Raw genomic sequence first — 113,280 nt, 5'->3', positions numbered from 1 at the left:
CCGGTGTTGAGGAAGTCCAGCTGCAGCCCGGCGAACGCGGCGTTCTGCACGGTGGCGTAGTGGCGGGCCAGGTCGGCCGGGACTCCGCGCACGCGGAACGACTCGGCGACGAACTCCACGCGGTCGGCCAGCAGCCGGGTCACCTGCCCGGCCAGCCGCCCGCCCGCCGCCAGGCCCTCGATCTCGTGCACCAGGCGGATGAACGGCAGGTTGTCCTCGCGCAGCTGCCAGCGCCAGGTGTCGCGCACGATGTCGCCCATGGACCGCTCGCCGTCCCAGCCGGGCAGCGCCCGCAGACGCTCGCGCTGCTGCTCGTCCAGCCGCGCCAGAACCTGCCCCAGAAGGTCCTGCTTGTCGGCGAAGTGGTGGGTGAGCACGCGGGTGCTGTGGCCCAGGTGCTGGGCCAGCGGCCGCATCGACAGCGTCGACAGGCCGTGGTCGGTCAGGTAGGCGACGACGGCGTCCAGCAGCTCGGCGCGGCGGCGCGGGTCACGGGGCCGGGCCATGGCGTGCTCCTCGGGCTCCTCGGGGGCTGACCGGGTGGCGTGGTCGACCCCCACCCTATTAAGGTAACAGTCGTTACGTTAATTCGGTGTCCCCACCAGGAGCCCACCCATGCCCACCACCCCCACCCCGGCCACCCCAGCACGCCCCCGCACCGGCCGCCCACCGGCCCGCCGCCTGCGGGCACGGCTGCCACCCGGCTGGCTGCTCGCCCTCACCCTGACCACCTTCGCCTTCTCCACCGACGACTACGTCATCGCCGGCGTCCTGCCCGCCATCGCCACCGACCTGCACGTCACCGAAGCCACCGCCGGACAGCTGGTCACCGCCTTCTCCCTCACCTTCGCCCTGGCCTCACCCCTCATGGCCGTCCTGGCCGCCACCTGGCCACGCCGCCGCCTGCTCACCGGCGCGCTGCTGCTGTTCACCGCCGCCAACCTGGCCGCCCCACTGGTCACCACCTACTGGCAGCTGACCGCCCTGCGCGTCGCCGCGGCCCTGGCCGCCGCCACCGTCGTCCCCGCCGCCCTGGCCATCGCCGCGCAACTGGCCCCCCAAGGCCGGCAAGGCCGCTACCTCGCCCTCGTCATGACCGGCCTGTCCGGCTCCTTCGTCCTCGGCGTCCCCCTGGGCACCTGGGCCGCCGCCGCCACCGGCTGGCAGGGCGCCTTCGTCCTCGGCGGCACCCTCGGGCTGGCCGCGCTCGCCGCGGTCCGCGCCACCCTCCCCGACCCGCCACCCGCACCCACCGTCACCCTCACCGAACGCCTGTCCCCCCTGACACGCCCCGCCGTGCTGACCGGACTGGCCGCCGCCACCGCCTCCGTCCTGGGCAACATGCTGTTCCTGACCTACCTGGCGCCGTTCCTCCGCGACATGTCCGGCACCGGCCCCACCACCCTCGGCTGGGTGTTCGCCGTCTGCGGACTGGCCGGCATCGCCGGAGGCCAACTCGGCGGACGCGCCACCGACCGCTGGGGCCCCTCCACCGCCCTGCTGCTCAGCGGCGCCCTGTTCATCACCACCATGGCCGTGCTGCTGCTGTGCTGGCACACCCGCCCCACCCACCTGGCCCTGGCCCTGCCCCCACTGCTGCTGTGGACACTGGCCGCCTGGGCGGTACCCCCACCCACCGCCGCCCGCCTGCTCACCCTCGCCGGACCCGCCGCCCCCCAAGCCCTCGCCCTCAACAGCAGCGCCGTCTACCTCGGCGTGTCCGGCGGCGGAGCACTCGGCGGCGCACTCCTGGCCACCCACGGCGGCGCCGCCCTGCCCATCGCCGCCGCCACCAGCATGCTCACCGCCCAAGCCCTGTTCGCCCTCGCCGGACGCCTCACCCGCTGACACCCTCCGCCCCAGCAACCCGGGGCACAGGTCAACGAGTCTCGGCGGCCAGGCGCACCCCCAACCCGATCAACACCACACCCGACACCTGCTCCAACCGCCGCCGCACCCCGGCACGCCCCAGCACCCGCCTGGCCGCCCCCACCAACCACAGCACCGCCCCGTACCAGACCACGTCGACCAACGCCCACACCACCGTCAAACCCACCAGCATCACCAGCACCGGCCACCCCGTCGGCACCGACACCGGAACGAACTGCGGCAAGAACGAAACCGCGAACACCCCCGCCTTCGGATTCGCCACATTGGTGATCAACCCCAGGCGGAAACACCGCCACAGCGAATCCCCGCCCCCAACCGCATCAGACGACACGGTCACGTCCGCACCCTCGCCCCGGCCCCCAGCCCCCTCATCACCCCGGCGACGACGCGCCTCCCACAACGCCCGCACACCGAACCACACCAACACCACCGCACCCACGATCCGCAATCCGTCATACACCAGCCGCGACGCCACCAGCAGCGCCGACAACCCCACGGCGGCCGCGACCCCCCACAACACCACCCCCGCCTCATTCCCCAACACCGCCGCCACCCCCGCACGACGCCCCGACCGCACCGCCACACGCATGATCACAATCGTGCTCGGCCCCGGCGCCATCGCGATCAACATCGCGGCACCCGTGAACGCCACCAACGTCTCCAGCATCCCGCCATGCTCACCACACCACCCCCACCCCGCAACAGCATTTCCCCCGGCCGCGGCCACACCCCCCAAAGACCAGGCGTCAGACAGACCCGTCAGACCGGGCCGCCGTCCTCCCCATCCCCACCATCCGTCGGCCCCGGCGACGGCGAAGACGGCGAAGGCGACGGAGACGTCGGACTCGGCGACGGACGCGGCGCCTGCGTCGGGGGAGGCACCACCGGAGGCGACACCGACGGCGACGGCGGATCCGGCGGAGGCACCGGCGGCTCACTCACCCTCGGCTGACACGCGAACAACACCAACATCAACAACCCCAACAACAGCAACACCGCCGCCAACATCACAATCGCCGCGACCAACGGCCGATCCGATCGCCCCGCCCCCGGCAACACCCCCACCGGCCCCCGCAACCGAGGCTCCCCCAACGCCGGCTCCCCCGCCCCCAACCAATACGGCTGAAACTGCGGACCCCGACGCCGCCCATTCCACCGCCCACCAAAAGAACCCCGCAACAACACCGAATCCAAAAACCGCTCCGCCCCCACACGATCAGGACGATCCGCGTCATACCGCGTCGCCACCCACGGCGCCGAACCATCCGGCTGCGCCGCCACCACCGGCGCCGCCTCCCCCTCACCAACCCCCACCCCAGACCCCTGCCACGCAGCCTCGATCGCCGCACGAAAACGATCCCGAGCCGCCGCATCCCCCGCGGCCCCACAATTCAACACCGCCACACTCGCCTGCCGCCCCTCGGCATCCACACCCAGATACACGATCCCCGCAGACGACTCCGCCAACCGCGCCGACAACCGATACGGCCCAAGCTGAACAGGATCCTCCGATGGCAGCGGCCTCGACATGGCCGCCAGACTAACAACCCCCACCCACCACCAGACCCCACCACACCCGCACGTCCCGCACACCCCCGCAAACGTGATCGCGTAGGGTCGAAAGGAGCGCCCGGCCGCTCCCCGCGGGACCACTCCGAGGACAGTGAGGACGCCCAATGACCATCGCCGCCCACGATGCCGACCAGGCCGCGACCCTCCTCCAGCAAACCGTGAGCGAGGTCAAAAAAGTCATCGTCGGCCAGGACCACATGGTCGAGCGCATGGTCGTCGCCCTCCTCGCCAAAGGCCACTGCCTCCTCGAAGGCGTCCCCGGCGTCGCCAAGACCCTCGCCGTCTCCACCCTCGCCCGCGTCGTCGGCGGCACCTTCGCCCGCCTCCAGTTCACCCCCGACCTCGTCCCCTCCGACATCGTCGGCACCCGCATCTACCACCCCTCCACCGAACAGTTCGACGTCGAACTCGGCCCCGTCTTCGTCAACTTCGTCCTCGCCGACGAAATCAACCGCGCCCCCGCCAAAGTCCAGTCCGCCCTCCTGGAAGTCATGGCCGAACGCCAGGTCTCCCTCGGCGGCAACACCTACCCCCTCCCCCAACCCTTCATCGTCCTGGCCACCCAGAACCCCATCGAATCCGAAGGCGTCTACCCCCTCCCCGAAGCCCAGCGCGACCGCTTCCTCATGAAGATCGACGTCCGCTACCCCGGCGCCCACGAAGAACTGCAGATCCTCCAACGCATGAGCGTCGACCCACCCGAGGCCACCCCCATCCTCGACCCCGACCAGCTCACCGCCCTCCAACGCGCCGCCGCCGAAGTCTCCGTCCACGAACTGGTCGCCGACTACATCGTCCGCCTCGTCATGGCCACCCGCGAACCCGACCAGTACCGCCTCCCCGACCTACGCCAGGTCATCGAAATCGGCGCCAGCCCCCGCGCCACCCTCGGCCTCGTCGCCGCCGCCCGCGCCCTCGCCCTCATCAACGGACGCGACTACGTCCTGCCCGACGACGTCCGCGCCGTCGCCCGCGACGTCATGGCCCACCGCATCGTCCTCACCTTCGACGCCCTCGCCGACGGCGTCGACACCAACGAAGTCGTCGCACAGATCCTCACCGCCGTCCCCCCACCCCGCGTCGTCTGGAACCACGGCGCCGCGGTGAGCGCATGACCACCCCCACACCCCGCCCCCACCAGGGCACCCCACCCCAGGCCGCCCCGGCACCCCAACCTGCCTTCCACCCACCCGCCGACACCCCCACCCGCCCACGCCGCACCGACAAACTCGCCGCCCTCGCCCCCGAACGCACCCTCCGCCGCCTCGAACTCGCCGTCACCCGACGCCTCGACGGCCTCCTGCACGGCGAACACATGGGCCTGCTCCCCGGCCCCGGCACCGAACTCGCCGAAGCCCGCCTCTACCAACCCGGCGAAGACGACGTCCGCCACATGGACTGGGCCGTCACCGCCCGCACCACCACACCCCACGTCCGCGACCTCATCGCCGACCACGAACTGCAGGTCTGGGCCCTCACCGACCTCAGCCCCAGCATGCAGTTCGGCACCACCACCCTCCTCAAACGCGACCTCGCCGTCGCCGCCCTCGCCGCCGTCGGCTTCCTCACCGTCCGCCTCGGCGACCGCGTCGGCGCCTACCTCCTCGGCCCCGGCGGCCTCCGCCGCTGGCCCGCCCGCACCGGCAAAGCCGCCATGTACACCCTCCTGCAAGCCGTCCTCGACACACCCACCCCCACCGCCGACACCCACCCCCACACCCCCACACCCGACCTCGCCCAAGCCATCACCGCCCTGCACCGCGGCCAGACCCGCCGCGGCCTACGCGTCGTCGTCTCCGACTTCCTCGACCCCACCGACCCCGCCCTCCACAACCCCCACCCCACCTGGGAACGCCCCCTCCGCCGCCTCGCCGCCCGCCACCAGGTCCTCGCCGTCGAGATCATCGACCCCCGCGAACTCGACCTCCCCGACGTCGGCCTGGTCGAAATGGCCGACCCCGAAACCGGAACCGTCCACGAGATCGTGCTCAACCGCCGCACCCGCCAACGCTACGCACAGGCCGCCGCCGCCCAACGCCAACGCACCCGCGACGTCCTGCGCCGCTGCGGCGCCCACCACCTCATCCTCCGCACCGACCGCGACTGGATCACCGACATCGCCCGCTTCGCGCTGCGCCAACGCCGCGCCGCCGGACGCGCCGTCGCCGCCCAGGGGGTGCGCCCATGACGTTCCTGTCACCCGAACGCCTCTGGCTGCTGGCCCTGGTCCCGCTGCTCGCCGCCGCCTACGTGCTCATGCAGCTGCGCCGCCGCCGCCACACCGTCCGCTTCACCAACCTCGCCCTGCTCAGCCAGGTCGCCCCCCGCCGCCCCGGCTGGCGCCGCCACGTCGCCGCCACCCTCTTCCTCAGCATGATCCTGCTGATGATGATCGGCTTCGCCCGCCCCGCCACCGGCGTCAAGGTCCCCCGCGACCGCGCCACCGTCATGGTCGCCGTCGACGTCTCCCTGTCGATGATGGCCCGCGACGTCACCCCCACCCGCTTCGAGGCCGCCAAGGCCGCCGCCAAGAAGTTCATCCGCGACCTGCCCGGCCGCTTCAACGTCGGCGTCGTCTCCTTCGCCGGCAACGCCAACCTCGTCGCCGCCCCCTCCACCGACCGCCAGGCCGCCATCGCCTCCATCGACCAGCTCGTCCTGGCCAAACGCACCGCCATCGGCGAAGCCGTCTTCACCTCCCTGCAGGCCGTCCGCTCCTTCGACGCCCAGGCCAGCCAGGGCGACCCCCCGCCCGCCCACATCGTGCTGCTGTCCGACGGCGACAACACCACCGGCCGCACCGTCCCCGAGGCCATCGACGCCTCCCGCGGCGCCCACGTCCCGGTGTCCACCATCGCCTTCGGCACCCCCTACGGCACCGTCGACATCGAAGGCGAGACCACCAGCGTCTCGGTCAACAAGGAGACCCTGCGCATGCTCGCCGAGAGCACCGAGGGCAAGGCCTACGAGGCCACCGACGCCGACCAGCTCTCCGAGGTCTACGCCAACATCGGCAGCTCGCTCGGCTGGAAGATCGAACACCGCGACGTCTCGGCCCGCTTCACCGGCATCGCCCTGCTGTTCGCCCTCGCGGCCGGCGGCACGTCCCTGGCCTGGTTCTCCCGCCTGCCCTGACCGCCACCCGGCCCGTTCGAGACCGCCCGACACGGCGGCTCCGGCGCCCCTGCGGACTCCGGCGGTGACGCCCGCCGCGCGCGGCAGGCCCGCGACGCTGGTACGGTCGGCCGACGTGGGGGAACACTACTTCGCCTCGCGGCCCGAGGCGGCCAGCCGCCGCCGCACCGTCGACCTCGTCCTGCCCGACCTGCACCTGCGGCTCGAAACCGACAGCGGCATGTTCTCACCCGACCGCGTCGACCCGGGCACGCGCATCCTGCTGGAGACCGTCCCCCCTCCCCCGACCACCGGCACCCACCTGGACCTGGGCTGCGGCTACGGCCCCATCGCCCTCACCCTGGCGACCCGTTCCCCCCAGGCGAATGTTTGGGGCGTGGATGTGAATCGCCGGGCCTTGGAACTGGCTGAGCAGAACGCCACAAGCGCGGGCCTTGACAATGTAAGGTTCTGCTTGGCGGACGAGATCGACCCCGGGCTCCGCTACGACGCGATCTGGTCCAACCCGCCGATCCGCATCGGCAAGAAGGCCCTGCACGACCTGCTGCTCACCTGGCTGCCCCGCCTCACCCCCGGCGGCCGCGCCCACCTGGTCGTCCAGAAGCACCTCGGCTCGGACTCCCTGCAGCGCTGGCTGAACGACCAGGGCTTCCCCACCGAGCGGATCGCCTCCCGCTCCGCCTACCGGGTCCTCGCCGTGTCCGCCCGAACGCAGGAAGGTCAAGCCCCATGAGCAAGCCGCAGACCGCCGCGCCCACCCGCCGGCAACTGCGCCCCACCGACGTCAAGCGCCTCAACCGCGACTGGCGCCGCCGCACCGACGCGCGCCTGGGGCTGCTGGTCGAGTCGGTCACCCAGCCGTTCAACCTCGGCTCCATCCTGCGCAGCGCCGCCGCCTTCGGCGTCGAGCACCTCTGGCTGGCCGGCAACGCCACCACACCCGACCACCGCGCCGTCGGCAAGACCGCCCTGGGCAGCGAACGGCTCGTCCCCTGGGAGCACGCGGGAACCGCCGCCCAGGCCGCCGACGCCGTGCGCGAGGCGGGCCTGCGCCTGGTCGCGATCGAACTCACCGGCGACGCCCAGCCCCTGCACGAGGCCCCGCTCGACGGCGACGTGTGCCTGGCCGTGGGCGGCGAGGACCACGGCTGCTCCCCCGCCCTGCTGGCCGCCGCCGACGCCGTCGCCTACATCCCCCAGATCGGCCGCGTCGGCTCCCTCAACGTCGCCGTCGCCACGGCCATCGCCCTCGCCGAGGCGCGTCGCCGGGAGTGGGCCCACGACCCTACGCCTTGACAAAGTAAGGTGACACCCTGGGTCGGGGAAGATCGCGTATGGCCGCGCCGGACGGCGATAATCGGGACGTGCGGCGCACCTACGCATTCCTCGACCACGACGGCCCCATCGCCTTCGCCCACCGCGGCGGGGCCGCCGGCCGTCCCGAGAACTCCATGGCCGCCTTCCAGCGCGCCGTCGACCTCGGCTACCGCTACCTGGAGACCGACGCGCACGCCACCGCCGACGGCGTCGTCGTCGCCTTCCACGACCGCACCCTCGACCGCGTCACCGACCGCCGCGGCACCATCGCCCGCCTCCCCTACGCCGAGGTCGCCAAGGCCCGCATCCACGGCACCGAGCCCATCCCCCGCCTGGACGACCTGCTCGGCTCCTTCCCCGAGGCCCGCTTCAACATCGACCTCAAGGACGCCCCCGTCATCGGCCCCCTCGCCCGCGCCCTGCACCGCACCAAGGCCTGGGACCGGATCTGCATCACCTCCTTCTCCACGCGCAGGCTGGCCCAGATGCGCGCCCGCCTGCCGCTGTTCACCGACAAGGACGTGTGCATGGCGCTCGGCCCCCGCGGCGTCATGGCGCTGCGCGCCAAGTCCTACGGCGGCCCCACCGCCAAGCTCGTCCGCCTGGCCGCCACCGGAATCGCCTGCGCCCAGGTCCCCCACGGGCTGGGGCCGGTCCCGTTCGTCACCGAGTCCTTCGTCGCCCAGGCCCACGATCTCGGCCTGCAGGTCCACGCCTGGACCGTCAACCACCCCGCCGAGATGGAACGCCTCCTCGACCTGGGCGTCGACGGCATCATGACCGACGACCTGCTCGCCCTGCGCGACATCATGACCGCCCGCGGCCTCTGGCGCCCCATCCCCGCCTCGCCCAACGGCCACTGAGGCCCGCCGGCCCCCGCTAACCGGTGACGGCCGCGTCCGCGCCCCAGCCGGCCAGCAGCCGCAGGCTCTCCGCCGCCGCGGACCCCGCGGGGGCGTGGTAGACGGTCACCACCTGCTCCTCGTCGTCGGGCAGCCGGAACGACTCGAACGACAAGGTGAGGTCGCCCACCAGCGGATGGCGCAGCCGCCGGACACCGTGGCTGTTCTCCTTGACGTCGTGCCCCGCCCACAGGCGGCGGAACTCCGCGCTGCGCACCGACAGATCACCCACCAGCGCCGCCAGTCCGGGATCGTCCGGTTGGCACCCCGCGTACAGGCGCAGGGCACCGACGACGTCTGCCGCCATCGCCTCCCAGTCCGCGAACAGGCGCCGCTGGTCGGGCCGCAGGAACACCAGCCGGGCCCAGTTGCACTCGTGGGGCGGCAGCCGGTCCCAGTCGCCGAACACGGCCCCCGCCATCGCGTTCCAGGCCAGGATGTCCGTGCGCCGGCCCGTCACGTACGCGGGCACCCCCTCCAGGGAGGTCAGCATGTCCCGCAGTGCGGGACGCACCCGGTCCCGTGGAGGCGGCACGTCCCTCCTCCGGCGCTGGCACTTCACCAGATGCGTCAGATGCGCGTGTTCGGCGTCCGTCAGCCGCAGGGCCCGCGCGATGGCGTCGAGCACCTCGGCGGACACGTTGTGCCCCCGGCCCTGCTCCAGACGCGTCAGATAGGCGACCGACACCCCGGCGAGCTGTGCCAGCTCCTCACGGCGCAGCCCCGGCACCCGCCGATACCGCCCGCTGGACGGAAGCCCGACGTCCCCCGGCCTCACCCGGGCCCGGCGGCTGCGCAGGAACTCACCGAGCTCGCCACGCGGATCGATCGGCGGCCCACCGGGCTCCACCGCGTCCTCCACCCCAGCCCGATCGTCCATAGCGCTCATTATCCCGGCCGCTCCCCCGTACCAGCGCCCACGAGCCTGACCCTGCCAGTAGTAGGACCGGCTCCGGCGAACGCGACGATGACTCGGGCCGCGGCCGCCTCGACCTCGGCCCCGGCTTCGGCTTCGGCCTCGCAGCCTGATCCCCGTCCTGTCCCTTCGGCCAGGCTGATGAGGGGACGGGACGCTCTGGTCAGGCCGCGCCGTCTGGGGTGGGCGGCAGGGGGTTTCGGGCCAGGACGAGTTTGGTGGTGCGGGCGGTGTAGGCGGCCGGGGCGTCGTCCCAGTCGGCGGTCAGGGTGGTGACATGTTCGGCGGGGAAGCCGGTGCGGTGGACGAAGTCCAGCAGGTCGGGCAGCAGGGCGCGGGCGTGGGAGACCCCCAGGCGCAAGGTGGCGTCGGTGGTGTACATGCGCATCAGGGGCAGGCGGGTCCCGGTCGCCAGGTAGTAGCCGACGGCGGTGCAGATCCCGCCGGGCGCCAGGGCGCGCAGGGCGGTGCGCAGCCCGGACGCGCGTGAGGTCGCCTCGACTGCGACGTCGTAGGCCCGTGCTGGGCGGGCGTGCCCGGAGCGGGGGGCGGGGGCGGCGCGGGCTCCGAGGGATTCGGCGATGGCGCGGCGTTCGGGGTCGTCGTCGAGGTAGTCGACGGTGGCGCCGTGGGCGGCGGCCAGGCCGGCGGCGTACAGGCCGATGCTCTTGGCGCCGCCGCCCAGGACGAGGACGGTGCCGCCGTCGCGTTCGGCGAGCGGCGGGATGACGGCGCGCCAGGCGTCGGCGAGGTTGTCGCCGGCCGCGGCGACGCGGGCGGCGGGCACGCCGGGCGGGACGGGCACGAGCATGTGGTCGGCGTACGGGACGCGGATCAGGTCGGCGGCCATGCCGCCCCACGGGCCGCTGGCCGGCCCGAACCCGTAGGCGGCCAGAACCCGTCCGTCCGCGGTGGTGGCGCATTTGGAGGTGAGGCCGCGGCGGCAGGGTGGGCAGGTGCCGCAGGAGACCGCCCACGGCACCACCACCGTCTGCCCGACCTTCACCGAGGTGACGTCCGCGCCGACGGCGACGACCTGGGCGACGCACTCGTGGCCGATCGCGAACGGCCCGCGGAACGGCACCGGCCCGCACACGCACGCCACCACCGGATCCACCACGCCCAGGGCGATGCCGGCCTGCAGGGCGCGGGAGACCGGCCGGTGGATCGGCAGGGTGTCGCCGTCGCACCGGCCGACCAGGAACGGCCGCACGAGCGCATCACCCGGACCGGCCAGAACGGGAGCGTCCCGTTCCCGCCAGGCGAGCTTGCCGCTGCGCAGGAACACCAGTTCTCTCATGCGCCGCCCCGCAGACTCGGGACCAGGGCGCGGGCCTGGACGCCGCGGCGGCCCTGTCCGGTCAACGCCCCGGCCGGGACGGTGAGCTGGATCTTCGGCACGAGCCCCTCCCTGGTTGGATCTTCACCACTGGTTATGACGAGCGTTATAACCAGAAGTGGAGGCTAGACTATAACGACCGTCATAACGAGAGGGAGGCAACGTGACCCGGCGCACAGGCGCGTCCCGGCAGAAGATCATCGCTGGGGCCGCCGACCTGATCCGGCGGCGCGGCCTGGCCGGCAGTACCGTCCGCGACCTGGCCGGGCACTCCGGCGCCCCGCTCGGGTCGACCTACCACTACTTCCCCCGCGGCAAGCAGCAGCTGGCCGCCGAAGCCGTCCGCTACGCCGGCGACCTCGTCGCCGGGATCCTCGAACAGGAGCTGAAGGCCGGACCGGCCGCCGGGCTGCGCGCCTTCCTGGCCCTGTGGCGCCAGACGGTGCTCGACAGCGACTTCCGCGCCGGCTGCCCCGTCCTGGCCGTCGCCGTGGAAGAACCCCCCGCCGACGCCGACCCGGAAGCCGCCCGGGCCGCCGCGGAAGTATTCGCCGCCTGGCAGCGCCTGCTCGCCGCGTCACTACGCGACCATGGCGCCGACCCCCACCAAGCCGACCAGATCGCCACCCTCGTCGTAGCCTCCGTCGAAGGCACCGTCGCGATCTGCCGCGCCCAACGCGACATCACCGCCCTCGACCACGTCGCCGCCCAGCTCGAACGGCTCGTCCACAGCGCCGTCGGCTGACGCCGCCACCGCGCAGCACTCCCGCTCACGTGCGTACATGAGCGTCGAGCGATCACGATCTCCGCAGCCGTGCTTTTCAGCCGTCGTCGGCCGGGCGGGGGGCTCAGCGGGTGAAGCCGGGGCGTTGGGGGCCGCCGGGAGGGCGGTACTGGGCAGCGATGCGCAGTGGGGCGTGGTGGGGTTGGGGCGCGGACTGCGGCTCCGGGCGCTCCTCCACGCCGGACAGGCCGGTCTGGATGAGGTGGAGGCGCCCCTCCCGCAGGCTCTCCAGCAGCTCGAGGTCCTCGGCCGACACCAGGGCAGCCATGACCTTTCCCCGCCGGGTGAGCGCGATGCGCTCCCCGGAGTAGGCGACCCGGTTCACCAGGTCGGCGAACTCCGCGCGTGCCTCCGTCACCGGCTTCTCCACATGTTCATCTTACGGCGAACTTCCCTGTCCTCTCCTGCGGCCCGAACGTAGGCTCGACTCCGAAATGTACAGTACGTACAGATGATCTTCGGGAGGATTCATGCACGGACGGCTCACGCAGGGCATCGGCGAGGCACGGTCCGGGCCGGCGACGTACGTGGGCAGGAGCCGCACGGCGGTGGACGTGCCGGGGCAGCTGGGTCAGGAGCAGCTGATGCAGAGGCTGCTCGACCAGCGGATCCTGTTCGTCGGGAAGGAGATCGACGACGACCTGGCCAACCGGGTCTGCGCCCAGCTGCTGCTGCTGGCGGCGCACGACCCGCACCGCGACATCACCGTCTACATCAACTCCCCCGGCGGCGCGGTGGACGCCGGGATGGCGATCTACGACATGATGCAGTTCGTGCCCAACGACGTGGCCACCGTCGCGCTGGGCATGGCGGCGTCCATGGGGCAGATGCTGCTGTGCGCGGGCGCCCCGGGCAAGCGGTACGCGCTGCGGCACGCGCGGGTGATGATGCACCAGCCGCACGGCGGGGTCGGCGGCACCGCGTCCGACATCAAGATCCAGGCCGAGCAGTTGCTGTACCTCAAGCGGAGCCTGGCCGAGCTGATCGCCCGGCACACCGGGCAGCCGCTGGAGCGCATCCAGGCCGACTCCGACCGGGACCGCTGGTTCACCGCCGAGCAGGCCCTGGAGTACGGGTTCATCGACCACGTCGTCGACAGCACCGACCGGGTGGGGGCGTGATGGAGCGCTTCCCGCGGGCCGAAGGCCGGTACGTGGTCCCCTCGTTCGTCGAGCGCACCACGTACGGCTACAAGGAGATGAGCCCGTACAACAAGCTGTTCGAGGACCGGATCGTGTTCCTGGGCACGCCGGTCGACGACACCGCCGCCAACGACGTCACCGCGCAGCTGCTGGCGCTGGAGGGCATGGACCCCGACCGCCCCATCAGCCTGTACATCAACTCGCCCGGCGGTTCCCTGACGGCGATGATGGCGGTGCTGGACACCATGCGCTACATCCGCCCGGAGGTGGAGACCACCTGCGTGGGGCAGGCGGCGTCGGCGGCGGCGGTGCTGCTGGCCGCCGGGACCCCGGGGCGGCGGGCGGCGCTGGTCAGCTCGCGGGTCCTGCTGCACCAGCCGGCGATCGAGGTGGCCCGGGGGCAGTCCACCGACCTGGAGATCCAGGCGCGGGAGATCAACCGGCTGTGGGAGCGGATGGTGGCGATCCTGGGCGAGGCCACCGGCCGGGACCCGGCGCGGGTGAGCGAGGACATCTCGCGGGAGCGGTACTTCACCGCCGCCGAGGCGCTGGAGTACGGGCTGGTCGATCATGTGCTGACCACGCGGGGCTAGCAGGGGTGCGGGGGCGCCCGCCGGGCCGAACGTTTCTGCCGGGCGGCCCGGCGGGCCGGAAAGAGCAGGGTTGGAACGGCTCCACGACGGGAATCTTGTGACGGTCAGCAGCGTTGGTCAGGACGAGACCGCAAGCCGTCTGGGAGGCACGTGACGATGGCCGAGCGCGCACTTCGCGGCACCCGACTCGGAGCGACGAGCTACGAGAACGATCGCAACACCGATCTGGCTCCCCGTCAGGAGGTGGACTACACCTGCTCCCGGGGGCATCGGTTCACCGTGACGCTCGCCGCCGAGGCCGAGGTGCCGATGACCTGGGAATGCCGCAACTGCGGCGTGACGGCGCTGCGGGTGGACGGTGAGGCGCCGCAGGCGAAGAAGGGCAAGCCGCCGCGCACCCACTGGGACATGTTGATGGAGCGCCGCACGGTGGAGGACCTGGAGGAGGTTCTGGCCGAGCGTCTGGCGATCCTGCGGGCGGGCCGCAGAAGGACCGCCTGACCCTCGCTCGGACGCGGTCCGTGCCGTCATCCCACCGACGGCACGGACCCGCTTCCGCACCCGTGCTTCCCGACCTGGTCTCGCTTCTGCCGTCGGCACGTCAGCTCTTGCCGCGAACGTTGATCTCGCCGTTCCCGCCGCCGCTGCCGCCGTCGTCCTTGACGACCTCCCCCTGGACCACCGTTCCCTGTGGCGCGCCGCCGGTGTCGCCGCGGCCGAACGGGTCGCGGGCGCCGAAGGGGCCGAACGCGTCGTCCATTCCCGGCGGGTAGACGGACCCGACGCCGGCGGCCCGTACGCGGCGGGCGATGCGGGCGGCGAGCAGCCGCCGCACCAGCGGCCGGGTGAACGGCAGGACGAACGCCAGGCCGAGCACGTCGGTGACGAACCCGGGGACGAGCAGCAGCATGCCGCCGAGCAGGACCAGCGCGGTGTCGGCGGGTTCGCGGTCCGGCGCGCGGCCGCGGCCGAGGGTCTCCTGCAGGTCCCGCCAGGCGCGCCGTCCCTCGCGGCGGACGATCCACCCGCCGAGCAGGCTGCCGGCCGCCAGCAGCGCGACCGCCCACCAGGGGCCGATCGCCTGCGCCACCTGGACGATCAGGTAGATCTCCAGGATCGGCATCAGCAGGAACGCCAGAACCAGTACGAGCGGCAGCATGGCTCCATCTTCACCTAGGCGGTCGGCCCTTCACCTGTGTCAACGCCAGGGCGGCGGCGAACGTTTCCACGCGGCGGCCGTTCCCGTCGGCGGCGCCCGGCGTCTCGAGGGCGGCCCGGCGCGCCGAGGCGGGCCGGACGCGGCCGTGGGGGCGGGGGCGCAGGTCAGCGGGGCGGGCGGAGCTTGCGCAGGCGCGCGTTGGTGCCCCACTGGGTGATCCGCCACATGGCCTCGACCATGATGTCGCGGTTCATCTTGCTGGCGCCGTGGGTGCGTTCGACGAAGGTGATGGGGACCTCCACGACCCGCAGGCCCTCGCGCAGCGCGCGCAGCGCCAGGTCGATCTGGAAGACATAGCCGCGGGAGTCGACGCCGTCCAGGCCGATCTTCTCCAGGGTGGCGGCGCGGAAGGCGCGGTAGCCGCCGGTGGAGTCGTGCAGCGGCACGCCGAGCATGAGGCGGGCGTAGGTGTTGGCGCCGCGGGAGAGCACCTCGCGGCGCAGCGGCCAGTTGCGGACCTGGCCGCCGGGCACCCAGCGGGCGCCGATCACCAGGTCGGCCTCGGTGAGGGCGCCGAGCAGCCGGGGCAGTTCCTCGGGCTGGTGGGAGCCGTCGGCGTCCATCTCGACCATGACGTCGTAGCCGTGGTCCAGGGCCCAGCGGAACCCGGCGATGTAGGCGGCGCCCAGGCCGTCCTTGGCGGTGCGGTGCAGCACCTTGATCTGGTCGTCGGCCTCGGCCATGGCGTCGGCGACCTTGCCGGTGCCGTCCGGGCTGTTGTCGTCGACCACCAGCACGTCCACCGACGGCACGGCCTCGCGCACCCGGCCGACCAGCCGCTCGATGTTGTCGCGCTCGTTGTAGGTGGGCACGATGACCAGCACCCGGCCGAGCTCGGCTGGGATCTCCATCGGCGTCAATTCCCCTCGTTCCCTCTGGCGGTTGACCTGGCGGCCGCCGCGACCGCCCCCACGGCCAGGAGCACCAGCGCCCATTCGGGTGCGGCGCCCAGTCGGTCGGCCGCCGTCCGCGACGTGCGCGCCGGCACGGCGGCGACATGCATGTCGGGGACGAACTCCCGCGACCGGTAGATCATCCGGCCGTCCGGGGCGACGACCGCGCTGATGCCGCTGGTCGCCGCAACCAAGATCGTACGGCCATGTTCGACCGCCCGCAGCCGGGACATCGCGATCTGCTGCGGGGGCAGGCTGGTGCGGCCGTAGGTGGCGTTGTTGGTCTGCACGACCAGCAGGGAGCCCGCGGACACGTCGCGGACCTCCTTGTCGTAGGCGACCTCGAAGCAGATGACGTCGCCGATCGTGGTCGGTCCGAGCCGCATCACGCCCGAGCGGGTGCCCTTGGCGAAGTCGCGGGGGATGCGTTCGAACCGGGTGATCAGCTTGGTGAGCAGGGACCGGAACGGCAGGTACTCGCCGAACGGGACGGGGTGCCGTTTGACGTAGTAGTCGCCGGGACCGGTGCGGGGGTCCCAGACGATGCCCCGGTTCTCGACCTTCTGCCCGTCGGGGGTGTCGACCAGGGCGCCGACGAGCACGGGCACGCCGACGTCCTTGACGGCGCCGTCGATGGCCGCGAAGGCGTCGGGTTCGGCGTAGGGGTCCAGGTCGCTGGCGTTCTCGGGCCACACCACCAGTTCGGGGCGGGGCAGTTGCCCGGAGCGGACACGGGCGGCCAGCTCGTGGGTGCGGCGCACATGGTTGTCCAGGACGGCCTTGCGCTGCCCCAGGTAGTCCAGGCCGAGCCGGGGGACGTTGCCCTGGATGACGGCGACGGTGACGGACTTGCCGTCCGTGGGCGTCGGGATGAGGAAGGCGCCGCCGACGACGGCGACCAGCGCGGCCAGGGCGACGCCGACGGGTCGTGCCGCGTCGCGGTGGAGGCGCAGGCCGCGGCGCGTCCTGGCGATCGCGACGACGGCGTAGGCGACCAGCGCGCCGGCCAGGGCGGTCAGGAAGGTCACCAGCGGCGCGCCGCCGATCGCCGCCCATGGCGTGAAGGCGGAGGCGGTCTGGCTGAACGCCAGCCGCGCCCAGGGGAAGCCGCCGAACGGGACGCGTCCGCGGGCCGCCTCCTGGGCCACCCACAGCGCGGCGGTCCAGACGGGCCAGCCGGGCAGGCGGGTGACCAGGGCGATGCCCGCGCCCATGGGCACCCAGTACAGCGCCTGGATCAGGCTGAGCAGGATCCACCCGTCCGGCCCGATCTTGATGATGCCCTCCAGCACCGGGACGAAGAACGCGACGCCGCCGACGAATCCCAGCCAGGCGCCGGTGCGGGCGGGCAGGCCGCGCAGCGCGAGGGTGAGCAGGGCGACGCCGACGGGCGCCAGCGGGGCCAGGTCGGCGGGCGGGAACGCCAGCCACAGGATCAGGCCGCCGGTCAGCGCCAGCAGGGTGCGGGGCCAGCCGGCCCGCCCGCCGCGGCGCAGCCGGTCCAGGCGTGCCGGGCGTGCGACGCCGGCCGCATCGGCCGTGCCGGCCGACGCCGGCCGTTCCGGGAGAGTCTCCTGCGCCACCGGCACGCTCCTCCGCTCATGCGTTCCCCTGGCCGGAACGGTACCGGGCCGCCGGAGCGGTGGCGACCGGGCACGATCCCCTTTATGCCGGAAACGCACCGACTGAGGGGTGCCACGGTGTTCCTCGGCCTGCCGGCGGGGTGCGAGGGAGCACGTGCGGGCGGGCGGGCGGAGGACGGTAGCGGGGCGGGAGCGGGACGGGGGGCAGAGGCGGGCACGGAGGAGGGCCCGTGACATCCCTCGGGCCGGAGTCGCCCCACAGGCGGTGAGAACGCAAGCTCCGTTTTCTAGTGGATGTCCGGGCCCTTCCCGGGTCCAAGCCCCCGACCGATCGGGCGGCCCCGCCGGGCGCGGCACCCGGGCAACGCACCTGGCTCGGGACGGAGGCGAGGAGCGATCGGTGTGCGATCCGCGCTCGTCCCCGTCGTGGCGCGGTGTCCGGTGGCGCCTTCGAGCGGCCGATCGGTGAGTCCCGTGCTGGACTGGTGCCAAACTACCGGCTTCGCGAGCTGTGTCAACCGCCGCATGCGCTGCGACGATTCCGTGTCATCCCTGCTCAGCGCCATGATCGCGAGTGCGGGGAGATCGCGCCGCCCGTCCGGTCCGTCGCCGGTGCCCGGTTTGGGACACCCCGCGCCGCGCCCCCGCGGTCACGCGCCGGCCGGGGGCACCACGACGGTGCCGGTCGCGGTGACCACCACGATCGGCTCCGCCAGCGCCTCGGCGGCCGAGGGGCCCTTGTCGGGACGGCCCCGGCACACCACGCGCGCCTCGAAGTCCAGGGTGCGGCTGCGGGTGCCGACACGGGTGACGGTGGCGGTGGCCTCCAGCACGTCACCGGCCCGCACGGGCGCGCGGAACTGGACGTCGGAGTAGGAGGCGAACAGGCCCTCGTCGCCGTCGGTGCGGATGCACACCTCGGTGGCCACGTCCCCGAACATCGCCAGCACGTACGCGCCGTCCACCAGGTCCCCGGCGTAGTGGGCGTGCCCGTAGGGGACGTAGCGGCGGTGGGTGACGGTGAGTCCTTGACGCGGATCGCTCACTGGGCGGCCTCCCGGGGCAGCAGGGCGTGGACGAGGTAGCTGGCGACCTCCGACGGGGTGGTGCCCTTGCCGAAGATGCGGTCCACCCCCAGCTCGTCGGCGGTGACGGTGTCGAAGCGGGGGCCGCCCACCACCAGCAGCGGACGGCCCATGCCCGCGGCCACGGCGGTGGGGTACTCGGCGTGGAACGCGGCGGCCATCTGCTTGGTGTTGTGCAGGTGCGCGTTGCGCTGGGTGACGACCTGGGACACCAGCACGGCGTCGGCGTCCTCGGCCTTGGCGCGGGCCACCAGTTCCTCCACGGTGACCTGGGCGCCCATGTTGACCACCTGGATCTCGCGGTAGTACTCCAGGCCCTTCTCCCCCGCGAAGCCCTTGACGTTGAGGATGGCGTCGATCCCGACGGTGTGGGCGTCGGTGCCGATGCACGCGCCCACCACCACCAGGCGGCGGCCCAGCGCCGACCGGATCGCCAGGTTGACCTCCTGGGCGCTCAGCAGCGGGTACTCGCGTTCGGGCGGGGCGGGGATGCCCGCGTAGTCGATGAGGTGGTTGACCCGTCCGTAGACGATGAAGAACGTGAAGTCGGGGCCCATCGGCTTGGCGTGCACCACGCTGGCCGGGTCCAGCCCCATCTTCCCGGCCAGTTGCAGCGCGGCGGCCTCGGCGCGCTTGCCCGCCGGCACGGGAAGGGTGAACGACAGCTGCACCATGCCGTCGCCGGTGGTGTCGCCGTAGGGGCGGATGACCTGCCGTGTGTCGGCTTCGGCGGGGGTGTGGGCGGTGGTGGAGCCGGGGGTCGTGGCCGTCATGCGGGCACCTCCTCCTGCGCGCGCGCCGCGGCGTGGGGGTCCTCGGTGTCGAGGATCTCGATGGCGGGGTTGAAGTAGCCGTCGGCACGTTCCACGACGCCGTCCAGGCCCTTGCCGCCGTCGGGGGGACGGCGGGTGACGCCGAACGTGCCGTCGGCGATGGCGTTGAGCAGCCCGTCGTCGGCAATGCGCGCCAGCAGGTCCACCGACTCGGCCAGCACGCGCCGCGCCCGCTGGACGATGAACCCGTCGGGGCGCGGGACGAAGTCCTCGGCCAGGTCGCCGCAGGCGTCGCGGACGTAGCGCACGTTCTCCAGCGCCAGGTCGCGGTCCGACAGCCAGGGGGTGTGGATGCCCTCGGTCATCATGCCGATGAGGATGATGGACTGGCCGGTCATCACCCCGGCCAGGTTGAAGAAGGCGTCCAGCAGGTATCCGGCGAAGATGTTGCCGGTCATGTGCTTGGTGGGCGGCATGTACTTCAGCGGCGCGGCGGGGAACAGCTCGCGCACCAGCTGGGCGTGCGCCAGCTCCAGGCGGAACGAGCCCGGCAGCGACGGGTCGATCTCGAAGGCGTGGCCGAGGCCGAGCTGGGCGTCGGTCAGGCCCGCTTCGTGCGCGAACCGCTCGTTGAGCAGCTGGCTGACGATCACCGTGTGCGCGGCGTCGACCGCGTCGGCGGTGGTGAGGTAGTTGTCCTCCCCGGTGTTGATCACGATGCCGGCGCGGGCGTGGATCTGCCGGGAGAACCGCTGGTCGATGAAGGTGCGGCGGGGGTTGATGTCGCGGAAGATGATGCCGTACATGCAGTCGTTGAGCATCATGTCCAGCCGTTCCAGCCCGGCCAGCGTCGCGATCTCCGGCATGCACAGGCCCGAGGCGTAGTTGGTCAGCCGCACGTACCGGCCCAGCTCGCGGGACACGTCGTCGAGCGCGGCCCGCATCAGCCGGAAGTTCTCCTGCGTGGCGTAGGTCCCGGCGTAGCCTTCGCGGGTGGCGCCCTCGGGGACGAAGTCCAGCAGCGACTGCCCGGTGGAGCGGATCACCGCGACCACGTCGGCGCCCTCCCGGGCGGCGGCCTGCGCCTGCGGGATGTCCTCGTGGATGTCGCCGGTGGCGACGATCAGGTAGATCCACGGGTGCGGCGGGTCGCCGACCTGGCCGAGCAGCCGGTCGCGTTCGGCGCGGCGGCGGTCGATGCGGTCGACGCCGCCGCGGGCGGCGGCGCGCGCCGCGGAACGCGCCGCCCGCTCCGCGTCCCCGGCGGGCAGGCGGAACCGGACCCGGCCGCGGGCGGCGGCCTGCGCCAGCTCGGTCAGGGACGGGTAGGGGCCGGTCAGCAGCGCGTCCCACACCGGCAGCGCGACGCCGTGCTCCAGGCCGACCTGGTCGCGCACGGCGTCGGCGAGGTGGTTGACCCAGGGGCGGCCGTCGGCGTCGGCGCCCGCCAGCCCGGCCAGGCGCAGCAGCGCCCGTTCCACCGACACCGTGGTATGGGTCCGGGCCATCTCGATGATCGGTTCGGCGGCGCGCGCGGCCAGCCGCCGGGCCGTGCGCACCGCCTCCGGATCGAGTTCCAGCTTGGGCTGCGGCGTCATTGCCGTCCTCCGATCCACCGACAATCATCCGTCTCAGCGGAATATCTACGGAAGATCCTCCGGCATGCAGCCCTGATTGCGCAAGAACCTCTCTAGCCGCCGCCGGTCACAGCGGCGGCCGCACACCGGTCAACGTCCCGTTCACAGGCCCGGTCACAGGCCCGGGATCTGGTGGTTGCGGAAAGCGTCGACGAAGAGCCGGTGGTCGTCGCGCACCACCGCCGCGTACTCCATCCCGAACTCGATCATCGCCTCCACGAACGCCGACTCGTCCGGGCCGATCACCTTGTCGATGGCCTCCTCCACCTGGAAGCCGACCAGCGTGTGGTCGGAGTCGGTGTCCGACACGCAGTGGATCTTGGCGGTGGCGCGGCCCAGGTCGTCCAGCAGCGGCAGCATCTCCTCCGGCTCGGTCAGCCCCGACCAGTCCAGGTCCTCCTCGTAGGGCGACAGCTCCTGCACCACGTAGCCCACGCCGTCGATCTGCGTGTACCCCAGCCACGGGTCGGTGTTGGCCTGCAGCGCCCGCCGCGACACCGCCGTGCGGTGGCCGTGGTGCCGGAAGTAGCCGCGGATGCGCTCGTCGTCCACCACCCGGCTGGGCGCGGCCACGTTGCCCTGCTTCATCGACAGGATGACGTCGTTCTCCAGCGCCTGGGTGTGCCCCTCCACCAGCACGTTGTAGGCCGACAGCCCGGCCGAGCCGATGCCGAAGCCCGACGCGCCCACGATGTCCTTGACCCGGTAGGTCAGGCTGCCGAACCGCTTGTCCTCGGGGATGGTGTGCAGGTACTCCTCGTAGGCCCGCTCGACCTTGGCACGTTCCCGCTCGTCCAGCCGCCGCACGCCCGGCCCGGCGCGGAAGCGCCGCTCGTGCCGCTCGACGACCGTCTTGTCCTCCAGCAGCCCGATGCGGGTCGACGACAGCGCCGAGACCAGCACCTGGCGGGCGTGCCCGTCGGTGTTGTCCAGGGTCAGCGCGAAGCCCTGGTCGTCGCCGTGCGCGGCGAAGGCGCGCACCTGGTCGACGTAGGCGCGCACGTACGTCTCGATCATCCGGCGGATGTCGGCGTCGGAGATCGCCTTGCCCCACGCCAGCAGCGCCACGCTGGCCACCAGCCGCTTGACGTCCCAGGTGAAGTGCCCGACGTAGGCCTCGTCGAAGTCGTTGACGTCGAAGACGAACACCCCGTCGTCGCTCATGTAGGTGCCGAAGTTCTGCGCGTGCAGGTCGCCCTGGATCCACACCCGGCTGGTGCGCTCGTCGGCCCACGGGTCGTCGTCGTGCACGATGTCGGCGTAGAACAGGCAGGCGCTGCCCCGGTAGAAGGCGAACGGGTCGGCGGCCATCTTCCGGAACCGGCGGCGGAAGTCGGCGGGACTGCGCTCCATCAGGTCCGCGAAGGCCTCGACCAGCACGTCGACGATCTGCCGCTGCCGCTCCTCGGGCGCCTTCTCCCGCAGGGACCGGGTGATGCTCGCCATCTGTGTTCTCTTCTCTGCTCGGGTGCCGGGGCGCGCTCCTGCCCCAAGGTCCGGGCGCCCCCCGCCGCTACCGGACGTACCCGAGTCATTGTGCCGAATCGCGCTCCGCCCGGGCGGTGAACAACGCGCGAACCCCGGGCACCGACCGCACCAGTTCCAGCGCCATCCGCGCGTGCCCCGGCACGTACCCGTTGCCGATCAGCATCGTGACGTCCGCGGCCAGCCCCTCGGCGCCCAGCGCCGCCGCCGGGAACGAGGTCGCCATCGAGAAGAACACCACCGTCCCGCCCGGCGCGGTGCCCAGGATCGCCCCGTGCTCGCAGCCGGGCACGTCCACGCACACCACCGTCACGTCGGCGGGCTCGCCGAGCGCCTCCGCCACCGCCACCGGGTCGCGCGCGTCCGCCACCACCACCGCGTCGGCCAGCCCGGAGCCCTCCAGCCGCCGCCGCTCGTCCGCGTCGGGCACCAGCCCGACCGTGCGCGCCGCCCCCGCCCGCCGCGCCGCCGCCAGCGACAGCGACCCGCTCTTGCCCGCCCCGCCCAGCACCGCCACCACCGGGGGCGCGCCCCTGCCGACGCGCTCGGCCACCACGCGATGGGTGAGGGCGGGCGCGCCGCACACGTCCATCACCGACAGCGCCAGCGGCATCGGCAGGTCGTCGGGCAGCACGGCGGCGATGGAACGGGCGAACAGGATGGCGTGCCCCTCGGCCGGCACCTGCTCGGACCGGCCGTCCCAGCGGGCCAGCCCGTCGGTGATCGCCAGCGGCGTGAGCGTCAGCGACACCAGCGTGGCGACGCGGTCCCCCGGCCGCAGGCCGAGCGGCGAGTCGGGACCGGCCTCGTCGACGACACCGACCAGCATGCCGCCCGAGCCGGTCACCGGGTTGTGCATCTTGCCGCGCTCCTCGACGATCTCCAGCACGGCCCGGCGCAGCGCCCCGGCGTCGTCCCCGTGCTCGGTGCGCAGCTGCCGGTAGGACGCGGCGTCCAGGTTCAGCCGCTCCACCCGCACCCGCACCTCGTCGGGCCGGATGCGCGGGTCGGTGTCCAGGCGGCGGGCGGCCTGCGGCAGCACGCCGCGCGGCTCCAGCACCCGGTGCAGGCCCACCGCGGTCCCGGCCGCGGTTCCGGCCGCCGTCCCCGACGGCGTCCCGGCCGTGCCCCCCGCGCCCGGAGCGGCGCCGGAGCTTTCGGTCTCGCTGCGAAGATCGGTCATCTCTGTCCCGCCTCGCCTTCCCTGTCCGAATGTGAGTCCGCAGATTATCCCGGGCAGCTCTGGTTTATCCGGAAGTCTTCCCGTAACGTCCGTCATATACAAGACTTTGTCCGCAGCCCGTCGCGAGAGGTCAACGATGACCACTGCCCTGCACCCCGAGCCGGACACCGCCCGCCACCCGGGCGGGCCCGCCGAACAGCCCTACGCCTACCGGCGCCGGCCCCTGGTCGAACCCGACTGGCGCCGCCTTCCGGGCTGGCGGGACGTCACCACCGCCGAATGGGAGTCGGCCCAGTGGCAGCGCGCGCACTGCGTCAAGAACATCCGGCAGCTGCGGCAGGTGATGGGCGACCTGCTCGACGAGTCCTTCTACGCCGACCTGCGACGCGACCAGGACGAACGCGCCACCATGTCCATGCTCGTCACGCCGCAGATGCTCAACACCATGGACACCGGCTCCACCGAGGCGTTCTACGCCGACCCGGTGCGCCGCTACATGATCCCCGTGTTCAGCGACCGCCGCACCGACTGGCCGTCCCACCCCCACGCCACCCGCGACTCCCTCCACGAGGCCGAGATGTGGGCCGTCGAGGGCCTCACCCACCGCTACCCCACCAAGGTCCTGGCCGAGCTGCTGCCCACCTGCCCGCAGTACTGCGGCCACTGCACCCGCATGGACCTGGTCGGCAACTCCACCCCGGCCGTCGACAAGCACCGCTTCACCGTCCGGCCGCCCGACCGGCACGGGGCCATGCTCGACTACCTGCGCCGCACCCCCGGCGTACGCGACGTCGTCGTCTCCGGCGGCGACGTGGCCAACCTCCCCTGGCCGCGCCTGGAGTCCTTCGTCGACGCCCTGCTGGACATCGACAACATCCGCGACATCCGCCTGGCCACCAAAGCGCTCATGGGCCTGCCCCAGCACTGGCTGCAGGACGACGTCCGCGCGGGCATGGAACGCCTCGCCGCCAAGGCGCACCGGCGCGGCGTGCAGATCGCCGTCCACACCCACGTCAACGCCGCCCAGTCCGTCACACCCCTGGTCGCCAGGGCGGCACGCGCCCTGCTCGACACCGGCATCCGCGACGTCCGCAACCAGGGCGTGCTGCTGCGCGGCGTCAACGACTCCCCCGCCGCCCTGCTCGACCTGTCGTTCGCCCTGCTCGACGAGGCCGGGATCATGCCCTACTACCTCTACATGTGCGACATGATCCCGTTCAGCGAGCACTGGCGGCTGGCGGTCTGGGAGGCCCAGCGACTGCAGCACGCCATCATGGGCTACCTGCCCGGCTTCGCCACCCCCCGCATCGTGTGCGACGTGCCGTACGTGGGCAAGCGCTGGGTGCACCAGCTCGCCGACTACGACCGCGAACGCGGCATCTCCTACTGGACCAAGAACTACCGCACCGGCCTGGAGGCCACCGACCCCGACGCCCTCACCCGCCGCTACGAGTACTACGACCCCATCCACACCCTGCCCGAGTCCGGACAGGACTGGTGGCGAAGCCACTGACCCGCCGGGGTCGGCACCCACCGAACGGCGCCGGCCGGCCCGGCCCGGCTACGCTTCGCTGAATGGGACCCGAGCTCACCGAACGCTTCCCCCTCGGCGCCGCTGCGACCGTCGCCGAACTGGAGGCCGACCCGCATCCCCTGCTGGCACGGCTGCGCGCGCACGAGCCGGTGTCCTGGCTGCCCGCCCTCGGCGGCTGGCTGGTCACCTCGCACCACCTGGCCGTCCGCGTCATGCGCGACGCCGCCACCTTCACCGTCGACGACCCGCGCTTCTCCACCGCGCGGGTCGTCGGGCCCAGCATGCTGTCACTGGACGGCGCCGCCCACACCCGCCACCGCGACCCGTTCGCCCGCCCGTTCCGGCCCGCGCGCACCCGCGCCCGCTTCACCGCGTTCGTCGAGGCCGAGACCGCCCGCCTGGTGGACGGGCTGGCTCCGGCGGGACGGGCCGAACTGCGCGGCGACCTGGCGGGCCCGCTCGCCGTCGCGGTCGTCGCCGAGGCGCTGGGCCTGGACGGCGTGGACGCGGCGACCGTCCGTTCCTGGTACGGCGCGTTCGTCGACGCCGTGTCGGCCATCACCGCCGGGCAGGAGCCGCCCGGCCGCGCCCGCGACGCCCACGACCGGCTCCGCGCCGCCGTGGAGGACGCGCTCGCCGCGAACGGCTCCCTGCTGGCCGAGGCGGCGCGGCACGAGGCGGGCCTGACCACCGCCGAGGTCGTCGCCAACGCGGCCGTGCTGATGTTCGGCGGCATCGACACCACCGAAGGCATGATCGTCAACGCCGTCCGGCACCTGCTCGGCGATCCCGGCGGGCTCGCCCTCGTACGCGACGACCCCGGACTGCTGGAGGCGGCGATCGAGGAGTCGCTGCGGCTGGAGCCCTCGGCGTCGGTCGTCGACCGCTACGCCACCCGTAACGTCCGCCTGGCCGGGGCCGACGTGCGTCAGGGCGACCTGGTCCGGGTGTCGATCGCGGGCGCCAACCGCGACCCGTCCGTGTTCACCGACCCCGACCGGTTCGACGTGCGGCGCGCCAACGTCTCCGACCACCTGGCGTTCGCGCACGGCCCGCACTTCTGCTTCGGCGCCACGCTCGCCCGCCTGGAGGCCCGCACGGCGCTCACCGCCCTGCTCGACCGCCTCCCCGGCCTGCGCTTCGACCCGGTCCGTCCCACGTCGCCGCGGGGTCTGGTGTTTCGCCGACCTTCGCACCTGCATGTCCTGTGGGACGCCTGAGCCGAGCGCCTTTACGTTGTAGATTTATAAGCCGCGGACCGGCGGTCGAACGAGTGCGCGGCGCGACGCCGGCATCGGACGGCGAAACCGGAGGCGGCACGGCGGCGTCGAAGAGAGGTCGTGCGGGATGTCCCGGGCGAAAGCATCACAATGCAAATGTGGGAGCATCTGCGCATGGTCGTGGAACGCCAGGTCGAGCTGGTCTTCGGGCGGGAGAGCCGGGAGGCCGAGACGCACACCAACCTGTCCGCCGTCCGCCAGGACGGCCGCTGCCTGTGGGTGGCCGGGGACGAGACCGCCACCGTCGAGCGGCTGACGGCGACGGTGTCCGGCGACGGGCGGGTGACCGGCTACGGCGACCAGCGCACCGTGCCCCTGGCCGACCTGGTCCCGCTGCCCGCCGGACGCGACGAGGAGGCCGACATCGAAGGCCTGGCCCGCGCCGGCGGATGGCTGTGGGCGATCGGCTCGCACAGCCTCAAGCGCAAGAAGATCAAGGACGGGCAGCCCGCCGCCAAGGCCCGCAGGCGGCTGGCCACCGTCGTCCGCGAGGACAACCGCTTCATCCTGGCCCGCATCCCCCTGGTCACCGGCGCCGACGGGCTGCCCGAGGTCGCCCGGCGCGACGGCGAGCGCACCGCCGCCGTCCTCGGCGGACACGGCGACTCCCTCACCGACCTGCTGGCCGGCGACCCGCACCTGGCGCCGTTCCTGCACCTTCCGGGCAAGGACAACGGCGTCGACATCGAGGGCGTCGCCGCCCACCGCGACCGCCTGTACGTGGGGCTGCGCGGCCCGGTGCTGCGCGGCTGGGCGGTGGTCGTCGAGATCCGTCCCGAGACACACCCCGACGACCCGCACCGGCTGCGTCCGCGCCCGATCGACGGCGACGAGCCGTACCGGACCCACTTCCTCGACCTGGACGGGCTCGGGGTGCGCGACATGTGCCCGCACGGCGACGACCTGCTCCTGCTCACCGGGCCGAGCATGGACCTGGACGGCCCGGTGCGCGTGGTGCGCTGGCCCGGCGCGGCCACGGCCGACTCCCCCGGCGTGGTCCCCGCGTCCGACCTGGAAATGCTGGGCGAACTGCCGTACGGGCAGGGCGACGACCACGCCGAGGGCATCGCCGTCCTGGACGATTCCGACGCGTCCACGCTGCGGCTGCTCGTCGTCTACGACAGCCCGTCGCCGGCGCGCCTGACCGAGCGCGGCGGCGTTCTGGCCGACGTGGTCGCCTTCAAGCACTGACCCCGTCGGCCTCCGGGAGAACCCGTATTCCGCGAGCCCCCTTAACCGGGCACGCGTCCCACCCTTATACGGCCCATCCGTCGGTGGAATCACTCATGCGCTGAGTCATGGAACTCCACCACCTCCAGAGAGTTACGGATGACCTGTCCAGAGGGTGGATCCATTGTCACCTTGGCGATGTGCGCTGTTACTTCGCGTAGCTGATTCCGGGCGTTGCGCGCTGCTAGTTTTTCAGCCGGCTGCCCAGCCGCCGTCCCTCATCCAGGCGGGCGGCCTCGCGGCGCTCACGACGGGCCGGCCGGTCTGACTTTCGACTGGAACCTGCTCCGCGGGGCGATCGACCGCGTCGGAGCCACCGACGCCCTTGATCACCACGCGATGATGTGGCCGCCGCAGGCCGTGCCGGATACCGAGCCCTCCCCCGGCATCCGGCACGGCCGCCCCGGCACGCGCCCCCGGCACGCGCCCCCGGGCCGGCCGGGGTTCGCCGCCGTGCCGCCCGGCAGGACGACGCCCTCCGCGCCCGTCGCCCCGTCGCCCCGTCGCCCGCCCGTCCGGGCGGCCGCGCATCGCCGGGCGGTGCCCGGACGCGGCGCGCCCCTCAGCCGCAACGGCCCCAGGAAGGGGCGAACCTGAGCCCCGGAGACGTCGTCCTACAGGCCAGGGAGGGGCGAAAGTGATCTTTCTTCCCTCGCTTGCGGGCTTTTCTGGACAGGCGACGACGGGATCTGGATACTCACAGCTATGGACGGTCAGCCCTCATATCCGGTGAGAGCGTCCGATATGGAGCGCGACCGGGTCCTGCGTGTGCTCAGCGATCGCGTGGCCGAGGGCCGGATGTCCCAGGAGACCTTCGAGCGCCGCGTCGACCAGGTGCTTCGGGCCCGCAGCCAGGCGGAACTGGCCGACATCGTGCACGATCTGCCCACCGGCAACCGGGTGGTGGACCGGCTGACCGGGCTGGTGTCCCATGTGTCGCAGGTGACCGCGCGGATCGAGGCGGCCTGGCGGACGCCCCGGCTGCCCCGGTTCGTCCTGCCGGGCAACGGGCTCACCCGCGTGCTCGTCGGCCGCGCCCCGGGATGCCAGTTCATCCTCACCGACCTGACCGTCTCCCGGTTCCACGCCGAGATCTACCGCGCCGACGACGGCTGGATGATCTCCGACCTGGGCTCGATGAACGGTACCCGGGTCAACGGCTGGCGGCTGACCGGCCCCGCGCGGCTGCGCCCCGGCGACGAGATCGGCTTCGGCAACGCCAGCTTCATCGTGACCGCCCCGTTCGGCTAGACGGGCGGCTGAAAGGCCGTCCTCGGCCGGGGGTCAGACCGTGCCGGCGCGGTAGACGACGAACGAGACGGCTATGTACTGCAGGATGTAGGCGGCCACGGTGAGGGCGTGGAAGACCTCGTGGAAGCCGAACCAGCGCGGGGAGGGGTCGGGGCGGCGCAGGCCGTAGACGAGGCCGCCGATGCTGTAGAGGACGCCGCCCAGGGCCACGAGTATCGCGACGGTGACGCCCGTGCCGTCCAGGAACTGCGGGACGAAGAAGGCCGCCACCCAGCCCAGGCCGATGTAGAGGGCGGTGTAGAGCCAGCGCGGAGCGCGGATCCACAGCACCCGGAACAGGACCCCGGCGGTGGCGCCCGCCCACACCACCGACAACACGATCGCCCGTACCGCGCCCTCCAGGATCAGGTAGGCGAACGGCGTGTAGGTGCCGGCGATGATGAGGTAGATGTTGGCGTGGTCGAAGCGGCGCAGCCAGTCGCCGACGCGCTCGGACCAGCGGCCGCGGTGGTACGCGGCGGACACCCCGAACAGCAGCGCCGAGGTCAGCGCGTAGACCGCCGCGCACAGCCGCGCGCCCAGGGTGGGGCCGAGCGCGACCAGCACCAGCCCCGCAACCAACGCCAGAGGGAACGTCCCCGCGTGCAGCCAGCCGCGCAGTTTCGGCTTGACCGCCTGCGCGAGGTCCGCCGCCGCCTGCCTCACCGCGCACCTCCCTTTTGCCGCTCCGGGGCTCAGCGTAGCCCGGTCCCGGGTCCCTTGATCGTAGGAATGCCATGGTGATTCCCGGCACGTTTTCACGGGATGGTTACGCGGTGCACAAAGCCGTGTGCCTTGACAAAGTAAGGTGCGGTCCGGGGCCCGATAGGGTCGCCTTGTCCGGGGCACGAGGGACGAGAAGCGAGCGGGAGGGAGCACACCGTGCGGATCGGGTTCGCGGTGCCGGTGTCGGGAGGATGGGCGACGCCGCACAACCAGGTAGAGGTCGCGCGACGGGCCGAGGAGCTCGGCTACCACTCGGTCTGGACGCTGCAGCGGCTGCTGAATCCGGCGGATGCCACCGACCTCACCTACCGCAACGTGCCCGACCCGCTGCTGACGCTGGCGTACCTGGCGGGACAGACCAGCCGCGTCCGCCTGGGCGTGGCCGTGGTCAACATGCCGTACTTCTCCCCCGCCCTGCTCGCCAAGCAGGCCGTCACGCTCGACCACCTGTCGGGCGGACGGCTCGACCTGGGGCTGGGCCTGGGGTGGATGCCCGAGGAGTTCGCCGCCGTGGGCGCGCCCATGGAACGGCGCGGGGCGCGCGCCGAGGAGTTCCTGGCCGCGCTGCGCACGCTGTGGGGCGACGAGGTCAGCCGGTTCGACGGCGAGTTCTACCGGTTCCCGCCCGTGCGGATGGAGCCCAAGCCGGTGCAGAGCCCCGAACCGCCGGTGCTGCTCGGCGGGACGTCCGAGCCCGCGCTGCGCCGCGCCGGACGGCTGGCCGCGGGGTGGGTCAGCTCCAGCCGCGCCGACCTGACCGCCATCGGGCGGTCCATCGCGGTCGTGCGCGAGGCCGCCGAGAAGGCCGGGCGTGATCCGGACGCGCTGCGCATGGTGTGCCGGGGCGCCGTCCGGCTGCGCGAGCCGGGCCTGCCGGACCGCCGTCCGCTGACCGGTTCGCCGGAGGAGGTCCGCGCCGACATCGCCGAGCTGGCCGCGCGGGGCGTCACCGAACTGTTCGTGGACCTGAACTTCGACCAGGCCCTGACCGGCCCGGACGCCGATCCGGCGCGGTCGATGTCCGTCGCCCGGGACGCGCTGGAGGCGTTCGCCCCCCGGGACTGAGCGCGCCCCCGCCCGGATCGGCCGGGCCGGGCGTGGACTGGGCGTGGACTGGGCGGCCGCCGGTCGTTTCCGGGGGGGGAACACCGGCGGCCGCGAAAGACGAGGGCCGGGTGCCGTCACAGCTGCGGACGGCGGCCCTCCCAGGGGGTGCTGAGGACGACCGTGGTGCGGGTGGCCACGTTGGCCGCGGCACGGATCTTCTGGAGCAGTTCCTCCAGCTCGTTCGGCGATCCGACGCGGACCTTGAGGATGTAGCTCTCGTCGCCCGCGACCGAGTGACACGCCTCGATGGCCGACAGGTGGGTCAGCCGTTCGGGCGCGTCGTCGGGTGCCGACGGGTCGATCGGTTTGATCGACACGAACGCGGTCATCGGCAGCCCGATCCGCTCGTGGTCGAGCACCGCGGTGAAGCCTTTGATCACACCGCGCTTCTGCAGCCGGCGCACCCGCTGGTGCACCGCCGACACCGACAGGCCGGTCTCCTTGGCCAGGTCGGTGAAGCTCATCCGGCCGTCGTCGGCCAGCAACCCCATGATCTGACGATCGATCTCCTCCACCCCGAAAATCTAGCGTGTCGGCGCGACACGCCGCAGAATCTCCGGCGAGCGGACCGCACCGGAATCGGCCCGGAACCCCTTGCGGCAGGGCGGTTCAGCGCCCCGTCGCGCGGGACGAGGCGGTCCGCGGGGAGCGGGGCGGGCCGCAGCTGCCCCGGATCACCAGTTCGGTCGGCAGCAGGACGGGGCCCGCCGCGCGCCGGGGACGGTCGCGCAGCAGCATCTCGCACGCGCGGTAGCCCATGTCGTAGGCCGGACGCGCCACCACGGTCAGCGGCGGATCGCACAGCTCCGCCCACGGCACGTCGTCCACCATCGCGATCGACACGTCGGCGGGGACGCGCAGGTCCAGCTCGCGGGCCACCAGCACCGCCGCCTCGCCGAGCAGGTGCCCGGCGGCCAGCACGGCGGTGACGTCGGTGCGCCGCTGCAGCAGCCCGGCCGCGGCGGCGTAGGCGGAGTCGCGGGCGGGCCGCGCGGACACGATCAGGCCCTCGTCGGGGGTGACGCCCAGCTCGGCCAGGGTGTCGCGGAACGCGCGCTCACGCACGCCGGCGGCGGCGCCGGGCGCGGCCGCGCCGAGGAAGGCGATGCGCCGGTGCCCGAGCCCCACCAGGTACTCCACCAGCGCCCGGACACCGGAACGGTCGTCGGCCAGGACGGCGGGGATCTCAGGCAGGCCGGGCAGCGCCCGGTCGGCGAACACCACGCGGGCGCCCGAGCGCACCGCGGCCCGCCAGCTCTCACCGGACCCGGACGCGGCGGGCAGGGCGATGACGCCGTCGAGCCGCTGCTCGACCAGCCGGTCGACGATCTCGGCCTCGCGGGCGGGGTCGCCGTGCGCGGCGTCCAGCACCAGGTGCTCGCCGAGGGAGCGGGCGCAGGCCAGCACGCCGTCGACCAGCCCGGCGCAGAACGGGTCGGTGACGTCGGGCACCACCAGCCCGATGCCGCCGCTGCGCCGCAGCCGCAGTCCGCGCCCGAGGGCGCTCGGCCGGTAGTCCAGCTCGCGGGCGGCGGCCAGCACCCGTTCGCGGGTGCGGTCGCTGACCGCCCCGGTGCCGGAGAACACCCGCGAGACGGTGGCGATGCCGACGCCGGCCGCGGCCGCCACGTCCTTGATGGTCGCTGATCCGCGCTCGGTGGTCACCGTCCGATTTTTCCACGACGGCCCTTGCCTTGGAAACGTTTCCATGAGTTTTAATCCTCCCCATAGAAATAAGCCCTTATCGGCAGCGTGGGCTGGAAACGTTTCCATCGGAGGGATGAGATGGCCAAGATCGTGCTGGAACGGGTCGACAAGGTGTACGCCGGCGGCGTCAAGGCCGTGGACGCGCTGAACCTGGAGATCCGCGACGGCGAGTTCATGGTGCTGGTCGGCCCGTCGGGCTGCGGCAAGTCCACCGCGCTGCGGATGATCGCCGGGCTGGAGGAGATCAGCGGCGGCAAGATCTCCATCGGCGACCAGGTGGTCAACGACCTGGCGCCCAAGGACCGCGACATCGCGATGGTGTTCCAGAACTACGCGCTGTACCCGCACATGACCGTCGCGCAGAACCTGGAGTTCGGCCTGAAGCTGCGCGGCGTGAGCAAGGAGGAGCGGCGGCAGAAGGTGCAGGAGGCCGCCAAGATGCTCGGCCTCGAGCAGTACCTGTCGCGCAAGCCCGCGGCGCTGTCCGGCGGTCAGCGGCAGCGCGTCGCGATGGGCCGCGCCATCGTCCGCGAGCCGCAGGCGTTCCTCATGGACGAGCCGCTGTCCAACCTGGACGCCAAGCTGCGCGTGTCGATGCGCGCGTCGCTGAGCCAGCTGCACGAGCGGCTCGGCGTCACCACCGTGTACGTCACCCACGACCAGATCGAGGCCATGACGCTCGGCGACCGGGTGTGCGTGCTGCGGGAGGGCAGGCTGCAGCAGGTCGACACGCCGCAGCGGCTGTTCGACAGCCCGGTCAACCTGTTCGTCGCCGGGTTCATCGGCTCGCCCGCCATGAACTTCGTGTCCGCCGAGCTGTCGCGCGGCGACGGCGGCGCGCAGGTGGCGTTCGCCGGGTACACCCTGCCGGTGCCCGACGAGGTGCTGACCGGCAAGCCCGGACTGGACGGCTACCTCGGCAAGAAGGTGATCCTGGGCGTCCGGCCGTCGGACTTCGAGGACGCCGCGCACGCCAAGCCCGACTGGGCGCCGCTCAGCGTGACCAGCACCGTCACCGAGGAGCTGGGCAGCGAGATCAACGTGATCTTCACGATCGACGCGCCGCCGGTGGAGCACAAGGACACCGCCGACCTGGCCGAGGACGCCGCCGAGGGCGACGGCGACGGCGCCATCCCGCTCACCGACAACAAGGCACTGTGGACCGCCCGCGTCAACGCCCGCTCGCACGTGCGCCCCGGCCAGGCGGTCGAGCTGGCCGTCGACACCCGCCGCCTGCACTTCTTCGACCCGGCCAGCGGCCTGGCGATCGGCCACCCGGACGCCTCCGGCGCGGCCGCCGACGACGTGCCGGCGGAGAAGTAGCTGCCCGCCTGAGCCGCGCCGGCGGCCCCGGCGCAGCTCACGGCAAGACTCACGGCAAGGCCCCCGGGACTCCGCGTCCCAGGGGCCTTCCCCCATGGTTCCCGGGGCGTCCCGGGCTTCGTCCACAGGTTTTCCACAGACTGTGGGTTGTGTGACTCTCCGTAATCGTCAGGCCGTCGGCCGGACGCCTGCCGGCCGTCTCCCGTTCATCCTCCCGGGCCCCTCACCGGACCCGTCCGGGCCGCGCGCGTCACTTGACCGAGCCCGCGAGGACGCCCTGCACGAAGTAGCGCTGGAAGGCGAAGAAGACGGCCAGCGGGATGATCAGCGACAGGAACGCGCCCGGCGCCAGGATGTCGATGTTGCCGGTGAACTGCCGCATCTGCGACTGCAGCCACTTGGTCATGGGCTGCGAGTCGGTGTCGGCGAACACCAGCGCGACCAGCAGGTCGTTCCACACCCACAGGAATTGGAAGATGCCCAGGGACGCGATGGCGGGGCCGCCCAGCGGGAACACCACCCGCCGGAAGATCGTCCACTCCGTCCCGCCGTCCATCCGCGCCGCCTCCAGCAGGTCGCGCGGGATCGCGGCGAAGAAGTTGCGCAGCAGGAAGATCGCGAACGGCAGGCCGAACGCCACGTGGAACAGCACCACGCCGGTGATCGAGCCGAACATGTGGAACCCGCCGAACTCGATCTTGCCGTACAACTTGGCCACCGGGATCAGCGCCACCTGGATCGGCACCACCAGCAACGCCACCACCAGCAGGAACAGCCAGTCGCGGCCGGGGAACTCCAGCCAGGCGAAGGCGTAGGCGGCCAGCGCCGCGATGACCACCACCAGCAGCGTGGCGGGCACCGTGATCAGCACCGTGTTCCAGAACGAGTCGACGAAGTCGGGCTTGTCGAGCAGCGCCGAGTACGACTCGACGGTCAGCTGGGACGGCTCGGTGAACACCTGCCACCAGCCGCCGGCGGTGTTGTCCTCGTTGGACCGCAGCGACGCCACCAGCAGCCCGAACGTCGGCACCAGCCAGAACAGCGCCACCACGGCCAGCACGGCCTGCACCGCTCCCCCGCCGACCCGGGACACCAGCCGGGACGCCACACTCCGGCGCGGCGCGCCCGCCGCGCCGCCTCCTCCGGCCGGGACGCCCGCCGCGCCGCCGGCGGTGACCGTGCCCGGCCCGGGCCGCTCCGCTGGGCTCGCCGTGCTCATCTGCGCTCCTGCCGTAGCCGCCGGATGTTGAACAGCATGGCGGGCATGACCAGCAGGAACAGCAGCACCGCGATGGCGCTGCCCGCCCCCTGGTCGTTGCCGCCGCCGAAGGACTCGGTCCACATCCGCAACGCCAGCACGCTGGCGTTGGGATCGCCGCCGCCGATGATGAAGACCAGGTCGAACACCTTCAGCACGTTGATCACCAGCGTGACCAGCACGACCACCAGCACGGGCGCCAGCAGCGGGATCGTCACGCGGCGGAACACCTGCCATTCGGTGGCGCCGTCCACCCGCGCCGCCTCCAGCGCGTCGCGCGGGATGGCGGCCAGCCCGGCGGCGATCAGCACCATCGCGAAGCCGGCCCACACCCACAGGTACGACCCGATGATCGCGGGTGTGATCAGCGTGCTGCCCAGCCACTCGGCGCCGCGGTAGGACGCGGTGAAGGTGTCCTTGGGCACCCGCACCGTGAACGTCCCGGACGGCAGGTCCTTGATCGTGAACGTGCCGTCGGCGCCGGTGGTGGCCTTGCCGACGACCTTGCCGTCCCGGACCGCCTCCACCGTGACGCCGGGCAGGCCGGACTCGCCGGAGTCGGGTGCGCCGGGCGTGCCGCCGCCTCCGCGGGTGAAGTCGAACCAGACCGTGCCGGTGAGCTCACCGGCACGGGCGGCGGGCGGGCGCGCGGCGGGCCGCACGTCCTTCGGCAGGTCCTCGGCCTTGACGCGCAGCAGCGGCACAAGCGCGCTCTGCCCGGCGGCGACCGGCTGCGCGCTCACCACGGCCCCGCCCTCGGCCCGCACGGGCGAGCCGTTCGTGGTGCGGGGCGCGGCGCCCGGATAGGTGACCTGGTCGCGGAAGGCGTCGTGCAGGGCGACCATCGCGGCGTTGGCCACGCCCTTGTCGGGGTCCTGCTCGTACACCAGCCGGAAGATCACGCCGGAGGCGAGGAACGAGATCGCCATCGGCATGAACACCACCATCTTGAACACGGTGGCCCAGCGGACCCGCTCGGTGAGCACGGCGAACAGCAGGCCGACGATCGTCACCAGCGTCGGCGCCACCACGACCCAGATCGCGGTGTTGCGGACGGCGACCAGGTTGTCGTGCCCCTGGAACACTCCGACGTAGTTGTCCAGCCCGGCGAAGTCGCCGGAGGCGTCGAAGAAGCTGCGCACGACCGAGTAGACGATCGGGTACACCACCAGGAAGCCGAGCAGCAGCAACGCCGGCAGCAGGAACACCAGCGCCAGCCAGGACGGCGGGGCGATGCCCTCGCCCCGCCCTCGGGGTTGCCTCATCGACGAACGTCCCAGCCCTCAGCCCTTGTACGCCTTGGCGGCCTCGGACTCCAGCCGTTCCTGGGTGCCCTTGACGTCGGACGGCTTCTGCACGAACGTGCGCAGCGCCTCCCACATGCCCTCGCCGGGGGTGGCGCCGAACGCGGCGGGCGTCAGGTCCGACAGGTCGTAGCGGGCGGCGTCCCCGGCCTGCTGCAGCTGCTGGATGAGCTGCTTGGCGACCGGGTCGGAGTAGGCGTCGGGCGCGACGTTCTTGTTCGGCGACAGGTAGCCGCCGAGCTTGGCCCAGGTGCGGCCGGAGTCGGGCGAGGCCAGGAACTTCATCAGCTCCATCGCGCCCTTGGAGTCCTTGAGCGCCACCGCGATGTCGCCGCCGAGCATGGCCGGGGCGGTGTCACCGGCCTTGGGGAAGGCGAACACCTTCGCGTCGGTGCCGACCTTGGACTTGGTGGTGGCGATGTTGGCCGCGGCGAAGTCGCCGCCGTAGACCATGGCGGCCTTCTCCTGGCCGAACACCTGGGTGACCGACTCGTCGAACTTGGTCTTGGTGGCCTGCGCGACGCCGCCGGAGATCAGATCGGGCTTGCCCCAGATCTCGGCGAGCGTCTGCAGGGCCTTGCCGACGGACGGATCGGTCCACTTGATCTTGTGCTCGGCCAGCTTGTCGTACATCTCCGGGCCGGCCTGCGACAGGTAGACGTTCTCGAACCAGTCGGTCAGCGTCCAGGAGTCCTGCGGACCGGCGGCCAGCGCCAGCGGGGTGGTGCCCGCGTCCTGCAGGGTGCCGGCGGCCTTCACCAGGTCGGCCCAGGTCGCCGGGGGCTGCACGCCCGCGTCGGAGAACACCTGCGGCCGGTACCACATGATCGACTTGTAGGCGGCCTTGACCAGCACGCCGTAGGTCTTGCCGTCGGCGGAGGCCAGGTTCTTCCAGTACGGGGAGAAGTTCTGGTCGACCTGCGCGACCGCGTCCTGCGTCAGCGGCTTGAGCGCGCCGTCGGCCGCGTACTGCTTGAGCAGGCCGGGCTGCGGCAGGATCGCCACGTCCGGCGGGTTCTTGGCCTGGATCCGCGGCCCGAGGTAGGCGTCGGTGTTCTCACCGGTGGAGGCGTAGGAGACCGTGGCGCCGGTCTGCTTCTCGAACGCCTTGAGCACCTCGCGGAAGTTCTTCTCCTCCTGCCCGGTCCACTTGGCCGCCACCTCGATCTTGACGCCCTTGAGCGCGCCGCCGCCGGCGGGGGTCTCCTCGCCGTCGCCGCCGTCGTCGCCGCCGCAGCCGGCGGCCGCGACCAGCAGCCCCGCCGCCAGGACGGCGCCCGTCACACGCCTGCTGACCCTCATCCCTGTCATCCCTCCTGGTCGCCGGACGCGGCCTGCGCACCCCACAGCGCCGCGCCGGTGTCGATGTCGAAGAAGTGCAGCCGCCCCGTGTCGACGTGGACGACCACGGGGTCGCCGACCTTGACACGGGTGCGGGGGCTGAACCGCGCCACGAGGTCGGTGCGCGGGGCCTCCAGGGCGCCCAGCACGTCGGTGCCCGCGTCGCGGGCCAGTTCCTTGGTGTCCTCGGTGACGACCTGCGCGGCCTCGACCGAGAAGTGCACCAGCACGTCCGAGCCCATCGCCTCCACCAGGTCGGCGGTGGAGCGCAGCGTGCCGCCGCCCCCTTCGCCGGCCCCGGATCCGGCCAGCTCGGCGTCCTCCATGTCCTCGGGACGGATCCCGACGACGACGTCGCGGCCGAGGTAGGAGCGCAGCGCGGGCCGCTCGTCCAGCACCCGCCCCGGCAGCGTCAGCGTCTGCCCGCCGACCTCCAGGCGCAGCTCGCCGTCGCCGCCCTTCCCGTCGCCCTCGAGCCTGGCCTGCAGCAGGTTCATGGCCGGGGAACCGATGAACCCGGCGACGAACAGGTTGGCGGGCCGGTCGTACAGCTCCTGCGGCGGCGCGACCTGCTGCAGCTCGCCCTTCTTCATGACCGCCACACGGTCGCCGAGCGTCATCGCCTCGGTCTGGTCGTGCGTGACGTAGATCGTGGTGACGCCGAGGTCGCGCTGGATGCGGGCGATCTCGGCGCGCATCTGGACGCGCAGCTTGGCGTCCAGGTTGGACAGCGGCTCGTCCATCAGGAACGCCTGCGGCTCGCGGACGATCGCGCGGCCCATCGCGACCCGCTGCCGCTGGCCGCCCGACAGGTTGCGGGGCTTGCGGTCCAGGTGGTCGGTGAGGCCGAGGATCCGCGCGGCGTGGTCGACCTTGTCGCGGATCTCCTGCTTGGGCAGCTTGCGCAGGGACAGCCCGAAGCCGATGTTGTCGCGCACCGACAGGTGCGGGTAGAGGGCGTAGCTCTGGAACACCATCGCCACGTCGCGGTCGCGGGCGGGGACCCGGTTGACGACGCGGTCGCCGATGACGACGCGTCCCTCGGAGATGTCCTCCAGCCCGGCCACCATGCGCAGCGCGGTGGTCTTGCCGCATCCCGACGGGCCGACCAGCACCAGGAACTCCCCGTCGGCGATGGAGAGGTTCAGATCTCGCACGGCGCGGGTGCCGTCGGGATAGACCTTGCCCACGCCTTCCAGGACGACCTCTGCCACGACGTCTCCTCTTCTACCGCCCCTTGGGCGGACGCCCCTCCCGCCGCCGGGGACCGGACCCGGCCGAGCACGCGTTCCGCCGGCGCGTCACCTGACGGTCACGCACCCGTAATCCCGGCGGAACGGTGCCCCAAGGTCGTACCGCCATCGGCACCACCCGGGCAACACGGAAAGCACGTCGTGACAAAGATCGTTATGCGGTCGAATTCAAATGTTGTCCGCCGTAACGCATCACACGGTGAGGTTCCAGGCGTTGGCCCTGACCGGCCACCGTTCGACCGCGCGACGGCCGGCCGGGGCGGCCGGACGGCCCCGTGGGACCGTCCGGCGGCGGGTCATGGATCGCCGAGCCGGCGGGCCGCCCGGTGCCCCCGGACGGCGCCGACGAGGGTGAGCAGGATCATCACGGCGACTCCGCCGAGCACGTAGAGGTCGGTGTGGGAATCGGCCAGCGGTGCCGCGACACCACCGCCGATCAGGACGACGATTCCCGCGCCCACCATCCAGGGGGCGGCGGCGCGATTGGCGGCCCGGAAGGCGCGATCGCTTTCCATGCTGGCCTTCGTGCGGACGCCGACGAATCCGTTGCGCGGCAGCCTTTCCAGCCAGCCCAGCACGCCCACGCACACGACCAGTGCGCCCACCAGCGCCGCCACCAGCCCCGACATCACCGAGTCGCTCATTCACCACTCCTTCGTTCCGACATGGCCGCGGCCGTCGGGACCGCGGCGACCGCCCACCGGGCTCGTTCGTCGCGGAGAAGCGGTGCTCCCCAGGTCGGCTGCGTCGCCGCGCGGCCGCGGCGACGCAGCCTATGCGGCTTCGCGGTGGCGCCCAACCTGGGTCGTGGTCGTCGGGCCGCAGGTTCGGGGCGTCCGGACGGCCGTCACGGCACGGCCGCAGGAAGTGGGAGGTGGGAGGGGCGTGGCCGCTACGGCTTGCGGCCGACGCCGCAGAAGTGGGCGAACTCGGGGGGCTCGCCCCAGGGGGTGGCCTCGGGCCGCCACCTGGAGCACGACACCACGCCGGGCTCCAGCAGCTCCACGTCCTCGAAGAACGTCCGCAGCTGCGCCGCCGAACGGGGCACCACCGGCGTGCCGCCGCTCTCGGTCACCCCGCGTGTGGCCTCGTGCATGGCCTCGCCGTCGACCTCGTCGGTGGTGTGCGAGATCGCCAGGTAGCTGCCCGAGGGCAGTGCCTCCACCAGGCGGTGCACGATGTCGCGCGCCTCGTCGTCGTCCACGATGTGGTTGAGGATGCCGAGCAGCAGCAGCGCGATGGGCTGGGAGAAGTCCAGCGTCCGGCCCGCGGTCTCCAGCAGGGCGGCGGTGTCGCGGATGTCGGCGTCGATGTAGTCGGTGACGCCCTCGGCGCTGATGTTGGTGAGCAGGGCGCGCGCGTGCACCAGCACCAGCGGGTCGTTGTCGACGTAGACCACGCGGGCGTCGGGCACCACGCGCTGCGCCACCTCGTGGGTGTTGTCGGCGGTCGGCAGGCCGGTGCCGATGTCGAGGAACTGGCGGATGCCCTCCCCTGCCGCGAACCGCACGAACCGGCCCAGGAACGCCCGGTCGTGCCGGGCGGAGGCGGCGATGTCGGGCAGCAACTGCTGCACCATGTCCCCGGCCTCCCGGTCGACCGGGTAGTTCTCCTTGCCGCCCAGCCAGTAGTCCCAGATGCGGGCCGAGTGCGGGACGCTGCTGTCGATCTTCGGCGGCGCGGACCCGGTGTCCGGGGCGCTGGGGATGTCCTCTGCCATGGCACGGCCTCCTGCCGGGATATCTACGGCAATCCTGACGAATACTGACGAACTCAGTGATCACAGACTAGGCCGTTGTCAGGGCATCGGCGAGGTGGGCGTACGTGGGGGCGAGCGCTCGCAGCGTCCCGGCCGCGGCCGCGTCGTCGCCGCTGACGAGCGGATACTGCAACGCGCCGACCAGGCGCGCCTGCCGCTCGGCGATCCGGGCGGCGGCGCCCCGTCCGATCCCGGCGAGCAGGACGGCGGCGTCGGCGAGCCTGCGCGCGCCCACGCGGACCGCGAAGTGCACCAGATGGTCGCGCTGCCAGGGCTCGAGCCGTCCGGTCTCCAGAAGCTCGGCCAGCCGTTCGGCGGCCGCCGCCGCTCCGCCCGGCGAACCGGCGTCGCGGGCGGCGAGCCAGCGCCGCGCCGCGTCCAGCGAGCGGCGCAGCGCCGTTTCCGTGTCGACGTGCGCCGTGCGGCGGAAATCGGTCCGCATGGTGAACGGCTCGCACGGATAATCGATGGAGTCGGCGCGCCAGGCGGCGAGGAAATCGTCGACGGGAATCGTCGCGTAGGGGTGGCCCTGCGGGTCGTGGAAAAGCACGGTCTCGTCGTCGGCGCCGATGACCACGACGAAATGGTCCGCGCCGATGGCGGTGCCCGATGCGGGTCGGTGCGACAGCAGCCCGAGTTCGACCGGCCCGGCCAGCAGGGGGCGGGCCGGGCCGGTGTCACGCAGCCGGTCGCGCGCTCGCGCGGCCGTTCCCGCGGTGCCGCGCTCGCAGGTCCAGCCGAGGAGCTCGACGGCCGCGTCCAGGCCGATGCCGGGGTTCCAGCCCGGCGGGTCGAAAAAAGGTGTGCGGCCGTCGGCCATTTGCATGCCGAACGGGGAGCCGGTCAGCATTTCTAGCACGGCCGGCTCGGGCGCCTCGGCGCCCAGCACCATCGCCAGGGAGTTGGCGTAACAGTACGGCCCGGATCCGATGTATCGCAGCGGCATGGAGGCGACCCTACAGAAATTCAGCGTACATTTTCACCTCGTGTTCCGCCGAATTCGTCCGCCCTCGGCCCGGCGTATTTTTCAGGCGCGGCGGCGGGCGGCCAGGACGGCGTCGTACACGGTGACGTCCCGCCCCTCGGAGTTCACGGCGGCGCGGGGGCGGGTCTCGGCGACCAGCACCTCCCACTCGCCGGGGTCCAGCGCGGACGCCGGTTCCGCCGCGTCGTACATCAGGTCCGGGAAGCCCATCGGGCGGACGCCGGTGCGCAGGTCGAGCGGGTGGTGTCCGACGATCAGCAGCGTGCCGCCGGGTGCGACGGCGGCCGCCAGCCGGGCGAACAGGTCCCGCCGCGTCGCGGGCGGCGCGTGGACGTACTGCGCCGACACCAGGTCGTAGGCGCGTTCGGCGGGCGTGTGTTCGCGCAGGTCGGCGTGCGTCCAGGCGATGCGGTCGGCGACGCCCGCCGCCTCGGCGTGGCCGGCGGCGCGGTCCAGCGCGGTGGCGGAGAAGTCGAGGGCCGTGACCTGCCAGCCACGCCCGGCGAGCCATACCGCGTCGGCGCCCTCGCCGCAGCCCGCGTCCAGCGCGCGGCCGGGGGTCAGCGCGGCGGCCTCGGCGACGAGCTGCGGGTTCGGCTGCCCGCTCCACAGCGCCGAGCTGTTCCGGTAGCGCTCGTCCCAGGCGTCCTCCGCCAGCACCGCGCGCACCCGCTCCCGGTAGGCGCCGACGGCGTCGCGGGTGTCCTCGGCGATCAGGTCGGCGTTGACGGCCGCCGCGGCGCCGGCCCCCTGCGCCGCGGAGATGATCACGTTGGCGGTCACGTCGGCCACGTTGCCCGCCACCCACACGCCGGGCACGGGCGTGGCCCCGGTCGCGTCGGCGGGAACCTGGGTGCCGATGACGTGGCCGTGCCGCTCGACCTCGGCCGGCTCGAGCCCGAGGGACTCCAGCACGCCCGCGCGGGCGGTGAAGCGGGGCGCGACGACGAGCGCGTCGAGCGGGACGACCTCCCCGGACTCCATCCGCACGCCGGTGAGCCTGTCGTCGTGGACCTCGAGCGCCGCGACGGGCCCGTCCACGACGAGGACGCCGCGCGCGGCGAGCCGTTCGGCGTCCTCGTCCCCCGGCGCGGGCGTGCGGTGCGACAGGAGCGTGACGTCGGTGCTCCACTGCCGCCACATGTTCGCCTGTTCCACTGCGGCCGGGCCGGTGGCCAGGACGCCGATCCGCCGGTCGCCGACCTCCCAGCCGTGGCAGTAGGGGCAGTGCAGCACGTCGCGGCCCCACCGTTCGGCCACCCCCGGCACGTCGGGCAGTTCGTCGACGAGCCCGGTGGTCACCAGCAGCCGCCGCGCCCGCACGCCCCGCCCGTCGTCCAGCGTCACCAGGAACCCGCCGTCGCGGCGCTCGGCGGACCGGACGCGGCCGGTCACGACCTCGGCGCCGTACCGGGCGATCTCCTCGCGTCCGCCCGCGCGCAGGTCGGCGGGCGAGATGCCTTCGCGGCCCAGGTAGCCGTGCATGTGGCCGGCGGGGGCGTTGCGCGGCTCTCCCGCGTCGACCACCAGCACCGAGCGTCGCGCCCGCGCCAGGACCAGCGCCCCGCTGAGCCCCGCGGCGCCACCGCCCACCACCAGGACGTCGTATGCCTCGTTCACCGTGTGCTTCCTTCCGGTCGTCCGATGCGCATACGGTGCGCCCCGCGCCGCCGATCCGACAAATGTCTTTGCCGAAACGGCAACGACCTCCCGGAAAATGGCGTGGCGTCCCGGTGGACGCGTCGCCTAGGTTGCGCTCATGGCCGACGACCGTGCGCAGGGCGCGCTCACCTGGCGCCGTCTCGCCGAGACCGACTTCCCGCTGCTGCGCCGGTGGCTGGAACGTCCGCACGTGGCCCGCTGGTGGAACCACGAGACGTCGCCGGAGGCCGTGCGGCGCGACTTCGGCCCGGCGGCCAGGGGCGAGGAGCCGTCCGAGGACGTGCTCGCCCTGCTCGACGGGCGGCCCTTCGGTCTGGTGCAGCGCTGCCGCCTGGCCGACTATCCCGACTACCTGGCGGACCTGGCCGCCATCGTGGACGTGCCGGACGGCGCCTTCAGCATCGACTACCTCATCGGAGAGCCGGGGCTGACCGGCCGGGGCCTGGGCACCCGGATGCTCACGGCGTTCGTCCGGCGGACCTGGGACGACCACCCCGACGCCACGTCGGTCGTCGTTCCCGTGGTGGCGGCCAACCGCGCGTCGTGGCGAGCGCTGGAGAAGGCCGGCCTGCACCGCGTCGGCGAAGGCGACCTGGAGCCCGACAACCCCGTCGACGACCCCGCCCACTACGTGTACCGGATCGACCGGCCTGCCCGAGGCGGGTGACCGGTCCGATAGCGTCTGGCGCCATGCGGCTTCACGTGGGATGCGCGATGTGGTCTCATGCGCCCTGGCAGGGACGCTTCCTGCCCCATCCGCTCCCCCCGACCGAGCGCCTGCGCGCGTACGCGAGCTGGTGCAACGCGGTCGAGGGCAACACGACGTTCTACGCGACGCCCTCCAGGAGCACGGTGGAGACGTGGGCGCGGCAGACCGACCCGGACTTCCGCTTCCTGGTCAAGCTGCCCAGGACCATCACGCACGAGCGCCGTCTCAGCGGCGGCGAGGACGAGCTGCGGGCCTTCCTGCACGCGATCGAACCGCTGGGTCCCCGGGCGCACGCGCTGTGGGTGCAGCTGCCGGGATCGTTCGGCCCCTCCGACCTCGGCGCGCTGGCGGGGTTCCTGCGCGGGCTGCCGCGCTCGTACGGGTGCGCCGTGGAGGTCCGGCACCGCGCGTTCTTCGAGGACGCGCGGTCCGAACGGCTGCTGGAGCGCGTGCTCGGCGGCGTCGGCGCCGAGTGGGTGCCGTTCGACACCACCGCGTTCTTCCAGACCCCGCCGATCAGCGACGCCGAACGGGACGCGTGGGTGAAGAAGCCGCGCCTGCCGTACCGGGCGCGCGCCCTCACCGGCCGTCCGGTCGTCCGGTACCTCGGCCGTGACGACACCGCCCGCACCGTCGAGGGCTGGCGGCGCTGGGTCGGGACGGTCGCCGGGTGGCTGCGCGAGGGGCGCTCGCCGACGGTGTTCGTCCACACCCCCGACAACGCCGCCGCCCTGGAGCTCGCGCGGCGTTTCCACGAGGAGGTCCGGGCCGTCGTGCCGGAGGTCGAACCGCTGCCCGAGCCCGTGCCCGCCGAGCCGCCGACGCTGTTCTGAGCGGTTGCGCGCCGGGCCGCCCGCCGCGCCGGACGTGAACGCGCCGCGCCGCCGGCCCCCGGCCCCGCCCGGATAGGGTGCGGGCCATGCGCGACGTCCCGCCCGAGCTGGCCGGCCATCCGGACAGGCTGCGCTGGAACGCCAAGTACGCGGGGGCCGCCGAGACGTTCCCCGTGCATCCGCTGGCCGAGCGCGCCCTGGCGATGCCGCCGCCGGACGGTCCGGTGCTCGACCTGGCCTGCGGCACGTCCGGCAACGCGCTGCTGGCGGCCGCGTCCGGGCGCGCGGTGACGGCGGTGGACGTGTCCGAGGTGGCGCTCGACCGGCTCGAACGCGAGGCGCGGCGGCGCGGCCTGCGCGATCTGGTCACCCTCGTCCAGGCCGACCTGGGGACGTGGCGGCCGCCGCCGGGGCGGTACGCGTTCGTGCTGTGCGCCGGGTTCTGGGACCGGGCGGTGTTCGGTCCCGCGGCGGCGGCCGTGGCGCCCGGCGGGCTGCTCGGCTGGGAGGCGTTCACGGCCGAGGCGCGGCGTGTGCGGTCCGGGCTGCCCGCCGAGTGGTGCCTGGCCCCCGGCGAGCCCGCCACGCTGCTGCCCGCCGATTTCACCGTTGTCGACCAGCAGGACGTGCCGGATCTGCGGCATGGGGCCAAGCGGCGGATGCTCGCGCGGCGCGGGGCCGGACCGCGCCTGTGATCCGTCACCGTCAGGGGGTTCACGGACGACCGGAGCCCGGTTTTCGGAGCCGCCGAGTCGCGCGGCGTCCCTGACAGATGATCAAGACGTGGTTAGGGTGCGGGGGTGCCGCCCCGGCCCGGTGCCGGGGCCGCGCACTCCCTTCCCCCATGCGTTCAGGAGAGGACGATGCAGTCTTCCGCAGTCGCCCCCCTTGTCATCGATCCCACCGGCAGCGACCTGCACGGCGAGTCCGCCCGTATCCGCGAGCGCGGGCCGGCGACGCGGGTCGAGCTTCCCGGCGGCGTCCAGGCGTGGGCGGTCAGCGACCCGGAGCTGATCCGGACGCTGTTCACCGACCCGCGCGTGTCCAAGGACCCGTACCAGCACTGGCCGACCTGGATCAACGGCGGCATCGGCCCGGACTGGCCGCTGTTCGCCTGGATGGCCGTGCGCAACATGCTCACCGCCTACGGCGACGACCACCGCCGGCTGCGCCGCCTGGTCTCCAGCGCGTTCACCGCGCGCCGCACCGCCGAGATGCGGCCCCGGATCGAGGCCATCGCCGCCGGGCTGCTCGACGAGCTGGACGCGACGGCGCCGGGCGACGTGGTCGACCTGCGCGAGGGCTACGCCTACCCGCTGCCGATCCAGGTGATCTGCGAGCTGTTCGGCATCGAGGACCGCGCCGCCCGCGAGGAGATGCGCCGCTGCACCGACTCGTTCTTCCACACCTCCGCCGGGCCGGAGGAGGTCACCCACGCCTTCACCCGGATGCAGGAGCTGCTGCGCGACCTGGTCGCCGCCAAGCGCGAGACGCCCGGCGACGACCTGTCCTCGGCCCTGATCGCCGCCCGCGACGAGGACTCGCGGCTGTCGGAGCAGGAGCTGGTCGACACCCTGATGCTGCTGATCAGCGCGGGCCACGAGACGACCGTCAACCTGCTCGGCAACGCCGTGCACGCGCTGCTCACCCACCCGGACCAGCTGGCGCTGGTCCGGGACGGCCGCGCGGGCTGGGACGACGTGATCGAGGAGACGCTGCGCGCCGAGGGCCCGATCGCCAACATCCCGCTGCGCTTCGCGGTCGAGGACATCCCGCTGGACGGCGGCGTCACGCTGGGCAAGGGCGAGCCGATCATCGCCTGCCTGGACGCGGTCGGGCGCGACCCGGGCGTGAACGGGCCTGACGCCGGCGACTTCGACGTCACCCGTGCCGTCAAGGAGCACCTGGCGTTCGGCCACGGCGTCCACTACTGCCTGGGCGCGCCCCTGGCCCGGCTGGAGGCGGCGATCGCGCTGCCCGCCCTCTTCGAGCGTTTCCCCGGCATGACGCTCGCCGCCGGTCCCGGAGAGCCCGCTCCGCAGGAGTCGTTCATCTCCAACGGGCGCCGCACGCTGCCCGTCCAGCTCAAGCACTGACAGCACGACAGCACGCTGACGCCATACGTGACACCACAAATGACGTCATGATGACGTCACCCGATTGACGGTGACGCCATCATGACGTCATAGTGGTGTCATGGACCTCACGCCGTACGTCGACACCCTCCGCCGCGAACTCGCCGTCGCCGCCGAGACGGGCGGCGAGGACGCCCGCGCGCTCGCCGAGCGGCTCGTCGCGCCGCTGGACTCGGCCGCCCGGCTCGCCCTGCTGGAGGCGCTGTCGGCCGCCGCGGACGAGATCACCCGCGAGCTCGCGCCCGGCTCGGTCGAGGTGCGCCTGCGCGGCCGCGACCCCGACTTCGTGGTGACGCCGCCGCCCGCCGACCCGTCGCCCGAGGCACCGCCCGCCAGGAGCCTGAAGGACGCGCTGGTCGGCGCCTTCGAGGTCTCGATGGGCGTACGGCCCGCCGCCGTGTCCCCCGAGGACGCCGACGAGGGCGGCGAGGGCGGCGGCACCGCACGTCTCACCCTGCGCCTGCCCGCCCAGCTCAAGCCGCGCATCGAGGAGTCCGCCGCCGCGATGGGCCTGTCGGTCAACGCCTGGCTCGTCCGCGCCGTGACCGCCGCCCTCGACCCCGCCGGCCCCGGCGGGACGACCGGCCCCGCGCAGGGCCGTCCCATCGGCCGCCACTACACCGGCTGGGCGCGCTAGCCGCACCCCGCGCATCACCGCTCTTCACCCACTGGGTCCAACGCCCGTCCGCTGTGACGGGACACCTGCTCGCGCCATGAGGAAGGCTTCGCCATGCCCGGATTCGACACCCCGGAACCGATCGCCGCGACCATCGAGATGGCCTCCGGCCACCTGTACATCCGCGCGGGCGACCGCACCGACACCGTCGTGGAGGTGCGTCCCACCGACGAGTCCAGCGAGGCCGACGCCAACGCCGCCCGGCAGACCACCGTCGAGTACGCCGACGGCCGCCTGACCGTCACCGGGTACAAGAACCGGCTGCGCTCGCTCGTCGGCCGCGGCCCGTCCATCGACGTGACGGTGGAGCTGCCCGCCGGCTCGGCCGTCGACGCCGACTCGTGGTCGGAGATCCGCACCGAGGGGCCCCTGGGCGACTGCACCTTCGCCAGCGCCGCGGGCGCCCTGCGCATCGACCGCACCGGACGGCTGCGGGCCCGCACCGCCGCGGGCGAGGTGACGCTCGGCCGGGCCGACGGACCCGCAGAGGTCACCAGCTCCACCGGCAAGATCCGCGTCGGCGAGGTCGACGGCACGGCCGTGCTGAAGACCTCCAGCGGCGACATCGGCGTCGGCGAGGTCACCGGCGAGGCCCGGCTCAAGACCGCCCACGGCGACATCACCGTCGGGAGGGCGCTGGCCGCCCTGTCGGCCAAGACCGCCTTCGGCGCCGTCCGCGTCGGCGAGGTGGTGCGCGGCTCGGTCGTGCTGGAGACCCGGTTCGGCGAGGTGGAGATCGGAGTCCGCGAGGGCACCGCCGCCTGGCTGGACGTCGCGTCCCAGAACGGCAGCGTGCGCAGCGACCTGGAAGCGGCCGAGGGTCCCGGTCCCGCCGAGGAGACCGTCGAGGTGCGCGCCCGTACCGGCTTCGGCGACATCGTCATCCGCCGCTCCTGACCCCGTCTCCCCCTCCCCCGAGAGAAACCCCCCGAGAAAGAGGAACATCATGGAAGGCCCCCCGAACCGGCCCGCGATCGGCGTGTCCGGGCTGCGCAAGTCCTACGGCGACAAGGTCGTGCTCGACGGCGTCGACCTGACCGTGGCCGAGGGCACGATCTTCTCGCTGCTCGGCCCCAACGGCGCCGGCAAGACCACCATCGTCAAGATCCTGTCCACGCTGATCCCCGCCGACGCGGGCGAGCTGCGGGTCGCCGGACACGACGTGGCCCGCTCCCCCGACGCGGTGCGCGCCGCCATCGGCGTCACCGGCCAGTTCTCCGCCGTCGACGACCTGCTCACCGGCGAGGAGAACCTCGTCCTCATGGCCGACCTGCACCACCTGGGCCGGGCCGAGGGACGGCGCCGCGTCGCCGCACTGCTCGACCGGTTCGACCTGGTGGACGCGGCGAAGAAGACGGCGGGCACCTACTCGGGCGGCATGAGGCGCCGCCTGGACCTGGCGATGACCCTGGTCGGCGCCCCCCGCGTCATCTTCCTGGACGAGCCCACCACCGGGCTGGACCCGCGCAGCCGCCGCGCCATGTGGCAGATCATCCGCGAGCTGGTCGCGGGCGGCGTCACCATCTTCCTGACCACCCAGTACCTGGAGGAGGCCGACGAGCTGGCCGACCGGATCGCCGTGCTGGACGGCGGCCGCATCGTCGCCGAGGGCACCGCCGACGAGCTCAAGCGCCGCGTGCCCGGCGCCCACGTGCGGCTGCGGTTCGCCGACCCGGCCGCGCTGGAGTCGGCCGCGCGCCTGATCGGCACGGCGGACCGCGGCGACGAGCCGCTCACCCTGCGGGTGCCCAGCGACGGCGGCGTGCGGTCGCTGCGGGTGCTGCTCAGCCTGCTCGACCAGGAGTCGATCGACGTGGACGAGCTGACCGTCCACACGCCCGACCTGGACGAGGTGTTCCTCGCCCTCACCGGCCACCACACCACGGAGGTCTCCCGATGACCGCGCTGTCGCTCGCCGTGACCGACTCGGCGACCATGCTGCGCCGCCAGCTGCGTCACATGCTGCGCTACCCGTCCCTGACCGTGCAGCTCATCGGCATGCCCGTCATCTTCCTGCTGCTGTTCGTCTACGTGTTCGGCGGAACCTTGGGCGCCGGGCTCGGCGGCGCCGCCGGCGCGGGCGGCGGTGCCGGTCGCGACGAGTACCTCGCCTACGTCACCCCCGGGATCCTGCTGATGACCGTGGGCCTGTGCGCCACCGGGACGGCGGTCGCGGTGGCCATGGACATGACAGCGGGGATCGTCGCGCGGTTCCGCACCATGGCGATCTCCCGGTCGTCGGTGCTGACCGGGCACGTGCTGGGCAGCATGGTGCAGATGGTGCTGGCCGTGGCGGTGCTGCTCGGGGTGGCCGTGGCGATCGGGTTCCGTCCCGACGCGACCCCGCTCGAATGGCTGGCCGCCCTCGGCATGCTCCTGCTGATCAGCCTGGCGCTGACCTGGCTGTCGGTGGCGCTGGGCGCCCAGTCCAAGAGCGTCGAGAGCGCCAGCAACGCGCCCATGCCGCTGACACTCCTGCCGTTCCTGGGCAGCGGTTTCGTGCCCACCGACTCGATGCCGGACTGGCTGCGCTGGTTCGCCGACTACCAGCCGTTCACCCCTGTCATCGAGACCCTGCGGGGGCTGCTGCTCGGCACCGAGATCGGTCACAACGGCGCGCTGGCCGTGGCCTGGTGCGCGGGCGGGACGGTGGCGTGCTTCCTGTGGGCGCGGCGGCTCTACGAGCGCGCCCCCGTCCGCTGACCCGCGCCACGAGCCGGGCGGGCGACGCGGCCGCGCGACATCATGCGCCTCGGCGCATGGAGCGCGGCCGCTCCGTCGTTCCGGCGGTCCTCCGCGTGGTCCCGCTAGTCGTCCGAGCCTCCGAAGGCGGCGTCGAACGCGGCGGCGGGCGGCTCGATCTCGGCCAGCCGCCGGACGATCTCCAGGGCCTCGGGCGCGCCCATCAGCCGGTCCATCCCCGCGTCCTCCCACTCGATGGACACGGGCCCGTCGTAGCCGATGGTGTTGAGGGCGCGGAAACAGTCCTCCCACGGCACGTCCCCGCGGCCGGTGGAGATGAAGTCCCAGCCGCGCCGCGGGTCGGCCCACGGCAGGTGGGAGCCGAGCCGGCCGCGGCGCCCGTCGGCCCGCCGCACCTTGGTGTCCTTGCAGTCCACGTGGTAGATGCGGTCGCTGAACTCGAGCAGGAAGTTCACCGGGTCGATGTCCTGCCAGACCATGTGCGAGGGGTCCCAGTTGAGGCCGAACGCGGGCCGGTGCCCGATCGCCTCCAGCGTCCGCACCGTCGACCAGTGGTCGTAGGCGATCTCGCTGGGGTGGACCTCCAGCGCGAACCGCACCCCGACCTCGTCGAACACGTCCAGGATCGGGTTCCACCGCTCGGCGAAGTCCGCGTACCCGCGCTCGATCATCGCGGGCGGCACCGGCGGGAACATCGCCACGGTGTGCCAGATCGACGAGCCGGTGAACCCGACCACGGTGTTCACGCCCAGCTTGGCCGCCGCGCGGGCGGTGTCCTTGATCTCCTCGGCGGCGCGCCGCCGCACCCCCTCCGGCTCGCCGTCGCCCCAGATCCGCGCGGGCAGGATGGCCTGGTGCCGCTCGTCGATCGGGTGGTCGCACACCGCCTGCCCGACCAGGTGGTTGGAGATCGTCCAGACCTTCAGGTCGTGCTTGGCGAGCGTCTCCAGCTTGCGCGGGACGTAGGAGTCGTCGGCCAGGGCCTTGTCGACCTCGAAGTGGTCGCCCCAGCAGGCGATCTCCAGGCCGTCGTAACCCCACTGGGAGGCCAGCCGGCAGACCTCCTCGAACGGCAGGTCCGCCCACTGGCCGGTGAACAGGGTGATCGGTCGTGCCATGTCGCTCCTCGATTCGGGTCGCGGCCGTGGCCGGGCGGTGCGTCCACCGCCCGGCCACGGCCCGCGTGCAACGGGTCACATGCGCGGGGTCACGTGCGCGGGGCCACGTCCGCCGGATTCAGGATCACACGCGCCGGGGTCGCGTGCGCGGGGTCACCGCTTCGGGAACCGGACGGCGCGCAGGTAGTCGTAGCCGACCTTGGCCGTGTTCAGCGGCGCGGTCGGCTGGTCGTGCTCGACGATGTACTCGATGACCCCCGCCTCCCTGGAGTGGGAGAAGATCCGCGGGAAGTCGATCGTGCCGGTGCCCAGGTCGGCGAACGAGCCGTCGGCCGCCCGGTCCTTGACGTGGTACTGCAGGACGCGGTGCCGGTGGGCGCGGATCAGCTCCACCGGGTCGCGGCCGCCCGCGACCGCCCAGTACAGGTCCAGCTCCAGGTGGACGTACCTGGGGTCGGTGCGGGAGGTGATGATGTCGTACGGCACCTCGCCGGTGGGCAGCCTCTGGAACTCGTGCGCGTGGTTGTGGTAGCCGAACCGCAACCCGTACCGGCACGCCAGCCGTCCCGCCTTGTTCAGGTCGTCGGCCAGCTTCTTCCACTCGTCGGCGGTGCTGAACGACGCCCACGGCACGACCGCGAAGCGCTGCCCGAGGGTGACGCAGTCCTCGAACACCGGGGCCATGTCCGCCGCCAGTGAGATGTGCCCGGAGGTGCCGTGCAGGCCGTGGCGGTCGAGGATCTGCCGGAACTGCGCCGCGGTGCGGCCGTAGGTGCCCGCCAGCTCCACCTTGCGGTAGCCGATGGCGGCCAGGCCGCGCAGCGTGCCCTCGACGTCCTGGGAGAGCAGGTCGCGCAGGGTGTACAGCTGGACGCTGATGGCACCGCGCGGCACCCGGCCGGTGGGGCGGCCGCCGCCGGCGGCGTGCGCGGTGCCGGGGAGCGCGGCGAGGCCGAGCCCGAGCGCGGTGGCGGCGGTGCCGCCCAGCAGGGTACGGCGGTTGATCTCGTGCACCGTGGGTCCCCTTTCGGAGGGTGGGACCCGTCCCGCCGCGTGCGCGCCGCGGCGGGACGGAGGGTCGAGGGGGAGGTCAGGACGAGGTGGTGAAGGTGAATTCGTCGATCTCGAACAGGTTCCCGGAGCCGCCCTTGAAGACGAAGTAGATCTTTCCGGCCTGGGCGGGCGCGCCGGAGATCGTGCCGGTCACGGTGGTGAAGGTGGAGCCGTCCCAGGTCCCTCCGCCCGTCACCGGCGCCGAGCCGAGCAGCGTGCCGTCGGGCGCCCCGGCCCGCAGCTCGATCGTGCCGCCCGCGCCGCCGGCGGAGACCCGCGCGGTGAACGAGGCGGCGTTGCCGAGCCAGTACGGCTCGAACATGATCCAGTCGCCGTTCTGCACGTTGCCGGCCGTGGCGCTGCCGTGCGCGGCGGGACGGCTGACCCGCGACACGCCCGACTGCTCCTTGTAGTGCTCGGCCTGGCGCGTCTTGGGCTGGGTGAAGTTGACGTCGGTGCCGCGCAGGGGCACCACGCCCTTGCGGCCGCCGCCGTCGGTGTACTCGGCCGCCCACACCCCGTAGGTGTTCTCGGAGGGGCCGTGGTCGCCGTCGGCCGGCGTCTGGAGCGTGCCGGAGCAGCCGGTCGCCTCGGCCAGCGCGTGCGAGTGCGTGGAGTGCCCCAGCAGGTACGTCAGCTTGACCCTGCTGCAGTCGACGCGCTCGTCGGGGTCCTTCACGCGGATCCGGTACGGGACGGCGTCACCGAAGTTGGCCAGCTGGCCGTCCCGGGGCAGCTCGATGGTCACCGTGGGCGCGGTGTTGCCGACCGTGACCAGCAGGCTGTCGGTCGCGGACTTGCCGCTCTGGTCGGTCACCGTCAGCGTGGGCGAGAACTGCCCGCGCTTGGTGTACCGGTGCGTGGGGTTGGGCCGGGTGGACGTCGTGCCGTCGCCGAAGTCCCACTTGTAGGTCAGCGCGGTGCCCTCGGGGTCGTGCGTGCCGGCGGAGGAGAACCGCACCGTCAGCGGCTTGCCGCCGGAGGTGCGGTCGGCGCTGACGCTGACCTCGGGACGGCGCCCGGTCGTGCCGATGTGCTCGATGCGGAACAGGCCCGCGTGGTCGTCGGTGCCGAAGTAGGACTCCCCGTAGGTCAGGACGTACAGGGCGCCGTCGGGGCCGAACTCCAGATCCATCACCTTGTAGCCCAGCGGCCAGGGGAACGGCGACACCGTCCCCTTCGAGCCGTCCTCGCCGACCTGGACGGTCCTGATCCAGCGCCGCTCGAACTCGCCCAGGAACACCAGCCCGTCGTACTCCTGCGGGAACTTGACCTGGGAGGTCGACTCCGGGTCGTAGTGGTAGACCGGGCCCGCCATCGGGGACTCCGACTGCGAGCACCCGCTCGGCGGGTTCATCTCGGCGTTGTCGCAGCCGCTGTAGCGGATCCACGCGGGGACGGGCTTGGGCAGCTGCGTGATGCCGGTGTTGTGCGGGGACTCGTTCTTCGGGCCGTTCTGGCAGTCGAACTTGGGTCCGACGGCGCCGGTGGCGAAGTCGTAGTCGGCGTAGGTGTCGTCGGGGGTGTTGGCGCCGGTGCAGTAGGGCCAGCCGTAGAAGCCGGGACCGGTGACCCGGTCGTACTCGACCTGCCCCTTCGGCCCGCGGGCGGGATCGTTGTCGTCGCCCTTGTCGGGACCGTACTCGCCCAGGTAGACGGCGCCGCTGCCCGTGTCGACGGAGATCTTGAACGGGTTGCGGAAGCCCATCGCGTAGATCTCGGGACGGGTCCTGTCGGTGCCCGGCGGGAACATGTTGCCCTCCGGGATCGCGTACGTGCCGTCCTCGTTGACCTTGATGCGCAGCAGTTTGCCGCGCAGGTCGTTGGAGTTGGCCGAGGTGCGCTGCGCGTCGAACACGGGGTTGCGGTTCGGCCGCTCGTCGATCGGCGTGTAGCCGTCGGACTGGAACGGGTTGCTGTCGTCGCCGGTGGCCAGCAGCAGGTTGCCCTGGGCGTCGAACTCGATGTCGCCGCCGACGTGGCAGCACATGCCGCGTTCGGTGGGCACCTGCAGGATCTTCTGCTCGCTGGCCGGGTCGAGCTCGCCGGACTCGCTCAGCTTGAAGCGCGACAACTGGTTGTAGCCCTTGAACGGCTCGAAGTCGGCGGGCGTGCCCGTCTCGGGGGCGTCGCCCAGCGGGGTGTTCAGCCGGGGCGCGTAGAAGAGGTAGACCCACCGGTTCTCGGTGAAGCCGGGGTCGACCGCGACGCCCTGCAGGCCGTCCTCGTCGTGGGTGTAGACGTTGAGCTGGCCCGCGACGGAGGTGCGGCCGTTGGCGTCGGTGAGGCGCAGCACGCCGTCACGCGAGGTGTGCAGCACCGAGCCGTCCGGCAGGGGCTCGAAGGAGATCGGCTCGCCGACCTCGTCCGGGCCCTTCGCCAGCGTGTACGGGTAGAAGTGGTCGTCGGGCGCCGCCGCGGCCGGGGTGGCCCGCACGACGGGGACGGCCAGCGCCACGGCGGTGACGACGGCGGTCGCGATCGCGGTGACGATGCGGCGCCCGCGCCGGGTGCGGTCACGATGGGTACGGGGGGAATGGGGGTACGTACGGCCTGGAGGGGTGGGGGTCTCCATGCCTTTCCTCCTCGCCGGGGGGAGCAACGGATCCGCAGGGGCGGGTTCGGGGTCGGCGTCCTCCTCTCAGTGATCCCGGAGACCGGCGGGCCGGTTCCGGACGCGGGCGGGACCCGGGGGCATCCGGGCCCCGTCCGCGTGAGTTCGCAGGATGAGCGGGGTCTCTGGGGCGGTTTCCGTGTGGCGCCGCCGGGTCAGGCCGTGACGGGCTGGGGCTGCTCGATGGGGGTCCAGCCGCTGCCGGACGCGGCGCTGTGCGCGACGGCCTCCAGCACCCGCTGCACCTGCAGACCGTCCTCGAACGACGGCGCGGGGTCGGTGCCGTCGGCGATGGCGGTGAGCAGGTCGGCGACCTGGTGGGTGAAGGTGTGCTCGTAGCCCAGGCCGTGACCGGCGGGCCACCAGGCTCCCGCGTAGGGGTGCTCGGGCTCGGTGACCAGGATCCGGCGGAACCCGGCGGTGGCCGGCTCGGCGGTCTGGTCGTGGAACCACAGCTCGTTCATCGCCTCGAAGTCGAACGCCAGGCTGCCGGCCGAGCCGTTGACCTCGATCCGCAGCGCGTTCTTGCGTCCGGTGGCGAAGCGGGTCGCCTCGAAGGAGGCCAGCGCTCCCCCGGCGGTGCGGCCGATGAACAGCGCCGCGTCGTCGACGGTCACCGGGCCGCGCCCCGCGCCGTCCGCCGTGGCGCCCAGGCCCGCGGCGTCGGCAGCCAGCGGCCGCTCCTTGACGAACGTCTCGGTGAGCGCGCTGACGCCGACGAGCCGGTCGCCGGTGATGAACTGCGCGGTATCGATGATGTGCGCGCCGATGTCGCCGAGCGCGCCGGACCCGGCCTTCTGCTCGTCCAGCCGCCACACCAGCGGGAACTCCGGGTCGACGATCCAGTCCTGCAGGTACTGGGCGCGCACGTGGTGGATGCGGCCGAGGCGGCCGTCGGCCACCAGCCGCCGCGCGAGCGCGACGGCGGGCACCCGCCGGTAGTTGAACCCGACCATGGCGCGCACGCCGCGGGCCCGGGCGGCCCGCGCCGCCGCCACCATGGACTCGGCCTCGGCGACGCTGTTGGCCAGCGGCTTCTCGCACAGCACGTGCTTGCCCGCCTCCAGCGCCGCCACCGCGATCTCGGCGTGGGAGTCGCCGGGGGTGCAGATGTCGACGAGCTGGACGTCGTCGCGGCGCAGCAGGTCCTTCCAGTCGGTCTCCACCGCCGCCCAGCCCAGCGTGGCCGCCGCCGCGGCGGCCCGCTCCCGGGACCGGCCGGCCAGCGCCGCCATCACCGGCGTGTACGGCGGGTCGAAGAACGCCGCGACGCTGCGCCAGGCCTGCGAGTGGGCGCGCCCCATGAAGGCGTGGCCCACCAGGCCGATCCCGAGGGCGGGCTTGCGGTCTTCAGTCATCTGTCTTCCCCCTGTCAAGGCGCTGCGGGCGGGGCCTGCCCGCCGGTCAGGACTCGAATCCGAGCGGCAGGTACTGGTCGACGTTCTGCCTGGTGATCGTCTCGGAGGCCAGCGTGATGGACTGCGGGACCTGCCGTTCCACCAGGTCGGACATGCCCTTGCCCTGCGCGATCAGCCGCGCGATCCGGATCGCCGAGGACGCCATGGTGGGGCTGTAGGTGACGGTGGCCTCCAGCACCCCGCCGTTCTTGATCTCCCGCATGGCGTTGGCCGAACCGGCGCCGCCGACCATGAAGAACTCGTTGCGGCCCGCCTGCTTGATGGCGGCGAGCACGCCCACGCCCTGGTCGTCGTCGTGGTTCCACAGCGCGTCGATCTTCTTGTGCGCCTGCAGCAGGTTGCTGGCGACCTGGTTGCCGGTCTCCACGGTGAACTTGGCGTCCTGCTTGGCGGTCACCGTGAAACCGTAGGTCTTCAGCGCGTCGGCGAAACCCTTGCTGCGCTCCTGGGTGAGGGGCAGGGTGGCGATGCCCTGGATCTCCACGATCACCGGGTTGGAGGCGTTCTTGGACTTCAGCTTGTTGCCGATGTAGTGGCCGGCGGCCACGCCCATGCCGTAGTTGTCGCCGCCGATCCAGGTGCGGTACGACAGCTTGTCGGGGAAGACCCGGTCCAGGTTGATGACGGGGATGCCCGCGTCCATGGCCTTGCGGGCGACCTGGTTGAGCTGCTCGCCGTCGTTGGGCAGCAGCACCAGCGCGTTGACCTTGCGGGAGATCAGCGACTCGACCGCCGAGATCTGCTGGTTGATGTCGTTGGTGGGCTCGACGGCCTGGAAGTCGACGTCGGAGTAGCGCTTGGCCTGCGCCTCGGCGTTCTTGGCGATGGCGGCGATCCAGCCGTGGTCGGCCTGCGGCGCGGAGAACCCGATGGTGACGCGCTTGCCCGGCTTGTCGTTGTCGCCCCCGGCGGCGACGTTCTGCTGGCCCGCGGCGCCCTCGTCGGCCTCGGGTTCGTTGCTGGTGCACGCGGCGGCGAGCGCGCCCGCGCCGACCACCGCTCCGCCGACGAGGAATCCCCTGCGGTTGAGGCGGCTGCTGTCTGCCATTGGTCGCTCCTGGAATGCGGGGAGGTGGGATGGGATGGGGGGGCGTGCGCGGGGTGCGCCGGCCTGGTGCGCTCGCCGGGGGTGCGCTAGGTGCGCGCCTCGAGGCCGCGGCGCTGCAGCAGCACGGCGGCGACGATGATCGCGCCCTTGGCGATGAGCTGGTCGCTGGTGTCCAGCCCGTTGAGGATGAACAAGTTCGTGATCACGGTGAAGACGAACAGGCCGAGGATCGACCCGACCAGGGTGCCGCGACCGCCGGTCAGCAGGGTCCCGCCGATGATGACCGCGGCGATGGCGTCCAGCTCGTACAGGTCGCCGTGGGTGCTGGAGCCGGTGGTGGTGCGGGCCATGATGATGATCGCGGCGATGCCGCAGCACAGCCCGGACAGCGCGTACAGCAGCAGGGTGTGCCGCTTGACGTCGATGCCCGCCAGGCGGGCCGCCTCGGGGTTGCCGCCGACGGCGAAGGTGCGCCGGCCGAAGGTGGTGCGGTTGAGCAGCACCCATCCGGCGGCGGCCACCGCGGCGAAGATGAACACCACCAGCGGCAGGCCGAGCACGCGGGTGGTGGACAGCGCCTCGATGGCGTCGTTCTCGGGCCGCACCAGCTGGGTCCTGCGGTCCGACATCCGCTGGGCCAGGCCGCGCGCGGCGACCAGCATGGCCAGGGTGGCGATGAACGGCACCATCCGGCCGTAGGAGATCAGCAGCCCGTTGACCAGGCCGGCGCCGGTGCCGACCAGGATCGCGCACAGCGCCATCACGCCGGGCCCGTAGGACTGGGTGGCCAGGGTGGTCGCCCACACCGAGGCCAGCGCCATCACCGCGCCCACCGACAGGTCGATGCCCCCGCCGATGATCACGAAGGTCATGCCGACGGTGATGACGCCGATGGTGGCGGCCAGCGACAGGATGCTGACCAGGTTGTCGGAGGTGGCGAAGTTGTCGGGCTTGGTGACCAGGCCGATCAGCGCCAGCAGCACCAGCGCGGCGACCAGGCCGATGTGCCTGCTCTCCCCCACCCGGGCCAGGCCGCCCGGCAGCGGCACGGGTCCCTTCGCGCGCCGCCCTCCGGTCTTCGCCGCGGCGGCCTCGACCCGGGCCTGCTCGTCGGCCGGCGGCCGGTCGACGGCGGTGGCGTCCGCCGCGGCCGTGTCGGCAGCGGTCGTGTCGGCCGGGGTCGTGTCCGCCGGACGGGCGCCGCCGTGCCCCTTGGCCTCGCTCATGGCGTCCCCACCGTGCCCACCGCGCCCATGGCGCTCCCTTCCATGATCATGTTGAGTACGGCCTCCTCGTCCAGCTCGGCGCCGGGGGCCTGGTGGATGACCCGGCCCTCGCGCAGCACCAGCACCCGGTCGGCCAGGCCGAGCACCTCCGGCACCTCGCTGGAAACCAGCAGGACGGCGATGCCCTCGTCGGCCAGCCGCCGGATCAGCCCGTACAGCTCGGCGCGGGCGCCGACGTCCACGCCGCGGGTGGGTTCGTCCAGAAGCAGCAGGCGCCGCCCGTCCAGCAGCCAGCGGGCCAGGACGACCTTCTGCTGGTTGCCGCCCGACAGCGTGCGCACCTTGCGGGCGGGGTCGTGCGGCCGCACGTCGAGGGCCCTGAGCTGCTCGCCGACCTCGGCGAGCTCTCGCCGCCGGTCCAGCCAGCCGAGGGAGGAGAAGCGGCGCAGCCCGGCGAGGCTGACGTTGCGCGCCACCGACTCCTCCAGCAGCAGCGCCTGCGCCTTGCGCTCCTCGGGGGCCAGGCCCATGCCGAGCCGCACGGCGTTGGTGGTGCTGGCCCCCTTCACGGGACGGCCGTCCAGCAGCACCCGGCCCGCGGTGGGGCGGCGCGCGCCGTAGACGGCCTCCAGGATCTCCGAGCGGCCCGACCCGACCAGCCCGGCCAGTCCGACGATCTCCCCCGCGCGCACGGCGAACGACACGTCGTGGAAGTGCCCGGGGAGGGTGAGGCCCTCGACGCGCAGCACCTCCGGCGCGTCCTCGCGCGGGCCCGGGCGCGGGGGGAAGACGTACTCGACGGTGCGGCCGGTCATCAGCGTGACGATCTGCGAGGTCGGGGTGCGGTCGGCGGGCAGGCCGACGGCGACGGTGCGGCCGTCCTTCAGCACGGTGACCCGGTCGCCGATCTCGCGGATCTCCTCCAGCCGGTGGGAGATGTAGACGACGGCGACCCCGGCGGCGGTCAGCTCGCGGATGATGCGGAACAGGTTGACCACCTCGTCGTGGGCGAGGGCGGCCGACGGCTCGTCCATGATGATCAGCCGGGCGTCGTGGGACAGCGCCCGGGCCATGCTGACCACCTGCCGTCCGGCGGCGGGCAGCCGCCCGACCTCGGCGGTGGGCGAGATCTCGCCGTGGCCGAGCCGTTCCAGCAGCCGCCGGGCGGCTTTGTTCATCTGGCCGCGCCGGGTGAAGCCGAGCTTGGCCGCCTCGTGCCCGAGGAAGATGTTGTCGGCCACCGACAGCCCGTCCACCAGGTCGAGTTCCTGGTAGATGGTGGCGATGCCGAGCCGCATCGCGTCGGTCGGGTTGGCCAGCCGGACCGGGCGGCCGTCGAAGCGGACCTCGCCGGCGTCGGGCTGGTGCGCCCCGGCCAGCACCTTGATCAGCGTGGACTTGCCCGCGCCGTTCTGCCCGAGCAGGCAGTGCACCTCTCCCGCGCGGACCGTCAGGTCGACGCCGTCGAGCGCCCGGACGCCGGGGAACTGCTTGACGATGCCGCTCATGACGAGCAGGGGGCCGCCGTTCGCGGTGGTCTCCATCCGCGCCGCTCCTTCCGGGGGGCTGGCTGAGGGCCTGGCGCGAAGGTACCGACTTTCGATGACTTTGAGAAGACCTTTCCTCAGAGCGTGTTCAGCTTTCGACGCTCACAGGACAAACTTCGGGATGGCGTCACCCGGTGACGTAACGCGAGGGGATCGCCACGGCACGCAGCGGCCGCGCGACGGCCGCAGGGCGGGGCCGTGCGCGGCGAAAAGGACGTCCGGGCCGGTCAGGCGGTGGAGAAGACCTGGTCGCTGATCATCCGGGCGGCGCCGATGACGCCGGCGGCGGCCTCCAGCTCCGACAGCACGATGGGCAGGTTGCCGGTGGCCAGGGGGGCGGAACGGCGGTAGACGACGCTGCGGATCTCGGCCAGCAGGGTGTGGCCGAGCCCGGCCACGCCGCCCGCGATGATGACCAGCCCCGGGTTGAAGAAGCTGACCAGGCTGGCCAGCACCTGGCCGACGCGGCGGCCGCCCTCGCGGATCATCTCCACCGCCACCGGGTCGCCGGCCTGGGCGGCGGCGGCCACGTCGGCGGCGGTGACCTCGCCCGCCTGGGCGAGCCGCTCGGCCAGGAACGGCGAACGGGCCGAGCGGGCGGCGACCAGCGCGTCGCGGGCCAGCGCGGCGCCGCCGAAGTAGGCCTCCAGGCAGCCGATGTTGCCGCAGGCGCACACCGGCCCGGCGTCGTCGACGCGGATGTGCCCGATGTCGCCCGCGCAGCCGGACACCCCGCGGTAGATGCCGGAGTCGACCACGATGCCGCAGCCGATGCCCGTGCCGATCTTCACCAGCAGGAAGTCCTCGACCGACCGGGCCAGGCCCGCGTGCAGCTCGCCGAGCGCCATGATGTTGACGTCGTTGTCGACCAGCGCGGGGCAGCCCAGCTCGCGGCTGATGACCTCGCGCACCGGGAAGCGGTCCCAGCCGGGCATGATCGGCGGGGCGACGGGGACGCCCTCGCGGAAGCTGACCGGGCCGGGCACGCCCACCCCGGCGCCGTGGATCTCCTCGAACAGGCCCTGCTCGCGCAGCTTGCCGAGCAGGTCCAGGCCGCGGTCGAGCACGACCTCGGGCCCCTGGCGGATGTCGCACGGCTCGGCCAGGTGGCCGAGGACCTCCATCTCGCCGTTGGTCACGGCCACGTCGATGGACGTGGCGCCGATGTCGATGCCGGCGAAGCGCAGCCGCGACGACAGCCGGACGATGCCCGAGCGGCGGCCGCCCCGGGACGCGGCCAGCCCGGCGGACTCGACCATGCCCAGCTCGATCAGCCGGTCGAGCTCGACCGCGAGCTTGGAGCGCGACAGCCGCACCACGTCGCCGAGCTCGGCGCGCGAACGCGGGCCCTCGTCGCGAAGCAGGCCGAGCAGGCGGGCCTGGTGCCCGTTCTCGGGCCGCGCCATCGTCCGCATCGCCTCGATCCCCCGCGTGACCCCCGTGCTTTCGCTCTTAATGCTAGAACCTTCCGTCCGTGAAAGGCCGAAGCCGTGGCGGGTCGGCGGCCGGCGCCCACGTCACGCGCTCGGGTGGACCTGTTTCGTTCCGGAGACTAACCACTTTCGTGGAACCAGAAAAGTATTTGGCCGACTCTGTGACTAACTTCTCTCACTCTCTGGACAAAGTCGGTTTCCTGACCGATCGTGAAGGACGCGACCCCCACGCGAGATCGCACGCCGACTCGCGTCCTCCGGCGAACGAACCCCGACGAGCCGAACCCGACGAGCGAACCAACTCCCGACTGCGTCCCCGACATCGTGAACCCACCCCCGCGTTCCGGTTGGAACGCGGCACCGAGCGAGGAGCGGTTTGAACATGAGCGGTACCGGCGTGTGGCTGGCGGGCGCCCGCGGATCGGTGGCGACGACGGCCGTCCTCGGTGCGCTGGCCGTCCGTGCCGGGCTCGCCGAGCGCACCGGATTCGTCTGCGAGGTCCCCGGCTTCCCCGACGCCGGGCTGCCCGCGGTGAGCGACCTGGTGTTCGGCGGCCACGACCTGGTCGACGTCCCCCTGCTGAAACGCGCCGAACAGCTCGCCCACGCGGGCGTGGTCCCGCCGGGCCTGCCCGCACGGCTGCGCGACGAGCTGGCCGCGGTGGAGGCCGACATCGTCACCGGCGGCGCCGACGGCCGCACCCGCGACCCGGCCGGGACGCTGCGCCGCCTGACCGACGACATCCGCGCCTTCCGCGACCGGCACGCCCTGGACCGCGTCGTGGTGGTGAACGTGACGGCGACCGAGCCGCCGACCGCGCCGCGTCCCGAGCACGCCACCCTGGCCGCCCTGCGGCGCGCGATCGACGGCGGCACGATGGTGCTGCCCGCCAGCGCCTGCTACGCCTACGCGGCGTTCGAGGCGGGCTGCGGCCACGTCGACTTCACCCCGTCGGTGGGCGCGCGGCTGCCCGCGCTGGCGGAGCTGGCCCGCGAACGCGCCGTCCCGTACGCGGGCAACGACGGCAAGACGGGCGAGACGCTGGTGAAGGCGGCGCTGGCGCCGATGTTCGCCGGCCGGAACCTGCGGGTCGGCTCCTGGGCGGGCACCAACCTGCTGGGCGGCGGCGACGGCGCCAACCTGGCCGACCCGCAGGCGGCCGCCAGCAAGCTGGACTCCAAGCGGCGCCTGGTGGCCGAGACGCTCGGCTACCCGGTCGACGGGCCGCTGCACATCGACTACGTCGCCGACCTGGGCGAGCAGAAGACCGCCTGGGACCACGTGACCTTCCAGGGCTTCCTGGGCGCCCGGATGACGCTGCAGTTCACCTGGCAGGGGTACGACTCGGCGCTCGCCGCGCCCCTGGTGCTGGACCTGGCCCGCCTGGTGGCCACGGCGCACGCGGCCGGACGCGCCGGGCCGCTGCCGGAGCTGGCCTACTTCTTCAAGGACCCGATCGGCGCGACGACGCACGACCTGGCCGCGCAGTACGACGCGCTGTGCGCCTTCGCCGCCCGGGGCTGCCGATGAGGGCGCTGGTGGAGCTGGTGCGGGCGCCGGCCGCGCTGTCGGTGCCCGGCGACGTGCTGTCCGGCGCGGCCGCCGCCGGGGGCCTGCGCGGCGTGCGCGGGCCGGCGGGGCTGGCGGCGGCGTCGGTGTGCCTGTACTGGGCCGGGATGGCGCTGAACGACTACGCCGACCGGCGGCTGGACGCGGTGGAGCGCCCCGAGCGGCCCATCCCGTCCGGGCGGGTGCGTCCCGGCACGGCCCTTGCGGTCGCGGCCGGGCTGACCGGCGCGGGCGTCGCACTGGCCGCCGCGGCGGGCGGCCGCCGGTCGCTGCGGGCCGCCATCCCGCTCGCCGCCGCCGTGTGGGCGTACGACCTGCTGCTCAAGCCGACGCCCGCGGCTCCGGCCGCGATGGCGCTGTGCCGCGGGCTGGACGTCATGCTCGGCGCCACGGCCGCGGGCCGGGGGCGATGGCGGGCCGCGCTGCCCGCCGCGTGCACCGTCGGCGCGCACACCTTCGCCGTCACGCTGCTCAGCCGCGGCGAGGTGAGCGGGGCGACGTCCCGCCGCGTCGGGCTGGCCGCCGTGACCGGCGCCCCGGTCGTCCCGCTCGTGCTGGCCGAGATCGCCGGCCGCCCCGGCGGCGGGACGCACCGGTCGCGCGTCGCCGGGCGGGCGGTGGCGACGGGGCTGCTCGGCGCGTACACCGCCACGGTCGGCGGCGCGCAGGCGGCGGCGGTGCGGGAGCCGAGCGCCGAGCGCATCCGGCGGGCGGTCGGCGCGGGCGTCCTCGGGCTGATCCCGTTGCAGGCCGCGCTGACCGCCGCGCGCGGGCATCCGCTGGCGGGGCTGGCGCTCGTCCCCGCCCACCCCCTGGCCCGGCGCCTGGCACGAAAGGTCTCGCCGACATGACGCTGCGCTTCGGCTACGGCACCAACGGATTCTCCGACCATCGGCTCGACGACGCGCTGGCGGTGCTGGCGGGTTTGGGTTACGACGGCGTCGCGCTCACCCTCGACGTGCGGCACCTGGACCCGTTCGCTCCCGACCTGCCGCGCGCGGTCGACCGCGTCGCCGCCCGCCTGGACGAGCTGGGCCTGTCGGTGGTGGTCGAGACGGGCGCGCGGTACCTGCTGGACCCGTGGCGCAAGCACCAGCCGACGCTGCTGTCGGAGGACGGCGCGGACCGCCGCGTCGACCTGCTGCTGCGGGCCGTGCGCGTCGCCGCCGACCTCGGCGCGCAGGCGATGTCGTTCTGGAGCGGCACGGCCCTCGGATCCGACCCGCCGGACGTGCTGTGGGACCGGCTGACGCGGGGTTGCGAGCAGGTGCTGCGCCTGGCCGACGAGCGGGACGTGACGCTGGCGTTCGAGCCGGAGCCCGGCATGTTCGTCGACACCATCGGCGGATACGAGCGGCTCGCCGCCCGGCTCGGCGCCCCGCCGCGCTTCGGGATCATGCTCGACATCGGGCACTGCCGGTGCCTGGAGCCCGAGCCGGTGCCCGACTGCGTCCGCCGGGCCGGTCCGCGGCTGGCGGGCGTGCAGATCGAGGACATGCGGCGGGGCGTGCACGAGCACCTGGAGTTCGGCGCCGGGGAGATCGACTTCCCGCCGGTGATGAAGGCGCTGGACGAGACGGGCTACACGGGGCTGGTCTCGGTGGAGCTCCCCCGCCACGGCCACGACGCCCCCGGGGCCGCCCGCCGCTCGCTGGAGTTCCTCAGGGAGGTCTCATGACGCGGGAGGCCCTGCGCGACGAGCTGACGGCGGCCCTGGCACCGGTGCTGGACGCCGAGGCGTCCGCCTGGCTGGCCGGCGCCCGGGAGCGCATCGGCGCCGACGCCGGCGCCGCCGCCGTGCTGCTGCCCGCCGCCGGCCGCCGCTGCGGCCGCGGGCCCCTGCCCAGTCGGGGGACGACACCCGAACCCCCGTCAGTCGACGACGCGGCGCGCGTGGTGATGCTGCTGGAGCTGCCCTGCACCGGCGACGCGCTCGCGGCGCGGCTCGACGACCTGTACCGGCACGGCGACGCGCACGAGCGGCGGGCCGTGCTGCGGTCGCTGGACGCGCTCGGCGCGGAGGTGGGCGAGGCCGCGCTGCCGCTGCTGCACGACGCGCTGCGCACCAACGACACCCGCCTGGTGGCCGCCGCCCTCGGCCCGTACGCGGCCGAGCGGCTGCCCGCCCCGGCATGGCGGCAGGCCGTGCTGAAGTGCGTGTTCATCGGCGTGCCGCTGTCCGTGGTGGCCGGTCTGGACGACCGCGCCGACGCCGAGCTGACCCGGATGATGACCGACTACGCGCGCGAGCGCACCGCCGCAGGCCGCGACGTCCCCGCTGACGTGGCCCGTTTCCTGGAGGTCCGGTGAGAATCTTCGACCCGCACATCCACATGACCTCGCGCACCACCGACGACTACGAGCGGATGTACGAGGCCGGTGTGCGCGCGCTGGTGGAGCCCGCGTTCTGGCTCGGCCAGCCGCGCACCTCGGTCGGCACGTTCGTCGACTACTTCGACGGGCTGGTGGGCTGGGAGCCGTTCCGCGCCGCGCAGTTCGGCATACGGCACCACTGCACGATGGCGCTGAACCCCAAGGAGGCCAACGATCCGCGCTGCCGTCCCGTCCTGGACCTGCTCCCCCGCTACCTGGAGAAGGACGGGGTGGTCGCGGTGGGCGAGGTCGGCTACGACTCGATGACCCCGGAGGAGGACGAGGTGTTCGCCCGGCAGCTCGCCCTCGCCGTCGAGCACGACCTGCCCGTGCTGGTGCACACCCCGCACCGCGACAAGGCGGAGGGCACGCGCCGGTCGCTGGACGTGGTGCGCGAGTCGGGGCTGCCCCCGGAACGCGTCGTCATCGACCATCTCAACGAGGTCACCGTGGGGCCGGTGGCCGACGCCGGGTGCTGGATGGGGTTCTCCATCTACCCCGACACCAAGATGGACGAGGACCGCATGGTGGCGATCCTGCGCGAGTACGGCACCGAGCGGATGCTGGTGAACTCCGCGGCCGACTGGGGCCGCAGCGACCCGCTCAAGACGCGGCGCACGGGTGAGGCGATGCTCGCCGCCGGGTTCACCGACGACGACGTGGACCGCGTGCTGTGGCGCAACCCCGTGGAGTTCTACGGGCAGAGCGGACGGCTGGTGCTGGACGAGCCCGCCGAAGCCGGGACGCTGTTCGAGGGAAACTCGGTGCTGCGCGGCACGCCCGCCTGAACCCGCGGAGGACGCACATCATGCGGTTGCGCCATCGCGACGGCACCCTGGTCCATCTCGCCTACTGCGCCAACGTCCATCCGGCCGACGACTTCCCCGGCGTCCTCGACAGGCTGCACCGGTACGCCATACCGGTACGGCGTCGCCTGGGCGTGCCACGGTTGTCGGTGGGGCTGTGGCTGCCCCGCCCCGTGGCCGCGACGCTCGTCGCCGATCCCGGTGCGCTGGACAAGCTGCGCGCCGCCTTGGCCGCAGGCGGCCTGGAGGTGGTGACGCTCAACGGGTTCCCCTACGCGGGCTTCGGCAAGGACGTCGTCAAGACCGATGTGTACCTGCCCGACTGGGGCGACCCCGACCGGCTCGCCTACACGCTCGACCTCGCCACGGTACTCGCCGCGTTGCTCCCCGGCGACGTCGCCCGCGGCAGCGTCTCGACGCTCCCGCTGGGCTGGGCCCCGTGGTGGGACGGCGAACGGCACGACCGGGCGCGCCGCCACCTCGACGCGCTGTCCGCCGGGCTCGCCGACCTGGAGAGGCGTACCGGCCGGACCATACGGGTCGGCCTGGAGCCGGAACCGGGATGCGTGGTGGAGACCACGGCCGACGCCGCCCGCCTCCTCACCGGCGTCGACACCTCGCGGGTGGGCGTCTGCCTGGACACCTGCCACCTGGCGGTCGAGTTCGAGGAACCGGGCGAGGCGCTGGCCCGTCTGGACGCGGCGGGGCTGCCGGTGGTGAAGACACAGGCGTCGGCCGCGCTGCACGCCTCCGATCCGTCGGCCGCGCGACGGGAACTCGAAAAGTTCGCCGAACCGCGCTACCTGCACCAGACACGCGCGCACACGGCCGAGGGCGTCCGCCGCGTCGACGACCTCCCCGACGCTCTCGCCGGCGGCCTCCCGGCCGACGGGCCATGGCGCGTCCACTTCCACCTTCCACTGCACGCCGATCCGCCCGCCCCGCTCGCCGGTACCCGCGCCGACCTGCGCGCCGCCCTGGACGTCCTGCTGGGCGGACCGGCGGCGCGCACCGACCACGTCGAGGTGGAGACCTACACCTGGACGGTGCTGCCGGGCGGCCGTCCCGACCTGGCCGACGGCATCGCCGCCGAGCTCGACTGGACGCGCGCCGAACTGGTCCGGCTCGGCCTCATCGAGGAGGACGCATGACCACGCCGCTCGTGGTGCTCGACGTCGTGGGGCTGACCCCGCGGCTGCTGCCGCACATGCCCAACCTGTCCAAGCTCGCCGCCGACGGCTTCCAGGCCGAGCTGGGCACCGTGCTGCCCGCCGTGACGTGCTCGGTGCAGTCGACCTTCCTCACCGGGGAGATGCCCAGCGGACACGGGGTGGTCGCCAACGGCTGGTACTTCCGCGACCTGGGCGAGGTGTTCCTGTGGCGGCAGCACAACGCGCTCGTCGGCGGGGAGAAGGTGTGGCACGCCCTACGCGAACGCCACCCCGGCTACACCGTCGCCAACGTGTGCTGGTGGTACGCCATGGGCGCCGACGTCGACTGGACCGTCACGCCCCGTCCCATCTACTACGCCGACGGACGCAAGGAACCCGACTGCTACACCCACCCGCCGTCGCTGCACGACCGTCTCACCTCGCGCCTGGGCGACTTCCCGTTGTTCACCTACTGGGGGCCGCGTGCCGGGCTGCCGTCGTCGCAATGGATCTGCCGGGCCGCCCGGATGCTGCTGGAGGAGGAACGTCCCGACCTGACCCTGGTCTACCTGCCGCACCTGGACTACGACCTGCAACGGTACGGGCCGGACGACCCGCGCGCCGCACGGGCCGCGGCCGCCCTGGACGAACTGCTGGGCCCGTTGCTGGCCGCCGCGCGCGCTCGGGGCGCGACGACGGTGGCGTTGTCGGAGTACGGCATCACGTCCGTGTCGCGTCCGGTGGAGATCAACCGTGCGCTGCGCCGGGCCGGGCTGCTGAACGTCCACACCCAGGACGGCATGGAGTACCTGGACCCGTGGACGTCCCGCGCGTTCGCCGTGGCCGACCACCAGATCGCGCACGTGTACGTCCGCGACCCGTCCGACACGCCCCGCGTCCGGGCGCTGCTCGACGACCTGGACGGTGTGGAACGGGTGCTCGACGAGGCGGGCAAGGCCGAGGCGGGGCTGGACCACGAACGCTCCGGGGAACTGGTCGCGATCGCCGAGCCCGACGCGTGGTTCGCCTACTACTACTGGCTGGACGACGCCCGCGCCCCCGACTTCGCCAAGCTCGTCGAGATCCACCGCAAGCCCGGCTACGACCCCGCCGAACTGTTCATGGACCCCGACGACCGCACGGTGCAGCTGCGCGCCGGGCTCGCCCTGGCCCGCAAGAAGCTCGGCATGCGCTACCTGATGAACGTCGTCCCGCTGAACGGGAACCTGGTGCGCGGCAGCCACGGGCGGCTGCCCGCCGATCCCGCGGACGGCCCCGTGCTGATCTGCTCCGATCCGTCGGCGGCCCGGGAGCGGTATCACGCCACCGAGGTCAAGCAGCTCCTGATCGACCTGAGCACCTGAACGATGCGGCGTTCCTACTAGTCTGTCGGAGTGTCCCCTCCTTCGCCCGTCTCCTCCCCTGGTGCCCGGCTGGGCTGGCTGGACGCGCTGCGGGGATGGGCGGCGATGCTGGTGGCGCTGCACCACGCCAGTTACGTCTTCGTGCCGGACCTGCAGGCGTCGCTGGCAGGCCGGTGGGACCCCGGCCACTACGGCGTGCTGGTGTTCTTCCTCGTCAGCGGGTACATCGTGCCCGCCTCGCTGGAGCGGCACGGCAGCGTGCGCGCGTTCTGGACCGGCCGGGCCTTCCGCCTGTACCCGCTGCTGGCCGTGGCGTGCCTGCTGGGGGTGCTGCCGTTCCTGCTGAACGTGCGGGGGCTGCGGGCGGGGCTGGAAGAGTTCGACCCGGGGACGGCGATCCTGGCGCACGCGACGATGCTGCAGGACCTGCTGGCCGTGCCCAACGCGATCAACGTGCTGTGGACGCTGTCGTACGAGATGGCCTTCTACCTGCTGATCGTCGCCTTGTGGGTGGTGGGCGGGCAGCGCCGGTCCGCGCCGGTCGCCGTGGGCCTGGCGTTGCTCGCGCTGCCGGCGGGCGCGCTGCTGCCGACGGCGTTGCTGTCGCGCACGGCGGGCACCGGCCCCGTGGTCGTCGTGGCCGCGACCGTGCTGGTGGTCGCGGTGGCGGCGGCGATGTCGGAGCATCGCGGCCTGCGCACGGCGGGCGGCCTGCTGGGCGGGCTGCTGGCCGTCACGCTGGTCGCGGCCAACGGGCGCGTCGAGCCGTGGGAGGGGGCGGTGATGCTGGCGGTCATGTTCACCGGCACCGCCGTCTACCGGGCCGAGCACGGCCAGGTGCCGCGCCGGGCTACCGCGCTGGCGCTGGGCGCCGTCCTCGCGGCGTCGCTGGCCGCCGTGGCGTGGAACCCCCGCCTGGGCACGACGGGCGCCCAGGCATGGCAGGCCCAGTGGGTCTGGGGCAGTTCGCTGGTGCTGGCGGCCGCCACGTTCGGCGCGGCGTGGCTGCTGCGGCGGCGCCGGTTCCCGCGTTGGGCGACCGGGCTGGGCACCGCCAGCTTCTCGGTGTACCTGCTGCATCCGATCCTGCTGATGGTGTCGGCCCAGTTCCTGGGCAGGGGCGGCCGCCAGGACACGCCGGGCCTGGTCGTCTTCGTCGTGGTGCTGGTGGCGGTGAGCTGGGCGTCGCATCGCTGGATCGAGGCGCCCGCCCAGCGGGCGGGGCGGCGCCTGAGCGGCGGGCGCGCCGTGCGAGCCCGCGCGGCGGGCGGCTCGGGCGTCGTCGCGGTTCCGGCCCGGCCGCGGTGAGCCGGAAGCGGGCCACCCGGCGGGCTCCCGCCTACCCGGCGGACTCCCGCGGGGCGGGCTCGTGGGGTGCGGCGACGCGGAAGACGCGCAACTGGAGGGCGAGCGTGGCGTAGTAGCCGACGAGTGTGGTCAGCTCGAACACGCCGTCGTCGCCGAGGACGTCGCGGGCCCGGGTGAACTCCTCGTCGGTCAGGTCGCCGCGGCCGGCGAGCGCGCGGGCGGTGTCGGCGACGAGCCGTTCGCGTTCGTCGGTGAACGCGTCGTGGTCGCCGTCGCGCAGGGCGCGCAGCTCGTCATCGGTGAGCCCGGCGGCGCGCCCCACCGCCTCGTGGGCGTGGCGCTCGAAGGCGCTGTCCCAGACGGCGGCGACGGCGAGGATCGCGATCTCCCGGCAGCGGTCCGGCAACGCCCCCCGGTAGCGGATGGCCGCGCCGAGTGCCTGCAGGGCGTGTCCCAGCGCGGGACGCAGCAGCATCGCGTTGAACGGGCCCTCCAGGCCGCCCGCGTCGTCCGTCAGCGCGAACAGCCTCGGCCCCTTGCCGCGCGGGCCGGACACGATCTCGTCGTAGAGGGCGCGCTGGTCGGCGTCCAGCTCGTCGGGCCGCAGCCTGCGCAACCGGGACGGCGTCTCCTCGCCGGGCATTCGCGAAACCTCGCTCTCGCATGCTGACCTGCGGTCTTCCGCAGGACCTGGTGGCAGCTTAGGCTGCACCCGCCGGATGGCGGGAAGAGCCCGCCTGCTGGCGGTCGAAGTCCGCGGTCCGGAGGCGGACCATGGGGGCACCCCCCCGAGACGAGGAGGCTCAGATGACCGCTACACAGGAGCCCGCGCCGGCGCAGGTGGGCCCGCCCCCGCCGTTCGACCCGGAACTGAGCGCGGCGCTCGACATGGTGCGCGAGCAACTGCCCCGCCTGTCGACGCTCGAGTCCATCCCCGAGGTGCGGCAGGGGCGCGTCGGCACGGTCCCCCCGGTCACCGACGACGACCTGCGGCTGGACGGCGCGTTCGAGGTGGAGGAGCGCGCCGTGCCCGGGCCGCCCGGCGCCCCGGACGTCTCCCTGCTGATCTGCCGTCCGGTGGGAGTGGAGGCGCCGTATCCGGCGATCTACCACATCCACGGCGGCGGCATGATCCTGGGCGACAACCGGACGGGCCTGCCGGACATGCTCCTGCCGTGGGCCAGGGAGCTGGGCACGGCGGTGGTCTCGGTGGAGTACCGGCTGGCGCCCGAGCATCCGCACCCCGCGCCCGTGGAGGACTGCTACGCGGGACTGGTGTGGACGCACGAGCACGCCGCCGAGCTGGGCGTCGATCCCGAGCGGATCATCGTCGCCGGGGCCAGCGCGGGCGGCGGCCTGTCGGCGGGGGTGGCGCTGATGGCGCGCGACCGCGGCGGCCCGCCGCTGCTGGCGCAGATGCTGCTGTGCCCGATGCTGGACGACCGCAACGACAGCCCGTCGGTGCTGCAGATGGAGGGGCTGGACATCTGGGACCGCACCGCCAACCACGTGGGCTGGACGGCGCTGCTCGGCGACGCCCGCGGCGGCCCGGACGTGTCCCCGTACGCCGCCCCGGCGCGGGCCGTGGATCTCTCGGGGCTGCCGCCCGCGTTCATCGACGTCGGCTCGGCCGAGTCGTTCCGCGACGAGGACGTGGCCTACGCGGTGCGGCTGTGGCAGGCGGGCGGACGGGCCGAGCTGCACGTGTGGCCGGGCGGCTACCACGCCTTCGACGGCTTCGCACCGCAGGCCCCGGTCTCGCGGGAGGCGCGCGACGCCCGGCTGCGCTGGCTGCGCCGCGTCCTGAACGGCTGAACGCGACGGCGCGCCCGCACGGGGTGTGAGGGCGTCCCGCCCGGTGTCATGATGGCGGCGTGAGGGAGCTGGCGTGCAGGCTCGCGGCGCTGGATCCGGACGCGGGCGCGGCGGTGCGGGTGATCGCCTACTTCGACCGGCTGACGCAGGCCCGCGCGGGCCTGGAGGCGATCGTCCGGGGCGCCGCGGTGCTGGCCGGATGCCCGGCGCGGCTCGTCGATCCGCGGCGGCGGGTGCGCGTGCGGGTCACCGAGACGGGGCACCGCGACGACACCGGGACGCCGCCGGACCCCGCCTGGCCCCGCGTCGCCGTCGAACCGGACGGCGACGCGGCGCTGTGGCTGGAGCGTCCCGGACCGGCCGGAACGGTCGAGGCGATCGTGCTGGAACGGGCCGCGACGGCCGCGCGCGACGTGCTGGACCGCACCCGCGGCCGCGCGCCCGTGCACGACCCGGCGCTCGTCGAGCTGCTGTGCGACGCGTCCGCGCCGGAGGCCGCGCGGCTGCAGGCCGCCCACCGGCTGGGGCTGCCGGCCGCCGGCGCGGTCCGCGCGGTGGCCGTCGAGGACGGGCAGCCGAGGATCGCCACCGGTTCGGCTCCCCCGGTGACCGACGGGCGGCGCGCGGGAGTGGGCCCCGCCGTCGCGCTCCGCGACCTGCCGTCGTCGTGGCGGGCGGCGCGCACCGCGCTGCGCCTGACCGCGAGCGGCACCGACCAGGACCCGGGTCCGCGCGTCGTGCACGCCGACGAGATCGGGGGCCTGGCCGTCCTCGCCGAGTCGGTCGGCCCCGGCACGCCCCCGTCGCCGGACGTGGAGGCGCTGCACCGCGCCGCGTCCGCGGCGCCCTGGATGCTCGCCACGCTCGACGCCGTGGCCACCGCCGCCAGCCTGCGCGCCGCCGCGGCCTCGCTCACCCTGCACCACTCGACGCTGCAGGAGCGGCTCGCGCACGCCGAGCGGCTGCTGGGCTGGAGCGTCCGCGGCCCTCACGGCAAGCTGCGTCTGCAACTGGCGCTGGTCCTGCGCCGCCTGCACCGCGCCCCCGGCCCCTGACCACGCCAGCGGTGACGCGCGGCGGGCGGCGCGTGGAGTCAGCGGCGGACGAACAGGCCGATGCCGTTGGCGACGGGACGTTCGGAGCCGTCGGACGGCGCGTTGCGCACGGTCGCGGCCCTGCCGCGCGGGCCGCGGACGACCAGGGTGGACGAGCCGCCGCCGTCGAGGTTGACCGCGTCGTCGGCGCCCGCCTGCCACATCAGCCGCGCCAGCTCGGCGAGGGTGACGCCGCCGCTGCGCTCCGACCGGCCGTCGACGACCATCAGGTACATGCGGCGGCCGTCGCGGCTGATGCCCGCGGCCGTCCGCGGGGCCGGGTCCACGGCCGCCAGCCCGGCGGGCGGCCGGGCGTCGCGCAGGATGCGGAAGCCGCCGATGGCGAAGCGGAAGCGGTGCCGTCCGGCCAGGCGGTAGCGCACCCGTACGCGGTCGCCGCGGCGCAGCCCGCGCAGCGCGGCGGCGGCCTGCTCCCGCCCCACCAGCACGACCGTCCCCTTGGGGATGGCGCCCCGGCCGACCGTGCCGCGGACCTTGGTGACCACTCCCCGGCGCACCGTCACCTCGGCGACGTCGGTGGTGCACGGCGCGTTGCGCAGCATGTCGGTGCCGCAGACCGCGCGTCGCCGTGAGGCCTTGCCCCACTGGCTGGTGAACACCCCCGCGCCGCCCACCGGCAGCGCGTACTGGTTGAGCCCGCGCACGGCGAGGGTGGTGCGGCCGGAGCGGATCGTGCCCTTCAGGCGCAGCCTCGACACGTGCCCCACGCGCTTGCGGTCCACGCCGATGACGTCCTCGACGGAACTGGTGGGTGGCAGAGGCGGCCCGAACCGCTGCCCGAACGGCACGGCGCCCTTGCGCGGACGCCCGCTGTCCACCTCGGCGCCTGACGCCGCACCGGTCGCCTCGACGCCCGCACGCGTCTCGCCGATGTTGAAGAAGTCGCCGTTGACCCCGGCCACCGCGCGCTGCGCCCTCGCCATCACCGACACCTTCCTGCGGGCGGCGACCACGGGCGGGCGCAGCAGCCCCACGCCGACGCGCCGGTCGGCCAGGTCGGCCTCCAGGAGGTGGCCGGCGACAGGACCGGCGACGCCCCGGGTGTGGAATCTCCTGGCGGTGATCCCCGGCGACACCCGCCTGGAGGAGGTGTAGCGCAGGCCGAGGGGCACGGCCGCCCGGGACGCGGGCATCGCCGCCTTCGCGTCGGGCCGCTCCCCGGACCCCGCGCCATCGGCGTCCGGCGGTTGCCCCCTCCGGGCGTCCCCCGGGCCGGAGGCCCTCGCGTTCGCCGGTCCCGATTCCGGTCCCGGTCCGAGAACACAGACCGCCATCACCGCGCCCGCCGTCACGAGCACCGCCGCAAACCTACTGATCACCGGACAAGCCTTTCCCCCCGCGACCACCCGGCCGACCTGGTGATCTTCCTACAGCGGCGGCCCCGGAGCCCGTATCCGCGCGCCCGGCGTGGCGTCGTCCGGCACGGGTCATCCGCCGTTCATCCGGTGCCCCGGTCACGGCCATGCGGCGGGCCAGGACTGTGACGCTCATGAACAACAGAAAACGGGGGCCGCGCCGCGCGTTCGGGCTTCTCCGCGCTGGTGGGCGTGGCCACGGCGCTGGCCAAGGACGAGCCGGGCGCGCCGCCGCTGGGCGCCGGCACCGTCGCCGGCCTCGCGCCGCGCCTGCGGCGGTTCTTCTCCGGGCAGACGCTCACCGCCGGGTCGTCCGGCTGGCTGTCGGACTCCTACGTCCGCTACGCCGCGCGCGGCCAGGGACAGCAGGTGGACGGCATCATCAACTACGAGTCGGTGCTGCTGTCGCTGAACGCCTCGGGGCGGCTGCCCGAGCCGCTGACGATCGTTTATCCGCGCGACGGCGTGGTCACCGCCGACTACCCGCTCACGCAGCTGGCCTCGGCGTCGCAGCGGGCCCGCGACGCCCACCGCCGCCTCGCCGACTACCTGACCGGCCCGGACGGACAGCGGCGGATCTCCCTGCTCGCGCACCGCCGCGCGGTGCGCGGGACGCCCGGCCCCTTCCCGGCGGCCCCGCCCGAGCTGCCGTTCCCCGACCGGCTGGAGACGGTGAACGCGCTGGTCGCCGCCTACTACGACGAGTACCGGCGCCCGTCGCGCACGATCTACGTGCTGGACGTGTCGCGGTCGATGCAGGGCGAGCGGATCTCCCGGCTGCGGGCCTCGCTGGTGGGGCTGACGGGCGCCGACAACTCGCTGACGGGCGGGTTCCAGCGGTTCCACGCGCGCGAGGAGGTCACGCTGATCCCGTTCAGCGACCGCCCCGAGACGCCGCGGACGGTGACCGTGCCCGAGGACTCCCCCGAGCCCGCGCTCGCGCAGATCCGCTCGTACGCCGAGGGGCTGCGCGTCGGCGGGCAGACCGCCGTGTACGACGGCCTGCTGCGCGCCTATGAGCTGGCGCGGGAGCAGGCCGCCCGCGATCCCGACCGGTTCACCACGATCGTGCTGATGACCGACGGCGAGAACGCCCGGGGCACCGACCTGAACGGCTTCCGGTCCCGGTACGGGCGGCTGCCGGGCGCGGCGCGGGCCGTCCCGGTCTTCCCGATCCTGTTCGGCGAGGCGGCCGCCCACGAGATGGCCGAGGTCTCCGCGCTGACCGGCGGCCGCACGTTCGACGCCCGCACGCAGTCGCTGGAGACCGTGTTCAAGCAGATCCGCGACTACCAGTAGCCGGCCCCGGCCCTCCCGCGGACGCTCCGGACGCGCGCCGGAACATTCGGTAGCGGACGTTCGTTGACCTCACAACTACAACGTCCCGGGGGCCGACATCAGGAGAACGAGCATCCACGAGCCGAACGAGGCGGACCGGGCGCGCGCGGGCGACGACGACGCGGGCGCCGGTGCACCACGGGCCGAGCTGCGCTTCCCCCCTGGTTCTCTGGTGCTGGTCGCAGGGCTGCCTGGCGCGGGCAAGAGCACCCTGCTGGACCGGCTGTACGGGCTGCGGGGAAACGAGACGCAGCCGGTCCCGGCCGGGGACGCGCGGGTGATCGACTCCAGGCAGGCGCGCAACTGGTGGGGACGGTACCTGGGGCCGCTGCCGCAGCGGGCGCGCGTGCCGCTGGTCCACACCACTCACGTCTGGCGCATCGCGCGGGCCGTGGTGGAGGGCCACGACGTGGTGGCGCACACCCGCGGCACCTGGCCGCACCTCCTGCACGGGTTCGCCTGGCTGGCCCGGCGGCGCGGCGGCGACGTGCACATGATCCTGCTGGACGTGGACCCGGTGACGGCGCGGGCGGGCCAGTTCCAGCGCGGCCGGGTGCTGACCGAGACGACCTACCGCCGGCACTGCCGCCGCTGGCATCCGCTGATCGAACGGGCGCGCAGCGGCGCGTACCCCCGCGCCGCCTCCGTCACCGTGCTGGACCGTTCGGCCGCCGACCTGCTCAAGGCCATCCACTTCGAGTAGCCGCGACACGTCGCGCACGGGGCCGGTGCTTCCGCTGAGCGGAAACGCGCGTCGCGTCCGGGCCGGGCCCGCTGGTGGACTACCGGCACACGGACGGGGCGGACGCGGGGGTGGACGCGGCCCCGAACGCGCTGGATAGGGTCGTCTCAGCGGCCAGGATCGACGGAAGGGCGGCAGCCATGGCACAGCAGGTACGCGGAGTCGTCGCGCCGGGCAGGGGGGAGCCGGTCCGCATCGAGACGATCACGGTGCCCGACCCGGGGCCGGGCGAGGCCGTGGTGAAGGTGCAGGCGTGCGGGGTGTGCCACACCGACCTGCACTACCGCGAGGGCGGCATCAACGACGAGTTCCCGTTCCTGCTCGGGCACGAGGCCGCCGGGATCGTGGAGTCGGTCGGCGAGGGGGTCACCGAGGTCGAACCGGGCGACTACGTGATCCTCAACTGGCGGGCGGTGTGCGGGCAGTGCCGGGCGTGTCTGCGGGGCCGTCCCTGGTACTGCTTCAACACCCACAACGCGAAGCAGAAGATGACCCTGGCCGACGGCACCGAGTTGTCGCCCGCGCTGGGCATCGGCGCGTTCGCCGACAAGACGCTGGTGGCGGCCGGGCAGTGCACCAAGGTCGACCCCGCCGCCAAGCCCGCGGCGGCCGGTCTGCTGGGCTGCGGGGTGATGGCCGGCCTCGGCGCCGCGATCAACACCGGCGCGGTCGGCCGCGGCGACTCGGTCGCGGTGATCGGCTGCGGCGGCGTGGGCGCGGCCGCGGTGCTGGGCGCCCGGCTGGCCGGAGCCGCGAAGATCATCGCGATCGACCTGGACGAGCGCAAGCTGACCACCGCCACCTCGCTCGGCGCCACCCACACCGTGCACGCCAAGGACACCGACGTGGTCGAGGCGGTGCGGGAGCTGACCGGCGGGTTCGGCGCCGACGTGGTGATCGACGCGGTGGGCCGTCCGGAGACCTACAGGCAGGCGTTCTACGCCCGCGACCTGGCCGGCACGGTGGTGCTGGTCGGCGTGCCGACGCCCGAGATGACGCTGGAGCTGCCGCTGCTGGACGTGTTCGGCCGCGGCGGCGCGCTCAAGTCGTCCTGGTACGGCGACTGCCTGCCGACCCGCGACTTCCCCATGCTCATCGACCTGTACCTGCAGGGACGGCTGGACCTGGACGCGTTCGTCTCCGAGACGATCGAGCTGGACGAGGTCGAGGCGGCGTTCGACAAGATGCACCGCGGCGACGTGCTGCGCTCGGTGGTGGTGCTGTGATGGCCGCGCGCATCGACCACGTCGTCACCTCCGGCACGTTCTCCCTGGACGGCGGGACGTGGGAGGTCGACAACAACGTCTGGATCGTCGGCGACGACGCCGAGGCCATCGTCATCGACGCCGCGCACGACGCCGGCGCCATCGCGGCGGCCGTCGGCGACCGGCGGCTGCTGGCGATCGTGTCCACGCACGGCCACGACGACCACATCGACGCCGCCCCCGCGCTGTCGGCGCGCACCGGCGCGCCCGTGCTGCTGCACCCCGCCGACCTGATGCTGTGGAAGCAGCGCCACCCGGACACCGGCCCCCAGGGCGAGCTGGCGGACGGCCAGAAGATCACGGTCGCCGGGGTGGAGCTGACCGTCCTGCACACGCCGGGGCACAGCCCGGGCGCGGTGTGCCTGTACGCGCCGGACCTCGGCACGGTGTTCTCCGGGGACACGCTGTTCTCCGGCGGCCCGGGCGCGACCGGCCGCTCGTACTCCGACTTCCCCACGATCATCACCTCGATCCGGGAGCGGCTGCTCACGCTGCCGCCGGACACCGTCGTGCGCACCGGGCACGGCGACAGCACGACGATCGGAGCGGAGGCCCCGCATCTGGAGGAGTGGGTGGCCCGGGGGTATTGATCGCCTTTCCCCGGCGGGCCGCCAACGCCGAACCCGGGACGGCGCCCGGGCGCGCGGCATAGGGTCCCCTGTGGCGGCGGGCCGTCGTGCGCCCGCGGGTTGCCGGTCACCGGGGAGGTGCGATGCGGGCCAGGGCGCCGCAGGCCGTCGTCCTCGCGCTGTGCGCGGTCGTCAGCGGATGCGGGACGGACGCGGAGTCCTCGACACGGGAGCGGGACGTTCCACCGCCCACGGCGGGCAGCGGGCCCGCGGCGTCCCCCACGGTCGCGGCTCCGGCGTTCACCTCGTCGCCCACGTCGTCGGCCACGTCGTCGCCCGCCTGGTCGCCGGCGCCGTCACCGGTGCGGCCGCTCGGCCGCGCGGGCAAGTGGCGCATCACCACCTACTACACCGCCGTGGAGAGCTACCACGGCGGCAGGCGCAAGGCGGTGCGCGGCTGCCCCGAGCTGCGGTGCGACGACGGTGACACGCCGCTCGGGTCGTACCCCGAGGACTTCATCGAGATCATCCAGACGGAGGGCAGCGGCCGGATCACCAGCGGCCCGCACCGGGGCCGGTACCTCAACTGGTCGCACAGCGTCGGGTTCTGGCTGGACGACACCACCCGCGACTCGGCCGGGCGGCCGCTGCGCGCCTGGCGGTCGGCCGCCGCCGACCGCGACGTGCTGGCGCGCGGCCAGCGGTTCGTCGTCACCGACTGCGGCCGGGACGGCGCCGGGCGCCCGGTCGAGGACGAGGTGTGCGAGCGGTTCCGGCGGGCGAGCTGGACGGTCACCGACCTGTTCCGTCCCGGGTACGGCGGCGAGCACCACGCCGACGTCTACATCGGCGAGGAGACCGGCCCGGGATTCGCCCGCTCCGCCCCCTGGTACACCACGCTCCGCGACGCGACGATCCACCCCGCCTAGGCGGCGTCCTCGGCCGGCGCGGTGTCCACCGGGGAGGCGAGGCGGGTGGGCTGGGTGCGGCCGCGCAGGACGGTCTCGCCGTCGACGCGCCAGTGCCGCGCCTCGTCGGGGCCGGCGGCCTCGACCACCGAGCCGGCCGCCAGCACGCGCGCCTCGGTGCCCTTGGCCAGGTCGGTGAGGCGGGCCGCCTCGTTCACCGGGTCGCCGATCACGGTGTACTCGAAGCGCTCCTCGGCGCCGATGTGCCCGGCCACCGCCTCGCCCGCCGACACCCCGACGGCCGCGCTCAGCTCGGGCACCCGGTCGCGCAGCCGTCCGGCCAGTTCGCGGGCGGCGGCGAGGGCCCGGCCGGACGCGCCGTCCAGCGCCAGCGGAGCGCCGAACACCGCCAGCGCGGCGTCGCCCTCGAACTTGTTGATCCAGCCGCCGTGCTCGCCGACCACCTCCACCACGACGGCGAAGAAGTCGTTGAGCAGCTTGACCACCTCGGTCGGCGGGCGGTCGGCGGCCAGCCGGGTGGAGCCGATGATGTCGACAAACAGCACGGCGACCTCGCGCAGCTCGCCGCCGAGGTCGATGCCGCGTTCGAGGGCGACGCGGGCGACGTCCTCGCCGACCTGGCGGCCGAACAGGTCCTGCAGGCGGGCGTGCTCGCGCAGCCCGGCGGCCATGTGGTTGAACCCGGCCTGCAGCAGCCCGACCTCGCTGGCGTCGTAGACGGGGACCTCGACGTCCAGGTCGCCGCGCTGCACCCGGGCCAGGCCGAGCCGCACCGACTCCACCGGGTCGGCGATGGCGCGGGCGGCGCCGTAGGTGACGCCGAGGCCGACGAGCAGGGCGGTGCCGCCGAGCACCAGCACGGCGAAGGCGAAGTCGCGCACGTCGACGTGGCCGAGCACGAACGACCCGACGGCCAGCACGATCAGGCCGAGGATCGGCACGCCGGTGCCGAGGGCCCAGGCCAGCACCGATCGCGACACCACGCCGGGCAGTCCGGTGCGGCGGGGCGGTCCGGTGCGCAGCGCGGTGGTGACGGCGCGCCGCAGCAGCCGCTCGGTGAGCAGGTAGACCACGGTGCAGGTGGTCAGGCCGCCGAGCAGGCTGGTCAGGCCGAGCTTGACGGCCAGCAGCACCGAGAACGGCAGGTTGATGATCACCCAGCCGACGGTGCCGATGCTCCACAGGGTCAGGTGCAGGGCCATCATGCGCAGCGGTCCGTACAGCAGCAGGAGCCGTTCGCGCTTGTCGGGCTCGCGGTGCTGCTCGACCAGGCGGCGCAGGCGGCGGAAGAAGCGCTCGCCGAGCAGCAGCCCGCCGGGCACGGCCGCGATGACGTAGCAGGTGAACACCAGCAGGTTGATCATCCGCAGCCGGTCCGACACCGCGCCGTCGGGGTTGGGCACGACGATGGTGAACAGCAGCACCACCAGGGCGCCGCCCAGGTTGGCCAGGCCGGTGGAGACGGTGACCAGGACGCGGGCGCGCCGGGCGATCTGGGCCCGGGTGTCGTCGGGGCGGCCGTCGATGCACCGCCACAGCAGGGCGAGGGGACGCCGCCGCGGCCGTGCCGGTGCCGTCCGCGTCTGGTCCGTCTCCATGGGGGTGCAGGGTAGCGGCTTTCCCCGTCGCCTCGAAGCGCCGCGGTCCCGCCGCCGGCCGGCCGCACGGTCCGTCGCCGGGGCGCCAGTGCGGCATGGCCCGCGCGAAAGCACCGCCCCACCGGGCGGGCAGGTTTGACCGGCCGGTCAATCAGGGAATGTTAGAAACGGACAAAGATGTCCAAAGTTCCCCCCGGTGGAGGTGGCTGATGGGTAGGTTCGCATGGCAGGACGGGGTCGCCTTCCTGGCGGGTCTCGTCGCACTGGTCGCGCCGGAGCTGTGGGCCGACGACGCGGGCAAGCAGCCGCTGATGGTGCTGGGGGCCCTGCTGGCCCTGGCCGGGCTGTACGCGCTGCTGGGCGCGGGCGGCCCGGCGCCCTGGACCACCACGGCCTTCGCCCTGCTGGTCTTCGTGTCCCCCTGGGCGTTCAGCTTCGCGGGTGAGGGCGCCGCGGCCTGGACGGCGTGGATCGCCGGCGGCATCGCGGCTATCGTCGGCATCTGGGGAGCCACACAGTCGGGAGGCGGCCTGACCCGTACGGGCGGCGGCCGCGCCACGACGGCCTGATCGGACGGTACCGCTCTGTGGTCCCTGGCGCGCGGGCGCCCAGGGGCCACAGCGCCGTGTCAGGGGGGAGGCCGCGGATGAGGGCGGTGAAGAGACGGCGGTCTTCGCGCGACCCGGAGGGCGCGGACGCCCGCACCCGGATCCTGGACGCGGCCGAGGCGCTGTTCGCCGAGCGCGGGTACGACGCCACGTCCACCGCGCGGATCGCGCGCCAGGCCGGGGTGCCCAAGGGCCTGGTGTTCCACTATTTCCCGCAGAAGATCGACGTGCTGGTCGCGCTGGTCGACGAGCGCACGGCGGTGGAGGAGCTGCCCGAGGACGCGGTGGAGGCGCTGCCGGGCGACCCTGCGGGCACGCTGTCGCGGCTGGCGCGGCGGTTCCCGCTGCGCGCCTCCCCCGCCATGCGCCGCATCCTGTTCCGCGAGGCCGACACGCACCGCTCGGTCGGCGAGCGGCTCGGCCGGCTCAACGGCGAGGTGTTCCGGCGGGCCCGGCGGGCGCTGGAGCTGGCGCTGCCCGGCGCGCGCGGCGACCAGGCGCGGCTGGAGGTCGCCGCCGCCACGTTCGCCGCGGTGCTGATCTACCAGGAGAACCTCGCCCAGCTCAGCGGCCAGCACGTGGACCCGGACGCGGTCGCCGAACTCATCGCGCACGCCCTCGGCGCCTGACCGCCGTCCCCGCGCGGGTCGCGGGTCAGGTCTGGATGGGCTCGAGCAGGCGGTGCGGTTCGCGCAGGGCCAGGCTGACGGGGTCGTCGCGGACGTAGCCGCCGGGACCGGGGCGCAACTCGACCTCCTCGGGCGGGACGGGGCAGGCGCATTCGGGGCAGGTGCCGTCGATGGCGAGCCGGGCGCCGCATCCGGCGTGGAAGTACAGGCGGGCCGGCCCGCAGTCGTCGAAGTGCCGTTCTCCCCAGCGGGCGAGCGTGTGCACGACCGGCCACAGCTCCTTGCCCATCTCGGTGATGACGTACTCGTGGCCCGCCTTCTCCAGCAGCCCGGACTCCACGAGCGACTGCAGCCGTTGCGACAGCACCGCGCGCGGGATGTCCAGGCGGGCCAGGAAGTCGCTGAACCGGCGCACCCCGTACAGGGCGTCCCGGATGATCAGCATGGTCCAGCGTTCGCCCACCACCTCCAGCGCGCGCGCCATCGAGCAGTCCTGGCGGGCGTAGTCCTTGCCGAGTGCCATGCAGGCCACAGTACCCGCGCTGGGGGTTCATTCACTGAACCAGATCGTGCTAACGTCGCCGCACGGCCATTTTGGTTCGTTGAATGAACTTGGAGTGTCATGACGTCCCACGCCCCCGCCACCCCGGCGCCCTCCCGCGCGGGCGGCCGGGCCGACGGGCCCACCGCCGCGCTGGTGGTGCCCGCCGCGGCCACGCTGCTCGCGCTGATGAACTACACCGCGCCGCTGACCACGCTGGTCGACACCGCGGCCGGGCTGCGCGCGGGCCCGACGGCGCAGATCTGGATCATGAGTTCGATCAGCCTGGGCCTCGCCGCCGTGCTGCTGGCGGTCGGCGGGCTGGCCGACGACCACGGCCGCAGGCGCGTGTTCACCGGCGGCGCCGTGCTGCTGGCGGTGGCCAGCGCCGCCTGCGCCCTGGCGCCGAACGCGACGTGGTTCGTCGCGGGCAGGATCGTGCAGGGCGCGGCCAGCGCGGCGCTGCTCGCCGGCGGCCTGGGCATCATCGGCCACGCCTTCACCGGTCCCGCCCGGGCCCGCGCCACCGGCGTGTGGGGCGCCATGCTCGGCCTGGGCATCGCGCTCGGCCCGCTGGCGACGGCGGCGCTGACCGCACTGGTCAACTGGCGGCTGTGGTACTGGGCCTGCCTGGTGGCCGCCGTCCCGCTGGCGGTCGCGGCGGCGCGCTCGCTGCCGGAGTCGCGCGCCGAGCGTCCGCGCGGCCTGGACCTGCCCGGCGTGGTCACGATGAGCGGCGGGGTCGCGGCGCTGCTCACCGCGATCACCCTGGGCCGCACCGGCTGGACGCGTCCGGCGGTGGCGGTGCTGCTGGTCACCGCCGTCGTGCTGCTGGGCGCGTTCGTCGTCGTCGAGGCGCGCCGCCGCGAGCCCATGCTGCACCTCGGGCTGCTGCGGCGGCCGCTGTTCGTGGTGGCGACCGTCGGGGCCCTGGTGACCGGGCTGGCCGTGATCGGGGTGATGAGCTACCTGGGCACCCTGCTGGACCTGGCCTACGGGCTCACCCCCGTGACCGTCTCGTTGCTGCTGTCGATCTGGTCGGGCCTGTCGTTCGTGGCGGCGCTGCAGGCGCGGCGGCTGACGGTCCGCGTGGCGCCGCGGGTGCTGCTGGCGTCCGGGCTGGTGCTCAGCGCGGTGGGCGAGGTCGCGATGCTGGGCCTGGCGCCGGGCGGCCACTGGTGGCGGCTGGTGCCCGGCCTGGCGGTGGCGGGCGTCGGCAGCGGGCTGGCCAACGCGATGCTGGCGCGGCTGGCCGTGGAGAGCGTTCCCGCCGACCGGGCGAGCATGGGGTCGGGCGCCAACAACACCGCCCGCTATGTCGGCGCCTCGCTGGGCGTCGCCATGGTCGTCGCGATCGCCACGGGCGGGGACCACTCGCTGGACTCGCTCGCCCACGGCACCAACATCGCGCTGGTGATCTCGGCGGTGCTGGCGGTCGCCGGCGCGGTGCTGGCCGTGGTCGTCCGCGAGCGCCGTGCGCCGCGGGCGCGATGACGCGGCACGCGCCTAGGCGAGCTGTTCGATGAACTCGGTGAGCTGGGCGAGGTTGCGGCACTCGTACATGGGGACGACCGCGCCGTAGCGGGAGGCGGCCGAGTCGCCGGTGTCCCACTGGGCGCGCGGCTCGGGGTTGAGCCAGTACGCGTGCCGCGCCCGCTCGGCCAGCCCGCGCAGCACGGGCAGGGACAGCTCGCCGTAGTTGGAGCGGGCGTCACCGAGGATCAGCAGCGCGGTGCGGGGGCCGACCGCGTCGCCGTAGCGTTCCTCGAACACCTTCAGGGCGTGCCCGTAGTTGCTGCGGCCGGTGATCCAGACCAGGTCGGCCTCCCGGGCCATGCGGGTCATCGCGTCCACCACGTCGGCGCCCGGCGCGAAGTACTTGGTGATCTCGTCGGTGCCGTCGATGAACGCGAACGCCCGCACCTTGCTGAACTGCTCGCGCAGCGCGAACGTCAGCAGCAGCGTGAAGTGCGCGAACGCCGACACCGAGTCGCTGGCGTCGCACAGGACGACCAGCTCGGGGCGGTGCGGGCGGCGGGGCCGGTGCCGGGTGGTCAGCGGCACTCCCCCGGTGGCCAGCGACGCGCGGACGGTGCGGCGGAAGTCGAGCCGTCCGCGCCGGTCCATGCGCTGCTTCTGGGCCAGGCGGGTGGCCAGGCGCCGGGCCAGCGGGTGGACCTGGCGGCGCAGCGCGGCCAGGTCGGCGCGGCCGGCGCGGCCGAAGTCCAGTTGTTCCAGCGGCGGCCGCACCGACAGGCGGGCGGTGCGCTCGACGCCGGTGTCCTCGGCGATGCGGCGGCGGACCTCGGCGCCGACCAGGTCGCGGAACCGGTCGATGCGGTCGCCGAAGGTGCGCCGGGCGACCTGCTCGGCCATGCCGCCCCGGTCCCGGCCGGTGAGCACGGCGTTGAGCAGCCGTGCCATCAGCGTCTCGGGCGACATCGCGCGCAGCACGCCGGAGGAGAACCACGACTCCTGGCCGGGGGTGCGGCCGTACTCGGCGACGGCCTCGCGCGCGAACCGCCGCAGCCCCGCGTCGTCGCCGGTCAGCAGCAGGTCGAACAGGTCCTCGCGGCGCCGCTGGACCTGCGGGTCCAGGGCGGGCGGCACGCGGCGGGCGCCGGGCTCGCGGGGCTCGGCCGGACGCGGCGGGGCCGCGGCGCCGTCACCGAGCGCGGGCGGGAACCACAGGTCGAACAGCAGGTCGAAGGCGGGCCGGTGCGCCGGGCGCTTGACCAGCGTGGCGGCGTAGGCGGCGCGCAGCGCCTCCCGGTCGGCCAGGTCGACCAGCCCGGTGGCGCGCACGGCGTCCAGGCCCTCGGCCACCGACACCGGCAGCCCGGCCTCGCGCAGCGCCGCCACGAACCGGGTGTGCCGGTCCAGCAGCGAACGCGCCATCGCCGTCAGCCCCCCAGGCCCAGTTCCTTGACGGCGCGTTCCTGGTCGGACACGTGCTTGAGGACGACGCCGAGGGTGCGCGCCACGGCGGCGTCGTCCAGCTCGTCCAGGCCGAGGGCGAGCAGGGTGCGGGCCCAGTCGACGGTCTCGGCGATGGACGGCGCCTTCTTGATCTCCAGGGCGCGCAGCGCGGCCACGGTCCGCACGAGCTGCTCGGCCAGCCGTTCCCGCACGCCCGGCACCTGGGCCAGGACGATCTGGCGTTCGCGTTCCGGCGCCGGGTAGTCCAGGTGCAGGTAGAGGCAGCGCCGTTTGAGTGCCTCCGACAGCTCCCGGGCGGCGTTGGAGGTGATCACCACGAAGGGGCGGCGGACGGCGGTGACGGTGCCGAGTTCGGGGATGGTCACCTGGAAGTCCGACAGCACCTCCAGCAGCAGGCCCTCGACCTCCACGTCGGCCTTGTCGGCCTCGTCGATGAGCAGCACCGTGGGGCCGTCCCGGCGGATCGCCGCCAGCAGCGGCCGCTCCAGCAGGAACTCCTCGGTGAAGATGTCGTCGTGCGTCTCGCGCCAGGCGCGGTCGGCGGGCGCGGCCTGGATCGCCAGCAGCTGCTTCTTGTAGTTGAACTCGTACAGGGCGCGGGCCTCGTCCAGGCCCTCGTAGCACTGCAGGCGGATCAGCTCGGCGCCGGTGGCGGCGGCGACGGCCTTGGCCAGCTGCGTCTTGCCGACGCCCGCCGGGCCCTCCACCAGCAGGGGCTTGCCGAGCTCCTGCGCCAGGTAGACGGTGGTGGCGATCGCGTCGTCGGCGAGGTAGCCGGTGCCGGCCAGCCGCTCGGCCACGTCGGCGGGCGAGCCGAACGCCCGGCCGCCGCCGGTGTCCGGCTCGGTGTCGAGTGTCATCCCTTGGCCTTCGTGTAGGTCTGGTTGGTGCCGGCGAACACCAGCTTGCGCCCGTCCTGGTCGAGCCGGACGCCCCAGTACGTGCCTGACTGCGGGTCGCCGCCCTGCCAGGAGAACCGGAACGTGCCGCCGCCCTCGGGGATGGCCTGCCCGCTCCACAGCGTCTGCTCGCCGCGCTTCCAGGCGCCGGTGCCGTCGGCCTTGAAGACGAAGTAGTCCTTGGCCGGTCCGACCCAGCGGCCGACCAGCGGCCGGACCTGCCCGGGCGGCACCTTCGGCACGGGGGCCAGGCGGGTCGCCGTCGCGGTGCCGCCCGCGTGCGCGCCGTCCTCCCCGTCGCCGCCGCAGGCGGTGAGGGCGAGCGCGGTCGCGGCGGCCAGACCCGCCAGGGGGACGGTCGAGCGAGCCCGGACTCTCACGGGGACCTCCGGAAGATCTCGAGAGGTCGGCAGTTTACCGGCTGGTAGCGTCGCGCCGGGCGTCACTCCCGGGGGGTAGGCGGCGTCTGGCACCCACGGGTGACGCGGTGCGGGCGTCCGGCCTCGTATAACCGGAGCATGACGACTTCTCGTCCGCCGCGCGGCGCGCCGGCCGCCGCCGGTCCGCCGCACGCCGCCGGTCTGCCGCACGTCGGCCTGCCCGGCGCCGGCCTGCCCCGCGACGACCTGGCCGCGGCGCTGGCGGCCCGCCGCGAGCTCGGCCCCGACTACGACGCCGCCTTCGCCGAGACGGTCGTGGACCGCGTCGAGCAGGCCCTCGACGCCCGGCTGGGCCCCCGCCCCGCCGGATACGCGGCCGGACGGGCGGCGCGCCCGGCCGACGGGCCGGGCATCGCGCTGGTCGTGGTGTCCCTGCTGGCCGCGATCCCGCTGAGCGCGATCGGGGTGGTCAACGCGGGACTGCCCGGCCTGGTGATCGTGTGGGCGGCGATCGTCCTGATCAATCTCGCGCACGCGCTGCGCCCCCGTCCCTGATCCCGCGCTCCCCGAGCCCGCGCCGCCCGAGCCCGCGGCCCGGGGCCGCCGAGGGGCGCGGCGTGCCGCGAGGGGGCCGGCACGCCGCGCGGCGGCGATGGATCACTTACCGGGTTCGGGATCGCGGGGCAGGCCGAGCATGCGCTCGGCGATGATGTTGAGCTGCACCTCGGTCGTCCCGCCGTAGATGGTCATGGCGCGGCTGAACAGCATGGCCCGCCCCACGATGCCGCTTTCGGCCAGCGGCACCTCGGTGGTGGCCGCGGGACCCTGCGCCTCCCAGCAGTAGTCGGCGACCTGCTGGTTGAACTGCACGCCCAGCAGCTTGCGCACGCTGGACTCGGCGCCCGGCTCGACCCCGTTGAGCTGCTTGAGGGTGGCGCGCAGGCCGAGCAGGTCGATCGACTGGCCCTGCGCGACCAGCCCGCCGACCTCGGCGAGGGCGACCGGGTCCAGGTCCCGGCCGTCGAAGAACTTCAGCAGCTCGGGCACGCCCATGCCCAGGCCGCCGCCGGTCGACAGCGACACCCGCTCGTTGCTGAGGGTGTTGCGGGCGACCTGCCAGCCCTTGTCGACCTCGCCGACCACGCACTCGTCGGGGACGAACACCTCGTCCAGGAACACCTCGTTGAACATGGCGTCGCCGGTGAGCTCGCGCAGCGGCCGCACGTCCACGCCCTCGGACTTCATGTCGACCAGGAAGTAGGTGATGCCGTCGTGCTTGGGCGCGTCCGGGTTGGTGCGGGCCAGGCAGAAGCCCCACTGCGCGTGCTGTGCCACCGACGTCCAGATCTTCTGGCCGGTCAGCCGCCAGCCGCCCTCGACGCGCTCGGCCCGCATCGACAGCGACGCCAGGTCGGATCCGGCGCCCGGCTCGCTGAACAGCTGGCACCACACCAGCTCGCCGCGCAGCGTGGGGCGCAGGAAGCGCTCCTTCTGCTCCTCGGTGCCGTAGGCCACCAGCGACGGCACCAGCCACGCGCCGATCACCAGGTTCGGCGGCTTGACGCCGGCGCGGCGCAGCTCCTGCTGGATGAGGATCTGCTCGACCGGTCCCGCGCCCCGGCCCCAGGGGCGGGGCAGGTGCGGGGCGGTCCAGCCCTCGTCGCCCATGCGGCGGTTGCGCTCGTCCTTGTCGGTGACGGCGGCCAGCTCGGCGACCTCGGCGCGGACGCGTTCGCGCAGCGGCCGGGTCTCGTCGTCCAGCTCCAGCTCGACGGGACGGCGTCCCCCGGCCAGGGCGCGTTCGGCGACGACGGCGGCCCACCGCTTGGCCGGGCCCGCCAGCGTCCGCAGCGTCAGGGCGCGGCGCAGGTAGACGTGCGCGTCGTGCTCCCAGGTGAAGCCGATCCCGCCGAGGATCTGGATGGCGTCGCGGGCGGCCTGCACACCGGCGTCCAGCGCGATGACGCCGGTGACGGCGGCGGCGAACCCGGCCTCCTCGGCCCCCTCGTCCAGGGCGCGGGCGCCGTCCCAGACGGCGGCGCGGGCCTGCTCCAGGGCGATCAGCATGCGGGCGGCCTTGTGCTTGACGCCCTGGAACTGCCCGATCGGGCGGCCGAACTGCTCGCGCACCTTGGCGTACTCGGCGGCGGTGGTGACGCACCAGGACGCGGCGCCGGCCGCCTCGGCGCCCAGCAGCACGGCGGCCAGGTCGCGCACGTGCCCGCCGGTCAGGCCGTCCAGCACCCGGTCGGCGGGCACGGACACGCCGTCCGCCTCGACCCTGGCGACCCGGCGGACGCGGTCGATGCTGGGCAGCGGCGTGACGGCCAGCGCGGCGGCGTCCACCGCGACCCACTCCTCGGCGCCGTCGGCGCGCACCGGCAGGACGATCACGTCGGCGAGCGCGGCGCCCAGCACGGGCTCGGCGGCGCCGGTGACCACCAGCGCGTCGCCGTCGCGGGCGCCGGTCAGCTCCCCGGCCGGCGCCAGCGCGGCCGTGCGGGAACCGCCGGCCAGGCCGGGCAGCAGCTCGCCGCGGGCCTTGGCGTTGCTGGAGGCGTTGATCGCGGCGGCCGCCAGCACGGTCGGCAGGAACGGTCCGGGCGCGGCGGCGCGGCCCAGTTCCTCCAGGACGACCGCCAGCTCCAGCAGCCCGTACCCCTGCCCGCCGTGCTCCTCGGGGATGTGCAGGCCCAGCAGGCCCTGCTCGGCCAGGGCCGGCCAGAACCCGGGCCTGGTCTCCTCGTCGGCTTCCAACGCGGCGCGTACCACCGCCTGCGGGACGGCGCGTTCGGTGAACCCGCGCACCGACTCGGCGAGTGCCTCATGCTCTTCGGTCAGCCCGATGGCCATGCGTCACCTTCTCTCGGAGCCCTGCTGACTCCGATTCTAGAACACGATTCGGATCTTGCGGATCGGTTCTAGTGGACGTCCGTCGCCTCCTGCGGCCGCTCGTCCGCGGACTCCGCCGCCGCCTCGTCCCCGGTGGCCGCTTCGTCCTTCCGGCCCTCGCCGCGGCGCCCGGCCATCAGGCTGGCCACGGTGGTGATCGCCAGGGTGGAGCCGATGACCGTCAGGGACAGCCAGATCGAGATGTCGGGCGCCCAGGCCGCGCCGTACTCGTGCAGCGCGTGCAGGATCAGCTTCACGCCGATGAACCCGAGGATGAACGCCAGCCCGTAGGACAGGTAGACCAGCCGGTCGGCCAGGCCGCCGATGAGGAAGTACAGCTGCACCAGGCCCATCAGAGCGAAGGCGTTGGCGGTGAACACCAGGTACGGCTCGGTGGTCAGCCCGAAGATCGCCGGGATGGAGTCCACCGCGAACAGCACGTCGGTGGACCCGATCGCGATCATGACGATGAACAGCGGGGTGAACATGCGGCGGCCGTCGCGGCGGGTCAGCATCCGGTCGCCCTCGTACTCGTCGGTGGTGGGCACCACCCGCTTGGCCCAGCGCAGCAGCGCGTTCTCCTTGACCTCCTCCTCGTCGTCGCCCCGGACCAGGCCGATCGCGGTCCACAGCAGGAAGGCGCCGAACAGGAAGAAGACCCAGGTGAAGTTGTTGAGCGCGGCGGTGCCGAGGGCGATGAAGATGCCGCGCAGGATCAGCGCGATGACGACCCCGGCCATCAGGACGGTGTGCTGGGCGTGCCGGGGCACGGCGAACCTGGTGAGGATCACCATGAACACGAACAGGTTGTCGACGCTGAGACTCTTCTCGGTGACGAACCCGCCGAAGTACTCACCGGCGTACCGGCCGCCGGCGAAGAACCACACGGCCACGCCGAACAGCACGGCCAGGCTGATGTAGAAGACGGACCAGAAGGCGGCCCGGCGGGTGGTGAAATCCTTGTTCTCCCCGCGGTTGATCAGGAACAGATCGATGACGATGATCGCGGACAGCCCGACCACGGTCAGGATCCACACCCATGGCGCGACGTTCAACGCAGTACTCCTCCGGCGTGCGCGACGTCATGACGGCAGCGCGTACCGTCACGCGTCGGTCCTGGGGTGCGGGGCCCTCCCCCGCACCAGGGCATAACTCAACGCCGGAGGTCTCTCCCGCCCGCCTACGGAGCGGACCGCGGGTCCCGGGTCGGCGCCTTTGCCGGCCGTGCTGACGGAAGCCCGCGCGCAGGGATACTCCCCTCCACTACCGGCTTCAACGCAGGCCCCACCGGAGCGGTTCCCACTCAGTCCAACTTTTTCGAGAAAAATCTGAACTCGTCCGCCGAGGGGAGCGTCAAAGGGTGTGCCGGGACTGTGCGAGACGGGTGTAGACGCCCGCGAGCTGGTCGACGGCGTCGTCCTCGGTCGGCAGCGACGTGGCGCGCTGCGCGGCGGCCGCGCCCAGCCGCACGGCGAGCGCCGGGTCGTCCAGCACCCGGCCCACGGCCCGTTCCAGCGCGGCCGCGTCCTGCGGCGGCACCAGGATCGCCGCCTCGCCCTGCCCCTCGGACGGCCCGCCGCCGACCATCACGGGGATGCCGCCGACGCGCGTGGCGACCAGGGGACGCCCGGCCCGCAGGATCTCCTGGACGATCAGCGGCTGGCCCTCCCACACGCTCGGCACCACCGCCACGTCGGCCGCCGCCAGCAGCGCCGGGACGTCGGACCGCCGTCCCAGCAGCCGCACCGGCAGGTCCTCGGCCTCGATCCGCGCACGCAGCTCGTCCTCCAGCGGACCGGCGCCCACGATCGCCACCAGCGGCGGCGGGGTGCGGCGCGCCCAGCCGGCGGCCGCGTCCAGCAGCGTCGGCAGGCCCTTCTGCTCGGCCAGCCGCCCGACCGTGACGACCAGCGGCCGTTCCTCCACCCCCAGCTCGGCGCGCAGCTCGGTGCGCACCTCCGGCCCTGGACGCCTCCTCGGCGCGGGCGCGGGCACCAGCGCGTGCTCGACGTGGCGCGCCCCGAGCGCACGCATGCGCTCCTCCAGGTCCGGCGACACGCCCAGCACCATCGCCGCGCCCTTGGCGACGACGCGTTCCAGCGCCCCGTACACCGCGGCCGTCTTCCCGCCCGCGATGACGGCGTTGTGCAGGGTCACGACGACGGGCGGCCCGCCCTGCGCGAACCGCAGCGGCCCCGGGGTGACGCGCGCGCACGCCGCCACGGCCAGGCCGCCCGCCCGCAGCCCGTGCGCGTGCACGACGTCGGCGTCGCGCAGCAGCGTGCGCAGCCGCGCCACGGCACGCGCGTCGTTGACCGGGCGCGGCCGGTCGGCGATGTCGACGGCGGCGAACCGCGCCCCGACCCGGCCGAACCGGAACTGCTCCTCGGTCGAGGCCGGCCCGCACACCGCGACGCGGGCGCCGCGCTCCACCAGCCCGGCGGCCACGGACCGCACATGCCGTCCCACGCCGCCCGCGCTGGTGGCCAGCACCAGCGCCACCCGCATCCCGTCCACCTTCTCGGCACCCATCTCGTCAGTCATCCTCGCGTGACCCTCCGGCTGAGGACGGCCCGCAGGTCCCGGCCGTCGACCACGAACGCGATCATCAAGAACACCACTCCAGCGGCGGCCGCGGCCGGCACCGCGACGCCGACGCTCCACAACTGCCCGCCCGCGCCGAGCAGCGCGGCCACGGCGTATCCGGCGGCGCCGCCGCCGGCGCCCCCGGCCACCCCGGCGGCCAGCGCGCGCGGCACACCCCGCACCGCCGCCCGCCCCCGGGCCTTCAGCAGCACGCCCAGCAGCAACGCCCCCGCCACGGTCATCCCGACCGTGTTGCCCAATCCGAGCGCCGCCACCACCCACTGCCGTTCCACGACCATCACCAACGCCACGTCCGCGGCCATCACCAGCCCCCACCCGGTGACGGTCGCCAGCGCGCCGACCCTGCCGCGGCGGCAGGCGAACAGCACCCGCCCCAGGTGCGCCACCAGCCCGTACCCCAGCAGACCCGGGGCAAAGGCCAGCACCGCCCGGGCCAGCACCTCCTGCTGGTCGGCGCGGCCGGGGTTGAACACCACGGACGCGGGCAGCGCCACGGCCGCCAGCACGGCCGCGCCCGCGCACGACACCAGCACCACCGCACGCGTGGTGGAGGCGGTGATGCGGTCGAACTCCTCGCGTTCACCGTCGTGCGCCCGTGCCGACAGCCTCGGGAACGCGCTGGTGGCGATCGGCACCGCGAGGATCGCCCAGGGCAGCAGGTAGATGGCCCAGGCGTACTGGTAGTTCGCCAGGGCGCCACCGGTGCCCCGGTAGCTCAGCGTCACGACCAGCAGCGCCGACAGCTGCTGCGCCACCACCGTCGCCAGGCCCGCCACCGCCAGCCGCCGCACCTGCGGCGCGACCCCCTCGGGGAACCGCAGCGTGGGACGCAGGCCGAGCCGCAACCGCCACACGGCGAACCCGGCGGTCGCGGCCATGGCCACGCCGCCGCACGCGGTGCCGACCGCCAGCGTCAGCTCCGCCGACGCCGGAAGACGCGCTAGGTCGTTCTCGTAGCCGCGGCCCAGCGGCGCGTACACCAGGTACGCGCCGATCACCACGAGGCTCGACATCAGCGGCGCCAGCGCGGGCGCGACGAACCGCTTGTGCGACTGCAGCACCCCGTACAGCACCACCGCCAGCCCGTACATCACCATCTGCGACGACATGATCGCCAGCATGTCGCCGCCGACCGCGATGACCCCGGCGCGCGAGCAGCCCTCCAGGTCGCCCCGGACCAGCATGTGCATGATCGGGCGGGAGAGCGACGCGAGCGCCAGCGACAGCGGCACCATCGTCAGCACGATCCAGGTGACCAGCGCCGAGGCGATGCGCCGCACCCGCTCGTGGTCGCCGCGTTCGGCGGGGCCCGCCAGCACCGGCACCACCATGCTGGCCAGCGCCCCGCCCGCGACGATCTCGTACACGATGCTGGGCAGCTGGGTGGAGGTGAAGTACGCCTGGCTCAGGCAGGACGTGGTGACGGTCTGGGAGAAGGCGTAGGTGCGGCCGAACCCCGCCAGCCGCGACAGCACGGTGATGACACCGATGACGACGGCGGCGCCCGCCAGGCCGCCGGTGAGGCGGCGCAGTGGTGAGGTCACGGTGTCCGGTGCCAGTGGGGTCTGTGTCACGTCTGTCCGGGGAGCGCCCGGGGGTGCGGTGGGTGCGTGGGCGCGCAGGGTCGTCGTCGGGTGTCGAGGCGGGGGTGCCGTCACGTCCGGGCGGGACTGCGGCGGTGCAGGTCAGGGCGCCGGGTCGGCGGTGTGTTCGGAGTCGGCGGGACCGGGCTGCGCGGGCACCGAGGCGCCGGCCTGCGGGCCCGCGGCCGGGGGCGCGACGGGACGGCGGCCGAGCATGTCGAGCCAGTTCAGCGCCGGCGTCCGCTGGATGACCTTGGTGAAGCTGACGAACTCGCTGGCGGCGTTGAGCCCGGCCACCCCGGCCAGCACGGCCAGGCGGGGACCGCGGCCCAGGCGGGTGGCGGCCAGGCCGAGCAGGGCGCCCAGCGCGTTGGCGCCGGTGTCGCCGAGCATGGCGCGCTCCCCCAGGTCCTCGGGCAGCAGCGCGACGGCGGCGCCCAGCGGCGCGGCCACCACCGCGCGCGACCCGGTCATCGCCAGCGGCGTGCCGGTGAGCAGGCCGACCTTGATGGCGCGGCCGGGACGCAGGTCGAACAGGTTCATCAGGTTGGCGCTACCGGCGACGAGCGCGCCGTTGACCAGGGTGTCGAACGCGCGTCCGGTGCGGGTCGGCGCGGGCGAGCCCGCCACCGCGGCGGCGGCCAGGCCCGTGGCGCCGATGCCGAGGATCTTCACCGCGCCGCTGGTGACCTCGCCGCGCGCCAGCGCGCCCAGGTGCCCCTTGAACCCCCGCGAGGACGTCGTGCCCGCCACGTCGTCGTAGCCGCCGAGCACACCCGAGGCCGTGCCCGCCAGCAGGGCAGCGGCGCGCATCCGGCCGCCGAGCCCGGGGGTGAGCAGCCCGCCGGCGGCGGCGCCCGCCACGAACGCGGGGCCCTCCAGCAGGGTGACCGGTTCGCCGCGGTGGTTGGTGCGGCCCCACACCTCGTCTCCGGGCTTTCCGTTGAGCCCCGGGGGCCGCCGGGTCGCGGCCGCGTACGCGGCGCGCGCGGCGACGGCGCCCAGCGTCGCGCCGGCCAGGACGCGGGCCGCCGTGCGGAGCGTCCCGCCCGGCGCGGGCCGTGTCGTCCGTGTCATGGCAGTGGGGGTCATCTCAGTGGAGGTCATTGGGGCTCACCCGTTCCTCACCCGCTCTTGCTCGCGGTGGGCACCGGGGAGGGCAGGTAGCCGCTCACGCCCGACCCGGTGCCGTACTGGCCGGACGTGCCGGCGATCTCGTTCTGCAGCGCCAGCACCGCCACCACCCGGCCGGAGGAGGTGTCGACCATGTCGGTCGCCGACACCTGCTTGCGGACGTCGGAGTCGCGCAGCGCCGCGATCAGCCCGCCCTCCTGGGCGGAGGTGGACGGCCCGCCGACCACGACGCCGCGGCCCGCGCCGTCCAGCGCCGCCGCCAGCGACAGCAGCGCCCGGTTGTCGATCTCGCCGCCCTCGTACTGGTACGGGGTGGACGGCGCGATCATGACGGCGAGGGTGGCGTGCTGGCCGGGCCGGCCGGTGGAGGTCAGGTACCCGGCCTGCCGGAACCCGTTGAGCACGGCGCCGCCCTCGGCGTCCTCGCGGCCGCTGCGCGCGGTGTCCCGGGTGACCAGCGCGCTGGCCAGCACGGCGCCCGCGCGGTCGTAGGGGCCGCCGCCGTCGGGCAGCCTCACGCCCTCGGGCCGCAGCTGGCCGGCCAGCTCGTCGACGGTGCCGACCTGGTCGTCGTCCAGGAACTTCTTCTGGATGGTGACCCGGCCGGTGACGGTGGCGCCCGCCGTCTTGGCCAGCTCGCTGAGCTGCTCGATGCTGTCGTTGCTGGCGCCGGGCGTCTCGACGAACACCACCGACTGGCCCTTGAGCCGGTCGACGACCAGGTCGGCGCCGAGCGTCTTGGCGAACTGCTCCTCGCCGTCGCGCTGGGCCTCCAGCTGGCGCTGCTCCTGGCGCAGCTGCTGGCTGTTGCGGGCCGCGTCGCTCGCCTGCTTCTTCAGCTCGGCGGTCACCGACTGCGACAGCGTGGTCGAGCCCAGGATGATGCCGAGCGCCAGCGCCAGGAACACGGCGACGATGGAGACGAGGTGGTAGCGGAAATCGATCACGTGAACAGTCCGGTCAGCCAGAAGAGGAACGCGTGCCAGCGGTCGGCCAGCAGGGGACGGATGATCTCCCCGGCCGGCGACATGATCACGGCGGTGGTCATGGCGATGAACGCGCCGAGCACCAGGAACAGCAGCGAGGAGGTGGAGATGCGGCTGCGGTACAGGCGGCTGACGCCCTTGGCGTCCACCAGCTTGCTGCCCAGCCGCAGCCGGGTCAGGAACGTGCTGGCCATGCCGGCGCGGCCCTTGTCGAGGAACTCCACCATGTTGGCGTGCGTGCCGACCGCCACGATCAGCGAGGCGCCCTTCTCGTCGGCCAGCAGCATGGCGATGTCCTCGCTGGTGGCCGTGGCGGGGAACACGACCGCGTCGCGGCCGAGCTCGTTGACCCGCTTGAGGCCGGGCGCCCGGCCGTCCCGGTAGGCGTGCACGACGATCTCGGCGCCGCACGTCAGCGCCTCGTCGGACACCGAGTCCATGTCCCCGACGATCATGTCGGGCCGGTAGCCGGCCTCCAGCAGCGCGTCGGCGCCGCCGTCCACCCCGATCAGCACCGGGCGGTACTCGCGGATGTAGGGACGCAGCGTGGCGATGTCCTCGCGGTAGTGGTAGCCGCGCACCACGACCAGCGCGTGCCGGCCCTCGATCGGGGTCTTGACGTCGGGCACGCCGACCCCGTCGATGAGCAGGTCGCGTTCGCGCCGCATGTACTCCATGGTGTTGGCGGCGAACGCCTCGAGCTGGTGCGCCAGGCCCGTCTTGGCCTCGGCCAGCGCGGCCTCGACGGTCTCGCCGGTCTGCACCGTGCCCTTGGCGACCACCTCGGCGCCGCGGTACACCTCCGCGTCGTCCACCCGCACCCGGTCGCCCTCGCGCAGCCGGGAGAAGATCTCCGGGCCGACGTCGTCGAGCAGCGGGATCCCGGCCTCCACCAGGATCTGCGGCCCCATGTTGGGGTAGCGGCCGGAGATGCTGGGCGCCACGTTGACGACCGCGGCCACCCCGCACGACACCAGCGCCTCGGCGCTGACCCGGTCGAGGTCGACGTGGTCGATGACGGCGATCTCGCCGGGCTGCAGCCGCTTGGTCAGATTCTTGGTGCGGCGGTCGAGCCGGGCGACGCCGCCGACCCCGGGCCGGTCGTCCTCGCGGCCGCGGCCCAGGGCGAGCACGCGCCGCGGCAGCCGCTGGGACAGCCGGACGCGACGCTCGGTGGTCGGAGAGTCGTTCATCGCATGACATCCTGCCAGAGCACTTGAACCGACACCTGTAACGACAAGCGCCCGGCCGTGTCGGTTCGTTCACCGTCCGCGTTCACCGTCGCGTTCGCGCGCCGCACCGCCGACGTCCGCCGGGGCGTCGCGCGGGCCTGCCCGTGTGCGAGCCGCACACGCGACGCGCCGCCCGGTAAGGCGCTGCGGCACGTGACCGGCATGCCCGTGTCCACTGGGCAGACTACTCGATCAACGCGGCCGTTCCGCGCGGATCACCTACGGACGACCCATGAAATACCGGACGACACGCATAGAACGATGCACGTGCCACCGGAACGGTGCCGTCCGCGAGTGTCCCGGACGAACCACAACGCACGGTGCGTCAGGGCGCCGTTCAGCGCTCCTGGGCGGCCATCTGCAGGAGCTCCTCGGCGTGCGCCCGGCCCAGCTCGGAGTCCTCCAGCCCGGCCAGCATGCGCGACAGCTCCCGCACGCGGCCCTCGCGGTCCAGGACGGTGACGCCGCTGCGGGTGACCGACCCGTCGTCGGACTTCTCCACCAGCAGGTGCTGGTCGGCGAACGCGGCGACCTGCGGCAGGTGCGTCACCACGATGACCTGGGCGTTGCGGGCCAGCCGGGCCAGCCGCCGCCCGATCTCCACCGCGGCCTTGCCGCCCACGCCCGCGTCCACCTCGTCGAACACGAAGGTCGGCACCGGGTCGGCGCCGGCGAACACCACCTCGATCGCCAGCATCACCCGCGACAGCTCGCCGCCGGAGGCGCCCTTGTGCAGCGGCAGCGCCGGGGCGCCCGGATGCGGGGCCAGCCGCACCTCCACCTCGTCGGCCCCGTACGGCCCGTACTCGCCGGTCGGGGTGACGGCGACCTGGACGCGGGCGTGCGGCATGGCCAGGGCGGTCAGCTCCTCGGTGACCGCCTGGGAGAACCGCTCGGCGGCGCGCGTGCGCACCGCCGTCAGCTCGGCCGCCTCGGCGGCCAGCCGCTCCGACAGCTCGGCGTGCTCGGCGCGCAGCTCCTCGATGCGCTGGTCGTCGCCCTCCAGCTCGGTCAGCCGCGCCGCCGACCGCCGCGCCCACTCCAGCACCTCGTCCAGGGTCTGGCCGTACTTGCGGGTCAGCGCGGTCAGCTCGGCGCGCCGTTCCTGCACGGCGGCCAGCCGCGCCGGGTCGGCCTCCACCGAGTCGCCGTAGGCGGCCAGCTCGGTGCCCACGTCCGCCACCAGGTATCCGGCCTCGGCCAGCCGGTCCGCCAGCCCGGCCAGGGCCGGGTCGTGGTCGCGCACCGCCTCCAGCGCGTGCCGAGCCTGCCCGAGCAGGCCGACCACGTTGGCCGCCTCGATCACCGCGGCCGGGTCGCCCAGCAGCGCCTCGTGCGCGGCGGTGGCGGCGCCGCGCAGCGCGTCGGCGTGCGCCAGCCGCTCCTCCTCGGCGGCCAGCTCGACGTCCTCGCCCGGTTTGGGGTCGACCTTCTCGATCTCCTCCAGGCCGAAGCGCAGCACCTCCGCCTCGTTGGCGCGTTCGCGGGCCTGGGTGGTCAGCTCCTCCAGCAGCGCCCCGACCTGGCGGTGCCGCTGGTAGGCGGCGGTGTAGGCGCGCAGCGGCTTGGTCAGCGCCGAGCCCGCGTAGCGGTCGAGCGCGGCGCGCTGCCGCCCGGCCTGCAGCAGCCGCTGCTGGTCGGACTGGCCGTGCACGGCCACCAGGTCGTCGGCCAGGTTGATCAGCATGCTGACCGGCACGGACCGGCCGCCCAGGTGCGCCCGTGACCGGCCCTCGGCCGACACCGAACGGCTGATGATCAGCACGCCGTCGTCGAGCTCGCCGCCGGCCTCCTCCACCCGGTCCACCACCCGGCCGCCGGGGTCGACGACGATCCGGCCCTCGATGGTGGCGCGGCCCGCGCCCGGCCGCACCCGCTGCGGGTCGGCCCGCCCGCCGAACAGCAGGCCCAGGCTGGTGACCACCATGGTCTTGCCCGCCCCGGTCTCTCCGGTGACGACGTTGAACCCCGGGGACAGATCGAGCACGGCGTCGTCGATCACGCCGAGGCCCTGGATCCGCACCTCATCGACCATCGGACGCACCAGCGTCACAACCCCTCGCATCCACAGATCCCGGTTTCGGAGCCTCGCCGGTGAGAGTAGCGGGCGCCGCGAACCGCACGCTCCGCGAGCACGCGGAGTCCTCTCACATTACTTTTCCGCCTCTTCGTCCGCGTCCTGCGTCGTCCGTCCGGTATCGGGGCCGGGCGGCGCGGTCCGGTCGCGCGCGTCCGGCGGAGGCGCGGCGCGCATCCGGGTCAGCTCGGTGCCCATGTCGGTGCCGAGGCCGGTCTCGGCGGGGAGGGCGGTGTCGGCGGGGAGGGCGGGCTGGTGGGGGCGGCCGCGCCAGCCGGTGACCGGCAGCCCGAACTTGGTGACCAGCCGGTTGGTGAACGGGGTCAGGTGCAGGCGCGCCAGCCGGACCGGCGCCGCGCCCCGGCGGACCTCCACGCGGGCGCCCGGCGGCAGCCCCACCGTGCGGCGTCCGTCGCACCACAGCACCGCCCGGGGCGTGTCCGGCAGCACCTCCACCGCCACCACCGAGCGGGGCGAGACGACCAGCGGCCGGGCGAACAGGGCGTGCGCGCTGATCGGGACGACCAGCATCGCCTCGACCTCCGGCCACACCACCGGGCCGCCCGCGGAGAAGGCGTAGGCGGTGGACCCGGTGGGCGTGGCGCACACCACACCGTCGCAGCCCCAGTGCGACAGCGGCCGCCCGTCGATCTCGGTGACGACCTCCAGCATCCGCTCCCGCTCGGCCTTCTCGACGGTGGCCTCGTTGAGCGCCCAGGTGACGTCGGTCACCGTGCCGTTGCGGCGCACGACCACGTCGATGGTCATGCGCTCCTCGACGTCGTAGCGGCGGGTGACGACCCGGTCGACGGTGTTGGTCAGGTCCTCGCGTTCGGCCTCGGCCAGGAACCCCACGTGGCCGAGGTTGACGCCCAGCAGCGGCGTCCCCGCCTCGCGGGCCAGGTCGGCGGCGCGCAGCAGCGTCCCGTCGCCGCCGAGCACGATCACCACCTCGGCGTCCTCGGCCGCCGCGGCGGTGCGCGGCATGACCTGCACGCCGACGCAGCCGATGTCCTCGGCCTCGCCGTCCAGCACCCGCACCGCGATCCCGGCCTCGCTGAGCCGGGTGATGACCAGCTGGGCGCTGCGGACCGCCTCCGGCCGCCCGGTGTGCGCCACCACCAGCACCGATCTCTTGCTCAAACGCCCTCCCCGGGTCGCGTCACCGCGCCGCGGCCGCCTTCGCCCGCGCCACCTGCCTTGCCCGCGTCGCCCCAGTTTGCCGCTATTTCGCCCCTCCTCGCGGCCTTTCCCGCGTTCCTCCGGTTCCACGCCCGATAGCACGAGATCCCGCCCGGACGCGCCCCGCCGTGCCGCGCCGCGCACCGTGCCGCGCACCGTGTCGCGTCCTCGCGCGGGCGGGGAGCACGCACGATCACTGCGGCCCCTCCGCGATCGCCTTCTCCAGGGCGGCCTCGTCCAGCGGAGGCTCCCCGGCACGCAGCCACAGGAAGTACTCCACGTTCCCCGACGGGCCCGGCAGCGGGCTGGCGACGACGCCCGCGACGCCCAGCCCCAGCTCGGCGGCGTGCCCGGCGACGTCCCGGACCGCCTCGGCGCGCAGCGCCGGGTCGCGCACCACCCCGCCCGCGCCGACGCGCTCCTTGCCCACCTCGAACTGCGGCTTCACCATCAGCGCGTAGTCGGCGCCGGGCGCCACGCAACGCTTGATCGGCTCCAGCACCAGCCGCAGAGAGATGAACGACAGGTCGCCCACCACCAGGTCGGGCGGCGGGACGTCCGGCGCGCCCAGCATCTCGGGGGTCAGGTTGCGGATGTTCACCTGCTCCAAAACGGTGACGCGGTCGTCGGTGCGCAGCGACCAGGCCAGCTGCCCGTACCCGACGTCCACCGCGTACACGTGCGCCGCGCCCGCCCGCAGCAGCACGTCGGTGAACCCGCCCGTGGACGCGCCCGCGTCCAGGCAGTGGCGCCCCTCCACCTTCAGCCCGGAGAACGCCGCCAGCGCCCCCGCCAGCTTGTGCCCGCCGCGCGAGACGTACTCGGGACCGGCGTCGGCGGTGTCCACCACCACCGCGGCGGCGAGATCGACCTGCGTGGCCGCCTTCCCGGCGACCCGTCCGCCGACCCGCACCCGCCCCTCGGCGATGAGCTGACCGGCGTGCTCGCGCGACCGCGCCAGCCCCCGGCGCACCAGCTCGGCGTCCAGCCGGCGCCGCTTCACGGCCGCCCGCCCTGAGCCGCCGCACCGCCGCGCGGCGGGGGAACGCCCGGCCCCGGCGGCCGGGGCATGGGCGGCCGCGGCCCCGGGGGGCGCGGCACCGGCGGCCCGGCGTCCTCCGGCTCGTCGGCCGACGCGAGCAGATCCTGCAGCCGCTGGTGGACGTCCTGGAACACCGCCACATGGCGCGACACCGGCGTACCGCCCAGCCCCGCGAAACGCTCCAGCACCAGGTCGACGCGCGGATCGCCGGTCGGCTCCGGCGGCGGCCCGGCGGGCACGACCGCCTCGGCCACGCCCGTCCGCGCCCCGGCGGCTCCGCCCTGGGCCGGCACCGCGGCTCCGCCCTGGGCCGGCACGGCGGGGCCGCCCGGCGTCTCGGGCCGGGCAGGCGGGTTCTCGGGCGCGGCATGACCGGCCCGGTCCGACGGCTCCACGGGCTCCCCCACGGCCTCGCCAGACATCACCTGTAACCTCCAAGAAGACCCCGACCGCGCACCGCGGGTCGCCTCCGGCTCTGTCAGAACGCTACCGTCCCTTCACGACATCGTTGTCGACCGAACGGGGAACGGCCTGACCATGGCGAACGAGGAGGACTGCCGCGCGGCCCTCGGGCGAATCACCGAGCGGCTGGCCGAGGTGGACGAGGACCAGCTCGCCGAGCACGTCGTCGAACGCACGATCAGCTGCCGCATTCCCGACCTGAGGCTGGCCTACCGCTCCCGGATCCACGCCGGCGGCCTGGATCCCTTCGAGCCCACCGACGACCCCAAGGCCGCCCAGGTGCGGATCACGGTGCGCAGCGACGACCTCGTGGCGCTCGCCAACGACGAACTGCACCCCGCCCGCGCGTTCACCAGCGGACGGCTGAAGGTGGAGGCGAGCCTGTTCGACCTGCTGCGCCTGCGCAAACTGCTGTGAGACCCCGCCGCCGGGTGGGCGGCGGGGCCCCGGCCGAGGCCTGCGGCACCCTCACGAGGCCCGCGAAAGCTCCTTGTGCTCCTTGTACGCCCGCGGCAGCCTGAAGCCCCGCTCGGCCATGACGGCGCGCAGCCGGTCGGGATAGTCGGTGATGATGCCGTCCACGCCGTCGTCGATGAGCTTGTTCATGGTCGCCTGGTCGTCCACGGTCCAGGGGATCACCTTGAGGCCCAGGCGGTGCGCCTCGTCCACCATCGTCTTGGTGACGTACGGACGGTAACCGGGGTCGGTGACCTTGCCGTTCTGCGGGAAGCCGTGCACGGGGGAGAACGCCGACGCGCCGAACGACCTGACCGCCCGCAGCGGGTCGCCGCCGAAGTCGTCGATGTCGATGCCGCCCAGCCACGGCGACCTGCCGGGCTGCCCCACCTGCAGGAAGTCGTAGTTGGTCAGCGCGACCAGCGGCAGCCTCGGCTCGACCTGGCGCATCCGCATCAGCGCGCCCCAGTCGAAGCTCTGGATCGTCACCTGCCGCACCATCCGCGCCCGCCGCACCTCACGCGCGGTGACCCGCACGAACTGCTCGCGCGGTGCCGTCTCGCTGGGCGCCCCCGCCTCCACCTTGGTCTCGACGTTCAGCTTCACGCCGTACGCGCGGTACCGGTGGACGAGCCCGAACACCTCGCTCAGCAACGGCATCCTGGCCCCGGGCTCGGCCCGCTGCCCCGGGAACTCCGGCAGCGTCCGCGAACCGCAGTCCAGGGTGCGGACCTGCTTGAGCGTCAGCGTGTTGACGTACTTGCCGACGTAGGGGTACTCGGGGTCGCCCGGTGCGGCCGGCCCCGTGTCCTGGCACTTGCGCCCGTCGACCCGGCGGTCGTGGGTCACCACGGCCTGCCCGTCCTCGGTGATCTGCACGTCGAGTTCCAGCGTGCTCACACCGAGCCGCAGCGCGTTGGCGAAGGCGGGCAGCGTGCTCTCCACCACCAGCCCCAGCCCGCCCCGGTGGGCCTGCAGATCGAACGTCCGGTGTCCCGGTCCGGCCTTGGTGACCCCCGTCACGGGCGCCACGGTGGTGGCGGCCTGCGCGGTCCCTGCCGCCGTCACCGCGAGCGCGCCCGTCAGCGTCGCCCCGAGGACGACACGGCGCCATCTGGTCATAGGTGTCTCGCATCCCTTCCGTCCTGGCGGGCCGCACGGCCCGCGGGACACGGTGCGCCGCCCCAGGGTGCGCCGAGTGAGCCCAAGACGAACGATCAGTAGCCCTCACGCGAACAAACCAGGCCCTTCCGTCTCTACCCCCCCTGGGGCCTCCCGGGGCGGGCGGGATGACCGCTAGGCGTGGTCGTCAGCCGGACACGGGCACGGGCGCTCACGAACATGGGCCGCGCGCACCGCGGGTCGCTGTGGGGGTCAGTCGAGAGACAGGCGGTCGAGCGCGGCAGTGACGGACTTCGGGGCGGCCGGCTGCTCGTCGTGCCAGGCGGCGGCTGCCAGGGCGCGTAGGCCGTCGTAGGGGTCGCCGTCGCCGGTCAGTTCGATGACGTCGTCCGTCCATCGGGCGGTCCACCCGGCGCACTCGAAACGATCGCCGGAAGTCCGCACGTGTGGTTGGGGGGCGAGCAGGCCGGTCAGGTCCGGTGCCAGATAGGTGGGGCGGTGGTGGGGCGGCGCGGTGAGGGCCGTCAGCGGGTCCGTCACCCCGGTCAGAACCAGCAGGCTGTCGGCGCCTCCGTTGTGGGCGCCCTCGATGTCGGTGTCGAGCCGATCACCCACCACCAGCGGCCGCTGCGCGCGGGTGCGCAGGATCGACTCGCGGTGCAGGGGACGCTCCGGCTTACCCGTCACGATGGGGTCCCCCCCGGTCGCGGCCCGGATGACCTGCATCAGCGCGCCGTTCCCCGGCTGCTGCCCACGGACGCCCCCGGGGATGGTCAGGTCGCCGTTGGACGCGACGAACAACGCGCCGTCGCGTACGGCACGGGCGCCCTCGGTCATGAGGTCGTACGACAACCGCGGGTCGAAGCCCTGCACGACCGCGGCCGGTCGTTCGGAGGCGGACGACACCGGACGGAGCCCCTGGGCGTACAGCGCGTGCCTCAGGCCCATGCCGCCGACGACGAGCACCGCCGAACCGCTCGGTAGCCGTTCGGCCAGCAACCGCGCGGCGGCCTGCGCCGACGTCACCACGTCCTCCGCCTCGGCCGGAACCCCCACCTCGGTCAGCAGTGCGGCGACCGCCGAGGGTGTACGGGAGGCGTTGTTGGTCACGAACGCCAGCCGCTGGCCGGCGGCGCGCGCCTTGGCCAGGGAGTCGGCGGCGGCGGGTACCGGGCGGTGCCCGATGTAGACCACGCCGTCAAGGTCGAGCAGTGCGACGTCGTACGCCTCGCACAGCGGCCTGTCACAGCCCTTCATCGCGTCCCTTCCGCTCGGACGGTCCCAGCCCGATGGTACGGGCCGGTCACCTGCGGGACGCGAGGGTGGCCCGGGCATGCCGCAGCGCGTTGGCATAGTCCCTGTTGTCGGGCCGCATGGCGACCGCGAGCGCCAGGTACTCCACCGCGCCCTCGAAGTCGCCGAGGCGGCTGAGCGACAGCCCCAGGCCGAACAACGCGTAGTCCTCGGCGGGGTCGGCCTCGACGATCCAGCGGAAGCTGTCGGCGGCGTCGCCGTAACGCCGCGCCCCGAACTGGGCGCGGGCCAGTGCCTCCCGGATGCTGCGCGAGGACGGCTCGGCGTCCGCGGCCCGCGAGAGCAACTGCAGGGCCGCCGCGGCGCTCCCCGACCGGAGCAGGCTCAGACCACGCGTGTACCACTCGTACACGCCGCCGTCCGGGCCGCCGGGATCGTCGCCGGGAGCGTCCTGCGGGGAATCGTCCGGCCGTCCCGGTCCTTGAACACTCATGTGGACCTCCCCTCGGACTCCGGGTCCCTTCGACCGTACCCGGGCACGGACGAAGCACCGCTCGCGGATTAGCATGCCCACGGTGAACGACGATCTCCCCTCCGGACTGGACGCCGAGGAATTCAGCGCCCGCGTCTTCGGCACCGCGGAGCCGCCCTCCGGCGGCGGCCTGGAGCTGGCTCCGTTCCGCGGAGTGCGGTTCGCCCCGGAGGTCGTCGGCGACCTGGCGACGGTGACCACCCCGCCGTACGACCTGATCGACGCCGCGGAGGTGCGGCGGCTGCTGGCCAGCGGCGGGTACAACATCGTCCGGCTGATCCTGCCGCCCACCCCGGAACAGGCCCGCGACACGCTGCACGAATGGCTGGCCCAGGGCGCGCTCACGACCGACCCCGAGCCGTCCCTGTACGTCTACGAGGTCGCGGACGCCCGCAAGGTCGTGCAGCGGGGGCTCATCGGCGCCCTCGCCCTCCGTGCGGAGGCGGACCGGGTGGTGCTCCCCCACGAGAACGTCTACCCGGGACCGGTCCGCAACCGCCTGGCTCTGATGACCGCCGTCCAGGCCGATCTGGAACCGATCTTCCTGGTGTACGAGGGCGACGGCGACACCGCCGACATCGTCGACGAGACCGCCGACGGCACTCCCCTGCTGTCCGTCCGCACCGACGACGGCCTCGAGCACCGCCTGTGGCGCGTCACCGAACCGCACCTGCACGCCCGGATCGCCGCCGACCTGCGGCCCCGGCAGGCGCTGATCGCCGACGGCCACCACCGGTACGCCGCGTACCGCACTCTGCAGGCCCGTCACCACGCCGCGGGCGACGGCCCCGGGCCGTGGGACCACGGCCTCGCCCTCCTGGTCGACTCGACGCGCTACCCCCCGTACCTGGGCGCCATCCACCGCGTCCTGCCGAACCTGCCGCCGCACGTCGCCGTGGACCGCGCCGCGAGGTTCTTCCAGGTCACGCCCCTGCGGCCAGACCTCGACGAGGCCGTCGCCCGCCTGGCCGACGCACCGCGCCCCGCCTACCTGCTCGGCGGCGGAGACCGGCCGCATCTGCTGACCGCCCCCGACCCGCGCCGCCTCAGCGAGGCGATGTCCTGCGGCCACTCCCCGCGCTGGCGCAGTCTCGACACCGCCGTCCTCGATCGCCTCCTCATCGAGGAGGCCTGGCACGTCCCCGAGGACGAACGCAGCGTCGAAGTGGTGCACCACGATCCCGCGGCCGCGCTCGACCGGGCCCGCCGCACCGGCGGCACCGCTGTGATCCTCAACCCGCTCAAGGTCGAGGACGTCCTCGCCGTCGCCGGCGAGGGCGAACGGGTCCCCCGCAAATCAACCTCCTTCGGCCCCAAACCCCGCACCGGCCTCGTCCTCCGCCTCCTCCACTGAGCCCTGAACCCGCCGAATACGTGGCACGTAGAGTGACCGCCACAGAACAACCCGTACGTCCACCCCTACTCCGCCGGCCACCCCCCGGTGACGGCCGCTTCATCGGCGTTCCCAGTCGAACACTCAGCCAAAGTCGCCCCGCACAGGCTCGGGCGCTGCACCAGCCGCCCCACTCGACGCCGACACAGCCAACCGCCGCTGGACAGCCTCGCCACCGTCCGAGCGCAGGGGGATGGCGTGCCCCCTCTGGCCAAGAGCAGGACGCGCGGGCGCACCTGGGCGAGGCACCCGAGCCATCCCCGCCACCACCGCCCCACCGGCTTCACCCGCCCGCCATCGCACCCCAACAACCGCCCCCACCGCCCAGACACCCCCCAACTCACTCCCCGACGGCCCCTACTCGCCCCACCACACCCCCGCCCCTGCTGATACGGCTCGGCCAGTGCAGCCCGGTCGGCGCGGCGCGGCGTTACACGACGCGGTGATGTGCCCCACTCTCATCGCGGATCGATCGGCCGGTGCAGCCCGGCAGGAACATCCCAGGGGCACCTGACCCAACGTCGCCGGCCCCAACGCGGCCTGTCGCCGTCGGTGCGACCCGACCCGACATGGCACCGGGCCGGTTGGTACGGCTCGGCCTGTGCGGCCCGGGCGGTGTGGCACAGGCGGTGTGGTCGGTGTGGTGTGGTCGGGTCGTGCGTTGGTTGGGGCGGCTTGGGACTTGTTGCGGCGGCTGGTCACTTGGGCTCTGGCGTTTGGGCACCCTGTGCGTTCGCAGGTGTTAGGGAGAAGTCGGTTCCTGTGGGCTGCTTCTGCGGGGTGGGTGGGGTCAGTCTTCGCGGAGTTCCTCCTCTATGGGTGGGCGTTCGGTGTCGGTCATGTGCTCGGCCAGGCCGGGCTTGGTGTGGTGGCGTCGCTGGTAGGTCTTCTCCGATTCGGTCCGGTCGGGGAACGGCTCGACGGGGACCGAGCGGAGCACCTCGTGGACGCCGTCGTAGTCGCCGAGCGGGAGAGCCGACAGCGCCTTGACCTCGGACTCGTCGGCGCCGTGGCGGCGGGCGTGCTCGACGATCTCGTCCTTGTCGGCCGGGAACGCCAGGTCGCCCAGCAGTTCCCTGATGTGTTCCACGTCGTGGAGCCTCATGTCGCCTCCTCTCGGAGGGGGCCCTGCCCGGCAATGCGCTGGGCATTCGTGGCCCGCGTCAGGGGACGGCCGGTCCACGGCCACCAGGGTGGCCTCGTGGACCTCCACCTCATGACGGCCCAGTCTCAGGTCCCCGGCGCGCCAGAAGCGGCGCCGTAACGAGCCGTGCACCTTGACGAGATCGTCGCGGCGCCAGGTGGCCGAGTCGTCGCGGACGCGGGCGTCGAACGCCGCGCAGGTGATCGTGTCGACCACGCGGCGGGCTCCCGGGGCGCGTGGACGGTCCACGACCAGCCGCCACGAGACGACCATGCCCCCAGCCGTCAGCGGACGCCGGACGGGGTCGTCGGCCAGCCTGCCGCACAGGATCACGCAGTTGACGTGCATCACCGCCTCCTTCCGTCCCCTCAACGATCCGGCAGCGGGGACCGCGGGCGAAAGGCCGGGCTCGAACTGTGGATAACCGGGCCGGTGCGGAGCGATGATCGTCCAATGGACACCACGATCACGCCGCTGGGCGGCGACGTCTACGAGATCGACACGCGGATGGCGGGATACGCGGGCATCACCGCGGGTTATCTGATCCTGTCCGACCGGCCGTGCCTGGTGGAGCCGGGGACCGCCGGGTCGGCGCCGGTGGTGCGGCGGGCGCTGGACGAACTCGGGGTCGGACCGTCCGACCTGGCGACCGTGGTCGTCACGCACATCCATCTCGACCACGCGGGCGGGGTCGGGGACATCGCGAAGATGTACCCCGACGCCGAGGTCGTCGTCCACGAGAAGGGCGCGCGGCACCTGGCGTCGCCCGAGCGGCTGATGCGCAGCGCGCGCATGGTGTACGGGGACCGGCTCGACACGCTGTTCGGGGAACTCAAGCCCACGGACGCCGAGCGCATCCGCGCCGTCGAGGACACCGGGGTGATCGACCTTGGGGGCGGGCGGAGGCTGGAATCGCACTACTCCCCCGGGCACGCCAAGCACCACGTGGGGCTGATCGACTCGCAGACCGGCGACCTCTACGTGGGGGACGCGGCCGGCGTCTACATCCCTGAAACGAAGGATGTGCGGCCCGCCACGCCGCCCCCTGACTTCGACCTGGACACGGCGCTGGCCTCACTGCGCAAGTTCCAGGCCCTCGGGCCACAGCGGCTGCTTTTCGCCCACTACGGCCCCGTCTCGGACGTGACGGAAACGCTGGAGCGCTCCGCCGAAGAACTCCGCGTCTGGGTCGACACAGTGCGGGACGCGCGCGACCAGGGACTGGACCTCGACCACGCCGTCGCCATGGTCCGCGACCGCACCAACGAGCGTTACGCCCTCACCCGGTCCGACGTCGATCCCGAGCTCGCGGCCAAGTACGAGGTGCTGAACGGGATCGAGAGCAACGTCGCGGGCATCATGCATTCCCTCGGCGAGCCCGGGACACGTTGAGGTGATCGGCACTCAGGCGGGCGCCTTGACGTTGTAAGGTTCCGCTTGATCGTGGCGGAGGGACGGGCGGCGCGGCCGGCGGAGTCAGCGGCGGAACGGCCCGGTGACCTCGTAGGTGCAGCCGTCCGTCCCCGCCGCGAAGCCGCTGGTCCCCCGCTGGGACGAGAAGTACAGGCGGCTGCCGTCGGGCGAGAACGCCGGCCCGGTGATCTCGGACTCGTCATGGCCGAGAACGCGCAGGAACGGGGCGACCACACCGTCGGGTGTGATCACGTTGATCTCCATGTTGTCGCCGTCCTCGGCCACGTACAGATCTCCGGAGCGCGTCCCGGTGATGTTGTCCACGCCCGCGAGCGGGGGCTCACCGGTGGTGACGAGGTCGTCGTCGTAGGCCAGGTCCAGCCGTCCGGCGGCGGCGTCGTACGCCCACACACGGTTGTCCCCCTTGGTGGTGAAGTAGCAGACACCGCCGGTGTAGTAACAGCCTTCGCCCCCGTTGAAGCGCATGGCGCCCGGCACCTGGTTCCGGGTCGGCGTCAGCCAGATCTCCGGGTTGGGCACCCGCGCCCAGGTGACCGCACCCGTGCCGGAGCCGACGAGGACGTCCAGTGTCCCTGCCGACAGATCCCCCCAGGTCGAGGGCCGGAACCGGTAGAAGCAGCCGTCCGGCTGGTCCTCAGTGAGATAGACGACCTGACGGTCCGGGTCGCACGCGGCGGCCTCGTGCTTGAAACGCCCCATGGCCGCGCGCGCTTGGGCGGAACGCTCACCCCTGGGGTCGGTCTCGTACACCAGTCCGAGATCGTGTTCCTCGCACGACAGCCACGTCCCCCAGGGTGTCGCTCCGCCGGCACAGTTCAGCGTCGTGCCGTTGAGGATGCGGTACGCCGAGACGACTTTTCCCGCCGCGTCGAACCGTACGGCTGACACGCCCCCGACAAGGGGGGCCTCGGAGTTGCTCACGTAGATCCACCCGTTGCCGTCCGGGAAGCACGCCCCACCGTCCGGCGCGGGATGCCAGGTGTACCGGGTGCCCTCCACGCGTCGCAGTGACCGGGCGATGACGCGGCTGGTGAATCCCTGGGGCAGCTGGATGCCGTTACCGTCCGCCGCCAGCAACGGCCCGTACGGGCCGGGCCCCGGCTGCGCCGGCCCTGAGGCGAACGCCTGCTGCCACGGTGCCCCGGAGAACGCGGCCGTGCCGCCCGCGACGGCGGTCGTACGGAGGAAGGTACGTCGGCTTGGCCCTGTCGTCGGCATGGCGCTCCTCACACGCTCGTTCACGATCACGTGGAGTCGACCACCGGCATATGGCACCGGCGCCCCCGAACGACCACGGTCCCGTGAACATCGCGCGAAGCGCGGCAACCGTCAAGATTTCGGGCGGGGTCCGCTCAGCCGGCGGACCCGTTCCGCTCCTCTCCACGGCCCTCCGCCAGGCCCTCGCCGTTCTCCGCGGCCTCCGCGCCGCCCACAGGGCCCTCCGGGCCCTCTGAGGGGCCGTCACGGTCCTCCGGCTGCACGACCGGCTCCCGGAACACCACCGATATCTCAGGCGCCTCGTCGTCCGCCTCGGCCGGTGCTGGACGATCGCGGTCGTGCGTCGCGTCATTCGCGGCGGCGGTGCCCGTCGACGTCGCGGACGTCGCCTCGGCGGCCACGGGCTCCTGGAACACCACGGAGATCTCCGGAGCATCGAGGACGACAGGACCGCGGGGCTCGTCGGCCGCTTCGGCCTCGCCGGCCGTCGCCGGTGCGTCTGCGTCGTCGGCCTCGAGGGCCTCCGCCGGCTCCTCGCCGGTCGTCGACGGTGGCGCCTCCTCGTGGTCCAGGAACTCCGCTCCGGCCTCCTCGTCCTCCTCGGTGTCGATGATGTGGAGGCCCTCCAGCTCCGCGTAACGCTCGGCCGCGTCGGTCTCCCCGTCGCGGTCGGCCGCCGCGGCGCGGGCGAACCAGTCGCTCGCCTCGTCGCGACGCCCCGCGGCCTCGAGCGCGTCGGCGTACGCGTAGAACAGCCGCGCCGACCAAGGACGCAACCGGCGATCCTTCAACTCGGGCACCTGGAGGGCGACGACCGCCGCCTCGTACTGCTCCAGGTCCCGCCGCGCCCCCGACTCCACGATGCGCAGCTCGATCCTGCCGGCCTGGTCGAGCCGTTCCGCCTCGGCGGACTTGATGAGGTCGAGCGCGCGCTCGGGCCGCCCCAGACCCCGCTCGCAGTCGGCCATGACGGGAAGGTAGGCGTCGCCCCCCGTCCCCAGCCGGCGCGCCGCACGCAACTCCGCCAGCGCCTCGGACCACTCTCCCGCGCGGTAGGCGGAAAGCCCTGCGGCCTCCCGGACTATCCCGACGCGGGAGGCCAGCCGTCGGGCGGCCTTCGCGTGGAGGTAGGAGGTCTGCGGGTCGTCCTCGGAGAGACGTCCCGCCATCACCAGGTGCCGGGACACTCGTCCGGCGAGGTCCTTCGGCAGGGCACGCAGTTCGGCGCGCACCTCCGCGTCCAGTTCACCGCCCGTGACGTCCTCCGGCACCGTCGGCTCGTCGTACTTGGGCGTGTGGTCTTCGCGTTCCGGGGCGGCCTCACGGCGCGCGAACCTGTCACGGGACGGGCCGTAGGGGCGTCCCCCGCCCCTGTTCTGCCTTTGCGCACCGGGTGCGCCCCGCCGTCTGTCGGCGGTGCGCCCACGGTCCTGGTACCGATCGCGCCCACGCTCACGGTCCTGATACCGGTCGCGCCCACGATCCTGGTACTGGTCGCGCCCACGCTCACGATCCTGATACCGGTCGCGCCCACGATCCTGGTACTGGTCGCGCCCACGCTCACGATCCTGATAGCGGTCACGCCCACGATCCTGGTACTGGTCGCGCCCACGCTCACGATCCTGATAGCGGTCACGCCCACGATCCTGGTAGCGCTCGCGCCCGCGCTCACGATCTCTGTCGAAGCCGCGGTCACGGTCGCGACCTCGGTCCCGGTCCCGGTCCCGGCCACGGTCGCGAACGGCATCACGGTCACGGTCCCGGCCACGAACCTGGTCCCGAGCCTGGTCGCGGTCGCGGTCGCCGAAGCGGCCCTTGCCGCGCTGGGCGTCGAATCGACGGGAGGCGGCAGGACGTCCTGTGCGCCGCTCCTCCTGGTCCTTGCCCGAGCCAGTGCCGAATGGACGCCCGGAGCGCCTGTCCTCACCGCGCGGGCTCCGGCGAACGTCGGCGCGCTGTTCGTCGCGCCTCTCGCCCGCGGGTCGAGGACGATCCGAGGACCGCCTGAACGGTCGATCGCCCGCGCGTTCGTCCCGCCTGTCCTGGGACCTGTCCTGCCGGTCACGTGCCGGACGATCTTTCCAGCCGCCACCCGAGCCCGATCGGCCCGGACGAGACCCCGTCGCTGGACGGCCGCCCCGCCCAGAGTCATCGCGTGACGCGAAACCGCCGCCCTTGCGTTGCCCCGGTCCCCCGGTGCCGCGAGGCTTGCCCCCACGACCGGCAGGCGTTCCCCGTCCCCCGTTCCTGCGCTGCCGCTCGTCGCGCCGCCGGCGGTCGTCGCCGCCGCGGCCGTCCTCTTCCGCGCTCATCCCGTCCGTCACAGTTTCTCGATGTTCGGTGGACCCTCGTACTCTATTTTGGCAGGTCCAGACATGCGTCGAGGGCCGACCTCGTTACCGAGGCGGCCCTCGACCAAAAGAATGTCCGGCGGCGTCCTACTCTCCCACACAGTCTCCCATGCAGTACCATCGGCGCTGAAGAGCTTAACTACCGGGTTCGGAATGGGACCGGG

103 protein-coding genes, 1 rRNA gene and 1 pseudogene (1 of these 105 only partly in view) are annotated in these 113,280 nt (G+C 73.5%); 48 read left to right on the top strand and 57 right to left on the bottom strand.

The window, feature by feature from the left end; all coding sequences use genetic code 11:
- On the bottom strand, positions 1–560 hold the 5' portion of the coding sequence (locus tag ABZ801_RS32975) for a TetR family transcriptional regulator (RefSeq protein ID WP_344946273.1). Its footprint begins 94 nt before the window's first position; 560 of the gene's 654 nt are visible here — the first part of the coding sequence; its start codon is at positions 558–560; its stop codon lies beyond the left edge, outside the window.
- Positions 561–615: 55 nt separating this feature from the next.
- Between ABZ801_RS32975 and ABZ801_RS32970 the strand changes: the two genes are divergently transcribed.
- The gene (locus tag ABZ801_RS32970) at positions 616–1,848 is read left to right on the top strand and encodes an MFS transporter (protein ID WP_344946276.1); all 1,233 of its coding nucleotides are present in this window, start codon (positions 616–618) and stop codon (positions 1,846–1,848) included.
- A 31-nt stretch (positions 1,849–1,879) separates the two neighbouring features.
- On the opposite strand, the gene ABZ801_RS32965 is transcribed toward ABZ801_RS32970, so the two are convergent.
- Positions 1,880–2,557 (bottom strand): LysE family translocator, encoded by a 678-nt coding sequence (locus ABZ801_RS32965; RefSeq protein WP_344946279.1) that lies wholly within the window; start codon positions 2,555–2,557, stop codon positions 1,880–1,882.
- A gap of 1,009 nt (positions 2,558–3,566) precedes the next feature.
- Here ABZ801_RS32965 and ABZ801_RS32960 point away from each other — a divergent pair.
- From ABZ801_RS32960 to ABZ801_RS32935, 6 genes are all read left to right on the top strand, one after another.
- The gene (locus ABZ801_RS32960) at positions 3,567–4,577 is read left to right on the top strand and encodes a MoxR family ATPase (protein ID WP_344946282.1); all 1,011 of its coding nucleotides are present in this window, start codon (positions 3,567–3,569) and stop codon (positions 4,575–4,577) included.
- Positions 4,574–5,650, top strand: coding sequence for a DUF58 domain-containing protein (locus ABZ801_RS32955; RefSeq protein ID WP_360705398.1), 1,077 nt, complete (start codon positions 4,574–4,576; stop codon positions 5,648–5,650). Before ABZ801_RS32960 ends, ABZ801_RS32955 begins: the two co-directional genes overlap by 4 nt.
- Positions 5,647–6,597, top strand: coding sequence for a VWA domain-containing protein (locus ABZ801_RS32950; protein WP_344946287.1), 951 nt, complete (start codon positions 5,647–5,649; stop codon positions 6,595–6,597). The genes ABZ801_RS32955 and ABZ801_RS32950 overlap by 4 nt, the downstream gene beginning before the upstream one ends.
- 115 nt (positions 6,598–6,712) lie before the next feature.
- The gene (locus ABZ801_RS32945) at positions 6,713–7,330 is read left to right on the top strand and encodes a methyltransferase (protein WP_360705394.1); all 618 of its coding nucleotides are present in this window, start codon (positions 6,713–6,715) and stop codon (positions 7,328–7,330) included.
- Positions 7,327–7,893 carry a TrmH family RNA methyltransferase gene (locus ABZ801_RS32940; RefSeq protein WP_344946293.1) on the top strand — a complete coding sequence of 189 codons (567 nt, stop codon included), beginning with the start codon at positions 7,327–7,329 and terminating at the stop codon, positions 7,891–7,893. The genes ABZ801_RS32945 and ABZ801_RS32940 overlap by 4 nt, the downstream gene beginning before the upstream one ends.
- A 68-nt stretch (positions 7,894–7,961) precedes the next feature.
- Positions 7,962–8,777, top strand: coding sequence for a glycerophosphodiester phosphodiesterase (locus ABZ801_RS32935; RefSeq protein WP_360705391.1), 816 nt, complete (start codon positions 7,962–7,964; stop codon positions 8,775–8,777).
- A 16-nt stretch (positions 8,778–8,793) separates the two neighbouring features.
- Here ABZ801_RS32935 and ABZ801_RS32930 read toward each other — a convergent pair whose 3' ends face one another.
- Positions 8,794–9,696: a helix-turn-helix transcriptional regulator gene (locus ABZ801_RS32930; RefSeq protein ID WP_360705388.1), complete on the bottom strand. Its 903-nt coding sequence runs from the start codon at positions 9,694–9,696 to the stop codon at positions 8,794–8,796.
- Between the two features lie 199 nt (positions 9,697–9,895).
- On the bottom strand, positions 9,896–11,032 hold the full coding sequence (locus ABZ801_RS32925; RefSeq protein WP_360705386.1) for an alcohol dehydrogenase catalytic domain-containing protein: 1,137 nt from the start codon (positions 11,030–11,032) through the stop codon (positions 9,896–9,898).
- 202 nt (positions 11,033–11,234) lie between these two features.
- On the opposite strand from ABZ801_RS32925, the gene ABZ801_RS32920 reads away from it, so the two are divergent.
- Positions 11,235–11,816, top strand: a complete 582-nt coding sequence (locus ABZ801_RS32920) for a helix-turn-helix domain-containing protein (protein WP_360705383.1) — start codon at positions 11,235–11,237, stop codon at positions 11,814–11,816.
- Positions 11,817–11,919: 103 nt separating this feature from the next.
- Here ABZ801_RS32920 and ABZ801_RS32915 read toward each other — a convergent pair whose 3' ends face one another.
- Positions 11,920–12,213, bottom strand: a complete 294-nt coding sequence (locus ABZ801_RS32915; RefSeq protein WP_360705380.1) for a type II toxin-antitoxin system Phd/YefM family antitoxin — start codon at positions 12,211–12,213, stop codon at positions 11,920–11,922.
- 226 nt (positions 12,214–12,439) lie between these two features.
- Here ABZ801_RS32915 and ABZ801_RS32910 point away from each other — a divergent pair, with 226 nt between their 5' ends.
- The 3 genes from ABZ801_RS32910 to ABZ801_RS32900 all read left to right on the top strand — a co-directional run bounded on the left by ABZ801_RS32910 (position 12,440) and on the right by ABZ801_RS32900 (position 14,091).
- Complete coding sequence (locus tag ABZ801_RS32910) at positions 12,440–12,976, top strand: ATP-dependent Clp protease proteolytic subunit (RefSeq protein WP_360705686.1); 537 nt, start codon at positions 12,440–12,442, stop codon at positions 12,974–12,976.
- Positions 12,976–13,590, top strand: coding sequence for an ATP-dependent Clp protease proteolytic subunit (locus ABZ801_RS32905; RefSeq protein ID WP_360705377.1), 615 nt, complete (start codon positions 12,976–12,978; stop codon positions 13,588–13,590). Before ABZ801_RS32910 ends, ABZ801_RS32905 begins: the two co-directional genes overlap by 1 nt.
- A gap of 156 nt (positions 13,591–13,746) precedes the next feature.
- Complete coding sequence (locus ABZ801_RS32900; protein ID WP_344946444.1) at positions 13,747–14,091, top strand: RNA polymerase-binding protein RbpA; 345 nt, start codon at positions 13,747–13,749, stop codon at positions 14,089–14,091.
- 100 nt (positions 14,092–14,191) lie between these two features.
- On the opposite strand, the gene ABZ801_RS32895 is transcribed toward ABZ801_RS32900, so the two are convergent.
- From ABZ801_RS32895 to ABZ801_RS32860, 8 genes are all read right to left on the bottom strand, one after another.
- Positions 14,192–14,749, bottom strand: coding sequence for an FxsA family protein (locus tag ABZ801_RS32895; RefSeq protein WP_360705374.1), 558 nt, complete (start codon positions 14,747–14,749; stop codon positions 14,192–14,194).
- A 164-nt stretch (positions 14,750–14,913) separates the two neighbouring features.
- Positions 14,914–15,660 (bottom strand): polyprenol monophosphomannose synthase, encoded by a 747-nt coding sequence (locus ABZ801_RS32890; protein WP_344946314.1) that lies wholly within the window; start codon positions 15,658–15,660, stop codon positions 14,914–14,916.
- Between the two features lie 5 nt (positions 15,661–15,665).
- Positions 15,666–17,285: an apolipoprotein N-acyltransferase gene (gene lnt / locus ABZ801_RS32885; RefSeq protein WP_360705371.1), complete on the bottom strand. Its 1,620-nt coding sequence runs from the start codon at positions 17,283–17,285 to the stop codon at positions 15,666–15,668.
- Positions 17,286–17,935: 650 nt separating this feature from the next.
- Positions 17,936–18,331 carry a hotdog fold domain-containing protein gene (locus ABZ801_RS32880; RefSeq protein WP_344946321.1) on the bottom strand — a complete coding sequence of 132 codons (396 nt, stop codon included), beginning with the start codon at positions 18,329–18,331 and terminating at the stop codon, positions 17,936–17,938.
- A complete protein-coding gene (locus ABZ801_RS32875) occupies positions 18,328–19,143 on the bottom strand; it encodes an OAM dimerization domain-containing protein (RefSeq protein ID WP_360705368.1) in 816 nt (271 codons plus the stop codon). Before ABZ801_RS32875 ends, ABZ801_RS32880 begins: the two co-directional genes overlap by 4 nt.
- Positions 19,140–20,741 (bottom strand): lysine 5,6-aminomutase subunit alpha, encoded by a 1,602-nt coding sequence (locus ABZ801_RS32870; protein ID WP_360705365.1) that lies wholly within the window; start codon positions 20,739–20,741, stop codon positions 19,140–19,142. Before ABZ801_RS32870 ends, ABZ801_RS32875 begins: the two co-directional genes overlap by 4 nt.
- A gap of 153 nt (positions 20,742–20,894) precedes the next feature.
- On the bottom strand, positions 20,895–22,226 hold the full coding sequence (locus ABZ801_RS32865; RefSeq protein WP_360705362.1) for a DUF2252 domain-containing protein: 1,332 nt from the start codon (positions 22,224–22,226) through the stop codon (positions 20,895–20,897).
- Between the two features lie 85 nt (positions 22,227–22,311).
- Positions 22,312–23,448 (bottom strand): L-erythro-3,5-diaminohexanoate dehydrogenase, encoded by a 1,137-nt coding sequence (locus tag ABZ801_RS32860; RefSeq protein WP_360705359.1) that lies wholly within the window; start codon positions 23,446–23,448, stop codon positions 22,312–22,314.
- A 136-nt stretch (positions 23,449–23,584) separates the two neighbouring features.
- On the opposite strand from ABZ801_RS32860, the gene ABZ801_RS32855 reads away from it, so the two are divergent.
- From ABZ801_RS32855 to ABZ801_RS32840, 4 genes are all read left to right on the top strand, one after another.
- Positions 23,585–24,961 (top strand): lysine 2,3-aminomutase, encoded by a 1,377-nt coding sequence (locus tag ABZ801_RS32855; protein WP_360705356.1) that lies wholly within the window; start codon positions 23,585–23,587, stop codon positions 24,959–24,961.
- Positions 24,962–25,023: 62 nt separating this feature from the next.
- On the top strand, positions 25,024–26,202 hold the full coding sequence (locus ABZ801_RS32850) for a cytochrome P450 (protein ID WP_360705353.1): 1,179 nt from the start codon (positions 25,024–25,026) through the stop codon (positions 26,200–26,202).
- A 156-nt stretch (positions 26,203–26,358) separates the two neighbouring features.
- Positions 26,359–27,453, top strand: coding sequence for a DUF3616 domain-containing protein (locus tag ABZ801_RS32845; protein ID WP_360705350.1), 1,095 nt, complete (start codon positions 26,359–26,361; stop codon positions 27,451–27,453).
- Positions 27,454–28,197: 744 nt separating this feature from the next.
- Positions 28,198–28,743, top strand: a complete 546-nt coding sequence (locus tag ABZ801_RS32840) for a DUF1707 and FHA domain-containing protein (protein ID WP_360705348.1) — start codon at positions 28,198–28,200, stop codon at positions 28,741–28,743.
- A 33-nt stretch (positions 28,744–28,776) separates the two neighbouring features.
- Here ABZ801_RS32840 and ABZ801_RS32835 read toward each other — a convergent pair whose 3' ends face one another.
- On the bottom strand, positions 28,777–29,448 hold the full coding sequence (locus ABZ801_RS32835) for a hemolysin III family protein (protein WP_360705346.1): 672 nt from the start codon (positions 29,446–29,448) through the stop codon (positions 28,777–28,779).
- A 216-nt stretch (positions 29,449–29,664) separates the two neighbouring features.
- Between ABZ801_RS32835 and ABZ801_RS32830 the strand changes: the two genes are divergently transcribed.
- The gene (locus tag ABZ801_RS32830; RefSeq protein ID WP_344946352.1) at positions 29,665–30,573 is read left to right on the top strand and encodes a TIGR03619 family F420-dependent LLM class oxidoreductase; all 909 of its coding nucleotides are present in this window, start codon (positions 29,665–29,667) and stop codon (positions 30,571–30,573) included.
- A 116-nt stretch (positions 30,574–30,689) separates the two neighbouring features.
- On the opposite strand, the gene ABZ801_RS32825 is transcribed toward ABZ801_RS32830, so the two are convergent.
- Positions 30,690–31,130, bottom strand: coding sequence for an Lrp/AsnC family transcriptional regulator (locus tag ABZ801_RS32825; protein ID WP_344946355.1), 441 nt, complete (start codon positions 31,128–31,130; stop codon positions 30,690–30,692).
- A 94-nt stretch (positions 31,131–31,224) separates the two neighbouring features.
- Complete coding sequence (locus ABZ801_RS32820) at positions 31,225–32,280, bottom strand: LacI family DNA-binding transcriptional regulator (RefSeq protein ID WP_360705342.1); 1,056 nt, start codon at positions 32,278–32,280, stop codon at positions 31,225–31,227.
- Positions 32,281–32,400: 120 nt separating this feature from the next.
- Here ABZ801_RS32820 and ugpC (ABZ801_RS32815) point away from each other — a divergent pair, with 120 nt between their 5' ends.
- A complete protein-coding gene (ugpC, locus tag ABZ801_RS32815; protein ID WP_360705339.1) occupies positions 32,401–33,645 on the top strand; it encodes a sn-glycerol-3-phosphate ABC transporter ATP-binding protein UgpC in 1,245 nt (414 codons plus the stop codon).
- Positions 33,646–33,895: 250 nt separating this feature from the next.
- On the opposite strand, the gene ABZ801_RS32810 is transcribed toward ugpC (ABZ801_RS32815), so the two are convergent.
- The 8 genes from ABZ801_RS32810 to ABZ801_RS32775 form a co-directional block, all read right to left on the bottom strand.
- On the bottom strand, positions 33,896–34,864 hold the full coding sequence (locus ABZ801_RS32810; RefSeq protein WP_344946364.1) for a carbohydrate ABC transporter permease: 969 nt from the start codon (positions 34,862–34,864) through the stop codon (positions 33,896–33,898).
- Entirely contained in the window at positions 34,861–36,168 is a 1,308-nt protein-coding gene (locus ABZ801_RS32805) for an ABC transporter permease subunit (RefSeq protein WP_344946367.1), read from the bottom strand. The genes ABZ801_RS32810 and ABZ801_RS32805 overlap by 4 nt, the downstream gene beginning before the upstream one ends.
- Before the next feature lie 18 nt (positions 36,169–36,186).
- Positions 36,187–37,509 (bottom strand): extracellular solute-binding protein, encoded by a 1,323-nt coding sequence (locus ABZ801_RS32800; protein ID WP_344946370.1) that lies wholly within the window; start codon positions 37,507–37,509, stop codon positions 36,187–36,189.
- Between the two features lie 5 nt (positions 37,510–37,514).
- Positions 37,515–38,762, bottom strand: a complete 1,248-nt coding sequence (gene ugpC / locus ABZ801_RS32795; RefSeq protein WP_360705335.1) for a sn-glycerol-3-phosphate ABC transporter ATP-binding protein UgpC — start codon at positions 38,760–38,762, stop codon at positions 37,515–37,517.
- Between the two features lie 335 nt (positions 38,763–39,097).
- Positions 39,098–39,445 carry an SdpI family protein gene (locus ABZ801_RS32790; RefSeq protein WP_344946376.1) on the bottom strand — a complete coding sequence of 116 codons (348 nt, stop codon included), beginning with the start codon at positions 39,443–39,445 and terminating at the stop codon, positions 39,098–39,100.
- A gap of 248 nt (positions 39,446–39,693) precedes the next feature.
- Entirely contained in the window at positions 39,694–40,521 is an 828-nt protein-coding gene (locus ABZ801_RS32785) for an SAM-dependent methyltransferase (RefSeq protein ID WP_344946378.1), read from the bottom strand.
- A 67-nt stretch (positions 40,522–40,588) separates the two neighbouring features.
- Complete coding sequence (locus tag ABZ801_RS32780; RefSeq protein WP_360705331.1) at positions 40,589–41,506, bottom strand: hypothetical protein; 918 nt, start codon at positions 41,504–41,506, stop codon at positions 40,589–40,591.
- Positions 41,507–41,587: 81 nt separating this feature from the next.
- A complete protein-coding gene (locus ABZ801_RS32775; protein ID WP_360705328.1) occupies positions 41,588–43,165 on the bottom strand; it encodes a bifunctional NAD(P)/FAD-dependent oxidoreductase/class I SAM-dependent methyltransferase in 1,578 nt (525 codons plus the stop codon).
- A gap of 139 nt (positions 43,166–43,304) precedes the next feature.
- Between ABZ801_RS32775 and ABZ801_RS32770 the strand changes: the two genes are divergently transcribed.
- From ABZ801_RS32770 to ABZ801_RS32735, 8 genes are all read left to right on the top strand, one after another.
- On the top strand, positions 43,305–43,874 hold the full coding sequence (locus ABZ801_RS32770) for a GNAT family N-acetyltransferase (protein WP_344946385.1): 570 nt from the start codon (positions 43,305–43,307) through the stop codon (positions 43,872–43,874).
- A gap of 23 nt (positions 43,875–43,897) precedes the next feature.
- Positions 43,898–44,749: a DUF72 domain-containing protein gene (locus tag ABZ801_RS32765; RefSeq protein ID WP_360705323.1), complete on the top strand. Its 852-nt coding sequence runs from the start codon at positions 43,898–43,900 to the stop codon at positions 44,747–44,749.
- An 86-nt stretch (positions 44,750–44,835) separates the two neighbouring features.
- A complete protein-coding gene (locus tag ABZ801_RS32760) occupies positions 44,836–45,444 on the top strand; it encodes a class I SAM-dependent methyltransferase (protein WP_360705321.1) in 609 nt (202 codons plus the stop codon).
- Between the two features lie 168 nt (positions 45,445–45,612).
- Positions 45,613–46,845 carry a cytochrome P450 gene (locus ABZ801_RS32755; RefSeq protein WP_360705318.1) on the top strand — a complete coding sequence of 411 codons (1,233 nt, stop codon included), beginning with the start codon at positions 45,613–45,615 and terminating at the stop codon, positions 46,843–46,845.
- Positions 46,846–46,945: 100 nt separating this feature from the next.
- Entirely contained in the window at positions 46,946–47,521 is a 576-nt protein-coding gene (locus tag ABZ801_RS32750) for a hypothetical protein (protein ID WP_360705315.1), read from the top strand.
- Positions 47,522–47,614: 93 nt separating this feature from the next.
- Complete coding sequence (locus tag ABZ801_RS32745) at positions 47,615–48,457, top strand: DUF4097 family beta strand repeat-containing protein (RefSeq protein WP_360705312.1); 843 nt, start codon at positions 47,615–47,617, stop codon at positions 48,455–48,457.
- Between the two features lie 49 nt (positions 48,458–48,506).
- On the top strand, positions 48,507–49,460 hold the full coding sequence (locus tag ABZ801_RS32740; RefSeq protein WP_360705310.1) for an ATP-binding cassette domain-containing protein: 954 nt from the start codon (positions 48,507–48,509) through the stop codon (positions 49,458–49,460).
- The gene (locus ABZ801_RS32735; protein WP_360705307.1) at positions 49,457–50,263 is read left to right on the top strand and encodes an ABC transporter permease; all 807 of its coding nucleotides are present in this window, start codon (positions 49,457–49,459) and stop codon (positions 50,261–50,263) included. The genes ABZ801_RS32740 and ABZ801_RS32735 overlap by 4 nt, the downstream gene beginning before the upstream one ends.
- A gap of 104 nt (positions 50,264–50,367) precedes the next feature.
- On the opposite strand, the gene ABZ801_RS32730 is transcribed toward ABZ801_RS32735, so the two are convergent.
- The 8 genes from ABZ801_RS32730 to ABZ801_RS32695 form a co-directional block, all read right to left on the bottom strand.
- The gene (locus ABZ801_RS32730; protein ID WP_360705304.1) at positions 50,368–51,381 is read right to left on the bottom strand and encodes a sugar phosphate isomerase/epimerase family protein; all 1,014 of its coding nucleotides are present in this window, start codon (positions 51,379–51,381) and stop codon (positions 50,368–50,370) included.
- Positions 51,382–51,534: 153 nt separating this feature from the next.
- Complete coding sequence (locus ABZ801_RS32725; RefSeq protein WP_360705301.1) at positions 51,535–52,395, bottom strand: sugar phosphate isomerase/epimerase; 861 nt, start codon at positions 52,393–52,395, stop codon at positions 51,535–51,537.
- A 76-nt stretch (positions 52,396–52,471) separates the two neighbouring features.
- Positions 52,472–55,009 carry a PQQ-dependent sugar dehydrogenase gene (locus ABZ801_RS32720; RefSeq protein ID WP_360705298.1) on the bottom strand — a complete coding sequence of 846 codons (2,538 nt, stop codon included), beginning with the start codon at positions 55,007–55,009 and terminating at the stop codon, positions 52,472–52,474.
- A gap of 194 nt (positions 55,010–55,203) precedes the next feature.
- Positions 55,204–56,406 (bottom strand): Gfo/Idh/MocA family oxidoreductase, encoded by a 1,203-nt coding sequence (locus ABZ801_RS32715; protein WP_360705295.1) that lies wholly within the window; start codon positions 56,404–56,406, stop codon positions 55,204–55,206.
- Between the two features lie 46 nt (positions 56,407–56,452).
- A complete protein-coding gene (locus ABZ801_RS32710; protein ID WP_344946419.1) occupies positions 56,453–57,514 on the bottom strand; it encodes an ABC transporter substrate-binding protein in 1,062 nt (353 codons plus the stop codon).
- A gap of 86 nt (positions 57,515–57,600) precedes the next feature.
- Entirely contained in the window at positions 57,601–58,740 is a 1,140-nt protein-coding gene (locus ABZ801_RS32705) for an ABC transporter permease (RefSeq protein ID WP_360705291.1), read from the bottom strand.
- On the bottom strand, positions 58,737–60,284 hold the full coding sequence (locus tag ABZ801_RS32700) for a sugar ABC transporter ATP-binding protein (protein ID WP_344946424.1): 1,548 nt from the start codon (positions 60,282–60,284) through the stop codon (positions 58,737–58,739). Before ABZ801_RS32700 ends, ABZ801_RS32705 begins: the two co-directional genes overlap by 4 nt.
- A gap of 230 nt (positions 60,285–60,514) precedes the next feature.
- Positions 60,515–61,702: an ROK family transcriptional regulator gene (locus tag ABZ801_RS32695; protein ID WP_360705288.1), complete on the bottom strand. Its 1,188-nt coding sequence runs from the start codon at positions 61,700–61,702 to the stop codon at positions 60,515–60,517.
- Between the two features lie 400 nt (positions 61,703–62,102).
- Between ABZ801_RS32695 and ABZ801_RS32690 the strand changes: the two genes are divergently transcribed.
- The 8 genes from ABZ801_RS32690 to ABZ801_RS32655 are packed head-to-tail and all read left to right on the top strand — an operon-like array spanning position 62,103 to position 70,292.
- Positions 62,103–63,251, top strand: a complete 1,149-nt coding sequence (locus tag ABZ801_RS32690; RefSeq protein ID WP_360705285.1) for an inositol-3-phosphate synthase — start codon at positions 62,103–62,105, stop codon at positions 63,249–63,251.
- A complete protein-coding gene (locus ABZ801_RS32685; protein ID WP_360705282.1) occupies positions 63,248–64,141 on the top strand; it encodes an SCO3242 family prenyltransferase in 894 nt (297 codons plus the stop codon). Before ABZ801_RS32690 ends, ABZ801_RS32685 begins: the two co-directional genes overlap by 4 nt.
- Positions 64,138–64,968 (top strand): sugar phosphate isomerase/epimerase family protein, encoded by an 831-nt coding sequence (locus tag ABZ801_RS32680; RefSeq protein ID WP_360705279.1) that lies wholly within the window; start codon positions 64,138–64,140, stop codon positions 64,966–64,968. The genes ABZ801_RS32685 and ABZ801_RS32680 overlap by 4 nt, the downstream gene beginning before the upstream one ends.
- Complete coding sequence (locus tag ABZ801_RS32675) at positions 64,965–65,600, top strand: EboA domain-containing protein (RefSeq protein WP_360705276.1); 636 nt, start codon at positions 64,965–64,967, stop codon at positions 65,598–65,600. Before ABZ801_RS32680 ends, ABZ801_RS32675 begins: the two co-directional genes overlap by 4 nt.
- Positions 65,597–66,451 carry a TatD family hydrolase gene (locus tag ABZ801_RS32670; RefSeq protein WP_360705273.1) on the top strand — a complete coding sequence of 285 codons (855 nt, stop codon included), beginning with the start codon at positions 65,597–65,599 and terminating at the stop codon, positions 66,449–66,451. Before ABZ801_RS32675 ends, ABZ801_RS32670 begins: the two co-directional genes overlap by 4 nt.
- A gap of 20 nt (positions 66,452–66,471) precedes the next feature.
- A complete protein-coding gene (gene eboE, locus ABZ801_RS32665) occupies positions 66,472–67,620 on the top strand; it encodes a metabolite traffic protein EboE (RefSeq protein ID WP_360705270.1) in 1,149 nt (382 codons plus the stop codon).
- Positions 67,617–68,984, top strand: coding sequence for a nucleotide pyrophosphatase/phosphodiesterase family protein (locus ABZ801_RS32660; protein ID WP_360705268.1), 1,368 nt, complete (start codon positions 67,617–67,619; stop codon positions 68,982–68,984). Before eboE ends, ABZ801_RS32660 begins: the two co-directional genes overlap by 4 nt.
- A gap of 30 nt (positions 68,985–69,014) precedes the next feature.
- Positions 69,015–70,292 (top strand): acyltransferase, encoded by a 1,278-nt coding sequence (locus ABZ801_RS32655; RefSeq protein WP_360705265.1) that lies wholly within the window; start codon positions 69,015–69,017, stop codon positions 70,290–70,292.
- Positions 70,293–70,323: 31 nt separating this feature from the next.
- Here ABZ801_RS32655 and ABZ801_RS32650 read toward each other — a convergent pair whose 3' ends face one another.
- Positions 70,324–70,935: a carboxymuconolactone decarboxylase family protein gene (locus ABZ801_RS32650; protein WP_360705262.1), complete on the bottom strand. Its 612-nt coding sequence runs from the start codon at positions 70,933–70,935 to the stop codon at positions 70,324–70,326.
- 164 nt (positions 70,936–71,099) lie between these two features.
- Between ABZ801_RS32650 and ABZ801_RS32645 the strand changes: the two genes are divergently transcribed.
- The gene (locus tag ABZ801_RS32645; protein ID WP_344955175.1) at positions 71,100–72,107 is read left to right on the top strand and encodes an alpha/beta hydrolase; all 1,008 of its coding nucleotides are present in this window, start codon (positions 71,100–71,102) and stop codon (positions 72,105–72,107) included.
- 59 nt (positions 72,108–72,166) lie between these two features.
- A complete protein-coding gene (locus tag ABZ801_RS32640) occupies positions 72,167–73,162 on the top strand; it encodes a helix-turn-helix domain-containing protein (protein WP_360705258.1) in 996 nt (331 codons plus the stop codon).
- A 38-nt stretch (positions 73,163–73,200) separates the two neighbouring features.
- Here ABZ801_RS32640 and ABZ801_RS32635 read toward each other — a convergent pair whose 3' ends face one another.
- The gene (locus ABZ801_RS32635) at positions 73,201–74,355 is read right to left on the bottom strand and encodes a phosphodiester glycosidase family protein (protein WP_360705255.1); all 1,155 of its coding nucleotides are present in this window, start codon (positions 74,353–74,355) and stop codon (positions 73,201–73,203) included.
- 414 nt (positions 74,356–74,769) lie between these two features.
- Here ABZ801_RS32635 and ABZ801_RS32630 point away from each other — a divergent pair, with 414 nt between their 5' ends.
- The 5 genes from ABZ801_RS32630 (at position 74,770) to ABZ801_RS32610 (ending at position 79,420) form a co-directional block, all read left to right on the top strand.
- Positions 74,770–75,876 (top strand): VWA domain-containing protein, encoded by a 1,107-nt coding sequence (locus ABZ801_RS32630; RefSeq protein ID WP_360705252.1) that lies wholly within the window; start codon positions 74,770–74,772, stop codon positions 75,874–75,876.
- A gap of 211 nt (positions 75,877–76,087) precedes the next feature.
- Complete coding sequence (locus tag ABZ801_RS32625) at positions 76,088–76,618, top strand: ATP-binding protein (protein WP_360705250.1); 531 nt, start codon at positions 76,088–76,090, stop codon at positions 76,616–76,618.
- A gap of 179 nt (positions 76,619–76,797) precedes the next feature.
- Positions 76,798–77,883, top strand: coding sequence for an S-(hydroxymethyl)mycothiol dehydrogenase (locus ABZ801_RS32620; protein ID WP_360705247.1), 1,086 nt, complete (start codon positions 76,798–76,800; stop codon positions 77,881–77,883).
- Positions 77,880–78,512 carry an MBL fold metallo-hydrolase gene (locus tag ABZ801_RS32615; RefSeq protein WP_360705244.1) on the top strand — a complete coding sequence of 211 codons (633 nt, stop codon included), beginning with the start codon at positions 77,880–77,882 and terminating at the stop codon, positions 78,510–78,512. Before ABZ801_RS32620 ends, ABZ801_RS32615 begins: the two co-directional genes overlap by 4 nt.
- A gap of 122 nt (positions 78,513–78,634) precedes the next feature.
- Positions 78,635–79,420 (top strand): hypothetical protein, encoded by a 786-nt coding sequence (locus ABZ801_RS32610; RefSeq protein ID WP_360705241.1) that lies wholly within the window; start codon positions 78,635–78,637, stop codon positions 79,418–79,420.
- Here ABZ801_RS32610 and ABZ801_RS32605 read toward each other — a convergent pair.
- On the bottom strand, positions 79,417–81,018 hold the full coding sequence (locus ABZ801_RS32605) for an adenylate/guanylate cyclase domain-containing protein (protein ID WP_360705238.1): 1,602 nt from the start codon (positions 81,016–81,018) through the stop codon (positions 79,417–79,419). The two genes, ABZ801_RS32610 and ABZ801_RS32605, sit on opposite strands and share 4 nt — an antisense overlap.
- A gap of 209 nt (positions 81,019–81,227) precedes the next feature.
- Here ABZ801_RS32605 and ABZ801_RS32600 point away from each other — a divergent pair, with 209 nt between their 5' ends.
- On the top strand, positions 81,228–81,587 hold the full coding sequence (locus tag ABZ801_RS32600) for an SPW repeat protein (RefSeq protein ID WP_344955193.1): 360 nt from the start codon (positions 81,228–81,230) through the stop codon (positions 81,585–81,587).
- Between the two features lie 77 nt (positions 81,588–81,664).
- Positions 81,665–82,255: a helix-turn-helix domain-containing protein gene (locus ABZ801_RS32595; RefSeq protein WP_344955195.1), complete on the top strand. Its 591-nt coding sequence runs from the start codon at positions 81,665–81,667 to the stop codon at positions 82,253–82,255.
- A 25-nt stretch (positions 82,256–82,280) separates the two neighbouring features.
- Here ABZ801_RS32595 and ABZ801_RS32590 read toward each other — a convergent pair whose 3' ends face one another.
- The gene (locus ABZ801_RS32590) at positions 82,281–82,778 is read right to left on the bottom strand and encodes a helix-turn-helix domain-containing protein (RefSeq protein WP_344955197.1); all 498 of its coding nucleotides are present in this window, start codon (positions 82,776–82,778) and stop codon (positions 82,281–82,283) included.
- 99 nt (positions 82,779–82,877) lie between these two features.
- Here ABZ801_RS32590 and ABZ801_RS32585 point away from each other — a divergent pair, with 99 nt between their 5' ends.
- Positions 82,878–84,290: an MFS transporter gene (locus tag ABZ801_RS32585; RefSeq protein ID WP_360705234.1), complete on the top strand. Its 1,413-nt coding sequence runs from the start codon at positions 82,878–82,880 to the stop codon at positions 84,288–84,290.
- Positions 84,291–84,302: 12 nt separating this feature from the next.
- Here ABZ801_RS32585 and ABZ801_RS32580 read toward each other — a convergent pair whose 3' ends face one another.
- The 3 genes from ABZ801_RS32580 to ABZ801_RS32570 are packed head-to-tail and all read right to left on the bottom strand — an operon-like array spanning position 84,303 to position 87,015.
- Positions 84,303–85,694 carry a VWA domain-containing protein gene (locus tag ABZ801_RS32580; protein WP_360705231.1) on the bottom strand — a complete coding sequence of 464 codons (1,392 nt, stop codon included), beginning with the start codon at positions 85,692–85,694 and terminating at the stop codon, positions 84,303–84,305.
- A gap of 5 nt (positions 85,695–85,699) precedes the next feature.
- Positions 85,700–86,596 carry a MoxR family ATPase gene (locus tag ABZ801_RS32575; RefSeq protein ID WP_360705229.1) on the bottom strand — a complete coding sequence of 299 codons (897 nt, stop codon included), beginning with the start codon at positions 86,594–86,596 and terminating at the stop codon, positions 85,700–85,702.
- Complete coding sequence (locus ABZ801_RS32570) at positions 86,593–87,015, bottom strand: hypothetical protein (protein WP_344955204.1); 423 nt, start codon at positions 87,013–87,015, stop codon at positions 86,593–86,595. Before ABZ801_RS32570 ends, ABZ801_RS32575 begins: the two co-directional genes overlap by 4 nt.
- 138 nt (positions 87,016–87,153) lie before the next feature.
- Here ABZ801_RS32570 and ABZ801_RS32565 point away from each other — a divergent pair, with 138 nt between their 5' ends.
- Entirely contained in the window at positions 87,154–87,570 is a 417-nt protein-coding gene (locus ABZ801_RS32565; protein ID WP_360705225.1) for a hypothetical protein, read from the top strand.
- A 102-nt stretch (positions 87,571–87,672) separates the two neighbouring features.
- Here ABZ801_RS32565 and ABZ801_RS32560 read toward each other — a convergent pair whose 3' ends face one another.
- The 11 genes and pseudogenes from ABZ801_RS32560 to ABZ801_RS32510 all read right to left on the bottom strand — a co-directional run bounded on the left by ABZ801_RS32560 (position 87,673) and on the right by ABZ801_RS32510 (position 102,172).
- The gene (locus ABZ801_RS32560) at positions 87,673–89,868 is read right to left on the bottom strand and encodes an acyl-CoA dehydrogenase (protein ID WP_360705222.1); all 2,196 of its coding nucleotides are present in this window, start codon (positions 89,866–89,868) and stop codon (positions 87,673–87,675) included.
- A 68-nt stretch (positions 89,869–89,936) separates the two neighbouring features.
- Complete coding sequence (locus ABZ801_RS32555; protein WP_360705219.1) at positions 89,937–90,962, bottom strand: TerC family protein; 1,026 nt, start codon at positions 90,960–90,962, stop codon at positions 89,937–89,939.
- Positions 90,963–91,260: 298 nt separating this feature from the next.
- Positions 91,261–92,451: a glycosyltransferase gene (locus tag ABZ801_RS32550; RefSeq protein ID WP_360705216.1), complete on the bottom strand. Its 1,191-nt coding sequence runs from the start codon at positions 92,449–92,451 to the stop codon at positions 91,261–91,263.
- Positions 92,448–94,088, bottom strand: coding sequence for a lipid II flippase MurJ (locus tag ABZ801_RS32545; RefSeq protein ID WP_360705214.1), 1,641 nt, complete (start codon positions 94,086–94,088; stop codon positions 92,448–92,450). Before ABZ801_RS32545 ends, ABZ801_RS32550 begins: the two co-directional genes overlap by 4 nt.
- 111 nt (positions 94,089–94,199) lie before the next feature.
- The gene (locus tag ABZ801_RS32540) at positions 94,200–95,174 is read right to left on the bottom strand and encodes a hypothetical protein (RefSeq protein ID WP_360705212.1); all 975 of its coding nucleotides are present in this window, start codon (positions 95,172–95,174) and stop codon (positions 94,200–94,202) included.
- Between the two features lie 47 nt (positions 95,175–95,221).
- Entirely contained in the window at positions 95,222–96,178 is a 957-nt protein-coding gene (locus ABZ801_RS32535; protein WP_360705210.1) for a copper transporter, read from the bottom strand.
- Positions 96,175–97,410 carry a putative cytokinetic ring protein SteA gene (steA, locus tag ABZ801_RS32530; RefSeq protein WP_344955220.1) on the bottom strand — a complete coding sequence of 412 codons (1,236 nt, stop codon included), beginning with the start codon at positions 97,408–97,410 and terminating at the stop codon, positions 96,175–96,177. Before steA ends, ABZ801_RS32535 begins: the two co-directional genes overlap by 4 nt.
- A 376-nt stretch (positions 97,411–97,786) precedes the next feature.
- The gene (gene recN, locus ABZ801_RS32525; RefSeq protein ID WP_344955222.1) at positions 97,787–99,484 is read right to left on the bottom strand and encodes a DNA repair protein RecN; all 1,698 of its coding nucleotides are present in this window, start codon (positions 99,482–99,484) and stop codon (positions 97,787–97,789) included.
- A 303-nt stretch (positions 99,485–99,787) separates the two neighbouring features.
- Positions 99,788–100,654 (bottom strand): annotated as a pseudogene (locus ABZ801_RS32520) (NAD kinase); the annotation flags it as partial.
- A 247-nt stretch (positions 100,655–100,901) separates the two neighbouring features.
- Positions 100,902–101,711, bottom strand: coding sequence for a TlyA family RNA methyltransferase (locus ABZ801_RS32515; protein WP_360705207.1), 810 nt, complete (start codon positions 101,709–101,711; stop codon positions 100,902–100,904).
- A complete protein-coding gene (locus ABZ801_RS32510) occupies positions 101,708–102,172 on the bottom strand; it encodes a hypothetical protein (protein ID WP_360705204.1) in 465 nt (154 codons plus the stop codon). The genes ABZ801_RS32515 and ABZ801_RS32510 overlap by 4 nt, the downstream gene beginning before the upstream one ends.
- A 115-nt stretch (positions 102,173–102,287) precedes the next feature.
- Here ABZ801_RS32510 and ABZ801_RS32505 point away from each other — a divergent pair, with 115 nt between their 5' ends.
- Entirely contained in the window at positions 102,288–102,629 is a 342-nt protein-coding gene (locus ABZ801_RS32505; protein WP_344958473.1) for an SCP2 sterol-binding domain-containing protein, read from the top strand.
- A gap of 51 nt (positions 102,630–102,680) precedes the next feature.
- On the opposite strand, the gene ABZ801_RS32500 is transcribed toward ABZ801_RS32505, so the two are convergent.
- The 3 genes from ABZ801_RS32500 to ABZ801_RS32490 form a co-directional block, all read right to left on the bottom strand.
- Positions 102,681–103,790, bottom strand: a complete 1,110-nt coding sequence (locus ABZ801_RS32500) for a glycerophosphodiester phosphodiesterase family protein (RefSeq protein WP_360705201.1) — start codon at positions 103,788–103,790, stop codon at positions 102,681–102,683.
- A 252-nt stretch (positions 103,791–104,042) separates the two neighbouring features.
- Positions 104,043–105,047 (bottom strand): HAD-IIA family hydrolase, encoded by a 1,005-nt coding sequence (locus ABZ801_RS32495; protein WP_360705198.1) that lies wholly within the window; start codon positions 105,045–105,047, stop codon positions 104,043–104,045.
- A 46-nt stretch (positions 105,048–105,093) separates the two neighbouring features.
- Complete coding sequence (locus ABZ801_RS32490) at positions 105,094–105,537, bottom strand: tetratricopeptide repeat protein (RefSeq protein ID WP_344958479.1); 444 nt, start codon at positions 105,535–105,537, stop codon at positions 105,094–105,096.
- A gap of 73 nt (positions 105,538–105,610) precedes the next feature.
- Between ABZ801_RS32490 and ABZ801_RS32485 the strand changes: the two genes are divergently transcribed.
- Positions 105,611–106,930: a DUF1015 domain-containing protein gene (locus ABZ801_RS32485; protein ID WP_360705195.1), complete on the top strand. Its 1,320-nt coding sequence runs from the start codon at positions 105,611–105,613 to the stop codon at positions 106,928–106,930.
- An 829-nt stretch (positions 106,931–107,759) separates the two neighbouring features.
- On the opposite strand, the gene ABZ801_RS32480 is transcribed toward ABZ801_RS32485, so the two are convergent.
- Positions 107,760–108,461 (bottom strand): DUF2795 domain-containing protein, encoded by a 702-nt coding sequence (locus ABZ801_RS32480; protein ID WP_360705192.1) that lies wholly within the window; start codon positions 108,459–108,461, stop codon positions 107,760–107,762.
- A 105-nt stretch (positions 108,462–108,566) separates the two neighbouring features.
- On the opposite strand from ABZ801_RS32480, the gene ABZ801_RS32475 reads away from it, so the two are divergent.
- Positions 108,567–109,505 (top strand): MBL fold metallo-hydrolase, encoded by a 939-nt coding sequence (locus ABZ801_RS32475; RefSeq protein ID WP_360705189.1) that lies wholly within the window; start codon positions 108,567–108,569, stop codon positions 109,503–109,505.
- Between the two features lie 84 nt (positions 109,506–109,589).
- Here ABZ801_RS32475 and ABZ801_RS32470 read toward each other — a convergent pair whose 3' ends face one another.
- Entirely contained in the window at positions 109,590–110,765 is a 1,176-nt protein-coding gene (locus tag ABZ801_RS32470; RefSeq protein ID WP_360705186.1) for an alkaline phosphatase PhoX, read from the bottom strand.
- A gap of 134 nt (positions 110,766–110,899) precedes the next feature.
- Positions 110,900–112,036, bottom strand: a complete 1,137-nt coding sequence (locus ABZ801_RS32465; RefSeq protein ID WP_360705183.1) for a hypothetical protein — start codon at positions 112,034–112,036, stop codon at positions 110,900–110,902.
- Between the two features lie 111 nt (positions 112,037–112,147).
- Here ABZ801_RS32465 and ABZ801_RS32460 point away from each other — a divergent pair, with 111 nt between their 5' ends.
- On the top strand, positions 112,148–112,924 hold the full coding sequence (locus ABZ801_RS32460) for a hypothetical protein (RefSeq protein WP_360705181.1): 777 nt from the start codon (positions 112,148–112,150) through the stop codon (positions 112,922–112,924).
- A gap of 266 nt (positions 112,925–113,190) precedes the next feature.
- On the opposite strand, the gene rrf is transcribed toward ABZ801_RS32460, so the two are convergent.
- Positions 113,191–113,280 (bottom strand): 5S ribosomal RNA (rrf, locus tag ABZ801_RS32455); the annotation flags it as partial.

The sequence above is a fragment of the Actinomadura sp. NPDC047616 genome, assembly GCF_040642915.1.
Lineage (GTDB): Bacteria > Actinomycetota > Actinomycetes > Streptosporangiales > Streptosporangiaceae > Spirillospora > Spirillospora miaoliensis.
This window is presented reverse-complemented; position numbering and strand designations above follow the sequence as displayed.

Coding starts and splice junctions, on each gene's coding strand:
- ABZ801_RS32970 (WP_344946276.1), top strand. CDS start 616: ATGCCCACCACCCCCACCCCGGCCACCCCAGCACGCCCCCGCACCGGC.
- ABZ801_RS32965 (WP_344946279.1), bottom strand. CDS start 2,557: ATGCTGGAGACGTTGGTGGCGTTCACGGGTGCCGCGATGTTGATCGCG.
- ABZ801_RS32960 (WP_344946282.1), top strand. CDS start 3,567: ATGACCATCGCCGCCCACGATGCCGACCAGGCCGCGACCCTCCTCCAG.
- ABZ801_RS32955 (WP_360705398.1), top strand. CDS start 4,574: ATGACCACCCCCACACCCCGCCCCCACCAGGGCACCCCACCCCAGGCC.
- ABZ801_RS32950 (WP_344946287.1), top strand. CDS start 5,647: ATGACGTTCCTGTCACCCGAACGCCTCTGGCTGCTGGCCCTGGTCCCG.
- ABZ801_RS32940 (WP_344946293.1), top strand. CDS start 7,327: ATGAGCAAGCCGCAGACCGCCGCGCCCACCCGCCGGCAACTGCGCCCC.
- ABZ801_RS32930 (WP_360705388.1), bottom strand. CDS start 9,696: ATGGACGATCGGGCTGGGGTGGAGGACGCGGTGGAGCCCGGTGGGCCG.
- ABZ801_RS32925 (WP_360705386.1), bottom strand. CDS start 11,032: ATGAGAGAACTGGTGTTCCTGCGCAGCGGCAAGCTCGCCTGGCGGGAA.
- ABZ801_RS32910 (WP_360705686.1), top strand. CDS start 12,440: ATGCAGAGGCTGCTCGACCAGCGGATCCTGTTCGTCGGGAAGGAGATC.
- ABZ801_RS32905 (WP_360705377.1), top strand. CDS start 12,976: ATGGAGCGCTTCCCGCGGGCCGAAGGCCGGTACGTGGTCCCCTCGTTC.
- ABZ801_RS32900 (WP_344946444.1), top strand. CDS start 13,747: ATGGCCGAGCGCGCACTTCGCGGCACCCGACTCGGAGCGACGAGCTAC.
- ABZ801_RS32895 (WP_360705374.1), bottom strand. CDS start 14,749: ATGCTGCCGCTCGTACTGGTTCTGGCGTTCCTGCTGATGCCGATCCTG.
- ABZ801_RS32890 (WP_344946314.1), bottom strand. CDS start 15,660: ATGGAGATCCCAGCCGAGCTCGGCCGGGTGCTGGTCATCGTGCCCACC.
- ABZ801_RS32875 (WP_360705368.1), bottom strand. CDS start 19,143: ATGACGGCCACGACCCCCGGCTCCACCACCGCCCACACCCCCGCCGAA.
- ABZ801_RS32870 (WP_360705365.1), bottom strand. CDS start 20,741: ATGACGCCGCAGCCCAAGCTGGAACTCGATCCGGAGGCGGTGCGCACG.
- ABZ801_RS32865 (WP_360705362.1), bottom strand. CDS start 22,226: ATGGCGAGCATCACCCGGTCCCTGCGGGAGAAGGCGCCCGAGGAGCGG.
- ABZ801_RS32860 (WP_360705359.1), bottom strand. CDS start 23,448: ATGACCGATCTTCGCAGCGAGACCGAAAGCTCCGGCGCCGCTCCGGGC.
- ABZ801_RS32855 (WP_360705356.1), top strand. CDS start 23,585: ATGACCACTGCCCTGCACCCCGAGCCGGACACCGCCCGCCACCCGGGC.
- ABZ801_RS32850 (WP_360705353.1), top strand. CDS start 25,024: ATGGGACCCGAGCTCACCGAACGCTTCCCCCTCGGCGCCGCTGCGACC.
- ABZ801_RS32845 (WP_360705350.1), top strand. CDS start 26,359: ATGTGGGAGCATCTGCGCATGGTCGTGGAACGCCAGGTCGAGCTGGTC.
- ABZ801_RS32840 (WP_360705348.1), top strand. CDS start 28,198: ATGGACGGTCAGCCCTCATATCCGGTGAGAGCGTCCGATATGGAGCGC.
- ugpC (WP_360705339.1), top strand. CDS start 32,401: ATGGCCAAGATCGTGCTGGAACGGGTCGACAAGGTGTACGCCGGCGGC.
- ABZ801_RS32810 (WP_344946364.1), bottom strand. CDS start 34,864: ATGAGCACGGCGAGCCCAGCGGAGCGGCCCGGGCCGGGCACGGTCACC.
- ABZ801_RS32805 (WP_344946367.1), bottom strand. CDS start 36,168: ATGAGGCAACCCCGAGGGCGGGGCGAGGGCATCGCCCCGCCGTCCTGG.
- ABZ801_RS32800 (WP_344946370.1), bottom strand. CDS start 37,509: ATGAGGGTCAGCAGGCGTGTGACGGGCGCCGTCCTGGCGGCGGGGCTG.
- ABZ801_RS32790 (WP_344946376.1), bottom strand. CDS start 39,445: ATGAGCGACTCGGTGATGTCGGGGCTGGTGGCGGCGCTGGTGGGCGCA.
- ABZ801_RS32785 (WP_344946378.1), bottom strand. CDS start 40,521: ATGGCAGAGGACATCCCCAGCGCCCCGGACACCGGGTCCGCGCCGCCG.
- ABZ801_RS32780 (WP_360705331.1), bottom strand. CDS start 41,506: ATGCCGCTGCGATACATCGGATCCGGGCCGTACTGTTACGCCAACTCC.
- ABZ801_RS32770 (WP_344946385.1), top strand. CDS start 43,305: ATGGCCGACGACCGTGCGCAGGGCGCGCTCACCTGGCGCCGTCTCGCC.
- ABZ801_RS32765 (WP_360705323.1), top strand. CDS start 43,898: ATGCGGCTTCACGTGGGATGCGCGATGTGGTCTCATGCGCCCTGGCAG.
- ABZ801_RS32760 (WP_360705321.1), top strand. CDS start 44,836: ATGCGCGACGTCCCGCCCGAGCTGGCCGGCCATCCGGACAGGCTGCGC.
- ABZ801_RS32755 (WP_360705318.1), top strand. CDS start 45,613: ATGCAGTCTTCCGCAGTCGCCCCCCTTGTCATCGATCCCACCGGCAGC.
- ABZ801_RS32750 (WP_360705315.1), top strand. CDS start 46,946: ATGGACCTCACGCCGTACGTCGACACCCTCCGCCGCGAACTCGCCGTC.
- ABZ801_RS32745 (WP_360705312.1), top strand. CDS start 47,615: ATGCCCGGATTCGACACCCCGGAACCGATCGCCGCGACCATCGAGATG.
- ABZ801_RS32740 (WP_360705310.1), top strand. CDS start 48,507: ATGGAAGGCCCCCCGAACCGGCCCGCGATCGGCGTGTCCGGGCTGCGC.
- ABZ801_RS32735 (WP_360705307.1), top strand. CDS start 49,457: ATGACCGCGCTGTCGCTCGCCGTGACCGACTCGGCGACCATGCTGCGC.
- ABZ801_RS32730 (WP_360705304.1), bottom strand. CDS start 51,381: ATGGCACGACCGATCACCCTGTTCACCGGCCAGTGGGCGGACCTGCCG.
- ABZ801_RS32720 (WP_360705298.1), bottom strand. CDS start 55,009: ATGGAGACCCCCACCCCTCCAGGCCGTACGTACCCCCATTCCCCCCGT.
- ABZ801_RS32715 (WP_360705295.1), bottom strand. CDS start 56,406: ATGACTGAAGACCGCAAGCCCGCCCTCGGGATCGGCCTGGTGGGCCAC.
- ABZ801_RS32710 (WP_344946419.1), bottom strand. CDS start 57,514: ATGGCAGACAGCAGCCGCCTCAACCGCAGGGGATTCCTCGTCGGCGGA.
- ABZ801_RS32705 (WP_360705291.1), bottom strand. CDS start 58,740: ATGAGCGAGGCCAAGGGGCACGGCGGCGCCCGTCCGGCGGACACGACC.
- ABZ801_RS32700 (WP_344946424.1), bottom strand. CDS start 60,284: ATGGAGACCACCGCGAACGGCGGCCCCCTGCTCGTCATGAGCGGCATC.
- ABZ801_RS32695 (WP_360705288.1), bottom strand. CDS start 61,702: ATGCGGACGATGGCGCGGCCCGAGAACGGGCACCAGGCCCGCCTGCTC.
- ABZ801_RS32690 (WP_360705285.1), top strand. CDS start 62,103: ATGAGCGGTACCGGCGTGTGGCTGGCGGGCGCCCGCGGATCGGTGGCG.
- ABZ801_RS32685 (WP_360705282.1), top strand. CDS start 63,248: ATGAGGGCGCTGGTGGAGCTGGTGCGGGCGCCGGCCGCGCTGTCGGTG.
- ABZ801_RS32680 (WP_360705279.1), top strand. CDS start 64,138: ATGACGCTGCGCTTCGGCTACGGCACCAACGGATTCTCCGACCATCGG.
- ABZ801_RS32675 (WP_360705276.1), top strand. CDS start 64,965: ATGACGCGGGAGGCCCTGCGCGACGAGCTGACGGCGGCCCTGGCACCG.
- eboE (WP_360705270.1), top strand. CDS start 66,472: ATGCGGTTGCGCCATCGCGACGGCACCCTGGTCCATCTCGCCTACTGC.
- ABZ801_RS32660 (WP_360705268.1), top strand. CDS start 67,617: ATGACCACGCCGCTCGTGGTGCTCGACGTCGTGGGGCTGACCCCGCGG.
- ABZ801_RS32650 (WP_360705262.1), bottom strand. CDS start 70,935: ATGCCCGGCGAGGAGACGCCGTCCCGGTTGCGCAGGCTGCGGCCCGAC.
- ABZ801_RS32645 (WP_344955175.1), top strand. CDS start 71,100: ATGACCGCTACACAGGAGCCCGCGCCGGCGCAGGTGGGCCCGCCCCCG.
- ABZ801_RS32635 (WP_360705255.1), bottom strand. CDS start 74,355: ATGCCCGCGTCCCGGGCGGCCGTGCCCCTCGGCCTGCGCTACACCTCC.
- ABZ801_RS32620 (WP_360705247.1), top strand. CDS start 76,798: ATGGCACAGCAGGTACGCGGAGTCGTCGCGCCGGGCAGGGGGGAGCCG.
- ABZ801_RS32610 (WP_360705241.1), top strand. CDS start 78,635: ATGCGGGCCAGGGCGCCGCAGGCCGTCGTCCTCGCGCTGTGCGCGGTC.
- ABZ801_RS32605 (WP_360705238.1), bottom strand. CDS start 81,018: ATGGAGACGGACCAGACGCGGACGGCACCGGCACGGCCGCGGCGGCGT.
- ABZ801_RS32600 (WP_344955193.1), top strand. CDS start 81,228: ATGGGTAGGTTCGCATGGCAGGACGGGGTCGCCTTCCTGGCGGGTCTC.
- ABZ801_RS32595 (WP_344955195.1), top strand. CDS start 81,665: ATGAGGGCGGTGAAGAGACGGCGGTCTTCGCGCGACCCGGAGGGCGCG.
- ABZ801_RS32590 (WP_344955197.1), bottom strand. CDS start 82,778: ATGGCACTCGGCAAGGACTACGCCCGCCAGGACTGCTCGATGGCGCGC.
- ABZ801_RS32585 (WP_360705234.1), top strand. CDS start 82,878: ATGACGTCCCACGCCCCCGCCACCCCGGCGCCCTCCCGCGCGGGCGGC.
- ABZ801_RS32580 (WP_360705231.1), bottom strand. CDS start 85,694: ATGGCGCGTTCGCTGCTGGACCGGCACACCCGGTTCGTGGCGGCGCTG.
- ABZ801_RS32575 (WP_360705229.1), bottom strand. CDS start 86,596: ATGACACTCGACACCGAGCCGGACACCGGCGGCGGCCGGGCGTTCGGC.
- ABZ801_RS32565 (WP_360705225.1), top strand. CDS start 87,154: ATGACGACTTCTCGTCCGCCGCGCGGCGCGCCGGCCGCCGCCGGTCCG.
- ABZ801_RS32560 (WP_360705222.1), bottom strand. CDS start 89,868: ATGGCCATCGGGCTGACCGAAGAGCATGAGGCACTCGCCGAGTCGGTG.
- ABZ801_RS32550 (WP_360705216.1), bottom strand. CDS start 92,451: ATGACTGACGAGATGGGTGCCGAGAAGGTGGACGGGATGCGGGTGGCG.
- ABZ801_RS32540 (WP_360705212.1), bottom strand. CDS start 95,174: ATGACACGGACGACACGGCCCGCGCCGGGCGGGACGCTCCGCACGGCG.
- steA (WP_344955220.1), bottom strand. CDS start 97,410: ATGAACGACTCTCCGACCACCGAGCGTCGCGTCCGGCTGTCCCAGCGG.
- recN (WP_344955222.1), bottom strand. CDS start 99,484: ATGGTCGATGAGGTGCGGATCCAGGGCCTCGGCGTGATCGACGACGCC.
- ABZ801_RS32510 (WP_360705204.1), bottom strand. CDS start 102,172: ATGTCTGGCGAGGCCGTGGGGGAGCCCGTGGAGCCGTCGGACCGGGCC.
- ABZ801_RS32505 (WP_344958473.1), top strand. CDS start 102,288: ATGGCGAACGAGGAGGACTGCCGCGCGGCCCTCGGGCGAATCACCGAG.
- ABZ801_RS32500 (WP_360705201.1), bottom strand. CDS start 103,790: ATGACCAGATGGCGCCGTGTCGTCCTCGGGGCGACGCTGACGGGCGCG.
- ABZ801_RS32495 (WP_360705198.1), bottom strand. CDS start 105,047: ATGAAGGGCTGTGACAGGCCGCTGTGCGAGGCGTACGACGTCGCACTG.
- ABZ801_RS32490 (WP_344958479.1), bottom strand. CDS start 105,537: ATGAGTGTTCAAGGACCGGGACGGCCGGACGATTCCCCGCAGGACGCT.
- ABZ801_RS32485 (WP_360705195.1), top strand. CDS start 105,611: ATGCCCACGGTGAACGACGATCTCCCCTCCGGACTGGACGCCGAGGAA.
- ABZ801_RS32480 (WP_360705192.1), bottom strand. CDS start 108,461: ATGCACGTCAACTGCGTGATCCTGTGCGGCAGGCTGGCCGACGACCCC.
- ABZ801_RS32475 (WP_360705189.1), top strand. CDS start 108,567: ATGGACACCACGATCACGCCGCTGGGCGGCGACGTCTACGAGATCGAC.
- ABZ801_RS32470 (WP_360705186.1), bottom strand. CDS start 110,765: ATGCCGACGACAGGGCCAAGCCGACGTACCTTCCTCCGTACGACCGCC.